Genomic DNA, 115,343 nt, shown 5'->3' with positions numbered 1-115,343 from the left:
GTTCGCTGCGTCCAGTGCTGCCTGGATTCCCGCTATCCCTCCCCCGATGATGAGAATGGCCTCTGGCTCAGGCAACCCTTCTCTCACCTCCTGTCAGCTCCATGATGTCGAATCCCGCCTCGAGGGCCTTCAGGTTCAGTTCCGTGGCCTTTGGAAATCTGTCTGCAACTGCCTTCCTCAACGAGTCCATGGTGACGGCGTTGGAGTTCGCCGCCAAGGCTCCTAGCAGCACGACATTGGCGAGTATCTTCCTGCCCAGCCTCTCGGCGAGCTCTGTGGCCGGTACCCCGATGACCTTCCTCTCATTCTTCACCTTGGCTGTGTCCACCAGCCTCTTCTCCACGAGCACTGTGCTGTCGGGCTTCAGTAGCTTCACATTCAGGTCTAGCCCTTCCTGATACATGGCCACAAGAATGTCCAACTTGGACACGTACGGATAGTCTATCTGGTCGTCAGACACTATCACATCCGCCCTCGACCATCCGCCCGTGATGTACGGGCTGTAGCCTTCTGTGACAACCGCTTCTTTGTTGTCGTACAGGACTGCTGCCCGTCCGAGTATGTGTCCGATGGTTATCGCGCCCTGTCCACCTAGGCCGGTAATGCGGAACTCCCACTTCATTGGTGTCCGACCCCGCTGGCTCTGAGCTGCATCTGGCGAAGAAGTTCCTGATACGACTCCCTCCTCTTGTCGACGAAATTCCCTACAACCAAAGGGTCTTCGGGATGCATCGTGATTGGCAAGGTGCGCAGGTCGGCGCCATCGTCCACTACCGACTTCTCCCGGAAGTACTTCATGGTATCCAGAGCCTCCGGGAAACCGTTGAGTTCACCGAATGTAGGAGGACATGGAGAGATCACCTCAAGAAATGTGAACCCCTCGACCTCCGTCATGCGGCGGATGGCTTTGAATAACTGGTTCGCGTGGATTGTCGTCCATCTGGCGACGAACGAGGCTCCAGCGGCCGCGACCAGGTAGGGTATGTTGAACGGCGACTCGACGTTTCCGTACGGAGATGTGTATGTCTTCGCCCCAGTGGGGGTGGTCGCGCCGTGCTGCCCGCCCGTCATCCCATAGTTGAAGTTGTTGACCATTATGACATTGATGTCGACGTTCCTCCTGGCAGCGTGTATCAGGTGGTTTCCTCCTATCGTGCTTATGTCGCCATCGCCGGCGATTACAAATATCTCCAAGTCAGGGTTTGCAACGGACATTCCTGTCGCGAAAGCTATGGCCCTTCCGTGAGTTGTGTGGTATGAGTCGAGGTCGAGATACCCAGCGAACCTCCCTGTGCACCCTATCCCTGATATTGCGACTTGCCTCTCAGGAGGAATGTTAGACTTCTCAAGCACGCGTGTGTAGGCCTCCAGCACTATGCCAATCCCGCAACCCGGACACCAGATGTTGGGGAGCCTATGAGCCCTGATCAGCCGATCTCTCGAGTGAGCACTGACCTTGATCTCCCTGCCACCTGCTGCGAGCTGCGGCGTGGTCAAGCAACCAACTCCAGGGCGTCGGTTATCGTGCGAGGCTCGATGAGAGTGCCAGGCGCCAAGTTCACGCCCACCACTGGGCACTTGGAGTTCTCCCTGATTGGATGGATCATCTGACCGTAGTTGATTTCGGGGACGACTATGGTGTTGACTCTGCTGCTTATTTTCTCGACGATCTTGTCAGGGAAAGGCCAGGGAGTGATCAGCCTGAGGAGACCCGCCTTGATCTGTTTTGACCTAGCGGCCTTCACCGCGGACAGGGCGGAACGCGCCGTGGAGCCGTAGGCAATCACCACGACATCGGCGTCGTCAACTAGGTATTCCTGCCATCTCCAGATTTCGCTGGCGTGGTTCCTTATCTTGCCCAGGAGATGGGCCATCATAGCCTGCGAGACCGAGTGCTCGGTGCTCGGATATCCCCTCGAATCGTGCGTCAAGCTCTCAACGTTGACCCTGCAACCTGTCCCCGCTATTGGCATCGGGACGAAGTCCCGCGAGTAATCGAAAGGAAGACCGAGGTCTGACGACCCGGGAGGCTTGGCCGCCAGCCTCTCCACGATCTCTATCTCCTCAATGGGCGGGACGCGCAGTCGCTCTGACATCATTCCAACAACTTGGTCGGCCATCACGAACACGGGCGTCCTGAACTTCTCCGCAGTGTTGAACGCCTGAATCGTAAGGTCGAAGAATTCCTGAACGCTGCTCGGACAGTACGCGATCATCTCCGTGTCCCCATGGGTGCCCCACCTTGCCTGCATCATGTCGCCCTGCCCGACAAGTGTGGGAACCCCGGTACTCGGACCTCCCCTCTGCACGTTCACAACCACCGACGGGGCCTCCATCATGAACGCGAGTCCAATGTTCTCCATCATGAGGCTGAATCCTGGACCAGAGGTTGCAGTCATCACCTTGCTTCCGGCGTAGGACGCGCCGACCAGCGCCGCCATGCTTGCAATCTCGTCCTCCATCTCCACTGCATAGCCGCCGACCTGCGGAAACCTTGTGCAGGCCCTCTCGAATATCTCAGAAGAAGGCGTTATCGGATACCCGGCGAACAGCCTGCAGCCGGCCATGATGGCTGCTTCGACGCACGCGAAGTTGCCCATCATGAAGTACGTGCCCGGGCTCAGGACTCCGCCGTTCTTGCTCATTGTCCCGGATTCACCACCGACGTGAATATCGCGAAGTCTGGGCAGAGCCAGGTGCACATGCCACAGTCCACGCAATCATTCTCCTTTCCCTTCTTGACCCTGGGATGACGGTAACCATTCGCGTTGGTCTCATCGGAGAGCTCTAGAACATCCTGGGGGCAGAATGTCCAACAGTAGTCGCATTCCTTGCACCGTTCTGGGATTACGTAGACTCTTGCAACTGGCCTGACGAATCGTGCGGCGTTGATTGGCTCTCTGGTTATGGAGGTGGCCTGCAGCGCTACGTTCCTCCTCACAGACACTGGGAGTGTGTACTGGAGGCCTTTCATCAAGAAATTCTTGTTCTTGGACGACTAATCATCTTTTATTAGCCAAATTGGTCAATTGAGCAAATATTCGAACCTATCGAGCATTGAGGCGGCTTCCATTGTCAGAAACCATCGCGACGTGAACACTGAAACCCACGAGTCTTAGCCTTGCGTCGAGTTGGCCTGTCGTAGTCCCCTCAACCCAGCAGACGTTGTCCCCTGCCAACTATGTAGACCGCGGCCACGACTACGGCCGAGACAGTTGCACGGCTGCGCTCAGTGCCTGGTCACGAACGTCCTAGGCCATCCTTCGCTACTGATTTTGGCCGATTCTTGTGGTGCGGGGGGTGGGATTCGAACCCACGAACCCCTGAGGGACGAGGTCCTAAGCCTCGCGCCGTTGACCAGGCTGGGCGACCCCCGCAGCAGGGGTACCAGCCAAGTTCTGAAACTATAATGGTTTGCTGGCCCTCCGCCAGAGCAGAAAGCTGGCGGCGCAAGCTATGAGGAAGATGGCAGTCGCCGCCTCGAAGATACCTGGCAACCCCCTTACAGTGTGTGCGATCCCTGCGACAACTGTCCCAACCGCGCTTCCCAAGCTCAGCATCACGCTGTACAGGCCCATCGCAGAACCTCTCATATCTCCCCTGGCCCGGTCGCCCACTGTCGCAAGGATGGTTGGGACGAGCGCCGAGGTGAGTATGGCGAAAGCGCCTATCACTGGAAGGTTCGAAATGACAACTTCGAGACCCCTCGGAAACGTCAGTCCCACAGACACCAGAAGCCCACCGAGGCCCACGACGCCTACCAAAAGGACCCTTGTCCTGCCAATGACGTCCGACAGAGCTCCGAATCCAATCGAACCGACGCCAAGAATCACGACCCCGACGAAGAGGAGGTTCGCCGTGGCGCCTCCCCCAACCCCCACCCTGGCGAGAGCCCTGGGCAAAAAGAAGACGATACCGAGGAGGAGTGTGATGCTGAACCAGATGGGGAGTATGGCCTTTGACCTTTCGTCGATTGCCTTGAACGGGTTGAGGCTCATCTCGACCCCGCGGGGCAAGTGGGGCGGCTCCCGGAGGATGATTAACGAAACCACGAAAGCGGCAACCACGGCTCCGCCGGTGACGAAGAAGGCGTATCCCAAGTTGGCGAAGAACACGGCCTCGAATCTCCCCCCGAGGAGGAGACCCAGCGCATAGCCGCCGATATTGGCGAAGTCGAAGGTGCCCATTCCTGTGCCCCTGTTCCTTTCGACGGTGAGGTCAGTTATCATCGTCAGGGAGGAAACTGTGACGCCGGCTGCGCCTATCCCCATCAGCGCGTGAATCGCAGAGACGACGTAGATGTCCCTCGTCAGACCCACCGTGGCGATCAGAAGTCCCATGTAGCAGAGGGAGACGGTGAAGACCAGCTTCCTCCCCCTGACATCGCAGAGTCGACCCATTGGCAGCGCCGCGGTTGCCTCGAAGATTGGGTACAGCGCGAGCGAGCCAGCCGTTGCCAGGTCCGACGACCTTGCGATGTACAACGGGAAGAGGATAATGATGACGCCAAACCCGACCCTGGATACGAGCATGGCGATGTAGAGGATCGCCAACCCCCTCTTGGTGGTGCTGGCTTTCTCCATGGTTCGACGACCCCGCGGACCTACTAATTAACCAGCGAACACGATTGCTAGTGCGCGGCCCGCTTCTTCTTCTCTTCGAGTTCCTTGAGCTTCTTCCATCGCGACGTCTCTTTCTTGGCGTCGAATTCGCCCAGTGGGGCCTCGGACTCGACGAAGCCGTGGTTGATCTCGAAGGTCCTCTTGACCATCTCCTCCGCCTTCTCGTTCCTCCGTAGGAATCGGACCGAGAGATTCCTCCTGTCGAGGACGACGTATTCGAACCCGCTCTGCTTCTTCAGCTCATCGACAGCGCACTCCATAGCGTACTCGTTCCCGAAGAGGCCCCTGATCTCCCACTGCTTGGCCATGGGACTGGTCATCATCGAGCGCAGGATAAAACGCTACCGTTTCTGGGATCGTTCGCTTTCACATACGATTCCATTCGGAGCGTTGGCAACCTCAGTCCAACCTGCTCTCCCACCTTCAGGCGTGGTGGGAGTGTGCAGGTATTCATCCTTCAACAGCTGCCAAGAGGCGTCCGCACTCACGGCAAACGGTTGGCCGCACAGGCGCAGTCCACGACAGAGTATCGCCAGCGAGGCGAGCCTGTCCCTGTCGTAGTCCACGCCGCATTTGACGCACCTGCTCACAGCCCAAGCCGGGTGCTCCAGGTTTCCACCGCAGACGGGACACTCTGACGAGGTCCCCCTCGGGCTCACGTAGATGGTGCGATTCGGCGACTTGTATTCTACCATCGATTGGTAGAGTCGGTATGGCCATCTGTTCAGATAGGTCCTGAACTCCCTGCTCTTCGTCTCTCCGTTTCTCCTGATTCCCTTGAGGTTCTCGAAGACGAATGTTGTATCTGGATTCCTCCTCACCTGCTCCGTTGACAATTTATGGAGAACATCCTTGACCCTGTTCCTTTGCCTCCCTCTAGTCCCCATGAGCTTCTTTGCTCTCTTCTGGGGGTTCTTGATATGTTTCTGCATCATCCTTCTCCTCCTCGAGAAGTCGTTCTGAATCCGCACTATCTCCTTGATTGGTTGCGTCTCCACGCCAACCAGTGCAGGCTGATTGCTCAGGGATACCCTTGTAGAGTCAATGGTCTTGAAGTTGAGGTCTGAGGCCGCAAGCCTCTCTCCCAGAGGCTTCTTCTCGCCATTGCTGACGATGAATGTCAGGCAGACCTTCCTGTCCGTGATGAGGAGCTCCGAAGCCTTCCCCGTGCTGTACTCTTCGTAGTGCTTGTTTGAAGTCTTGATTGGAAGCCAGACGTACTTGTTCGGCTGGACTGTGATTCTGATACTTCCATCAACAATCTTGAACAGCTCCGAATCAATTCTCATCGCCAGCTTCTTCACCTCGGGTATTCTGAATTCACCATAGCGGTTCTTCCTGTACGAGCGAAGCAGGGCGATGGCTGCCCTACAGACTGGGTTGATGTGATGCCTTGCGTATGAATATCGGGAGTTGAACCATTCCTTGGCCTCTCTCCTGAGAGTTATCGGAGATGGAATCCTGCCCGAGTCCCTTGCCATATCTCTGTATGCCACTTGGAGGGCGTATCGAATCGCCTCCCGCATATCAACGAGGTATCGCGTCACCTCTTCGGGCTGTTCCTGATTCCAGACGATTGTCCTTTTCTCTCCCCTCGACTTCCAAGGGTGCCCCAAGCCTGCTTCTCCAATACTTTGGTTAATCGAGTGCTCTTAAGCACCCCCACGATACCAACTATACATTATCGCGTGTGATTGTACGCCTTTTCGTTTAGCTGTTGCGAAACCCCTTTGCTCGCCCGAGCTGCTCCGCCAATTCGCCCGCGGTGCGCGCAGGCAGCTTGCAAGCGAAGTTCTGGCAGACGTACGCCACCGGCTTCGGCCCCGGAGTCCTCCCCTCCAGCAGGGGCGTCAGTCTGGAGAGTCTTCCAAAGTGTTCCTTCGTTGCCGTGACGAGCACGGAGTCAGGGATGTAGACCTTCGTCGCCTCCCGCGCCATCTGTCTCGTACTTGCCTTGTCCTTGCCAGTGATGACAACCTCGCGCATCCCGTTCAGAAGCATGTCTGCCGCTCCGAGCAAGTATGTGTGGGAGGTGGGCTGTCTTTCGAGGCGGTAAGCGAGCTGGCGGAGCGCCTTCTCTGCTTTCTCCCTCAGAGCGTCTTCCCCGGTGATTGCCGAGAGCCTCGTCAGTACGACAACTGCAGAGGAGCTCCCCGACGGGACTGGACCGTCGTGGTCATCCCTTACCCTGGCTGGGATCGAGTCCACGCTCATGAAGAACGAGCCACTCCCTTCTTCCCAGAATAGCTCCACCATCCTCTTTGACAATGCAAGCGACTCCTCGAGCCACTGAGGTTCGCCCGTCGCCTCAAACAGGTCCAGCAGGCCCTCTGCAAAGAATGCGTAGTCCTCCAGCACTCCCGGAATTGCTGCCTCTCCGCCTGCGTACCTTCTGAACAGCGACCCCTCGCGTCTGTTGGTCGTCAAGATGAACTTGGCTGCCTTCCTTGCCGCGGCGAGGTACGTCTCGTCCTGAAGCGTGCGGCCTGCTTCGGCGAGGGCCGAGATGGCGAGCCCGTTCCAGGACGTCAGGACTTTGGTGTCGGTGGCAGGCCTGGGCCTCTTCAGCCGGGCCTCGTAGAGTTTCGACTTCCATTCCCGCATGCTCTTCTCGAGGCCCTTCGTGTCTACACCGAATCTTGAGGCAGCCTCCTCGAGAGAATGGGCCGTGTTGAGGAGGGACTTGCCTCCCTCGAAGTTCCCGTTTCTGGTGACTCCGTAGACATAGCAGAAGACGTCGGAGGCCCCGCGACCCACGACGCGTTCGACATCCCCGGGCGTCCAGGCGTAGTAAACACCCTCTCCCTCGTCGGTGTCAGCATCCTGGGCAGAGTAGAAGGCGCCCTCAGTGGAGGCCATCTCCCTAATCATCCACCCCAGCGCATCGGTGGCGGCAGACGCGTACTGCTGGGCGCCCGTGACGCGGAAGGCGCGGAGATAGACGCGGGCGAGCAGCGCATTGTCGTAGAGCATCTTCTCAAAGTGAGGCACAAGCCACAGCCTGTCAGTGGAGTACCTGTGGAACCCCCCACCGACGTGGTCCCTTATTCCGCCTCTCCCGATTTCGTCGAGCGTCTTCGTGACCGCCTTGAGGGCGAGCTCCTTCCCCGTCCTGAAGTTGTACCTCAGGAGGTATTCTAGGTACAGCGGAAGGGGGAACTTTGGGGCCCCGCCGAACCCGCCGTGCTCGGTGTCAAACGAGGCAGCCAGCTCAGCGTAGGCCTCGTCGAGGACTGACTTCGTCAGTTCTTTCTCCGCAGACGGTTCTTCTTGGAGAGCACCGGCAACCTGCTCTGCGTTCCTCGACACCTCGCCCTTGTTGTCATTCCAGAGCTTCGCTACGAATTCAAGGACCTGCATGAAGCTCGGCATGCCCTGGCGCGGGTTCGGAGGGAAGTACGTCCCTCCGTAGAACGGTCTGAGGTCCGGTGTAAGGAAGACGGTCAACGGCCAGCCTCCGCCGCCTGTCATCGCCTGCACCGCGTTCATGTAGTAGGCGTCGAGTTCCGGCCTCTCCTCCCTGTCGACCTTGATTGGGATGAAATGCTTGTTCAGGTACGCGGCAGTCTCCTCGTCCTCGAAGGATTCCCTCTCCATCGCATTGCACCAATGGCAGGAAGAGTAGCCTATGCTGAGGAATATTGGCTTCCCGTCGTTCTTGGCTCTTGCAAGTGCTTCGTCGTTCCAGGTATACCAATCAACTGGGTTGTACGCGTGCTTGAGCAAGTACGGGCTTTTCTCCTTGATTAGCCTGTTCGGTTTCCTCTGGGATTCCATATCTGGTTTTCCTGCCTAACAGCCTATAGACTGTCCTTTTCGACCTGTTCAAAGATTTTGCTATTTCCTCTATCGTCAAACCTTCTCGTCTCATCATCACTGCGTTGGCTGTGACTCTTTCAAATGCTCGCACCCGCTTGGCCTTCCTACACTTCCTCTTCCGGTACTCTTCGATCGCACTTAGGACGTAAGCGTCCCTCTCCAGTTCCAATTGTCGACGGAATCTGCGGTAGGAGCCAAGCGAATGCTTTGGGCTATGCGATGCATGCAAGACAATCGACCTCGCTAAGACTTTCTCCCTGTGCCTCAGATTCAGTTTACGGAGGAGGTTCAGCGCCTTTACACCCCTTACAGAGACCTCATAGATTAGTGCGCCGCGCGAGTATTCACGGGCTTCAAGATTCGCTGGGTATCCTCTGCACCTCAAACGATGATGGAGAAGCTGCATTATCTGCCGGTTGGTATTGCTTATCGTCAAGACTGGATATGCTGTGTCACCCCTCCTAGTCAGACCCACGTGCCCCTCCGAATCAGTGAGTCCTGAGAGAGTGGAATAGAACAGCCTCGAACTCGACAATCCTTTCTTTACCAAGTCCTTAGCTTGGAAGAGGAATGAAAACGCCCTGTCGAGGTTGTACGTTACTCGCCAAGCTACTACACGTCCACTCCTTATCGGGTACCTGATTTGCTTCCCGTACTCGTTGAACAATCCCGTAACTAGGTCAATCTGAGCAGGATGTGTCGAGGATGCCTCTATGCGAACCTTTCTTCCATGCTTGCTTACGTGGAAATCACCGAATGCTAGGGCCGCGACGTAGGCTCGGTCCTTCCTATCGTGAACCCGGAATGGTTTCACTCGCTCTCGTTCCTGATCTCTTCTCAGTACTTTAGCCCCACAGTTAGGGGGTGGAATTGCTTAACTAGTTGAACATCAGGGATATTAGCAAGTTCGGGCGGCCTCGGGAACTGACGTCGTGCGATGCAGGCGACCACTGAACCGGGGCTGGAGCTTTGGCAGAGCATCAGGACGGTCTACAGGACAGCGCTGAAAAGGCTCAACGCAAGGTTAGCGAAAGAGAAGATCTCCTTCTCACAGTATAGCGTCCTCCTCGCTCTCTCACGGAACGGGCCGATGCCGATGAGCAGGCTCGGGGAGCACATGCTCGTCGCCCCAGCGAACGTAACCGGACTTGTCGACAGGATGGAGTCGAAGGGCTTCGTTAGGCGGAGGCGAGACAGGAAGGACAGAAGACTCTACGTGATTGAACCTACCCAGGAGGGGTCGCGGATCTTCAAGAACATCTCCAGCAGGTTCGTCAAGTACGCGAGCAGCCTGAGCTCAACCTTGAGCCCTGGAGAACTGGCCTCAGCGCTCTCGGCGCTCCGAAAAGTCAGGGAAAAGGTCGCCGAGTCGACTGAAATCTAGGGGAAGGACTTTGGACTACAAGTGGACGGTGCTCACGGTAACAACAGTCGGCGTGCTCATGAGCGGAATCGACTCTCGCATCGTTGTCATCGGGCTCCCGGTGGTTGCTTCCGCCCTTCACGCGGATGCGGAGCAGGCGATCTGGTTCACTCAGTCATACACAATCGGAAGCACCATCGCGCTTCTCTTCATCGGGAGGGTGAGCGACATGTTCGGCAGGGTGAAGATCTACGCGGTGGGGTTCGCCGTCTTCACCGCCGGGTCCCTCCTCACCTCAGTCTCCGTCTCGCCCGACTTGTTCATCTTCTTCAGGGTCCTCCAAGGGCTCGGATCCGCTGCCCTCTTCGCTAACAGCGCGGCCATTATCACTGACGCATTCCCGTCCGGCGAGCTGGGCCTCGCCCTCGGCACGAACCAGGTAGCGTTCAGGGTGGGCGCGATGTTCGGGCTCACAATCAGTGGACTGATACTGTCGATTCTGGATTGGAGGTTCCTCTTCTACATCAACATACCCGTCGGAATCTTCGGCACGCTCTGGGCGAGGAGGCAGCTCAGGGAACTCGGTCAGACGGAGAGGAGCGCCCCGATGGACTGGCCCGGGTTCTTCTCGTTTACGACCTTCATCACTACTCTCCTGCTGGCACTGACGTACGCGGCGTACGGAATAGGCGAGGAGTCGGTAGTAGTCGCACTGCTGGTTGTGTCTTTTGTGAGCCTCGCCGCCTTCGTGGCCGTCGAGCGCAGAACTGAGCGTCCGCTGCTCGACCTCCGCCTCCTCGGAATAAGAGAGTTCACAGGGGGAGTGGTCACGCAACTGCTCAACGCCATAGCCTTCGGCGCGTTCATACTTCTCATCAGCCTCTACCTCCAGCTCGTCGAGGGGCTATCACCCTTTCAGGCAGGCATAGCCATCGTTCCCTTCGACCTGGCTTTCCTGCTCGTGGGGCCACTCAGCGGGCGCCTCTCAGACAAGTTCGGGGTCCTCCCGTTTACGACGGCCGGCCTCGCAACAGTGAGCATCTCCCTCTACCTTTTCTCCACCACAGGCCCGTCCGCCCCCTACTCCCTCCTGCTCGTCTACCTCGTCATCTGTGGATTCGGCATGGGTCTCTTCTCGTCCCCCAACATGAGCTCGGTGATGGGGTCTGTCCCTGGGCCCAGGAGGGGGGTTGCTTCAGGCCTCAGGGCGACGTTCTTCAACGTGGGGCTGACGCTCAGCTTCAACGTCGTTATCCTTGTGATGACCTTCTTCCTTCCGTACTCGCTCATCACCTCGATCATCTCTTCCACCAACATATCGTCGATTGCGTCATCGGCCAGGGTTCTGTTCGCCGACGGCCTTGACAAGGCGTATCTTGTACTGGCCGTGGTCAACACAGTCGCCATCATACCTTCGCTTCTGAGGGGTCGTCGGGTGGCCCTCAAGCCAGCGGGAAATTCAAATACAGGCCAGCTCGGCTCGGAGACAACTGATTGAGATGGCCGCGAATGACTTCGCTGTCGTCCGCAAGAAGGTGGACACCCCTGAAGGCAGGGCGTGGAGCTACAGCCCGCTCGCACTGAAGGGTCTCGGCTACGACGTCGAAGCTCTTCCGTACTCCATGAGAGTGCTGCTTGAGAACGCTCTGAGGAATTCCGGAAGAGTGCCCGGTGCCGAGGAGGCGGCTATGGCTCTGGCCGAGTGGCCAAAGAGCATCGGGGAGGAGCTCCCATTCATGCCCTACCGTGTCCTCCTTCAGGACTACACGGGCGTGCCACTCGTGGTCGACCTGGCTGCGATGCGAGACGCAGCCAAGAGGGCGGGCATGCAGCCGAAGACTGTCAACTCGAACGTCCCCGTCGACCTGGTCATCGACCACTCGGTGCAGGTGGACGCGTGGAGCAGCGGCGTCGCTCTCAACTTCAACTTGGAGAAGGAGTACGAGCGCAACTCGGAGCGCTACTCGCTCCTCAAGTGGGCGCAGTCCTCATTCACTGGGATGCGCGTCTTCCCCCCCGGAAAGGGCATCTGCCACCAGGTCAACCTAGAGTACCTCTCGAAGGTCGTGACCACGGCCAAGTCGGGGGGCGGCCTCGAGGCTTTCCCAGACACGCTCGTCGGCACCGACTCTCATACAACCATGGTGAACGGGCTTGGCGTCTTGGGCTGGGGAGTCGGCGGGATCGAGGCTGAGGCCGTCATGCTGGGCGAGCCCTACCACATGCCGATCCCGAAGGTACTCGGAGTGAGGTTCACAGGGCGCCTCCAGGAAGGAGTCACACCCACAGACATGGTCCTGACCGTGACAGAGAGGCTCAGGGAGAAGAACGTGGTGGGCTCCTTCGTCGAGTATTTCGGCGAGGGCTACAGGGCGCTCTCCGTCCCCGACCGGGCGACGATAGGGAACATGTCACCCGAATACGGCGCCACCGTCGGGTTCTGCCCGGTTGACGAATCGACACTAGCGTATCTGCTCGGGACTGGAAGGGAGAAGCGCCACGTAGAGTTCGTCAGAGACTTCGCCAGACAGAACGGCTTCTTCGCCGAAGGGTCGGAACCGAAGTACTCGGAGGTCATGGTCGTTGACCTGGACAAGATCGAACCCTCCATAGCCGGCCCCAGGAACCCGGAGGAGAGGCGGGCGCTCAAGTCCGTCCCAACCTTCGCAGTGGACTTCCTCCACCGTTATCGAGCCGCTTCTCCAGCTGGGTCGGGAGCCGGAGGCGCAACGTCCGCTTCAGGCGCTCAGGTAGTGCTCCAGCAAAGGAAGTTGCAGGGGGCGCCGCTCGAAGACGGGACAGTTGTGATCGCAGCGATAACAAGTTGCACGAACACGTCCAACCCCACGGTCATGGTAGGCGCAGGTCTTATCGCGAAGAAGGCTGCCGAGAGAGGCCTTTCCCCGAAGCCATGGGTGAAGGCGAGCCTAGCGCCGGGTTCTACTGTAGTCACCGACTACCTCCGGAACTCTGGGCTTTTGCCGTACCTTGACAAGTTGGGCTTCAACATCGTTGGGTATGGCTGCACTACCTGCATAGGCAACAGCGGTCCCCTTTCCCCAGAGGTCGAGAGGGAAATCATCGAGCGTGACCTATACGCAGTGGCGGTCCTCTCGGGCAACAGAAATTTCGACGGCAGGATTCATCCACTTGCAAAGGGGTCGTTCCTGATGTCGCCGATGCTCGTCGTCGCCTACTCCCTTGCGGGAAGAATCGACTTCGACTTCTACAACTCGCCGCTCGGCGTGGACAAGACGGGAGAGAAGGTCTTCCTCAGTGACCTGTGGCCGAGCCAGGGTGAGATTAAAGAGGCGGCCGAAAGGTCGCTGAGCCCCGACCTCTACCGGAGGCGCTACGAGGGTGCGATGAAGGGGGACGACAAGTGGAACGCCCTGGCCTCATACACGGACGACCTCTATCATTGGCAGGAGGACTCCACCTATATCCGGCAGCCCCCCTGGTTCGACGAGTCGCAGACGAAATCTGCCAAGGCAGAAATTCGTGCCGCCAGGGCGCTTGCTCTTCTCGAGGACAAGGTCACGACAGATCACATCTCGCCAGCTGGGACCATAGCGGTAGACAGCCCTGCAGGAAAGTATCTACTGGGTAGGAAAGTGGACATGATCCACTTCAGCACGTATGGAAGCAGAAGGGGCAACCACGAGGTGATGGTTAGAGGAGGTTTCAGCAACATCAGGCTCAGGAACGCTCTCGCTGGCGGGAAGGAGGGTGGTTGGACAAGGCACCTCCCCAGCGGCGAAGTGACATCAATCTTCGACGCTTCGGGGCGTTACCAGCGGGAGGGCGTCCCACTCATCATCCTGGCAGGAAAGCAGTACGGTTCCGGCAGCTCGAGGGACTGGGCCGCGAAGGCCCCGAAGCTCCTCGGCGTCAGAGCAGTCATCGCCGAGAGCTTCGAGAGAATCCACAGGAGCAACCTGATCGCGATGGGAGTGCTCCCGCTCCAACTCATGGAAGGCGAGAACTGCAAGACACTTGGGCTGACTGGCGAGGAGACCTTCGACATTACCGGCATCTCGGCGATGAAGGGCCCGAAACAATTGGTGGACGTCATGGCGAGGGGAAAGGCCGGCGAGAAGAGGTTCAAGGTGATGTGCAGGGTGGACAACGCCACGGAGATGCGCTATATCGAGAGCGGCGGCGTCCTGCCGTTCGTCTTCTCAAGACTGCGCAATACTGTACATTGACGTAACTGTTTTATCAAGCTCCGTGAGGCCGCACGCCGATGCAGGAACCACTCGTGTACGTAGACGGAGAATTCATGGCGAAGTCGAAGGCGACCGTGTCCGTGTTTGACCATGGACTTCTCTACGGCGACGGTGTCTTTGAGGGCATCAGGGCCTATAACGGAAGCGTCTTCCGCCTCGACGACCACGTCAGGAGGCTCTACGAGTCTGCGAAGGTGATCCGTCTGGAAGTGCCTCTCACTCAACACGAGATGGGCGAGGTTATCCTCGAGACCCTTAGGAAGAACCAACTTCGCGACGCTTACATCAGGGTGGTGTTGACCAGAGGAACTGGTGACCTGAGCGTCGACCCCGCGACTTGCAGGACGCCCACTGTCTTCGTGATAGCGGAGCCGGTGCAGAGCATTCTTGGGCCGAAGGAGCCACGCGTGTTCAAACTTGCGATCTCGTCAGTGAGGCGGGACTCAGTCGACGCCACTTCTCACGAAATCAAGTCCTTGAACTACCTGAACAGCATCCTCGCGAAGATGGAAGCGAGCAGGGTGGCCGCGGATGACGCGATCATGCTGGACCACAGGGGGTTTGTGTCGGAGGCGAGCGCAACGAACGTGTTCCTCGTCAAGGACAACAGGGTCTCTACACCCTCATCGGCAGCCGGGATACTCCACGGGATTACGAGGGCCAGAATCATCAGGCTCTGCTCGGACCTCGGAATCGAGGTCTCCGAGAGAGACATCACACCCTTCGACCTCCTCACTGCTGACGAGGTGTTCCTCGTCGGGACGAAGGCAGAGGTAGTTGCCGCGGGCTCAATCAACGGGGTCAAGATAGGGACTGGGACTGCCGGGCCCGTGACAAGGAAGCTGCTGCAGGAATTCAGCCGGATTGTGAGGAGACCGGAGGAAGGTACCGCGATTTACGAGGCCGAGTCTGTCAACCTCTAGAACTTCGTTTCGTCATATTGCGAGGATTCCGCAGGAAAGAGATTGCAACGTCTCGGTTCCTTCGCGGAAGGATTCTGTCTGCGGAGCGAAGCCTGAGCATATCGCAAGGGCAGGGGTGGGGAAGCCACATGCAAACAACAACCGAATCGAGAGGTTGAACGGGACGCTTAGAGAGCGCGTCAAGGTTCAGCGTGGGTGGAAGTCAATGAAGACTCCCATAGCGGAAGGCCAAAGGATTCACTATAACTTCGTGAAGCCACACATCGCACTTGAGGGACAGACCCCCGCAGAGGTTGCGGGAATCGATATCGAGGGAGAAAACAAGTGGATGGAATTGCTCAAGAGGGCTATCGAAAAAAGACCAAGCTTCAGGTGGTTCCGACAGCTAACCCTTGCGTCGTTCGACCACTTGCGGGATTGTTGAGATGAGGGGCTGGATTCTGCTCCAGATTTCAGACGAGCCATACCAATAGTCATCGACCCACGTCATAATCTTCTGATGCTCCAATTCGTCGAGAATCGATGACAGGCGTAAGTCTGAGAAACTCTTGCTATACCACTTGTGATACAACCTCAGAAGGGAGTCTTCGTTCCTGTAGAGCATGCGCTCCGCTTGGATTGATGGCGCGTAGTAACAAGTCGCCATGTGCAGGTATGTCTCGAATCTGGACACTCTGAAGACCTGCCGAATCATGTGGTAGTAGTCTTTCATTATGTATGCGACCACATGATTTACGAAATGCTCCGTTCCCTCTCCTGCGGTCTCCTTTTCCATTTCGGTGAAAAGATTGGAATAGGTGAATCCTCTGTCTGACCGCTGAAGGAGTTTGATGTCCACAAGGAAGTTGATCCACCTAAGCATCTTCCTAGGGTCTGGTTCCTTTGTTAACTGCTCATTCGTAATCTCATGCTTCCCCTTCTTAGCCAGCCACCTGATTACGAGTACGATTGGGTTAATGGAGTCCTTGAACGCGCCAAGTGGAGCCAGTTCTTCTGATGATGTGGAAAGGATGATTTGTTGTGCCGTCTCGCGCCACTGCTCAAGACGAGACCGCAATCGCTCAACCAATTCCTCTCTGGGGGTCGCTTCGATGCGGTTGTCGTCGGTCAGCCTTATCTCGCCCAAGTCTCTCAGCGTCAGGAACTTGACGAATGATTGGTTATTCTTGTCATCACGGATTCTGCGTGGATAGTCTGACTTCAGTTCGGCGACCCAGAACTTTTGGTTTGCATAGTAGAGGGGGTCAGCTACGGTAATCGTGTCGCCATAGTTCCTATCGACATATCTCCTAATCTTCCGCACAGGTTCGCTCATCATGCGTAATCCCCCAGTTCCCTCTGCTGAGGTCTCTCGGTGACTTTGGCTCGGATAAGGATTCTGTCGGAGTTCTCCCACTGCTTCATGAACTCGCTCGTGGTGTATTCACTCTTAGGGTCATCAGGCTCAGGGTCGTTCACCTTAACCCTCAAGTCATCATCCGTTGTCGCCTTGATAACGACTGAATGGCTGAGTTCCAATGCACGATTGGGCTTCATCCACGCAATCACAGGTCTTCCACCTTCAAGCTCTCCCTTGATGTCGTCGAACACGGCAAAATCCCTCCAGTCAAATTCGAGCCGATGAGCCCCTCCCACGAGGATTCGGTTCACCCCAGTCACGCCATCCAACGATGTTCCGCTGTCGTCATAGCCCATCGCCTTCTTAAGTGCATCCATGTGGGGATTCGGCAAGTCTGGGTATATCGCCGAGTAAAACTCGATGACCATCTTGACACATGCAGGAACACAACCAACATCATCGTCTCCCTGACTGACAAGGGGGACATCGATGTCAGGCAATTTACCCCGCGCGAGGGGTTCATTGTTATATCCCTTCCATAGGGCTCATGGTCGGTCGCTTCTCATCAATCCGAAAGACCCTCGCCATCACCCGCAACGCAACATGGAGCGAAAATCACCCATAGATTCAACAGAACCCTTTCATCGGTTCTGTTGCGTTAACTCAGGCCAGTCCTTCGGCACCAGTCGTGCAACAGTCAGGCTCAGTCAAACCCTCGGGACTCGCTCCGCAATCCTCTGCCTGTCAAGCGTCGGGACTCGGCTCGGTAATTGTCTACGCGGGTTCAACAATCCGAAAGAGAACCTCGATGTAGAGGACTATCAGCACACCTACGGCAACCAAGAATTCGGCGTTCGCAACGCTCCTCACCGCGCTCTCAAAATCTCGGAACTTGAGGTGGTTCTCAGTCAACGGGATGAAGAAATCCCAAGAATAGGCGAAGGCCAAGACGCTGACATAAGCAGAGAAAATGAGAATCAACCCCCCGAGAGTGAAGTTGATGTCTTGGTCGATTCCCAAAGGGTCAGGGGAAGGAATCTTGAGCGGAAAGGGAAGGGACGCAGAACTTCTAAGAGTGTAGTATGCCACGATGCTCGCAGCTACTCCCACGGCAATCAAGAGTTTGACTTCGTCCCTTTCAGCCACACTTTGGGGTTTTGAGATTGAAAGGCACTCCCCTTTGGATTAGGGTCGTCAACGCGCTCGGCTACGTAGGCGTGATAATTATCATTTTGGTGACGATACTGCTGATGCTTACAATCGTCGGGATAAGACTATGACTTCGCGAGATACTCGCTCAAGATGTATCGAACGGTCTCAGGTATCGAGTCAAGAGCCCTTTTCTTCCGCTCTATCTCCAGCCTCTTCTCCATCTCCTCTGTCATGGCGACATTATATCGCTTCTGCATCGGCTCTCCCCTTGTCGGCCTCGGTATTTAACTATGTGTGTATAGGTGTCAATAGGGACAACGCTAATATAGGTGCTAATACACACCTATGGACACATGACACCCGCGCAAATCGACAGGGCGGAGATGGGCGAGGAAGAGGACGATTCCGAGGCTCGCCAGAACTCTTGGGAGTTGATGGACAGATGACAACTCCCGTTTTTGATTCAAGACAGTCGCGGGGGAGCGCAATCGCCAAAGTCGAGGCCAACGTTGTCAGGGTCAGCCAGTTCGAGTATCACGTGAAGTCTCAATCAGGGGACGCGTGGTATGTCGTCGTCTCGACAGAGGCGGGTTGGTCTTGCTCCTGCCCCGACTTTGCTTTCAGAGGCGTGAAGTGCAAGCACCAGTTCGCGGTTGAACTCTCGCTTCAGATTCGTCGGCGAATAGAGAACGCGAGGCGCGTCGTGCCTCTTGACTACCAGTCGTGCCTTAGCTGTGGCTCCGAACGCATCAAGAAGGACGGCCTACTCCACAACAGGGGAGGCAACATTCAGCGCTTCGAGTGCCTATCATGCGGTAAGCGGTTCTCCAAGAACTTCGGATTCGAGCGCATGAGGTCGAACCCGAAGGTTATCACGCTTGCGATGCAGATGTATTTCGGAGGCGAGAGCCTTCGGAACGTGCAGAAGTCTCTGAGGCTCCAAGGCGTGACCGTCAATCATACGACGGTCTATCGGTGGATTCAGAAATACACGGGACTGATGGACGAATATCTCAAGGACTTCACCCCGCAAGTCTCGGACACTTGGAGGGCAGACGAGGTATTCGTCAAGGTGAAAGGAGACATGAAGTATCTGTTCTCTATGATGGACGATGAAACCCGCTACTGGATTGCTCAACAGGTGTCCAACTTCAAGGAGAACACAAACGCAACCCAACTGTTCCGAAAAGCGAAAGAGACGGCAGGGAAGCAACCCAAGACGCTGATAACAGACGGGCTGAGAACATATGGGATAGCTTCACATTTCGAGTTCCCTCACACGGCACACATTAAGGAAATCCGACTGTCAGGAATGGTTCACAACAACAAGATGGAACGGCTCAACGGGGAGTTCCGAGACAGAGAGAAAGTCATGCGTGGGCTGAAGCGAATAGACACGCCCATAATCAAGGGACTCCAGATTTACCACAACTTCATCAGACCGCATGAAGGGTTGAACGGAGCGACACCCGCCGAGAGAGCGGGAATCAAAGTCGAGGGCGAGAACAAATGGGAGACGATTATCCAGAACGCTCAGCACCAGAGGCGCAACAGGGAGGACTCCCAACACCCATGAACGCAACAGAGCCCTTTCATCGTCGGAAAAGCGTAAATACACGACCCTGCTCGGCAAACGTCGGGCCCTGCGCTTGTACTGTTCTCGTCCCCTAGGGTTAGTTATGAATGGAGGTGCCGAGGCATAGCCCCGGCAAGGACCACAAAGACAACTGCAAGGAAGCCAGTGAAGAGGAAGAAGGTCGAAGAGGAAGTCCCTCCGTTCCAGATCAGCACCCACTTCCTGATTCCAAAGCACGAACTACTGACTAGGGAGGAGGCCGAACAGGTCGTGGCTAGGAACAGCGCGACTCCGGGCCAGTTTCCCTACATTCTTGCCACCGACCCGGTGGCAAAGGAGATAGGAGCAAAGCCGGGCGATTTCGTCAGGATAACCAGGAAAAGCGAGACGGCCGGAACCAGCACATACTACAGGTACGTGGTGGAGGCATAGAACTTGAGCAAGCAGGTCCAAAGGTCAAACTCGTGGATAATACTCCGCGACCTCCTTGAGAGGGAGGGAGTGGCAAGGCAGCACCTCAACAGTTACAACGAGTTTTTCTCAAAAGGGCTCCAGAACATAATCGACGAGATTGGAGAGATAGAAGTCGAGACAGTCAGCACCCCTTACAAGATAAAGTTCGGTAGGATAACCCTCGGCTCTCCCAGGGTTGTCGAGATAGACGGGTCCGTTAGCAGCATCCTGCCGATGGAGGCGAGGCTTCGGAACCTCACTTACTCGGCGCCAATCCTGCTCGAGATGACGATAGAGGAGGAGGGGCTGCCGCGCGACACCACTCGGCAGCACATCGGCGACCTCCCAGTAATGGTGAAGTCTGAGCTCTGCCAACTCTCTGACAAGACGAAGGAGCAGCTCATAGAGGTCGGCGAAGACCCCAACGACCCTGGCGGCTACTTCATAATCAACGGCGCCGAGAGGGTGATAGTAGGACTGGAGGACCTCTCGCCGAACAAGATCCTGGTCGACGCGGAGAAGGTCTCGGGGGTGAACACGTACAAGTCCCGGGTCTACTCGTCGGTGGTGGGATACCGCTCGAAACTGGAACTCACGCTGAAGCAGGACGGCGCAATCAACGTCAAGGTGCCCAGCTGTCCGGTCGACCTTCCCTTCGTAATCGTCATGAGGGCGCTCGGGATAAAGTCTGACAGGGACATAGCAGACTCGATATCGCCGAAGCCAGAGATACAGGACCTCCTGGAGGTCTCCTTCGACAAGGCGAGCGAGGCTCCCACGGACAAGGACTCTCTCGTGTACATAGGCAACAGGGTCGCCCACGGGATGCTCGAGGAGTTCAGGGTGAAGAGGGCTCAATCGATGCTCGACTGGGGGCTCCTGCCGCACCTCGGCAAGACTGACGACAGGAGGTACGACAAGGCAATGTTCATGGGAGAGGCAGTCTGCAAGCTGCTCGAGCTCAGGCTCGGCTGGATAGGGGCAGACGACAAGGACCACTACGGGAACAAGGTGATCAAGTTCGCAGGCCAGATGCTCGCAGACTTGTTCCGGACAGCCTTCAGGAACCTCGTCAGGGACATGAAGTACCAGCTCGAGAGGACGGGCCAGAAGCGGGGCGGCAACGTAGTCGGGGCGGCCATCAGGACGGGCATAATCACTGATAAGCTGAATAACGCAATCGCGACTGGCAACTGGGGTAGGGGGAAAGTGGGCGTGACCCAGCTCCTCGACAGGACCAACTACCTGAGCACCCTGAGCCATCTCAGAAGGGTGCAGTCTCCCCTCAGCAGGAGCCAGCCCAACTTCGAGGCGAGAGACCTGCACGCTACACACTTTGGGAGGATCTGTCCATCAGAGACGCCAGAGGGAGTGAACTGCGGGCTTGTCAAGAACCTCGCCCTTTCGGCTACCATCTCCGTGGGCGTCCCGTCCGCAGAAGTCGAGGAGAAACTCTGGGAGCTCGGGGCAAAACAAATCAGAGACGCCGACCAGAAGCTGCAGCTGAACGGCTGCAGGGTCTTCATGGACGGGAGGTTCCTCGGATACGTAGACGACGGCGAGAGGCTCGCCAAGGCGTTCAGGAAGCTCAGGAGGGAGGGTCAGATCAATCCGAGCGCAAGCGTCATGTACGCTTCATCTCTCAACGACAAGGCCTACCCGAGGCTCTACATCAGCATCAGTTCCGGCAGGGTGCTCAGACCCCTCATAGTAGTCGAGAACGGCAGACCACTCCTCAACCACGACCTGATAGAGAAGGTCGGCGCCGGCCAGCTCTCGTGGAGGGACCTTGTGGAGCAGGGCGTCATCGAGCTGATAGACGCGAACGAGGAAGAGAACTGCCTGGTCGCAATGGAAGTCGACCAGATCGCGACGAAGAACACCCACGTCGAGGTCTTCCCCGCTGCGATGTTCGGAATCGCGGCTTCAATCATACCGTACCCCGAGCACAACCAGTCACCGAGGAACACGTACGAGTCCGCCATGGCGAAGCAGAGCCTCGGCTTCTCCTCGCCCACCTACCCTATCTCGCCTCACGTTAGGCAGCACCTTCTCGTGAGCCCGCAGGCCCCGGTTGTCAGGACGAGGACGCTCGACCTTCTGAAGATAGACGAGAGGCCCCTCGGCCAGAACTGCGTCGTTGCAGTCCTCTCCTTCGAAGGCTACAACATCGAGGACGCGATCATCATGAACAGGTCGAGCATCGAGAGGGGACTTGCCCGTTCGTTCTTCTACAGACTCTACGAGGGGCAGGCAAAGCAGTACCTCGGAGGCATGAGAGACACGTTCGAGGTCCCGTCTGCGGAGTCGAACATAAGGGGATACAGGGGTGAGAAGTTCTACAGGCTGCTCGAAGGCGACGGGATAATCTCTGGCGAGTCATTGGTCTCAGGGGGAGACGTCGTGATAGGGAGGACGAGCCCCCCCAGGTTCATGGAGGAGTACAAGGAGTTCGAGATTAAGGGCCCCTACAGGAGAGACACATCTGTCGCTGTCAGGCCGTCTGAGGCGGGCGTAGTCGATTCAGTCTTCATGACAGAGAACGTCGAGGGTGGCCGGATGTTCAAGGTCAGGGTTAGGGACATGAGGATTCCAGAGATAGGTGACAAGTTCGCCTCCAGGCACGGGCAGAAGGGAGTGATCGGCCTCGTGGTGCCTCAGGAGGACATGCCGTACACCGCGGAGGGCATAGTGCCCGACGTGATCATCAACCCCCATGCATTCCCGTCCAGGATGACAGTCGGCCAGTTCATAGAATCAATCGCTGGGAAGGCGGGCGCTCTGAGGGGCACCTCCGTAGACGGCTCTGCCTTCGCTGGCGAGAGCATAGAGGAGCTCGAGAAGGTCTTGAAGGGACGGAGCTTCGAGCCGACCGGCAGGGAGGTCATGTACGACGGCAAGACAGGGAAGAAGTTCGCAGCCGACATCTTCGTCGGCGTCGTCTACTACCAGAAGCTTCACCACATGGTCGCGGACAAGATCCACGCGAGGGCGCGCGGTCAGGTCCAGATGCTCACGAAGCAGCCCACCGAGGGAAGGGCGAGGGGTGGGGGTCTTAGGTTCGGCGAGATGGAGAGGGACTGCCTCATAGCCTACGGTGCCTCGATGGTGCTGAAGGACAGGCTCCTCGACGAGGCGGACAAGACAGAGATCTACGTCTGCGAGAAGTGTGGCCTCATCGCCTACTACGACGCTAAGCAGAGGAAGTACACTTGCAAGATCGACGGCGACCAAGCCAAGATCTCGACAGTCGTCGTGGCGTACGCGTTCAAACTGCTCCTCCAGGAGATGATGAGCCTGAACATTGCCCCGAGGCTCCAGCTAAAGGACAAGGTGTAGAATCGTGTCGATGGAACAAGCCCTCAAGACGATAGGCGGCATCGACTTCTCGGTCTTCTCCCCGAACGAGGTGAGGAAGTACTCAGTTGCCGAAATCACGCAGCCCGAGACCTACGACGAGGACGGGATGCCGGTCCAGGGAGGCCTGATGGACAGCAGGCTAGGTACCCTTGAACCTGGGCAGAAGTGCGGGACCTGCGGAAGCACAGCCGGCCGATGTCCGGGCCACTTCGGCCACATCGAGCTGGCAGAGCCTGTGCTGCACATCGCGTTCGTCGACGAGATAAACAAGCTCATCCAGACGACGTGCAGGACGTGCGGGAGGATCCTTCTCCCGCAGCAGGAGCTCGACGCGTACAAGGCCAGGTTGACGAGCAGGACCGACTTCGCGCCAACGCTCGTCGAGACTATCGCGAAGGAAATCTTCACAAAAGCGAGGAAGGTCAAGCTCTGTCCTCACTGCGGCAAGCAACAGTACCAAATCGAGTTCACAAAGCCCACAATCTTCCACGAGATCACGGAGGAGGGCGGGGCCACGAGGCTCCTTCCAGTCGCAATACGGGAGAGGCTCGAGAGGGTCACCAACGAAGACCTCGAGGTCCTCGACTTCAACGCGAAGGCGGCCAGGCCCGAGTGGTTCGTTCTTCAGGTCCTGCCAGTCCCACCACTGACTGTAAGGCCGTCGATCACTCTAGAGTCGGGAATCAGGTCCGAGGACGACCTGACCCACAAGGTCGTGGACATTCTAAGGGTCAATCAGAGGGTGAGGGAGAGCAAGGAGTCTGGGACGCCCCACCTTATCGTCCAAGACCTGGTCGACCTGCTGCACTACCACGTGACGACATACTTCGACAACGAAGTCTCAGGAATCCCCCAGGCACATCACAGGTCTGGCAGGCCCCTCAAGACGCTCAGTCAGAGACTGAAGGGGAAGGAGGGCAGGTTCAGGGGTTCGCTGTCCGGGAAAAGGGTCGACTTCTCGAGCAGGACAGTTATTAGCCCAGACCCCAGTCTCGACATAGGCGAGGTCGGTGTTCCGTTCGAGGTCGCAAAGAAGCTCACCATCCCTGAGAAGGTCTCATCCTGGAACATCGAGATGCTGAAGCAGCTCGTCATCAAAGGGCCGTTCGAGCACCCAGGGGCCAACTACGTCATAAGGGCCGACGGAGTGAAGATCAGGCTCGACTTCGCGAGCGACAGGAAAGCGCTTGCAGATTCGCTCACAACGGGCTACATAGTTGAGAGGCACCTCATAGACGGCGACGTCGTCCTCTTCAACAGGCAGCCCTCGCTACACAGGATGTCAGTCATGGCTCACTTCGTCAGGGTCCTCCCGTTCAGAACATTCAGACTCCACCCGTCGGTCTGCCCGCCCTACAACGCAGACTTCGACGGCGACGAGATGAACCTGCACGTGCCCCAGAGCGAAGAGTCGCGCTCCGAGGCGCTCATGCTGATGAAGGTCCAGGACCAAATAATATCCCCAAGATACGGTGGGCCAATAATCGGAGGCATAAGGGACTTCATCACAGGCGCTTTCATGCTCACAAGGGATGAGACGACTCTCACTGCCGGAGAGTTCTCCAATCTCGCCCTGATAGGAGGTTACGACGGCGACCTGCCCGAGGCGGGGGCCAGGGGCCTGTACACAGGCAAGCAGCTCTTCTCGCTGTTCCTCCCGAAGGGGATGAACTACGTGCTCACCTCGAAGTGGGCGAAGTCTTCGAAATCAGGTGAATCCAATGACGTCGTCATCAGGGACGGCAATCTGATATCCGGTGTCGTCGACAAAGCCGTGATTGGTGCGGAGGAGCCTGACAGCCTGCTGCACAGGATTGCAAAGGACTATGGCAACGAAGAGGCGAGGAGCTTCCTCAACTCAATCCTGAGCGTATTGAAGACGTTCCTGACGAGACGTGGCTTCACATACGGGTTCAACGAGCTCGAGCTCCCGGATGAGGCAAAGAAGGGCATCAAGGATACACTGGACGAGGCCTACAGCAACGTCTCTGACCTCATCAAGAAGTACAAGGCTGGCACCCTCCAACTGACCAGGGGGCTTTCGCCCGAGGACTCTCTGGAAGCGTACATCGTGAACGAGCTGGCAAGAGCGAGGGACAGGGCAGGCAGGATAGCAGACAAGGCTTTCCCGCCGGAGAACTCTGGGATGATCATGGCCAGGACTGGGGCGAGAGGGTCGAGCCTGAACGTAGGCCAGATGACCGCAGCCCTCGGACAGCAGTCTGTCAGAGGCAAGAGGATCGAGAAGGGATTGAGAGGCAGGGCGCTCAGCCACTTCCCCTGGAACGACAACACGCCAGAAGCGAAAGGCTTCGTCCGGAGCAACTACCGCGACGGGCTCTCTCCGACCGAGTTCTTCTTCCACGCAATGGGTGGAAGGGAGGGGTTGGTCGACACGGCCGTCAGGACTCAGCAGAGCGGGTACATGCAGAGAAGGCTTATCAACGCGCTCGAGCACCTCAAGGTGGAGTACGACTTGACAGTCAGGGACCCACATGGCCACCTCATCCAGTTCCTCTACGGCGAAGACGGCGTCGACCCGGCGAAGAGCGACCACGGGCGCCCAATCAACCTCGAGAGACTGCTCGAGACGCAAGGACTGCTCTCAAAGTCAAAGACGAAGCTGGACGAGGAGACCATCGAGAAGCTGTTGAAGAAGTATCAGCCTTCCCTCAACGACAGACTGTTGAGGGAGCTGAGAGAGAAGCTCGCGGCAGCACACCTCACGGAGGAGGGCGCCAAGGAAGCCCTTGAGAAGGTTGCGGAGGCCTTGGACTACTCGCGAGTGGAACCAGGGGAGGCATCCGGCATAGTGGCCGCCCAATCGATTGGCGAGCCAGGCACCCAGATGACCCTCAGGACTTTCCACTTCGCAGGTGTGAGGGAGAGGGACGTCACGCTTGGACTTCCCAGGCTGATGGAGCTTGTCGATGCAAGGAAGATACCCGCAACGCCGTCGATGGACATATACCTGGACAAGGAGTACGGCGCAACCAACGAGAAAGCGGTCAAGGTCGCGAAGGAGATACTCTTCACGAAGGTGGGCAACGTCGTTGACTACAGCGAGGTCGACCCTACAGAGGGGATCAAGCTGCACCTCAGCGAGAAGATGATGACCGACAGGGACGCATCGGCTGATGAGGTAGCAAAGGTGATAGAGACGGGGAAGAGGAACGTCCAGATTGAGAGGGGCAAGATAATCAGAGTGAACATGGAGAACGCCGACCTCTCGACCCTCTTCACCCTCAGGAACAAGATACAGAACATGAAGCTGAAGGGCATACCTGGCATCACCAGGGTCACGGTCGTAAAGGAAGGAGAGGAATGGTTCATCCAGGCTGCCGGCTCCAACTTGGGCAAGGTTATTGCGATCAAGGGTGTGGACCCCACGAGGGTGTACACGAACAACGTGCACGAGGTGGCCCAGGTTCTTGGGATCGAGGCAGCCAGGGCGACGCTTGTGCGCGAGGTCATGAGCACTCTCGACGAGCAGGGCCTGGAGGTCGACATCAGGCACATCTTCCTCGTGGCAGACCTGATGACTTCGAAGGGGTACATACAGCAGATAGGCAGGCACGGAATCGCAGGAGCCAAGAGCAGCGTGTTGGCGAGGGCAGCCTTCGAGATTACCGTCCCAACTCTCGCCGAGGCAGCCGTCAAGGGCGAGAGGGAAGACCTGAAGGGAGTGACAGAGAACGTCATCGTCGGCCTGCCGATCCCGGTCGGGACCGGCATGATCGATCTCTACATGAGTTGACCAAAGCATGGAACCTGCCCAGCTCTCAAAGCTCCTGAAGGAGGCAATGAAGGGTGGGAAATACACCATAGGCGCAAAGGAATCCCTGGCGAGCATGAAAGGCGCGAAGGCGGTCATCTGCACGAAGTCAATGCCGGCGGGCGTGGGCGCGAAGCTGAGGGAAGAGGCGAAAAAGCACGAGGTCCCAGTGATCGACGTGAGCTTCACGTCAGCCGAGTTGGCCAAGTTGATAGGGAGACCATACAAGGTCTCTGCTCTTGCTCTCATGTCGCTTGGCGAAGCGAATCTGAAGCAACTGCTCCGGTGAACACAGAGTGCCAGAGATCAAGTTAAGCTCGGAACAACTCTCTCTGATGTCGATGTTCAACAGCATGACGGGCGCGACTGCCAAGGACTGCGTTATTGACGAGAAGCTGAACAGGTTGATCTTCATCGTCACGAAGGGTCAGATGGGACTCGCGATAGGAAAGGAGGGAGCGTCGGTGAAGAAGATGGAGAGGGCGGTGAGAAGGCCGGTTGAGGTTGTTGAGTGGTCCGACGATATCTCTGAGCTAATCAAGAACGCCCTCGGCCCGAGGTACGTCCAAGAGATCCGCGTCAGCGACAGGCCGGACGGCTCGAGAGGCGTTGTCGTCGTTGTGGACCCGAAGAAGAAGGGCGCCGCGGTGGGCATGGGAGGCAGGAACGCCGAGAAGGTCAGGCTGCTCGCGCGGCGTTACTTCGACATCTCCAACGTTCAGATAGTAAGTCCCCTCTGAACCCTTTTATAGAATCCAACAAAGGTGCGATCGGAAAATATGCCTGGATCGCCTCGCGGGGAGTTCTCGGCTCGCCAGATCTCGATGAAGCGGCAGAGGTTCCGCTGGTCCAACAAATGGTACAAGCGGCGGAAGCTTGGGCTGGACTACAAGGCAGACCCGCTCGAGGGTTCCCCCCAGGCAAGGGGAATAGTCCTCGAGAAGGTGGGCATCGAATCAAAGCAGCCGAACTCGGCGATCAGGAAGTGTGTTGCTAGGAACACCTCAGTCCTTCTGGAGAACAATACCTTCCTGCCAATGGCCGCCTTTGCTGGGAGCAGACCTACCGTTTCATTTCTGAACCTTGAGAATTTTGCACTCCAGTCCGCTCCGGCGATAGACCACTTCGAGCTAACCGACAGCGAGGTAAAGCAGGCTGGCATCTTCGAGATATCCACAGCAAGTGGGCGAAGATTGGTCGCAAGCGGGGACCACCCGATTTACACGGAGAGGGGAGTCAAAGATGCAAGAGATGTGACTGCACAAGACCGGGTCGTGGTTCTTCCAGGCGAACCATTACTTCGAGCATCTAGGCACTCCGTAATAGTGGGAGAGGAAGATGTGAGGCGGGCCACTCCCGAAAGGTCCAACGCCGACCGAACCGTTACCGAACTAAAGAGCAGGATGCTGCTTCCCCTCAGGTATGACGACCCAAGGCTCCCCTCGCTCGTGAGGTTGATCGGGCACATTTTCGGAGACGGAACCTTGAGCTATTCGCGCAGCGGTTCAGGCTATGGTGGAAAGGTAATCGGTTCAGGCACTCCCAACGACTTGGCCTGTGTGGCGAAGGACCTCACGGCAATCGGCTTCCACTCCTCCCCAATCTACGAGGGGACCGCCACCAGCGTGGTCAGGACATCCAGTGGTTCGCGCACGGTCTCTGGGACTTACAACACGGTCGCCTGCAGTTCGATTGTTCTCTTCGCGCTGCTCAAGAGCCTGGGCTGCCCGGTCGGCGAGAAGACCTTGGCAGGTTATCGTGTCCCACGTTGGATTATGCGCGCCCCAGCATGGGTGAAGGCAGAATTTCTCGCCTCGTATTTCGGTAGCGAATTGGAAAAGCCTAGGTTCAAAGGGCGCACGCTCTGTCCGCCGTCATTCTCGCTGAGTAAGACCGCTGAATTCCTTCAGAGTGGACTTGAGTTTGTCGAGGACATGAAGTCGCTACTTACAGAATTTGGTGTGTCAGTCTCAAACTCCAGAATAGCTCCTTCTGTCGAGAGACTCGACGGGAGGAGGACTTTCAAGATCGTTGTGTATCTCGCCTCCAACATCCAGAATTTGATCAACTTATTCGGAAAGGTCGGATATGCCTACCAATCTGAACGACAAGCAATGGCTAGGTACTGCCTTCAGTACCTCACCTTGAAGCAAATCCGGATGCGTTCCACTCAAAAGGCGTACATCAGGGCGATAGAGCTTAGGAGGCTTGGGCTTTCCTACAGAGAAATCGCAGAGGCGCTCAAACATGAGGGATATCACTGGGTTCACACCTTCAATGTCAACAGATGGCTCTGGCACGGCGTGACGAACATCGAAGCACTTCACACTACTGCCTCGGGAATCGAATTCGAGGCGTGGCTCAAAGATGCCAGTAGGAACTTGCCGAAGAACGGTCTTCTGTGGGATCAGATAGTGAGCGTCACGCAGGTAAAGCGGCACCTCTCCTTGCAGGATATCACTGTGGGAAGCGACAGTCACAATTTCTTCGCTAACGGAATCCTTACCGGTAACTGCTGCAGGGTGCAGATAGTGAAGAACGGCAAGCAGGTCACCGCGTTCCTGCCGGGCGACGGAGCCCTGAACTTCGTGGACGAGCACGATGAGGTGATGCTCCAGGGGATCGGCGGCTCGATGAAGAGGGCGATGGGCGACATTCCAGGCGTCCGCTGGACGGTCTTCAAGGTGAACGGGGTGTCGCTTAACGAGCTTGTCTACGGCAGGAAGGAGAAGCCGAGGAGATAGGGATGAGCAGACAAGCGCTCGAGTACCCGAATTTGCTCTTGTGGACCAAGTGGGACCTCACAGGCGTCAAGGTTGAGGACGTAGGCCTTCAGGGAGTCATCAGCCTGAAGCCAATGCTCGTCCCCCACTCAGGAGGGAGGCACGAGCGGAAGAAGTTCGCGAAGGCAAGGGTAAACATTGTGGAAAGGCTCGTAAACCAGATGATGCACTACGGCAGGAAGTACGCAAAGAACACAGGCAGGATGGGCGGGAAGAAGCAAAAGTCGATCAACATAGTGAAGACAGCCTTCGAGCTTGTCCAGCTCAAGACAGGTCAGAACCCAGCACAAGTCCTTGTGAAGGCCATAGAGAATGCCGCCCCCAACGAGGACACGACCAGGCTCAGCTACGGTGGAGTGGTGTACCACATGTCCGTGGATATCTCACCCGTCAGGCGGGTTGACATCGCTCTCAGGTTCATCTCCGAGGGGGTCAGGGCAGCCGCGTTCTCGTCCGCAAGAAGCGTCGAAGAGGTTCTAGCCGACGAGATAATATCCGCGGCTAACGGGGACCCGAACAGCCATTCTGTCAAGAAGAAGAACGAACAAGAACGCGTAGCCATGGCCTCTAGGTAGGCCTACTCTCGCTTCCCAGTGTCGTCGTCATCATTCTTCCTGAGCGCCATACCCTTCAGTTCGTTTTCCATTTCTGGCGGCTCAGCAATCATCTCCGCCGGCTTCGACAGAAAGAGCCTGACAAGTTGGAGGACCAGCGGGGCCCTGAACCTCTCCAGCTTGTGCGATATCGTGAAATCGTGAGCAGGGTCGCGGGCCACTGGCTCCAGCACCTCCAGCCGGGACGTCCCTATGGCGTCTCTCAAGAGGTAGCCCGCCTTCAGCTGGGTCATCATGTCGTCCTCAGCGTACACAATCAGTGTAGGCTTCCTCAGCTTCTGCAGCCTCTGGAGCTGCTCCTTGTCGTACGCGCTCGCGATCAGGACGATCGCCTTAACGGAGTCGGGCCACTCGAGCGCGAACTCCAGGGCCACCTGACCGCCCCAACTCGTCCCCATCAGATTCGTATTCTCCACCGAGAGCCTCTCCAACAGGTCCTTGACCACGCGCGCCTGCGCCCTGTAGTCGGGCGTCTCTGTCGGTGCAGAGGACCCGCCGTACCCGATCAGGTCTGGCATGATGAGGCTGTAGGCGTCCCCCAGGGGGAGCATCGGTTCCCAAACCCTCCAGCTCTCGCGGTGATCGCTGCCGTGGAGGAGAACAATATTCTCCCCTTTCCCGACAGTCGCGCAGTTCACCGTGAACTCTCCCGCTGCGACCTTCTTTTCCGTCGGCTGCATCTCGGTGCCGCTTCCTGGATTCCCTTTCAAACCTTTCCTTGACCGCCTATTGGGGCTCGATCGTCGCCGGCGGCTTTGAAGAGACAACGTAGGACACAGCCACGACGCCCTCCACCTCGTTGGTTATCCTGCTGGAGACACGCTCCATCACCTCGTGAGGCATCCTGTACCAGTCGGCCGTCATCCCGTCCACGGACTCGACTGCCTTCACAGAGACCTGGTAACCCAGCCTCCTCTCGTCTCCGAGGACTCCCGTCACCAAGTCGTCCCCGACGTAGGCGAACGCCTGCCACAGCATCGAGTGGACGCCCTTTTCCATGAGGACCTCCTCGACTAACCTGTTCGCCTCCCTGCAGACCCGCAACTTCTCGGGAGTGACCTCCCCAACTATCCTCACCGCAAGGCCCGGGCCGGGGAAAGGGTGCCTCTGGAGCAATGTCTGGGGAAGGCCGAGGATCGCTCCAAGCTTCCGAACCTCGTCCTTGTACAGGTCTCTGAGTGGTTCGACTACTGCCATCGAGAGGCCGCTCGGAAGCCCGCCTACGTTGTGGTGCGTCTTTATGACCGACGCGGGTGCGCCGGACCTGCCACTCTCTATTACGTCCGGGTACAAAGTCCCCTGTGCAAGGTGAGCGAAGGGTCCGTTCTTCCTTGCGAACGCCTCGAACCTGTCGGCGAAGACCTTGCCGACGACCCGCCTCTTCTGCTCTGGGTCGGCCACGCCCTTCAGGGCACCCAGAAAGGCTTCCGATGCATCGACCACGGAGAGACGAATCCCGAGGTCGTGACTGAGGACCTTCTCAACGGCCTCCGCTTCGCCTGCCCTCAGCAGACCGGTGTCAATGAACACGCACTCGAGTCTTTCGTCCACAGCCTTCTGGAGCAGGATTGCCGTGACGGCCGAGTCGACCCCGCCCGACACAGCGCAGAGGACGCGACCCTCGAGCCTCGAGAGTTCCCCCACGGATTCTTTCAGGAAACCTTCCATCGTCCAGCCTCGCAACGCGCCGCATACCCGGAGCACGAAGTTGGAAATCATGAGCTCCCCGTCCTCCGTGTGGGAAACCTCAGGATGGAACTGGACCCCGAGCTGCCTGCCGTCCGCCGAACTGACCGCCGCGTAGGGTGACCCTTCGCTCGATGCGAGCGCGCGGAGTGTCCCTGGAAGCCTGGTTGCCGAGTCTCCGTGGCTCATCCAACACGAGACCTCCTCCTTCTTCAGGCCGGCGAAGATTTCGCCCTTCTCGACCACCCTGACGGAGGCCCTACCGTACTCCCTCCTCTCCGCCCGCTGCACTTCGCCGCCGTGGGCCTGAATCATCAGCTGGTATCCGTAGCAGATTCCGAGCACCGGGATTCCCCCGTCGAATAGCCGCGGGTCTGGATGGGGCGCGCCCTCGTCGTATACGCTCGACGGCCCGCCCGAAAGGATTACACCCGCAACCTTCTTCGTCGCCAGTTCCTCCGCACCCGTGTCGAACGGAAGGAGAGTCGCGTAGACACCAAGTGCTCTCACCCTCCTGCAGATGAGGTGGGAATACTGGCCGCCGAAATCCAGGACTGCGATGCCCCCCTCCAGCGACTGATGCGCCATCTACGCGGCCTCCTTGGGCACCAGCGAGTGGGCTCCCAGCTCTCCCGCCCCTGCCGTGGTTACAAGGCCAAAGGAGGCTACCCGCCAGAGGTCCTTGACGCTGGTTGCCCCAGCGTAGCCGAGGGCCGCCCTGAGCCCCTTCTCCATCCTGGCCACTGATTCCTTGGCAGGCCCTGAGCAGGGCACATACGCCTCTATCCCCTCGTCGAGCCCCTTCGCGGGTACGCTGTACCTGTCGAGCGCGAACCGCACCCTCCTGGCCGCTGCGCTTGCCATCCCTCTGTGGATCTTCATCTTCTTCCCTTTCCTAGTAACCACCTGGCTGGGCGACTCGTCCGAACCCGCGAGCAACGACCCGAGCATCACTGTGGACGCCCCCGCCGCCAGCGCCAGAGCTGCGTCCCCCGGTCCTCTGATCCCTCCGTCTGCAATAACCGGGACAGCTGACCTCATCTCCCTTACAGCTGTGGAGACCTCCGCAACGGCGAAGAGGGTCGGGGCACCAACCCTTGTGACCTCAGACGTTATGCAGATTGAACCCGACCCGATCCCTGCCCTGAAGCCGTCAACCCTGGGCAGCTCCTCAAGTATCTCCTTGACAGCTCGCCCTGTCCCGACGTTCCCAACGACGAAGTCAGAGCTCAGCCGGGGGAGCACCTTCCGCGCCGCTGCGATGATCTTCGAATTGTGGAAGTGGGCAACGTCCGAGATGAGGAAGTCTGCGACTGCATCAAGGGCTGTGCACCTCTCCTGGTCGAGGGGCGAGACCGAGGCACCAACCAAAGGCCTCCCCTTCGCATCGACACTCAACGCCTCCACCTTCGACTTCTTCACATTCTTCACCTGTTCCACCTGTCTCTCGACGGCCATGTTCCTGTGTATCGCACCCGCGCCTCCGAGCCTCGCCATCTCGAGTGCGAGCCTCCACTCCGTCACAGAGTCCATGGGCGACGAGATAATTGGCAACCTCAACCTGATGCTCTTTGTCAAGTTGGAGGAAAGGTCGATTTCGTTCGGCTCCGCCTTACTCCTGCCAGGAAGAAGAATGTAGTCTCGGAATGTATGGACGCTCGACGCGTTCTTCAACTTCGACACAAAAGTAGGTGGCAAGGCATCAACCCTTGCCGAAACATTAACGAATCGTAGCTATAATAACCCTCGCCCGAGTCATAGTCTCTTGACCTCGCCCACACCTTCCAATAAGGACAACAACTCCACAACCGTTAATTACGTTGGGTGCTAGATACGTCCCAGTTCGGGCTTGACAAAGGACCCGATGACAACGTTCGGATCGCTGCTCAGGAGTTGTATAAGGGAGGACGATCAGCGGAAAAACGGACGGGCAGTCCTAGAAGGCGCGACCCTTCTCCTCTTGGGGATGGCTAGCAGCGTCCTGACTTCCTACGCGCTTTCCGTGCTTGGGGTACTCGTCTAAACTATTCCACTCCCGTGTTAAGGAATCCTTTCCTTCCATCATTTACCACCGTCGAGCTGTCTTCTGGATGTTAAACAATGGGAAGAAAAGCAGTCCTGCTCGGATTCTGGCTCCTCGGATACGCGCTCGGGTTCTTCGCATGGCTCGTCAGGGCCCCGGTGATCGCCTGGATCACCACCCTCGGGTTCAGCGAAGAGTTGGCGGGGGCGCTGATAACCGGCTTCGCGGGCTCACTCGTGATGCTCGTCGGAGTGATACTCTGGAGCTACATGTCATCTGGCTGAGCCGGCGGTCAAAGCCCAATCTCAGCCGATGGCCTCTTTGTTCGTCTGGATTTCTCGGCTCGAATGACACTAAACTTATATAGCGTCGGAGGGGGCGTGGTTTCGTAACGGAAGCGACGTAGTATGGCGAATAAGCCTCACCTGAACCTGATTGTTTGCGGTCACGTAGACCACGGCAAGAGCACCTCAATGGGTCATTTTCTGTTCGACCTTGGCGTCGTAGACCAGAGGATGATTGAAGAGTTCGCAAAGGAGTCGGAGAAGACAGGCGCCGGCGACTCTTTCAAGTACGCTTGGGTCCTCGACCAGCTGAAGGACGAGCGAGAGAGAGGCGTAACGATAGACCTCGCATTCCAGAAGTTCGAGACTCCAAAGTACTTCTACACACTAATCGACGCTCCAGGCCACCGCGACTTCATCAAGAACATGATCACGGGAGCTTCCGAGGCGGACGGAGCGGTCCTCGTCGTCTCCGCCAAGAAGGGTGAGGAGGATGTCGCACTGGCGCCAGGAGGACAGGCGAGAGAACACGCATTTCTGCTGTTCACTCTGGGCGTGAAACAGATGGTCGCCTGCATCAATAAGATGGACGACCAGACAGTGAAGTACTCTGAGCAGAGGTTCAACGAGGCCAAGCAGGACGTCGAGAACCTGTTGAAGAACGTCGGGTTCGACATCAAGAAGATCAGCATCATCCCAGTCTCGGGATGGACGGGCGAGAACCTTGTCAAGAAATCGACGAACATGCCGTGGTACAAGGGGCCCACCCTGCTCGAAGCGCTGGACCACTTCACTGAGCCTCCAAAGCCTATCGACAAGCCGTTAAGAATCCCCGTCCAGGATGTCTACACAATCACTGGCGTCGGTACAGTCCCTGTAGGAAGGGTCGAGACGGGTAAGATGAAGGTGGGCGACACTGTCATGATCATGCCCGAAGGCCTAACCGCGGAAGTGAAGTCGATTGAGACGCACCACACTGCAATGCAGGAGGCGATGGCCGGCGACAACATAGGCTTCAACCTCAGAGGCGTCGCGAAGACGGACTTCAGGCGAGGGTCTGTCCTCGGACCGACGAACGCGCCGCCGACGATTGCAAAGGAGTTCCAGGCGCAGATCATAGTTGTCTTCCACCCGACTGCGATAGCTGCCGGGTACACGCCAGTTCTCCATGCCCACACTGCGCAAGTGGCCGCCACAATCACGGAGATCATAGCGAAGATCGACCCGAGGACTGGACAGCCTACTGAGGAGAAGCCCAAGACGATAAAGACCGGCGATTCTGCGATAGTGAGGATATCACCACTGAGACCGATTGTCCTCGAGACCTTCAAGGACTTTCCGGAGCTCGGAAGGTTCGCCTTGAGGGACATGGGCAGCACGGTAGCAGCCGGAATAGTCAAAGAAATCACGCAGAAGGGCCAAGTAGAGAAGGCAGTCGCTAAGGCGTAGCCAGCGACTTCGCCAGTTCATCCTGCAGGACCTAATCCCCCCTTGCCAATTCAGATAACACCTGCGAATCTCATCAGCTTCTGGTAGCGGTAGCCAGACGCAAACTCGTTGAAGATTGGCACGGTGGACGCTTCGCTGTTTGACACGATAGACCGTATCGGCGTCTGATTCTCGAATCGCGTGTGCGCGGTCTTCATCCCAAGGCTCTTCATCACACTCGTAACAAATTCAGCGTTGGGAACACTGGTAATCTCTGACACATGGTTCCTTACCGTACCATCCGAATCACCTAGGGCTTGAAGGAACCGTTTTCGGAAATTGTAAGGGGCATCGAAAAGCCATCCCATCTGTGCTTGACTAGTGCTGGTGTTCTGGCCAAAATCCAACCCAATACAAGTCCGAAAGGTCCAAGCGATGATCGGAGAACGGTTCGACGACCATCTGAAAGCAGCGGTTGGGTCCTCCCCCAGAAGCTGAGTTCCACTCGGAAGCTTGTCCTTGATTCTGTGCATCGATAGTCCCAACAGGTTGAAGCACAAGCAAGCGAATTCTCCCAGCATCAGATTGGATTCCTCACCTTTGGTAAACTGAATATCAATATTCATTGACTTGAACCGCTGTTGACTCCCGCCTAGTTTGCCCGCGTCCCCCAACATCATGCCAAGGGAATAACCGGCGAGTTCTGGCCTAAGGTCGGCAAGAACGGTCCTGGTGATCCCTAGCTGCTCAGCCCTTGAGTATGCCTCTTCATTAGGAACCAGTCTTCTGACAACATCTGCAAAATCCTCGTAATGTCTGACTTGCGCAGGGACGAGAAACCATTCTGTGGGGAGGTTTCCTCCAGATTCAACTCTAAGCGAAATGATCTTCATCGTGGCAGCGTGCGGATTCGCTAGTGCCTGCTGTGCCACTTTGACAAGGTACGGCGTATCAGTTCCATTCCTCCATTCGGCGACCGTAGACCGGTGAACCTCCAACCTTCGCGCGATTTCTTCGACTCCAATTCCACCCTGATGCAACCTAATGAATTTGCAGAACTTGGTCAACTGATGCTGTCCCCTTTCGGTGGGGTCAACTCCCCAGGCACGCTCGCGGACAAGTCTTAGGACGTTGTTGGGTCCGGACGATGCCAGTTCCACTAACTCATTTGGGTACTTGAGCGGAGGTTGCGCGACTTTATGTTGCCCCTGCCTTAGCTCAACCCCGAGCTTGTGTAGCCAGTTGCTGACGGTCCCCGGGTCTACACGCTCGCGGGCCGCAATCTTGAGAATGGAATCTCCGGCGTCGAACGCATCAGCCCAGTTTCGGGCTTCTTCGAGACAGTAGCGTCTGATCTTCTTTGCCGTAGGCTTTTCGCGGAGCAGTTGCAAAATCCAATTTAAGCGCAGGACCCTCCTTGGCCGCCTTTCTTCTGGGGAGGAGCCCGAAACTGAAATCCGCGGCAGCCACAATCTCCGGCAACCTCTATTACCGAAATCATCGCATTGTGAAGACGTGTGCGATTGTTATCATGAGGAACAGGAGGACCTCGAGCAGGCTCAGCCCGTCCCTCTGCAGGTCCCTCTCCAGATAGCGAAGGCCAGAAGGAAGTAAGCAAGGAAGCTCCATCGGCTTCGGTCTTCGCGGCAGAATAATCTAGTAGTGATGCTTATTAGAACTAGAGAAGGCCGAGGCTGAAGAAATCTTCGGTGAAATGATTTGACTGAAGTTCTCCTGTCGCTGAGCGGCATCCATGCCAGGTCTGAGAAGACGATACAGGCAACCCAGGACTGGGAAAGAGGAAGGATCGGGTCGAAGCAGTTGGGCCGACAGTTCGGGGAGGACGTGCGGCAGCTAATCGCCCTTCAAAAGACGCTCGGCTTCGAGTTCATATCTGACGGCCAGTTGACGACCCACTGGCAGGATCTGCTGACCCCAATCACCACGGAGGCTGAGGGTGTCAAGAAGGGGCCCCTTGTGCGATGGTTCAACACAAACACCTTCTACTACGTCCCCCTAATCGAAAGCGCCATCTCGATAGACGGTCGCAGTTTCGGACAGGCTGTCGAGAGCCGGTTGTTGGGGGAAGAGTCGTCAAGAGTGGTACTCCCCGACCCGCTCACATTCGCTGAGTGCTCAGACAACAAGCATTACAGGAGCCGTGAGGAGCTGATGTTCGCCTACGCAGACGACATTCTCTCCCCGATCCTCCGCTCCCTCGAATCCATGGGTGCCGGCTACCTGCAGCTGTCGGCGCCCAGCCTCGTCGCGAGGTTCAGAGAGGAGAAGCCGGGGAAGGGTGAGCTCTCACAGGTGGCAGAGGCCGTCAGGAGTGCTCTCAGGCACTGCCATGTCCGCACAGGGTACCATACATTCTTCGGGGACGCAGCAGGATACCTCCCGTTCCTCCTCGACTCAATCGCGACCGACGACATAGGCTTCGACCTGACCGAGACAGACGCTTCGAAAGTCGGGAAGACCAGCAAGGGCATAGTCGCGGGTGTCGCGAACGCGAGGAGCAGCTACGTCGAGAGCCCCGGAGAGCTGGCGAAGAGGGTGGGCGGCCTCGTAGACAAGACGGAGAGACTGGTTCTTGCCCCATCCTGCGACCTGCGGTACGTTCCTCGATTGGTGGCGGACGAGAAACTGAAGAACCTTGCACGGGCCAGGAGAGCGCTCTCGTGACACGAGGGATAGCCTTCCCTACGCAGGAGATAGGCAGCCTCCCGAAGTTCTCTTGGAGGGTCAAACCGTTCCGATCGATTGCTCTCGGCGAACTGGACATAGCATCCGCGAGTGAATGGGGAAGCATGTTACAAGTCAAGGGCTACAAGACCCTTCTTGGGATCCTGGCGAAGCGCTCAGGCTTCACTGCCCGCGAGAAGAGCAGGATAGTCGACTTCTCAATGCTCTACGCGCTTGCCATGCAGGAGAAGGCAGGGAAGGAGTTCGGGGCGCCAGAGGGGATTGACGTCGTCTGGAGTGGAGAGCAGGCAAGGACCGAGATGTATGAAACCCCGGTGTCCAACATCGAAGGATTCGATTTCATCGGGAAGGTGCGGAGTTTCGACAACAAGTACTGGAGGATCGCCTCGATAAGGAAGAGGCCTGTCTTCCGGACCAACTACCACCTTGATGAGTTCCTCTTCGTGAAGAGAAACACAACAAGAGAGGTCAAGGTGCCCGTGACAGACGCAATCACAATAATGTCGTGGTCCGACGACTACAGCTACGCTCGCAAATGGGCGAGGAAGGGTGGGCCGCCCTCGCGGCGCAACTTCGAGGCGAGGAGAGAGTTCACCCTCGACCTTGCGAAGGTGATAAGGCGCGTAATCAGGGAGCTCATCGACAATGGTGGAAAACACTTCCAGCTTGACATACCCGCGGCAACGCAGTACCAGACGGTTGAAGACGCGAAACTTGTTGCCGAGTCGTTCAACGAGACAACCAAGGGGCTCAGCGCAACCTTCAGCGTGCACAGTTGCTTCCCGCCCAGACAAGGCTATGCACTGTTGTTCCCATACATCCTCGAGATGAAGAATTGTTCCCGTTTCTCCTTCGAGTACGCAAACAGGGACTCGTACGGACGAGGCTTGACTGCGGAGGCACGGCCTGGATACTCGGACCTCTCGCTGTTCAGGGAGTATGGCTATGACAGAGAGCTTGGCATCGGTGTCATCCACGTCCACACCGACCGCCTGCCATCAGTCGCCACAGTGCGGGACCGTATCCTCTACTCAGCCAAGGCGACCGGTCTGGGCCCTGAGAAGATCTACGCTACCCCTGACTGCGGCCTCAGGACGCGCAGGCCCGAGGTGGCTTACGCGATGCTCGGCCTAGTCGTCTCAGGCGCATCGCATGCAAGGAAGGCGTTGCGCTCTTGACGCCGAGGACAACCACAATCGGAAGCTACCCCGTCTTCCCAGCATCGGAAGACGTCGAGTACTACGCGAAAATGGTTGCTGCGGGCCTTTCTGACGAGGTCGTCGACCCATTCCTCTGGAGCATCGAGGAGTCGATAAGCGACTTCGCCGCGTCTGGGATGGAGGTCCTCTCGACAGGGCAGACGAGGGGCGACCTCTACTCGCTTTTCCTCGACCCCAAGTTCGTCCGAGGGATAGGCTGGCGGGGGGCGGAGGCGTTCGTGACAGGCAAGGTCTCCAGGGTCTCGAAAATCAGACTGGGAGACGTGAAGTACGCGAGAAGCGTCCTTCCTGAGCACCTGTTTCTCAAGGAGCCGGTGACAGACGCATACACCCTAGCAAGGTTCGCGAAAATCTCGACGGGTTCCTATCGCGACACGCGCGAGCTCGCTAGGGACATCAACAGAAACGTGTTAATCCCAGAGGTCGAGGACCTCCAGGCTGAGGGCGGGGTCTCGATGATCCAGCTCGATTCCCCCAACATAGCGGCGGAGTCGTCGATTCCTCACTATGTCAAAGGGCTCATCGAAGACATCGCCTCAGTGGCGAAGGTTCCGCTTGCGCTTCACGTATGCGGGGATACAACAAGAATCTTCAGATTTCTGACGGGACTGAGGGTCCAAACGCTGGAGCTCGACTTCTTCCACTACCCACGTCTCCTCGAGGAGGCGTCCCGCGTAACCTTCGACCAGTCCATAGGATTGGGCGTCCTCGACGCGCAGAGTCCAAGGGTGGAGACGGTGGAAGAGATCGCCTCGCTCATTGAGAGGGGCAAGAAGTCCTTGGGGAGCGACAAGATAGGCTTCGTCCACCCACACTGCGGCGAACGCAGCCTTCACCGTGAAGTTGCGTTCGAGAAGAACGCGAACATGACGATGGCCAGGGACGACGTGTTCCATGGCGAGCCAGTCGAACCGAAACCGGCAAGGCTCGAGCGGAGCCAGTATGACTCCAAGGGGTACTTTCTGGTCACAGTGAAGAGGGAGACCAAGGAGATCGTTGTGACATTCTACACGTACAAGCACAGGGTGGTGAAGAGGTACAGGTCGCGTTCCGCCGAGGGGCTCCTCCAATCGATAAACGACGACGCCGACTCTCTCGGAATAACCCGTAGGCACCTCTCCTACCTCACGTTGGAGCTCGGAAGGGCCGAGGCGTCCATGCAACCGCCCTCGGTCGCATACAGGCAGAAGATGGTCGAGTAGTTGCCCAAACCGACTCGGCCTTTCACGTCGATTGTTGAAGTCTTCCCACCAAACTTCAGCGCTGACAAGACCAAGGAACCGATGATTGGGCTGAGGCAGAAGACGCGAGACTTCGTCGAGAGGGTCAAGCGCCTGCAGCAGATCGCGGATGCAATCCTTGTTGCCGACGTCAAGGACACAGGGCGCCTCAAGCTCTCCACAGTGCACTCGGCTGCGCTTCTCAAGGAGATGTCAGGGGTAGACGCGATTCCAGTCATAACGGCAAGGGACTCGAACAGGCCCGCAGTTCTCTCCTCCGTAGTGACAGCCTTCTCGATGGGATTGACCAGTCTCATGATCGTCTGGGGAGACCGGTACGGCACGGGCGAAGGAGCCAAGAACGTCTACGATTTCGCCTCTGTCTCGGAGCTGCTCGGGCAGGTACGCGACCTCTCTGTCCGCTCGAACTTGAAATGCAGGCTCCTCGCGCCCGTGGACCTGTCCATCCTGAGAACGGAGCGGGGCCTGCGGCTCGCTAAGGACAGGTTGAAGAGCGGGGCAGACCTGCTTCTCGCGCAGCCCCCAACCACAGACGCAGAGACAACGCTGCCGAAGCACGCAAGACTTCTCACGGGCGCCGGGCTCGACGGCCGGGTTCTCCTCAACGTCTTTCCGTTCCGAGACGAAGCAGACGTGGAAGGTTGCAGGAAGAAGTTCGGGTGGGACCTGCCGCCAAGGCTCGACAGGATCGCGCGAGAGGGAGAAAGGGCACTGCTGAAAGAGGCTCGGGGAGTAGCAGCCGGAGTAAGAGGCAGGGGCCTCGCCGGAGTCTACGTCTCGACAAGAGGCAAGCCGGAGCACGCCAGGTTCATACTGGACTGAAAGAAGGCAACCGTTATATCACTGGTCTGCGACGCCTAGAAACCACAACCTTGGCCAACGACAGAGCCATCGGCGGAGGAATCTTCGGCGCAAGCATCATCGGCATAATCCTCTACGCTGCCCTGTTGTGGTTCGTCCCCCAGGCCACTCTTGAGGTCACGGCGTTCCTGGCTGTGGCGCTTCTCCTCGGGATCCTTGCATGGATAGGGTACACGATGGCAACGACCCCGCCCCCGGAGCCAATCACTGACATCCCTGACATGTCAGGCGAGGGCAAGATGGGACATAAGTCGGAGCCTACCAAGGACGCGAAGAAGTAAATCCGCAGGATACGGGAATCCTCGAAGAGCTGGCAAGACTATTTAGCCCGTCTGGACAGGTATCTGTTCCCAGACTGGTGCTATCGCCTTGAAGATGAAACTCGCCGTGACCGCTGCGGCCGTTATCGTCGGAGCAATCCTCGTCCTCTTCCCCCAATTTGGCCCCTGGGTTGTCGTCGCCTCCTTCCTCGCCTACCTGGCATACGGGGTGGCGCGAAGCATCTCCAAGGGGCTCGACCCGCTGAACGATGCTCCTAATTCTGTCAGGGTTCTGCTCGCTGCCCTGGCTCCGCTCCTCATTGGAGCAGTCCCACGCTTTCTCGGCATCAGCCTCGGTCTCGTTTCATTCGTGGCTGCGTTCTTTCTCAACGACGAATACCAGCGGAGGGTCGTTGACTCTCTCCGAAAAGGAAGGGTGGGAGGAAGTGTCGCCCTGCTCGGCATAGACGGGAGCGGCAAGTCAACGCACGCTGCGGAGCTTGAGCGGTGGTTCGTCGGAAGGGGGTACTATTGCACTCGGGTGCCATTCCACAGGTACCTCTTCGTGGAGAGACTCGCCGCTGCCAGGCCCAGCTCGAGCAAGAATCAGAAGAGAGGGCATCCGCTCCGCCCCCTCCTTTCCGCCTTCGACAACATCATCCTTTACCTAATCTCGTCTCTGGGTCGAGGCGTCGAAGGGAGGGTGGCGCTCTACGACAGATACATCTGGAGCACTTACGTAAAGTACAAGGCCCTCGGTTACCCTGTTAGGCCAGTCAGGTGGCTCTACATGCTTCCTCGCCCCAGATTCGCGGTGGTTCTAGACGTGCCAGTCTCGAAGTCGCTAGGAGTGATTCACAGCAGGTCCGACCACGTAAGGTACACGAGCAGTGTCCTCGGGAGTGAGAGAAATGAGTACCTTCAGATTGCAGCGAAGTCCGGGTTCCCAGTAGTGGACGCTGAACGCGACTACGTCTCTGTCCAAAGGGACATCGAGCGCCTCCTTTCAAGCTCGTTCCCGGCAGTCGGTGGTGGGCGATGATTGGACTCTGAAAGGACCTACGCGGGCAAATTCTTGGAGGAGAGCTTGGGACTAGCGGTCGGCGACATCGATGCGGAATCAGTGCCATCGGAGCTCGTAGAAGGGATCTCGAGCGCCATGCGCGGAGAGGCTACCGCGGCTTCAGAAGAGCCCCTACTGGAACGTTCGATCCAGGAGTATGGCGCTGTGGCAATCGCTTCAATCGAGGAAAAGAGGGGGCACGTGCTGCTGAAGGAGAGATGGCCAGGAGGCGCAAGGTACGCGTCATGCCTGACGCACGACGTCGACAACCTCTCAAGACCGCTATCGCACATCGTTCGACGGAGGGGCAGGTTCACAACCTCCGACTTCCTGCTTGGGATGATGGGCCTCAGGCAGCTCTACGACAACATCTCCCTCGTCGCCGGACTCGAGTCCACCCGCAGACTCCGTTCCAGCTTTTACCTTCTGACTGCGAACTATGACCTACGCAGGAAGTCCAACCAGCTGAACTCTCTCACGCGCGCCGGTTGGGACATCGGGCTCCATGGCGATTTCGGCACGCACGACTCCCAGTCGAAGATGGCCAGGGCCCTCTCGGATTTCCACGGAGCGACCGGCATCAGGCCCACTGGAGTCAGAGAACACTTCCTCAAGTTCGACTACGGAAAGACGTGGGGCATAATGGAAGAACTGGGGTTCGCGTACGACACGACGGTGGGCAACACAGATACGCTCGGGTTCCGTCTCGGTCTTTGCACGCCGTTCCATCCTCCCGACGAAAGTTGGAGGCCCCGGAGAATCCTGGAGCTCCCTCTGGTTTTGATGGACGTGACCTTGTGGGGGTACCTGAAGAGGACGGAGGAGGAGGGACTCGGGGACTTCGATAGGCTCAAACGGCACGTGGCCGGGGTCAACGGGCTCTTCACGATCCTGTGGCATCCGGAGGCTGCAAGGATGAAGGGCGGAAGGATCTACCCGTCCCTGCTGGACGAACTGCTCAAGGACGGTTGCTTCATAGGCTCGGGCAGAGACATCACGGACTGGTGGTCAATACGGGGGAGACCCCTGGCCCTCGAGGGGAACACCTACACGATGGACGACGCGCCATCAGGCCTCGTCCTGCGATTCAAGGATAAAGGAGGGCGAAAGTTTGCAGCTGAGGGAGGGACAGTCGGCGTGGATGGCGATCCTAATGCAATCAAGGCGACCGGTGGCCCTCTGAGGGTGAGAGTGAGCTAGATGGCAGGACCCAAGGTACTTGTGACAGGCGCAGGAGGGATCGCGGGCGTCAACTTCGTCCGGGCTCTCGGTGCCTCCGCCAGGCGTTACAGAGTCATCGGCACAGATTACAGCAAGTATTACATCGAATTTCCTGACCTTGCAGCAAGGTATCTTACCCCGCGGCACGACTCCCCCGAATTCGTGCCAACAGTGTCAAAGATAGCGTCGAAGGAAAAGGTGGGGTTCATCCACCCGCAACCATCCAGCGAAGCGCTCGTCTTGTCCGAGCGGAGAAACGAGCTGCCTGCCCCAGTCCTGCTCCCCGAGCCGAGCGTGATGAGGACGGGCCAGGACAAGCTCTTCTCTCAGAAGAAGCTGGAGGAATCTGATGTTCCCGTCGCGCGCACCTTCCCTGTCTCGAGGCTCTCCGACGTCGAGAAGGCGTTCGAGAGGCGGTCGCCGCCCCTGTGGATTAGAGCCAGGCACGGTGCCGGGGCCAGGCTGAGCCTTCAGTGCGACTCCAGCAGCGAGGCTCTTCACTGGGTGGCGCTCTGGAACGAGAAGGGAGTGCCGGCAGACGAGTTCATCATCCAGGAGTTCCTCCCCGGCAGGAACATCGCCTGGGACAGCATATGGGATGGGGGAAAACTTGTCACCTCGTACTGCAGGGAGAGGCTTGAGTATCCTCTCAAGCACGTTTCACCCTCTGGGATAACTGGGACACCCTCCGTAGCACGGACTGTCCACGACCGAAGGACCAACAGCGTGGGAGAAAAGGCGGTCATGGCGATCGCGAAGACGCCGCAGGGCGCATTCTCTGTGGACATGAAGGAAGACTCCGAAGGGAGACCGTGTGTGACAGAGGTCGATTCTGGGAAGTTCCACACGACCATGCCGCTATGGGGATACGTCGCTCTCAAGCACCTCAAGCTCCCCTGGTACTCCAACTTGGCCGACCTCTACGTGAGGCTCGGCATGGGAGAAGGGCCCCCGACAGGGGCTCCGAAACACGACCTGCTCCCGGCCGGTTACTACATGATCAGGAACATCGATTCAGGGGTTCTGCTTTGGAGGGAGGACGGATGGAAGGAAAGAGTGCTGTAAAGGTAGGAGAGTACCGCTCCTACATCTTCGACCTCGACGGGACTCTGTTCTCGATACCCGTAGACTGGGCAGGGGTGAGGAGAGAGATTTCTGCGCTGGTCGGCGAGGACTTTAGCGATACGCCCCTCTTCCTGAAGCTCCAGCAGCTCGCCGCCAGCAAGCCCGGGATGAGGGAACGTCTGCTGTCGGTCATCGATTCCTACGAGCTCAGAGCTGTGGGCTCTGCAAAGGCGATGCCGGGCGCCTCTGAGCTGCTGTATTCCCTCTTCGAGGTGGCTAGAATCGCCCTTGTCACTTTGCAGGGAAAGAAGGCGTGTGGGGAGATACTCCAGAAGCACAAGCTGGACGACCTCTTTGAAGCAGTAGTCACGAGGGAGGACTCCATGGACAGGTCCGAGCAGCTCTTGATCGCACTGAACAGGCTCGGCGCGGAGGCCAGGGCGACTCTCTTCACTGGCGACAGGCTCAACGATGTGGTCTGCGCGAGGAAGGTCGGATTGGACGTCGCTCTTGTCGGTCGGGACGCGGTGAAGGACCCGAAGCCAAACTACAACTTCGCGAGTCTGGTAGAGTTGAGGGCCTACCTTGCGTGAGAGCGGAGTCTCGAGATGAGCTGCCTGTGGAGTGTCTCATTCCCCGCTGCGACGTAGCCAAACCTTGAGCCAAGCTCGATTTGCGGGTCGATTTCCTTGGCCTCAGCGGAGGTAATCACGGCGCCAGCTTCCCTTGCGATGAGATGGGCAGCTGCGAAGTCGGTCACTCTCATCTTTCCCCTGATGTCCACAAACGCGTCCAGAATCCCCTCGGCAACGAGGCAAAGTTCGAGAGCGTTCGCTCCGAAGTGGACCTGCCGCTTGATTGATGCAATCAAAGGAACGGTTTCCTCGATCACTGCTGGGGACGCCCTCGAGATGTCCACCCCGACCACCGCCTCGGAGACCTCCCCCAAGCTGGATGCCCTGATGCGCTTGCCGTTCTTTCTTGCACCATTGCCTGCTTCAGCGTAATAGACGTCGCCCGTTACAAGGTTCCGCACAAGGGCGTATTTTTCCTCCCTCAATCTGTTCCCTTCTATTACACCGACAGATGTGCAGTAGAACGGTATGCCCCTGCTGAAATTGGAGGAGCCATCTAGCGGGTCCAGCACGGCCAGATAGCGAGCGTCCTTCGCGCCTAGCTGCCCAATCTCCTCGCTGAGTATTCGTACATCGATGGCCTGAGTGAGTGAATCGATCAGCTCTCTCTCTGCTCTGCTGTCGGCGACCAGGGTCAAGTCACCTGAAGCTCCCACCCCCAAGACCTTCGATTTCTCGCTTCCCTGAAGGACCGCGTTCACAGCTTCCTGAACGCGCGAAGTGGCGTCTGTCAGGAGCTTCTCCCAGTTGGTCACGGCGTCTTCTTCACGTTTCCAGCTTCCTCTTCTTGAGGCGGGCGTGGATCTCGCCCAGCGTAGCGCTGGAGTCGGAGTCCGTGTAGACGATTTCCACCCTGTCCTCCCCTAGCCTCTCGTGAATGTCCTGGATTGCAGAGTAGTAGCGTTTCCTGAAGAAATCGTTCAGATTCTTCTCCCTACTGTTCTTCCTCTTCTGCCGTGCGCTAATCGTTCCTGTCCTTGCCTTGAGTAGTATGTAGAGGTCGGGTCGCATGGCAGGCTCCGAAATGATCTGCTTGCAGAGGGAGAGCATGGCAGGGAAGGCCCTGCTTTTCTTCAAGTCATACCTTATCCTCGCGTAGGCCAGGTCGGACAGGAGGTACCCTTCGGAGACCAACCTCCTCTTCCCACGCAGCTTTGAGATTTCAGACGCGTAGACCATTGTCGCGCCGAGGAGGCTGTAGTCCGCATACGTGTCGGCCCTCTCCGCGACTGGCACTTGCTTCGGGACTGCGTGAGCCGACTCCTTTAGCCGAATCCATCCTTGCTCCTCCAGTCGCTTTGCGAGAGTGGTCTTACCCGTACCCGAGAACCCCTCCAGCACGATGAAGACCAATTCGCAACGCTGCCCTCTTGGGTGTAATTATGACTTGCGAGAGCGGAGACCCATGCCCTTCGGCGGAAGGGAGACGCCACAATGAATCATGGGAGAGAAACGAAGGCGGGAGTATTGAAGAAGAGAAGGTAGACCAGGAACACGACGTATCCCACACCGAGGTAAGCGACCGTTGGGACGCCGTATGTCACCTCAACGCTGGAGCCGCGCATCGAGTTTGTCGCTGCTTCCTCTCTTGCCACGTTAACATCCTTGCTCATCTCTGTTCGCCTTCCGTCAGCCAACACTGCCTTCGGTATCCACCTCTGCTCCTTCAAGAACTTCTCGATGGGTATCGTCTTTGTCCCCCTCGCGTTGCCCACAGCAAACTCGTAGCCTATGTGGCCTAAAGCAATCACCGCTGCTGCGAAGAGCGGAGGTATCGGTGAGAGACGATAGGGGTCCGCTGCGACGAGCACCATGGCAATCGCGTCCGCCTGACCGAGGTAGCCGGCAAGAGTGAAGACGAGCGCAATGCCCCCGACGATGGCGACCTTCACCAGGAAGAGTTGCAGGTCCGGGTATTCCCCGAACGCGACCAAAGCCGCACCGGCTAATGCCGGCAGCCAGACGAGGTCGTAAACAGACCTGTCATTGATATCCTGATAGGCTGCGACTGCGAGCGAAGCGCAGATGAGGATCTGCGAATACACAGCGCAATTCAGACCTCGGCGCGGCTTATAAGCGCCGCCAGAATCTCTTGCGTGCCCCGGATAGAGACCGTAGTTGGGGCGGCCTCGAAGCTATTTCCGGTCGATCCGCCCTCGTCCGTCCTCTCGTTCTTCGCCCCTAGACTTGAGGCCGCGATGCTCTTCGTCACCCCCTCCGTCTTCGCGAGGTTCGCCATCGCTGTCGCAGCAATTCCCGCGATCTTCCAGCTTGTTACCTTCGCTGTTCTTCCTACAACGATCTGGCTCCCAATTTCAGCGGCTCTCCTGCCGGTGCAAGTCTCTTCCGTCTTGGTGATAGTCCACAGAACTTCGCGGCGTAGGCGGGCGGTCGAGGGCGAGCTGCCGTTCGTAGCCATGCTTTTCTTCATCCTCTCCCACGAGTCGTACGCCAACCTTCCAGACGCATTCAAGAAGATCGAACAGCTGGGCCCCGAGATCTTCCCGGCTTTCTTCGCGGAGGCGCAGAACCTAGCCAGGAACCTCACCTACGGGATCGAGCCGGAACTGGGGACGGCAGAAAGGACCTTCGTGTCCCACCCCAGCCGCCAACTGAGAGAGTTCATCCACGGGTACCTGACGACACTTGAGACAGGCAGAGACGTTCACGAGTTTGTGAGGGTCGAGTCAGAGAGGTTCCTGACAACTCAGGAGGACCGCTGGCGTTCGTTCACAGCTCTCCTGTCGTCCATGACCGAGGTTTCTTTCATTTTCTTGGCAGTCTTCCCGGTGGGCGTCCAGATGATAGCAGGGACCTTTCCAGGCGTGGGCGCCTCATTCCTCCTGCTCACCTCTCTCGCCTTGCTCTCGGTAGTGACAGTTGCTCTGTTGCTCTGGATGGATTTCGCCCAACCTCCGTCCCACGACGCACGCTATCCACCGGCCCTCCTCGTCTGTCTTGTTCTCGGCTTCCTCGTGATTCTGGCGCTGTATCAGGCAGGCTTGATCGACTCTGTGGTCGCGGCAGCCCTGAGCTTAGGGTGCGCCTCCGCTTACGAATACCGCGTTCGTGGCTTCTTTGGAAGGTTGGGTGAAGGCGAGAAGGAAGTTGCGGTAATGTTGCACGACCTTGCCGAATTGACCAGGGCAGGGGTCGAGTTGCCCCCGGCCCTTTCAAGGCTCATCGACGGTTCCGCGGGATTCAGGTCAATCGGGGATGACCTATCCGCGTTCTCCAGGCTGCTCTTACTCGGCCAGTCGCCCCTCGCCGCTCGAAGAAGACTGGCCCATCCGTCGTGGCTGGTGAAGGTCTCGTTCGCGCTTCTTGCTGTCTCCTTCGAGACGGGCGGGGGCTACGACCAGCTCGACAAACTCTCCCTGTCCTTCAGGAGGCTTTCCGATGCACGCAGGTCGATACAGGCTTCCGTAATTCCATTCGCCCTCCTGGGCGTCGTCGTCCCGGTCGTCTCTTCAGCCTCCTTCTGGTTCCTGCGCAGCATGCAATCGCTAGGCCCAGTCCTTCCCCTTTTTGCGATCCAGAGCGGCGCCTCGGGCACCGGTGGCTCCATAGTGGCTTCCTCGCTGTTGGCGGGACTCATCGTCTCGAAGGCGTACTCCCAATCTCTGCGGAGCATGGTTGGGGTCCCGCCACTGCTGGCTTCGGCCCTGATCTCCTTCCTAATCTTCGGAAGCGCCTGAGCGGTTGGAGGTTAAATAACTGACGACGCTAATCTTGCGTGTCAAGCCGCAAGGGTATCAGCCCTTTCATCGCAACCGTCGTCCTGGTGGCGATAACCCTCGCGCTCGGAGGTGTGCTCTACACGCAGTTCAGGCAGGTGGTGACGGCGGAGGTGAGGAACCCGTCTATGTCTCTTCTTGACGCGAGCGTAGGCGGGGACGGACAGACGCTGGTCGTGGATGTCAAGAACGACGGAAACGTCCAGCTCACCCTCTCCGAAGTACTCTTCCAGTATCAATCCAATAGCGAGCACTTCAAGCTCGGAACCAACGCTTCCGTGATAGCAGGAAGCCCGACACTGAAACCAGGTGACGTTGTCTCTCTGAAGTTCACTCTGACCGGCTTGACACTCCCTGGTTTCTCAACGTACACCCTAACCTTGGTGTCCGACCAGCTTGCGAGAGCCTTTGCGGTCCAGGCATAGTGCGGCCGCTAGGGCGGTGGCGGAAGTCTACTCGGCATTGATTATCGTTGCAGTCACGCTAGCCCTCTCTTACACCGTCTACTCACAAGCCAGGTTTCCGGTCCAGGCTCAACCGGTCTACTCCTCAAGCGAATATGAGGTGTACGGTGCTCCTTCAGTGCTCACTCTTGAGGTCACGTCTTCGGCCCCTTCTTCCGTTGCAGAGTTCAGGCTTGACGCAGCTTCCTCCCTTAATGGGATACTCGACCTGAGCGGGTCAGGGTACTCCACGACGGATTTGCTCTGCGGCCCGGGCTTCACCACATTCTTCTCCGTCTACTCTGGCGCCGGCGTGTTGGAAGTAGCAGCCAACGGAGCCACTTGGATTGATGGCGACAGTACTGCCTCGCTCTCCGTCACCCAGGGATGGCATGAGGTGACTATCTCCAACTCGTCGACCTGCCAGGTAACCCTGCCCGGTGGTGTCACTCCCACCTACCCATCTAGCCTCCTGTCGGCCGTCCCCATGGAGCAGACCGCCTCGCAGTCTTTCGTCTTTCTGGTTCCCTTCAGGACGTCAGGCCACGAGATTTCCATTGCGTTCACCGGGAGAGTTGAGACGTACGGATTCTAGGCCGGGCATCGGCGAAGTCGTCGGCTCCGTATCCATGCTCGCGATAACCATCGCCCTCCTCGCCGGGACTTCTGCCGTAGCCCTCCTCTCCATCCACAACGCCGCCGAGCTTGTCTCCACTGCAGGGGAGCAACGGCAGCGCGAAGCGGGTATGCTCGTCGACGTGGTAGGCACACAGTCCAACAGCTCGGGGACCTACGTTTGGCTGTACGACTACGGATGGGAGAGCGCCCCAGTCCAGGCGGTCTTCATCAACGGGGAGACCGCGAGTTGGTCCTTCAACTGTGGGGGCGACTGGTCAGGGTCGCTGTGCATCGTCTCGCTACCGGCGGCAGAGAAGGGTCAGGTGACTATCGTGATGGGGGGTGTCTCGCTTGGCGCGTCTGTCTGAAATCCGCGACCGCGCGAATGCGGAGGTGTCGCCTCCCGATGTCCTCCCGTTCGACCCGCCGAGGGAGGGCAGGGTGCTCTCAAACTATCTCGTCCAGTACGAAATCCCGGCCAGAAGCGGCGTCAGTTACAGAAGCTCCTTCGCCGTCTACATCTACGACGCGGCAGGGAGGTGGCTCTACTTGGTCAAGGAACCGTACCTGGACCCGAGGTTGAGGTCGGTTGTCTCCGCTGCGATATCTTCCCTCTCCACTTGGCTGGCTCCCTCTCCTGTCGTTGACCTGGACCCGATAGGGTATCTCATCGCTGAGATGGAGAGGTTCGGAATGCTAAAGGAAGTCACCTCTGAGGAGCTCCAGGCCGCGACGCACTTCTTGGCGAGGGACATCCTGGGCTACTGGCTGTTAGACCCACTGCTCAGGGACGGAGAGATCGAAGACGTCTCCTGTGAAGGCGTGTTGAGGCCGGTCAAGGTCTGGCACAGGAGGATGAACGCCAACGGTTGGCTCGAGACCAACGTGAGTTTCCCCGACCAGGAGGCGATGGACTCGGTTGTCTCGAGGCTAGTCCACAGGTCGGGCAAGTCCATCTCCGCGTTCTCGCCGATAGTCGACTCTGTGCTTCCAGAAGGCTTCAGGCTTGCTGCGACGTGGGGGCGTGAGGTGACGAGCCTGGGAAGCAGTTTCAGCATTCGGAAGCAGCGAGCGGAGCCCTTCTCCGTCTCTGAACTCGTGAAAGCGGGAACTCTGAGCCCCCAGATCGCCGCATACCTCTGGATGCTGCTCGACCTGAAGGGCTTCGTCGTAGTCTCGGGCGTGACGGCGACGGGCAAGACGACACTTCTCAACTCGATGGCAACGGTCCTCAACCCATCGTGGAAGATTGTTTCGATCGAGGACACGAGAGAGATAAGGCTCCCTCACACCGGGTGGAAACCCCTCCACACAAGGACACTCCGCGGAGGCGCGAGCATCACGCTCTTTGACCTAGTTAAGTTGAGCCTCCGGGAGAGGCCCGACTTCGTTATCCTCGGCGAGGCGAGGGGTCAGGAAGTCCAGGCGCTCTTCCAGAGCGCGGCGGCAGGCTCGGGTTGTATCACCACGTTCCACTCCCCGGACATTGATTCCATGATTGCCAGGCTCACGCAGCCTCCCCTCTCAGTGTCGCCTTCGCTGCTTCAATTGATTGACGCCGTTGTATACTTGGTCAGAGAGCCTGACGGGGGGCACAGGAGTGTCAGCCATGTTGTGGAGATGGGTAGGGGCAATGACCCCCTATTCTCAAAATCAGGTCTTGGATGGGATGGTTCTGCCGAGGAGTCGCGCGTCTTGGGGGCAAGGGCAGCGGCGAACGGCTACTCGCCTAAGAGACTTGCGACCGAGCTTCAGCGTCGAGCAGATTTCATCTCAGGTCTTGTCGGGCGCGGAGTCACTGACTACGGCTCCCTCGCGAGGGAGCTGAGGTTGTTCTATGCTTCGCCGAGCTTGACCTTCTGACTGGCGAAGATGGACCTGACCCTGTCCAGCGTGTCAACATCCGACGGCGACTTGTCGTCCCTGATCCTCTTGATCCTCGGGAACCTCAGCGCAAAACCGCTGTCGTGCCTGTCGCTCCGCTGGATGCTGTCGAAGGCGACCTCGATGACGATCTCAGGCTTCACAGCCCTGCTGTATCCAAAGTCCTTCACTGTTATCCTCTTGAGCCTCTCTGTCATCTGGTCAATCTCTTCGTCCGTAAGTCCGGAGTACGCCTTTCCTATTGTCTTGAGCATCTCCCCGTCTCTGACGGCAAAGGTGTAGTCGCTTATCACGCCCGCTCGCTTGCCGTGTCCGTATTCCGCGCCAACTATCACGGCGTCTATCGAGTCGAGCTCCTCCTTCAGTTTGACCCATCCCGCCCCCCTCTTGCCCATTGTGTAGACACTCTCGGGATCCTTCAGCACGAGCCCTTCGTAGCCCGACTCCCGGCTCCGCCTGAACATGCTGGCTATCTGGCCGGCCCCCTCCACAACCGACCTCTCCGCCGTCGGTATCCCGTGCCCTGCAAGGAGAGCCGAGAGCTCCTCGCTCCTCTCCCTCAGGGGCAACCCATAGAGCTCTTTCCCGTCCAGGTAGAGGAGGTCGAAGGCGAAGTAGTTCACGGGAGCGTTTTTCGCCGCCTCTTCGAACCCCTCCATCCGACGCAGCCGCCTCTGAAGGAGCTGGAATGGAAGTGGTTTCCCCCCGCTGAAGGGAACGATCTCACCGTCCATCACCCAGTCGTGCGCCAACTCGCGCGCTGCACTCACCACTTCCGGGAAGGCCGAGGTTATCTCCTCCAGCCTCCTCGAGTAGATCCTCACTTCGTTCGCGAGCTTGTGAACCTGCGCCCTCACCCCGTCGTACTTGAACTCGGCGTAGGCGACCCCGTCGAACCGTTCCGCAATCTCATCTGGAGTCGACATCGGTTCAGCCAGCATGAAGTTCACGGGCCTGAAAGGGGTCATCTTCACCCTCCCCAATTCCCCCCTCGCGGCCGCTGCCGCGAGCAGACCGGCATCCCCGAGGAGAAGGTGTGCCCTGGCCACCTCGGGTCCTGGAAGTCCGTGGGCCTTGGCCACGGCTTCCTCCAGAAGCCCATGCACCAGCCCAGTTCTCATCTCGCCAGTCAGCACCTTCACTACGTACTTCGCCTCCAGCGGGGATGCCCTCAGAAGGAGAGACTTCGCGACGCCCTTCCTCGCGGCAGCCGAGCCCTTCCCTCTGGCCGATCGCATCCTCCCGAAGGCGTCCTCGAGGTCAGAGATTGTCAGAGGCTCTGAGAAGAGGGTCGTTTCCTTCTTCTCCTTGAGCAACACCTGCGCGACCTCTCCCAGGTCGCCAAACTTCAGGTAGACCTTCGACGACTCTGCCCTACTCGCCCCGGAGACCTCTTGGATGACGTCAAGAAGTGTCGAGTAACCCACCTGGGCCTCGTCCTTGCTCCCCCTCGGCGAGGCCCTGCCTGTTGCCACCCTGGCGGCGACCTCCGCATCCTCGGGCCCTAGAGAGGCGATGAAAGACGCAAGGATGCTCACCTTTTCGTTCTTGCTGCTCGTCCCCCTCACGGATTCGAGGGTCGCAGCCAGCGCAGAGAATCGAGCGCTCTTCCTCATGAGCCGATCGGGACAGCCATCAGGTAAGCCGGCGCGCCGTCGCGGTAGTACGCCTCGAGCTTGCCGGTCACCTTGAAACCCATCTTTTCGTAGAGGCTGATTGCCCCCTGGTTGGACGCCCGTACCTCGAGGTAGCATTCATTTGCAGACTTCGCGACCATCTCGTCTTCAGCAAGTTGGATGAGCTTTGTGCCGACCCCTCTGCCTCTATGTTCCTCGAGGACAGCTACGGAGACGACGTGCCCCTTCCTAGCAAGACTAAGACGTTTCAGGTGAGAGAAGCCATATTCGACCCTGCACATGATGTACCCGACGACTTCGTCATGCAACTCAGCGACGAGGAACGTTTCGGGGAATTCCGCTAGAATCTCGTGGTAGAAGTAATCGGAGTAGTGTTCAGGCAGCGTCTTCGCGTTTATCCCGATGACCGCTGGTATGTCGTCTCTGTCGCAGCGTCTGATGCCGTACTCGGCTATCCGCGCGAGAACTGCCTTCTGCAAGCTCCCTGTCTCGTCGGTTCAGACCATTGGTTAAGTCTTGCTCTGGGCTCGCGATAGATTATTATCGGCGCCACGAAAGCCACAGCTTCCTTGTCTGGGGTGCCTCTCGAAGTCGAGTCCATTGTGAAGTCCAAGTTCAAGGTCAATGACACCTTCCAGCTCCCGGACGGCGAAGTCGAGTACAGAATCCAGTACGAGCCAAGTTCCAAGGAGAAGTTTGAGGAGCTGTGCGCGGAGCTTGAGCCCAAGGACCTGACCCCGTGGCTCTCCGGGAGAGGGACGGATTGCACCCTGCAGGTAAGGAAGAGACAGCAACTGAAACCTTCCGCTTCGAGGATTCCTGTAATACTCGCTCTTCTCACCGTCGGTTCGGTTCTTGTGTTCGGTCTGGTCGAGCGTCAGACTTTCGGGCAGTTCGCGCCAGGGATACCAGACTACGTAGTATTCATCTCCTACGCAGCCTGCATGGTGGCGATACTCGCGGCCCACGAGTTCGGTCACAGGTATGCTTCAGAGAAGAACGGCGTGCCACCTCCCACGCCTTACTTCATCCCAGGGATTCCAGTAGTCACGGCCTTCCTCCCCTCGCTCGGCATTATCTCGCTTCCCCGCAGGCCAGCTGTGAACAGGGATGCCCTGTTCGACCTGTCACTCGCTGGGCCGCTCGCTGCCTTTGCTGTCACTGTCCTGCTTTACATCGTGAGTGAGTTCGCCGCAGTCCAATCAGCTGTGCCAATGTTGGGGGCGCAGCTGCAGAACGCCCAAATCTACAACCCGAGCACGATTCAGTTCGCCATCGACTCGGCCTTCTCCTCCTTCGTCCCCGGAGTCACTGGAGGGTACCTCAGGTTGTCGCCGGTCGCCGATGCCGCGTCCGTCGGCTTCGTACTGACTTTTCTCAGCCTCCTGCCGATTTCTCTCTTCGACGGGGGTCAGATGGCGGCCACTGTCCTTGGGCCAAGGACTGCGAGGGTTGCCACCTACCTCAGCATGGTAGCACTGGTGACACTCGACTCTCCCACCTATTGGGTCGTTGCCTTTCTTTTCATTGTGATAGGCGCAAGGCAGGCGAATGCACAGGTGCTGGACGAGGTGTCGGGCATCTCTCCAACCAAACGTGCCCTATTCCTGCTCATGATTGTGCTTGCGTTCCTCTGCGTGCCCATCCCCCAGAACCTTGCTTCTTTTCCGTTAGGCTGACGATATCCTGCACTCCGCGGCCCTCGTCACAACGTTGACCTTGGCAGTCTTGCCGAGCCTGTGCAGGAGCTTGCCCAGCGCCTCGCCGGAACCCTTGGCAGTCGTGAACCCTAGCTTCGACTTCGCGTACAGCTCCGGGAGGCCGGAGAGCAGGAGGACGTTGTACTCCTCTTTGAGCTTGTTCAGGTAGTAGACCTCCTCCAGCCCGTCAACGTACTTCTCCCTCTTTCTCACCTCAGCTCCCATCCTGCCAGTCACCAGCATCTCAAGGGCCCTAGAACCCAGACCTGACGAGCATTCCGCGAACAGGAGCAACTCCCCTGGCTTCCTGACGCCGCCAAGGCTGGACCAGACGACCCTGAGCGCACTCGAGAGTGTGTCGTCGTATCCAATCCCGCCAGCTCCGACTATCATCGCCCTGGCTGGGCTCATCGAAGTGTTGTAGAATCCGTTCTTTATCGCGTCGAAGGGGGCGTCCTCCAGGGCCGACCTGACCTTCCCGGACCTCGGCACAACTGTCAGAAAGGACGCGCCTCCTATCCGTGCAACCATCTCCTGTACAGCGTCATAAGCCTCGGTCTTTTCGAAGGGTGTCGGCTCGAAGTCCTTGCGAGCCTCGGCAGCGGCCGACCTGGCCCCTCCCACCCAACCAAGGCATGCGGCCACCTTTGCATCGACTATGCCGAAGAAGGGATCGGGCTTGGCCGTGGCGACGAAGAGCTTCTCATTCGCGGACATCAACTCACCCGGGTGCTGCGGGCCCTCAGGAGGCCCGGCGGATGGAGGTATCACCCTGCCTTTCAGGTCCGGGATCAATGACTCGAGCCTCTTGGGATTGATAGAGTGGACCTTCAGGTCTGGGGCAGCCGCTATCGTGCTGACGATTTCCTTGAGGAGCTCCATGGTCGTGGGGCTCGAGTCGCAGACGAAAAGATGCCCGGACCTCCTGATCTTCTCTGCCAGCCTGTCCGTCTCCCCGGTGCTCTTCTCAGCCTCGGGGTCGACTAGCACGCCGAGGTTCTCCGCTTGAAGAGTGATCATGGCTTCCACCTCGCCGTATGGAATCCAAACCTCAGGCATGCGTCAGCTCGCGTCCCGCGTTGTTTTATAGGTTAACTCTGTTGAGTTTTCGGGACGTGGTGCTTAAGTATGGAAGGCAGCTACTGAGTACACGCGACCTGCAAAGGCAGTCAAGTTCCAGTTCACATCCTCCGAAGAGCTATCCTCACTACTCGAAGACTTCCGCCTGATGTGCAACGATGCGATTCGCATTGCACTTAAGGAGAAGCCGAGGAACAGGTTTGTTCTAATCGAACTCGCTTATGCACGCCTTAAGGAATACGGCCTCCACACCCACTACATCCTCTCTGCCTGCGAGATCGCATTTGCAGTATATCGCAACAAGGACAGGAAGTCCGACCCCTGTGTCAGGAAGGCGTTCCTGAAGCTCGACAGCCAGACATACTCGCTGAACCACTTGCTCCTCAGAATCCCGACGAGACCGAGGCACTTCATCTCCCTCACGCTCAAGGGTTCCAACTACCACCTCTCCTTCATCGACGACCCGAGCCTCAGGCGCGGTTCGATTACACTTACAGGTCGCACTGTGAGCATCGCCTTCTCGAAGGAGATCGCCGGGATTGAGCCTCGCGGGCAAATCGGAATCGACGTCAACGAGAGGAACATCACTTGGTCTGATACGACGGGCAGGACGGAGAGAATCGATACTTCTGATATCGCCGAAGTCAAGGTCCGATACAGGGCGATCAGGGCTAAGATTGCGCAGAAGACTCAGCACGACAGGCGAATCCGGCAGAGGCTTCTTGCCAAGTACGGCAGGAGGGAGAAGAATCGCACCATCCAACCCATCCACAGTGTCAGCAAGAAGATTGTCAACCATGCAAAAGATAATCGGTTCGGCATCGCCATGGAGAATCTGAAGGGAATCCGCAAGCTCTACCGAAAGGGGAACGGACAGGGGACTTCGTTCAGAGGTAGAATGAACTCATGGCCATTCAGGGAAGCACAGAGGCAGATAGCATACAAGGCGGCATGGGATGGAATCCCAGTCGATTACATTAAGCCGAGAGGCACATCCCGAAAATGCCCGAAATGTGGCTCCCGCGTCGCGCCGTTGCAGGGGAGGAAACTCTACTGCGCGGAGTGCGACATCATCTGGGATAGGGACGAACTCGCCTCGAAAAACATCATGGCCGCATTGGTTTGTGCGGCTCGGCCATCCAAAGGAAGCCGTGAAGGGGAACCTCGGACGCAGGAGGCCGCGAGCAATCCTCCGAGCAGACGGGTGGAAGTTGGTCTTCGTCGACATGTTCCGAAGACTTGACAGAACCTATAAGTTAGAACAGGCCGCCTCGCCTCCATGGCTTGGAGGAAGAGGCGGGGAATGCTCAAGGGCCTGGCCGAGGGTCTGGTCAAGGTCGGTTCGCTCCAGTTCGGCTCATTCACACTCTCCAACGGTTCAGAGAGCTCATACCTGGTCAACCTGAGAGGGCTGCCGAGCTACCCAGGGATGTACAAGCTTGTGGTGGACTCGATGGTCGGCCTGGTCCGCTCGAAGGCAGCGAAGGCCGACGCCTTCTGTGGCATCCCCGTCGCCGGACTGGCGGTCGCAGCTCCGACAGCGCTGGCTCTAGGCAAGCCCCTGGTCTACGTGCGGCAGCTGAGGCAGGCGAACGAGAGGGTGGTCGAAGGGGAGCTCAGGCCTGGCTGGAAGGTGGTTGTGATTGACGACCTCGCTGCTTCTGGGAAGACGATCCTCTCGGCCGCCCGTTCAATGGAACAGGAGGGCGCAGAGGTGAAGCACGCAGTCGTCTTGATAGACAGGATGGAGGGGGCGCGGGAGCGGCTTAGCAAGGAGGGAATCACGCTCCACTGTGTTACAGACATCATGGAGTTGGCGGACACGCTCTTCTCGATGGAACTGATTCGGGAGGGTGACCTGAAGGCGATAACAAAATCTGTAGGGAGCCGCTAGTAGAGTTGGCAACCGCGTTATCTTCCTCATCACAGATGATAACCGCCGACTGACGCCCCTCGACATCAGGAGGGCTAACTCTATACCCTCTAGCTCCACCTCCCCCGCTGGCATGGCGGTTTGGATGGACCCTACCCGCTCGCTCGTTTGTACCTGGGATTGCAGTAACTCCTTGCAGAGAGTGGCTTGACCCCATCTGAGATGAGGTAATAGCGGGTGGTGCTCTGAGCAGCTTTGTTATCACCCCTCCTCCATTACCATCCCCATCACTCTTCCATTCCACAGGTTCATGATGGAGCAAAGTCTGGATTTGAGGCTGATAACCGTAATACCTTATACAATAGTTCCACATTCGTCCTTCTTTCCTCGTCTTAGGGAGACAGCTCAATACAGGAGCCTCTCCATGTCCCAGCGCTCTCCGAGCGATTACGAATGCTGCTAGCTGATGCCTGTTGAACCCTCCGAACTGCTTCCCATATTTTGTAATCGCCACGATGCTCGTGTAGGCCGGGTTCACCTCGATGTTCACCAAGCACATCCTCAAAGAGTGAAGTTTGACCGTCTCAACCATCTTCCTTGTCATGAAGTTAGAGCGCTTGAAGTTCGTCTTGGGTGAGGAGTCGAAGGCTCCTTTGAGTTTCAGCCTCTCGACCGCGACCGCGTTGCATCCATGTGTGTCCCTTGCCCACCTTAGCATTCCGTTGACTAGGTTCTCCAGTACCCACTTTCTCTTGTTCCTCGACGCAGTGATCAGGCGGTTGTCCCTATAGAACCTGGTCGCAATGAGGTTTCCGTCCCTCGATACGATGGTGCATGCGATGCCTTCAGGGTTCACGTCTATGCCCGCCATCCTACCACTCCATTCAATGAGAGGTTCTTCGAGCTCGAACGAAGCGAGCACTTGGTAACCAAAGGCTGAGCGAACGATCCTGATAGAATAAGGAAGCCCTCCTTCGAGGAGCTCACCCCTGCTTCCGAGCTTCACCGAACCGGCCTTCCCTATGATACTCTTGACAGCACCCGACCAGTGTTCTGGAACGCGAAGTTCAATCCTGAAGTCCTTATCGTGCCAGTTCCTCACTTCGAGATAGAACCTGTTATCAGCATTGTTGTGCAGCAGCCTTGTATTCGCATTCCCCCGGTGGCTAGCTTCTCCTACTGAGAAGAAGTGGTTCGACCTCCTTTCCTTCCATTCCTCTCTGAGCTCGTTCCGCCTCTTGCCGTTTGCGATTGAAAGTCGGTGTAGGAAATTCCTCGAACCGAACACGGCTCTCGGGTACGACTTCCTAGTGATTTGACTCCTCAGCTCGTCTATTCTTGACTGGAGTTTCGTAACTTTCGCTTCACATCCCCGAATCTCGAGAGGCTTTGACAACTTATTCATGCTCTCTCGCGTGTTTCTGACCTTCTCTTCATACATCTCAACTCTGTACTTCATGCTCGCCCCCTGCGAGCTCATCACTGCTCTACCCTGATTCATTGCAGCCTGAATCCATCTTGCGTTCCCTATACAGTATCTTTCGCGGAGAATCGCCTTGATTGCGCCCTCGCCCGCTCCTTCTAGGAAAAGATTGTACGCCACCCTCTCCATCGAGCAGAACGTTCTGCAGATCTCATCGAGTCGTTCATCATGATCTCTGACATAGACTCTGATTGTGTACCTCACGGGTTACTGTCAGGAGAGTGCGGGTGATAAAAGCCCGCGCGAAAATAGAGCGGTCTCGAGGAGACGGCCCGCTGAAAGTGAACAGGTTTTCGATTGCCGAATTCCAATCATAGACTCCTAGCTGCGCCTCTTATCGAGAGGCCTAACCTGTATCTCTAATCGCGAATGACGGGGAAAGGGCTCAATATACCATGAGACTCTTCTCTTCGAGAGTCACATGCAGATTGTTAACGGCCCGATAGACTTCGCTTTCCTTCTTCGCGCCGGTGCAAACCAGCTTTCCGGAAGCGAAGAGCAGTATGACAGTCTTCGGGTCTGCCATTCTGTGGATGAGGCCCGGAAACTGCTCGGGTTCGTACATCGACTTTGGAAGGGTTCTGGCTGCCTCTTCGAGGTGGACCTTGCCTCCTAGGCTGGCGGATGCGACGATGTTCTGGATCTGAACCTCCGCCTCGTTCTTGATGGGTATGTTCCCCTTCTTGAGCCTGCGGACGACCTCATCGACGGCCTTCCTGGCCTGCTCCTCCGACTTCGCCCCTGTGCACACCATCTTCCCCGAACTGAAGATCAGCGTGGCCGTCTTCGGGTTCTTCAGTCTGAAGACGAGGCCCGGGAATTGGTCCGGGTGGTACTCGACGTCCACGAAGTTCTTCGTGATAAGGTTCAGGTCCACTGTCTGATTGATGGATGCTGACGCAACAACGTTCTCGATGCTAATTATTGCCTTTGTCTGAGGCATTTCAGCCGAGCGGACTTGCCTGACTATATAAATCGTATTTAAGGAACTGGACCTCTAGTTCTTGTAACTCTTAGGGAGATGAGGTATCTCTAAGATAGGCTTGTAGCTGTCGGGAGATGAAGTATCTTCTTCCTCAGGACGGCTCAAATCGCGGGAAGGAGACGAATCCAACGGACGTGCTGGGCTCGGCGGTGAGCCTAGGTGGCTTGTCAACCCAACGTCGAAGGATTGTGTGGTGTAACTCCAACCGCCGACTCGACTAGCGACGCAATAAATCGAGAGTTTTGGAGGAATTGCGGTTTCTCGCTATCGGTGTCCAATGATCTTTCTTGATAAGCGCCTTCTGAAGTCGTACATCGAAGCGAATATGAAGACTAAACCCGGTATAAACAAGATGAGCGACCGCGGGCTAAAAGGTGGCGTATATCCGCCGAAGCCCGAATTATAACCAGAAAATGAGGCTCCGATGAAGGCGGGAACTAGGAGAATCGCCCCTAGAATTAGGAGGGCCCAAGGTCTCCTCGGGTCCTCGTGTAGCCTTCTTTCATCCGACCTCATACTATCACTAATTGAAGTTTCTCGCTAAGAGTGCCCAATACCTTTCTTGACCAGCGCCCTTCTGAAGTCGTACATCGAAGCAAGCATGAAGCCCAAACCAGGCATAAACGCGATAAGCGAGCGCGAACTAAAGGGTGGCGTACATCCGCCGCGGGGGCCCAGACTACAAAAGTAATACGCGGATGCGATGAAACCGAGCACCAGGAGAGTCACCCCCAGAATGAGGAGGACCCAGGGTCTCCCTTTCAGCTCTCCGTCCAGCATCTTCTCATCCGAACTCATGCGATCACGAAGCGTGAGTGAATATGTTACAATATAAAATGTGCGGCGAACTCACCCCACACATGGCGCGTCTATGAATAGCTCCAATAAACGGTTGCCGAGGTCGGACTAGAAGTTGGGTTGGCAAAGGAGCACCAAGGCGTAAGGCCGCTCGTCAAACTGCCAGACCAATTGGAACTGGGGTTTGTGCCTACGCCGCTGAATGTCAAAGATGTCGCGCTGGGAAGCTGATTGCAGGAATTGATGTTGTGAGCTTCAAACGCTGCAGAAAGCGCCAACGTCCCTCCCCCGCTGCAACCATAGAGAGTCGCACTTAATCCAGTCGTCTGGTCTGTGACAGTTACCTTGTAGCCTGTGAAGTAGACCGGCCCTACACAATTGACAACCGTCTGCCAACTAATTTGTCCAACCATTGTGTCCCCCGCATTGACTCCAATCACCGGTGTATACGAACAAGTGGAGACACTGCAAATTGTGGCCGATATCCACCAGAATCCTCCCCCATGGGTACACACTCCGGCCGTGGCGAACTGGCATCCCCAGGCGAGAATCGGCTGAAATATGACGGGGGTGCTATCCTGTATTGCGTCAAAGAAGAAAATCAGATTACCTCCAATTGCGCCGTTCTGATTTGAAGGGGCCGGAACCACGGACCACTGATCTTGCAAGGAGGTATAGGATACGCTCGCCGTGCTGCTGACCGACTCAATATAACCGTTTATCGTCGCCTCGTAACCTTCCGTTGCACTGCAGTTCCCTTCCGACAACGAATACGCGTGTCTGCTGCCATCCGGCCAGATGGCCACGGTTTCTTCGGCCGTTTGGCTCACAACGGTACTGCCACTTGGCAGCTCGACAAAGCACTTCTTGTCTGTATCGTGTTGAGAGGGAGCAGCATTCACCGCTTGGATAGCGGTTAGTAACAACAGTGCGATTAACAACGCAGGCATGGTGAAGTTCGGCCGTAACTCGCGCGTAATCACAATCGGAGGGTTGTGCTCTTAGAGTATATATAATTTGTGTGCTAATCTTTCATGGAAATTCGTAGGTTATAGTCATTCCGCGTATCATTCCTGTTTCGTCAGAATGCGTAGGGTGCGGGCGATTGACCTCTGTCACCACTGAGCAAGCCTCTTCGCTAGATGCTCGGTTTCGAGAAGCACATCGCCTTCCCGAACATAGCCTTCTCTAGGTCTCAAGTTCACTGGGTGAGATTGTCTTGATTTCATGCAACCCAACCATAACGATTAGCATCTCCCCTAGTTACAAGTCGAACGCCTACCTGTCCATCTCCCGAAGAGTTACAAGAACTGAAGCCATGAGCTTCCAAGAAGCCTACGATGCGAGCGCAACAATCATCATCCTTCGGATGCTCCTCCCTTGGACAAGGCCTTGAGCCGGGACTCCAGTCCGATCTTGACGTCTGGACATTCCGATTGCACAATCGAGTACATCACCGAGTCTCGAACCGATCCGTCCCGCCTCACCATCTGATTTCGCAGTCTACCCTCGAACCGTGCGCCTAGCTTGAGGATTGCGCGCTGGGAGCGGAGGTTGTTGACATCAGTCTTGAGCTGGACGCGGATCGCATTCCAGTCCTCGAAGGCGTGCCTTAGAAGAAGCAACTTGCACTCGGGGTTGACGGCCGTCCCCCAGGTTCGTGGCGAATACCACGTCCACCCAATCTCTACCGTCCTGTGCTCTTGGATTGCCTCCAAGTAGCGCGTCGACCCGATGACATTGCCGTCGGTCTGGGAAACAACTACGAATGGATACACCGTACCCCCGCCCTGAGCCTCCAGCGCCTCGCGAACCCACTGGCGCACCCCGTCGATGGTGCTCAGGTCGCGGGGGGGCCAAGCCCGGTCGAACCCTCTCCCTGCTTCGAGAAGCGACTCGCAGTGTTTCTCCTCCAACGGTTCGAGTCGGACCCACTTTCCCACTAAGGTACAGGGGCCGATCCTGCCTTCCTGCACGGTCCCTCACGTGTCCCCGAGCTCGGCTGCCTCGGGCCGCCTGCCGTCTCTTCCTGACCTCAGCTCTCCGTAGACGACGAAGATGACGATAAGGGCAGCCAGCAGGTAGTTGATTCCGTAGGGGAGCTCGGACAGCCTTTCAATGTAGGGAACTACGAAGACGACCTTCCCCTCGATGCAGCCCTGCGTCACTGGCCCATTCGCTATGTCAGCACCCTGGTCGGTCAGGCCGTTGTTGTCTCCCTTGGTTATGAAGCCGTTCCCCGCGACAATGATGACTCTGTGAATCACAGCCGTGCCCTCCGCTGAGCAGGGAGGGTCGTACACGATTATGTCCCCGACGGCCAGTTGGTTGATTGGAACTTGCTGCACGACCACAAGGTCTCCCTGCTCCAAGGTCGGCAGCATGCTGATTCCAGTCACCTTCCTCGTGTAAGTGTAAATGAAGAGCGCAGAGCCGGCGAGAAGCACTATCACGAGCAGTACTGCCGCTACATTTCTGGCTGCGCTCAAGCTTGGCTCAAGACCTCGTTCTTGGCGGCGGTTAAAGTTGGCTCCTGTTGCCATGACGGTGGGCGCCCCCCGGGTATCTCGAAGGTCGAACCATTGGCTCCATGAAGGCCGTTGGATTCCGCATGCAATTCGAGTTCAAGCCAAGTCTCTCTATCATCAGGCCTCGGGTTCAGCGACTGGCCGTGTCCTCGAGGTCGGTGTGCGTAATTCCTCCAGTCGGATTGTCGGACCGTTACCGTGGAAATACTGCGATCTCCTCGCCCCGGACCCTATGTCCTCGCATTGAAGCTCCCGAACGCTTAATTCCCCATGGTCCGAGCGTTTCTGACCTTGAAGCTCAGTACGATCGCCGAGGCGGTGGTGCTAAACGTCGTCCTCGTGTCAGCGCTCTACTGGGTTATCCTCGAGCAGGCGAACAGGGCAGGTTACGCCGCCCAGGAAGGTCTCGCTTTCCTCTTCGCGAGGTTTCCGCTCTCCTTCACAACTACCCTCTCGGGCAGGAACGGCCAACTGACCAGTCCGCTGACTCTCGACTGGGTGCAAGCAATTGTCCTAGCACTCGTGATACTCGACTTGATCTACGTCTACGGGATTGTCAGGCCGCGGTCGGCTCAGGCCAGATCGCCGCCAGAGGCGGACTTGCGGGCTTCCGCGTGAAGCTCCTCCCTAACCTTCTCCTCGTCTCTTTGCTGCGGGACCAATTGCCTGAAGTAGTAAGCCGCGACACCGCTCGCGAGTATGAGGAAGACTGCGGGGGCGGTGTAGACCCTGAGGTCGTAGAACGGCGACCAGATTGAACTGATTTGCACAGTGTAGCCCGTGCCGTTGAACGAGACGACAAGCAACCTGAGGTCCGCCGTCATGTTCGGCACCACAGAGAATGAGTAGTTCTCCCCCGCGCCGACTGTTCCGTACGCGAGCGCCTTGAGCAGCGTGTCTCCCTGCAGGGGAGAGAGAGCGAATTGTACGCCGTGCGCGGCGAAGCCAGTGAATGCAATGTTGACCTGCGTGCCAGCGTCGACCGGAGGCACATCGTAGAACTCGATCTGATAACTCGTCCCGTTCACATGAGATCCAGTTACAAGGTGGTTCTCGCTCTCAGGGAGCTTCACAGTCGGCAGCACGAGTGTGAGCGCGAGGAACACGAGCGACGCGACGAGGATAACGTCAGTTATCTCGCGGCCACGAGTCGCCCTCATTCCGTCTGGGAGTCCAAGGCGAGTCGCTTGTACATTCGCAACTTCGTCGAATGTCTTATATCTGCGTGCGGCGAAGTCAGCCCTCGTGTACCTCTACAGAGGAAAGAGCGCCAGGATAAGCACAGCCAGGATGATAGTCTGGGAGGTGCTCACAAACAGCAGGTTCTCCACTGAATCATTCACCTGCAGGGAATTCTACTCCGCACATAAATCTGAACTGGACACCAGGATTTCGAAGCAGGCCCCGGGACTCCCTGTGGAGGCCGTCGTCAAGGGCGCCCTTCGAGGCCTGAGCACGAAAGGGCTCTTGGTGGTCCACAAGGCGAGCGGGACAGGCGCGATGTCTTACTCCCGGAACGTCTACACCCCGGGACGACACCTAATCGACCTTAGTTACGGCGAGGCCCTCGTCGAGGCACAGAGAAGAAGAATCGGCTAGAGCAATCACGCGAATTTCTGCCACCAGTGGCAGGACACCCAGTGGTCCTTCTTCGCCTCAATCAACGGCGGAGCCTCGGTTCTGCAGATGTCCGTAGCGTACAGGCACCTGGGGTGGAACCTGCATGCCCTTGGCGGCGAAATCGGGCTTGGGACCTCTCCGGAGAGGATTATCCTCTTGGTCTTCTTGTCAGGGTCTGGAATCGGCACCGCAGAAATCAACGCCTGGGTGTAGGGGTGCAGCGGCCTGTCGAATATCTCGTCGGTGGCAGCGATCTCCACGATCTCACCCAGGTACATGACGGCGACCCTGTCGCTGATTTGCCTGACGCTCGCCAAGTCGTGAGAAATGTACAAGTAGGTCAGGCCCTTCTCCTCCTTTAGGTCTCCCAGCAGGTTCAGAATCTGGGCCCTGATCGAGACGTCGAGCGACGACACCGGCTCGTCGGCGATGACGAAGTCCGGGTCCACAGCCAGGGCTCTCGCTATGCAAATTCTCTGCCTCTGTCCTCCGCTGAACTCGTGTGGATACCTCTCGGCGTGATACTCCTCCAGTCCCACAAGCTTGAGCAGTGCATAGACCCTCTCCCCCCACTCCTTCTTGGGGAGGTGCCTGTGTACCTCCAGAGGTTCCAGCAGTATGTCGTAGACGGTCATCCTGGGGTCGAGGCTGGCGAACGGGTTCTGGAAGATGTACTGCATCTTCCTCCTCACCGCCATCCTCCTTTCTCTCCCTGATCTGAGACTCCCGTAGATGCTCTGGCCATTGAACAGGACGTCACCCTCGTCCGCGTGCTCCAGGTCAAGGATGCACTTGGCAGTGGTCGTCTTACCGCACCCGCTCTCTCCCACCAGAGCCAAGGTCTCGCCCTTCCTGATCTGGAACGAAACATTGTCCACAGCGTGAACGCTCCCGACCCTCCTCTTTAGCAGCACTCCCCTCGAGTATACCGGGAAGTACTTGATCAGTCCCTTGACTTCTACCAGTACCTGGTTGTTATCCTGCACCCTACTCCTCTCCTTTTAGTGTGAGCTCCTTCCAGTGGTGGCAGGAGACCAGGTGGCCTTCGCCCGTGTCCTCGAGCGGAGGGACCTTCCCCATGCAGATCTGCGTGGCGTACCTGCATCTGGGGTGGAACCTGCACCCCGTGGGTGCTTCGATGAGGTTCGGTATGTTCCCCGGGATAACTTCCAGGACCTTGCGCTTGTCGAGCCTGGGGACAGCGGATAGCAGCGCTTCGGTGTAGGGGTGCTTCGGGTTCCTGTAGAGGTCTCTCGTGGTGCTAACCTCCGCGACCCTGCCCGCATAAAGGACAACGACCCTCTCCGTGAGGTCGGCAATGATGCCCATGTCGTGGGTGATCATGACGAGAGACATACCGAACTCTTTGCGGAGTCCCCTGAGGAGCTCGAGGACCTGCGCCTGGATAGTCACATCGAGGCTGGTCGTGGGCTCGTCCGCGAACAGGAGCTGAGGCTTGAGGGCCAGCGCCCTGGCTATCGCAATCCTCTGTTTCATCCCCCCGCTGAACTGGTGAGGAAAGTCCGCGATTCTCTTCTCGGCTTCGGGGAGGCCAACCACTTCCAGGAGCTTGGCCGCCTCATCCTTGGCCTGGGCCTTGGTTATGTCCGTGTGCTCGAGCAGGATGTCGACGAGCTGGGTCTCGATGTTGAGCACCGGGTTCAAGGACGATGTGGGGTCCTGGAAGATCATGGATATTTTCGGCCCTCTCACCTTCCTCATCTCCTCCTCTCTCTTGGTGAGCAGGTCCTCGCCGTCGAATTCGACTTCGCCCTCCAATATCTTGCCAGGCGTCGGAACTATCCTCATCACCGAGAGCGCGGTCACCGTCTTGCCCGAGCCTGATTCGCCTACCAGCCCCACCGATTCCCCCTTGCCGATTTTGAAGTTGATATCGTCGAGGGCCTTGACTACCCCTGCCTCGGTGAAGAAATATGTCTTCAGGCCTTTTACATTAAGCAGTGGTCCGCCGTCGTGCGCCGAGGACATTCAGTCCCTGATCCTCGGATTCAGCGCGTCTGCAAGTCCGTCCCCCAGAAGGTTGAAGCCCAAGACCGTGAACAGTATTGCGAGCCCGGGGAATATCTCCGCCCAGGGCACGACAGTGACATACGAGAAGTTGTTCTCTAATATCTGTCCCCAGGTCACCGTGTTGGGGTCCCCGAAGCCGAGGAAGCTCACCGCCGCCTCGGCGATTACGAACCCGGCCATGTTGAGGGTGGCCACCACGATTATCTGCGAGAGGATGTTCGGGAACATGTGCCTAAACATGATCCGTTTTCCCCCCGCGCCGATTGTCTTGGCCGCCTGAATGTACTCCAACTCCTTCAGTGACAGAAGCTGCCCCCTCACCAACCTGGCTATCCCGGCCCAGCCGAAGACGGCCAGGATGACGACCACAGCTGTCAGTCCCACCGGGAGCTCGATGTTGACCACGGGTACAGTGAACGTCGCACTGTGGTAAACCAGTGTGAATTCTCTCGCGGCCACCAGAATCAGTAGAAGTGATGGGAAGACGAGGAAGACTTCGGTGAACCTCATTAGGCCGTCATCGACGTACTTGCCGTAATAACCCGCAGCTAGACCAACGACTATTGCTATCGCCATCGTGATTGCTGTCGCACCTAACGCCACATACAGTGTCCAGACCGACCCGTGTATTATCTCCGAAAGTACGTCAGTCCCTCCGAAGCTCGTTCCAAGGGGATACTCCCAGGATGGCGGCCCGGCAGACTGCTGGTGGTGCAGGGGGTAATAGGCGTCGTAGGCGGGCTGTGCGGGGAACCTTGCCAGCTGCTGGTTAAAGACGGCCATGAAGACCAGTCCTCCGATGAGGAAAGCCCCTACAAGCGCAGCCTTGTTTTTCTTGAAGCGTCTCCATGCGACGGCGGCCTGGCTGGCGCTCCTCCGCTTGGTCTGGGGAGTTATCTCTGTGGCTGGCTGTGTCGCCATTACTCTATCCTGATCCTTGGGTCAATCCAAGCGTACGAAAGGTCCGTGATTAGGTTCGCTATTAGCGTCATTAGAGTGATGATCATGGTGATTCCCATTATCGTGGGGAAGTCCAAAACTCCAACCCTGTTCACGAAGAGGCGACCCAGGCCTGGCCAGTTGAACACAGTCTCGGTCAGGGGGGCACCTCCGAGGATTGCTCCTATGCTAAGGCCCAGGAACGTTACGACCGGTGTTATCGCGTTCCTCGCGGCATGTTTGTACACCACGAGCCTCTCCTTGAGGCCGCTGGCTCTGGCTGCGAGGATGTAGTCCTGCCGCATGACGTCAAGCATCGCTGACCTCATCACCCGCACGTTGAGTGCGAGGCTCACGTAGGTGAGAACCATGGTCGGCAGGAACAGGTGACCCAGGTGGTCGAGCAGTGGGTTGCACACCCCTCCCGGACACCACATTACAGGATAACCGTATGCTCCTGCGCTCGGGAACCAACCCAGAACGTAGGAGAAAATGAAGATCAGTATTATCCCGATCCAGAATGTGGGCATCGAAATCCCGAAAAGGGCAAAGACGGTCATACCGACGTCTGGTTTCGAATATCGGTGCAGGGCCGAGTAGATTCCAATGGGGATGCCGATTACCAGGGAAAGGGCTATCGACACGACCTGAAGCTCCACCGTGTTCGGAAGCCAGTTCCAGATAAGCTGAGAGACAGGCAGACCCGCGAAGAAGGAAGTGCCGAAGTTGCCCTGGGCGAGGTTGGTTAGCCATCGGAGATACTGCTCGGGGAGGGGCAGGTTGAGGCCATAATATGCCGACAAGGCGGCTCTCTGGGCCTGAGAAATCCTAGGGTTCGCGGCCGTCACAATCTTGATGGGGTCTCCTGCGGCGTACATCACCACAAAACTGACGAGCGATATCCCGATGAAGAGGGGAACCATGTAGATGAGCCGTCTAATTATGTACCGCCCTAGGCCCATTTCCGATGATTCATTGCCCTCTCAACGTATTTATCTATTGCTAGGCTCTCATTCGTCTCAATCATTCCTCGGGTCGGACCTCCTTTGCGTGCCGCGAGACCCCTTTCACGATGATGAGAGGTTAGGAACAGATAAATACGCCAAAGTCTCAAAGACGGGTATTGCTTAACGAAGCAATGAATGAAAACAAAAACGCTATATTAGCGGGTGCAATTTTATCCATATTCATCCTCAGTGCAATTCCACTTCCTACACATGCAGCTACGTCCAACCTCTTCAGCGTCACAATCATCGCCCCGGGTAATGCGAACCCGGCCAGGCGAGAATGGGGCGCAGTCATAGCCAACTCACTGCAGAACGTCGGTATCAACGCGAAAGAGGTGTTCCTGCCCTGGAGTACCGTCTACGGGAGGGTCCTTCTGCCTGACCTGTCGGTCAGAGGAAAGACATTCGACCAAGGCGGCTTCGACCTCCAGCTGGTCGGATACACTCCGGCGCTCTTCCCAATCAGCGCGGAGTTCCTACAATTCGACTCTTCGCAGTTTGCGCCATCCAGCGGCAACTATTACCTGTGGACCAATTCGACTGCGGATGCCAAGATCAGGGCCGCAGTCGCTGAAGGCTACACGTCGCAAGGGGTCGCAGACCTGAAGGCGTGGGAGAATATTCAGTACCAGGACAGGCCTGAAATTCCGATCGAGTACGACACCGCGCAGTATGCCACCAACCCAGGTATCAACTACCACGGGTGGGATGCATACTACGCTAACATTGGTCCTGTCCCGCAGTTCGTGAGCTACGGTTCCAAGACAAGTATGGTCGTTGGGACCACGGGCGACTTCGAGCAGATGTTGCCATTGCTCACCTCGTCCTACTACGACTTCGAGTCGTTCGTACCAGTCTACGACTCCCTCTTCCTTCTGGGCTACCCGTCCGGGTTCCCAACCTGCGGAAGCAGCTGCGGAGCTCCACAGATTATCCCAGACCTAGCCACGGGATTCAGCCAGGCCGGCAACAAACTGACCTACACCCTTAGGTCGGGTGTCACCTTCCAAGACGGTGTTCCATTCACAGCGAACGATGTCCTCTACTCATTCCTAGCCTACTCCGATTTCAACAGCGGATCTGCCTCTGCGGCTGCGCTGACATCTGCTCTGGGCAACGACATCCGGTTCACATGGACGAACGGAACAACCACCGAGCTGGTCAACGACAACGTAGCTGGTACGACTGTCTACTACGGCCCCGCCGCCGGCAAGCCGGCGTCGGCTTTGCCAGACAGCCCGGCCAGACCTGCTTCGATGGTGGCTTCCAGCGACGGATTGACAGTCACTGTCACATTGGGTAACTTCCAAGGCCTCACGTCTCCGGCAGCCATCTTCCATCCTGAATTCGACAGTATCGCGATACTGCCGATGCACTACCTGAACGGTCAAAGGGTAGATGCAGGATGTCTCAACGGCAAGACGACCTGCAACTGGGCCAGCTCAGCCTTCAACACTGCTCAGGCTGGGTCCTACAAATCGAACGGGCATACGTTTACCGGCCCCTTCGGAACCGGTCCATACAACTTCACTGGCTATGATCCAGTCAACGCAGTAACACACCTGAAGAAGTTCTCAAACTACTGGAACGCGACAGCCCTTCAGAAGAGTGGCGAGTACACCCTCACTAACTACTACGTCCAATACATTTCGGAGACAGACCCGGCCATTGCAGCCCTGAAGTCAGGGACGGTCGACGCGCTGGACCCACAGTACCACTACGCCGTCCAGGCGAAGGCAGGCCTCCTGAGCTTTGCCAAAGTCTACGCTGAGCCCAACGCGGGCCAGCAAGAGATCGGCATCAACATGGAGCATCCCATACTCGGAACGGGTAAGGGAACACCAGCGGGCACCGCGGCTGCCGCCCGTGACATCAGACTGGCAATCGACTATCTGATCCCAAGAGACCTCATCATCTCACAACTGCTCGTAGGCAGTGCTTCCCCAGGCGACGTTCCATTCGCTGTCGGCGGCTACAAGGACTCCTCCTTGACGCCAAGGCCATACGATCCAACGACAGCGGCGGCCCTCCTGAAATTGGCCGGATACAATCCGACCGTCGGAGGAGGCACCTTCACGAGTAGCCCAATTCCGGCCTTCTACGTAGGCATGAGCCAGCCGATAGCTGGCACATTCACCAACCCGGTCACCGGCCAGCCCTACGCGAGCGGCGGTGGGACCAACTACGAAGTGGTCCTGCAGTCCAGCTCTGACAACAAGACCTGGTCCGGGGTCCAGGGTTCCACCACGGACGCCAACGGTGCCTTCTACTTCCTGTACACACCCACCTCACCAGGGTCAGTCTCGCTGAGAGTCTACTTCACCGGGTACACGACGCCAACTTCTGGAATCTACAGCCAGCGTGTTCGCGGCGGCGGGAACATCACTGTCTTGCCTGGCTCAGTGCCGGTCGCAGCTCCTCAGTACACCAGTCCGGTCGAGGTGACTGCGGGTTCGCTGTCCTCGGTACTGGGTGGCCTCGCATCACAGAGCAACCTCAACTCACTACAAACAGCACTGAACAGCGCCAGTTCCCAAATCACCACTCTGCAGAATAGCATCAATAGCCTTCAGGGACAGGTCTCGACACTCACTACAGTGGCCTACGGCGCGATCGCCATAGCCATCATAGTGGGAATCGCAGGCTTCGTCTTCGCTCGAAGGAAACCATCCTGAGAAGAAATTAGCACCCCTTTTCCCTTTTTTCACTGCCCCAGCGGAGGCTATAGACCAAGAATCGCGACGACCAGGGAGATCCCGATGGTTTCAGCGAGCATGATTCCCCCAATCGCCACCATGACATTGGCAGTCTCAAGCGCTTCCTTGTGCCTCTGAGCGGAATATGGCGCCCCCTCCTTGAAAAGGGCGCGCCTGATTTGGGTCCCGGTCGGAGTCATGCGGATGTCCTCGAGGCTGGCGGACACGAATATGAATCCCGTCAATGCCAGCATCGCCAGGAAGAAGACCGTCCGGAAGTCGCCGCCAAAGAGGAACCCCAGGCCCCCTGCGACCAGGGAGACGACGTTGAGGGCGAGGACGGGCCTTGCGGACCTGCCGAGGACACCCATGTCGAAGTGGGAACGCCAAACACTCAAAAAGGATTCCGCCTATCTCAGAATTACTACGAAGAAGATGGGCAGCGCGGCGGGCAGGGCAGCCAGAAGGGTGCCTGGAACTAGCCTGTGGTCTCCCGACCTAATGAGCCTCATCGCGCCCCAGAAGCCTGCGGTCAGCAGGCCAATGGAGACAAGATATCCCTGGATTCCGGCCGAGACGAGCGCCTTGTCGGTGACCATCGCGAACACTATCAAGTCTCCCATGCCCACTCCCCAATCCCCGGTGGTGACTGAGAGCTTGAGGGGCTCTTCAGGTCCGGCCTGGCGCGCCCTGATGTATGTCATCAACACGTCGATGCTGACCACGATCAGCAGGACGAAGACCATTCCTGCAGTTGGAATCAGCAGGCTGAAGAAGGCCCCTATGGTGCCGCTGAATGTCAGGAGCAGGACGTTCTTCATTCCCTCTGAGTACTCTCCTATCAACACAAGGAATGTCAGATAGATGGAGATGAAGACGCCCGCGCTGACAACCAGGACCAGAACACCCCCGCCTATCGGGAAGTAGGAATACGCGAAGGTCTGCGTGAACAGGAGGGCGAGCATGCCCGACAGAAGTGCAAAGCTGAACAGCACGATTCCCTCGGCAACGCTCCTGGTCCGCTCCATCTTGGAGACTACATAGACTTCGCCTGCTATCAGACCGGTAAGAAGGACTCCCATCCCCACGGCGCTGAGGTACAGCCTTGTCCCGAAGACCTCCGTGATGTAGACGGTATCGGCGCCCTGCTCGGCGACATTCATGTACGCTGCAAGGATGCCTGACAAAAGCGTCGAAGCGGCAACCATGATGAAGGCCATCGCATCTCCGTGTTCCTCCCTCCACTCGGCCAGGACCACAGAAGTGAATATGCGAAAGGACACTTAACGATTCCGAAACTTCTTGCGATTCCCTTATAACCTCGGTTCGGATTGCGGACAGAATTCTTGGTAAAGCTTAGGCCCAGGCCGAAGTCAGGAAAGGGCAGCGGTAGGATAACCAAGCCCCTGATCGCCCTAGGGATTCCTGCGGCCCTGCTTACCGTGGTCATCGTCGTCGCCTTGATTCCAAGGGGACCTGAGGTCCTTTCCCTGCCAAGCCAGATCCCGTTCAAGGAGCAGGCCTGGATGACCTACGTCCCTACTGACGCTACCCTCGTGAGATTCTACAACTTCAGTCGAATAGTCTCCTCGCCCGGCGCCCAGTACGCCATCCAGAACAATACCCTGATCAGGGTATATGACACAGGATACAACGTGAGTGTCGACCAGGCCCTGTACTCCTTCGAGGTCAGCTCTAGGCCCGGAGGGGGGGTCGACGTGTTCGCGCTGAAACCGGAAGCGTACCATGCCTTTTACAACTACGCGAGCTCGAGCCTGCAGAGCCAGAGCCTCGGCGGTTACCAGTTTTTCGTCTACCGTGAGAACTCTTCGGCTGTGATTCGGGTCTACGCCGTCTTCCGAGATGGGATGGTCTTCCAAGCAACGGGCGGCCCCTCCGCGTACAGGTCTGTAGTGAAGGTCCTCCAGAACCACGACGGCAACCTGCCGAACTTCTTTTCCACGCAGGAGAGACATGCCGAGTACTACCTTGCGTCCACCACTGAGGCAAAGATGATGGGTTTCAGCGTACTCCCGAGTACGACGGTGGCAGGCACCCACGAGTGGGTGGCAGCAGTTTACGACGCGACCGACACCATCGGCCTTGCAAACTTCTACGCCTACAACACACAGCAGAACGCCACACAGATGTACCAGACCGCGGCCACCGAGATCCTCTCGCCAAACTTCGCGAATTCTTACATCATAGGCAATTTCATAGTCCAGACGCGGAGTTTTCCTTGGAGTCAAGCCAGGACCCCGATAAACAGCCTCTGATTCTGCAAGCTTTTATCCGACACCGGTCGTCGCCAAAGCGCTTGCCTAGGCACGTTTTCGTCCACAAGTTCAAACCCGATGGTGTCTTTTGCCCCTGGGTGGAGGACAAGGTCTCCATTTCGCGGTGCCTGCGTTGCCCCATGAACGCGACACACGAGCTGACGAGGCTCGACGAGGATGACGTAAGGGGAAAGGGGTACATAGAATGCAACTATACCGGCGACGTGTCGGACAGGCCGCCAGATTTCCTCACAAAGAAATAACCAGGTCGGCCAGGGCGGAAACGGGGAAACTGCAAGAAGACCAGAGGATTGGCAGTAGGCTTATGAGTGCCTCGCGGACTGGGAACGTTTCGGTTTGCAGAAGTTCAGATTGGCTGTTGCCATTCTGATTGTGACCGCGGTCTCCTTCTATTTTCTGGCCCCGGTCGTCTACTGGTTCAACTTCTACAGGTCGACGCCCCCCACACACAACGAGAGAGTGTACGGGGTCTACAGGACGCTCAGCTGCGAAGCACCCGGGCTGGGTTTGACCTACGCCACCTATGGGCACGTTTTCCTCACCTGCGACCCGGGCATCACGACTGGTGCGACAGCGGAGAGGGTCGCCATCCCATGACGCTGACCGCTCTGCCCTAATCCTGCATCTTTGCGAGAAGCGAACCCGTAAGGATGGCTACGCCTGCTGCGAACGAGGCGATGCCGCCGTAGGAGAGCACGACGATCCATCCGTAGCCCGCTTGGAACAACTCGTCGAACGTGCAAACGTAGGCCGGGCACAGGTACCCCACCGGTCCGAACTCAAGGCTGTGCAGAAGACTGAACCCGTACGCCGAGATCCCGACGCCGGCTGCTATCATCATGGCCGCGAAAGCCACGAGCTTCTCCAATCTACCTTTCCTCAAAGGCAGGCGCGTCCACGCATTCGACCCAGCCCTCGGCCTATAGGCTTTTGGAGATGCCGAAGGGTCTCCCTTTGCGGTCAGTCAGCCCGGGTGCACCCTCGGCTGCCGAGCGGCTACGCTTAAATCTGGAGAAGGCGGCCAGGAATTATCGTCCTTTGTTTCCCTTGCGATGGGCCAGCGTCGCTGTCCTGCTGGCTGTAATGGTGGGACTCGCGGCCTACACAGGACTTCTCCAGCCCTTCTGGAACCCGCCCCATCGCTTCAACACTACTCAGAACGCCGTTGGAAACGGGGACTTCAGCGACCCGAGCGGCATCGCTTACATCAACGGGTTCAGTCTGGGCCCTGTCTACTTCTGCCCCTCGCCTCTCGGCAGCCCCAGTCCCATCAACCACAAATGGGGGATGCTCCACGCCGAGAACGACATAATGCTCGGTAATCGCTCGAGGGCAATCTACGGTGTTTCCACAGTTGATTCGAGGAACGCCTTCGTCGCAGGAATGTCCCCAGGGGAGGGCGGAAGGATATCGCTCCTGCAGTTGCTCGGCCCGACCACGGTCAACTCGAGCACGAGGATCCATTTCGCGATAGACAGCCTAAACTCCACCAATCAGGAATTCTCTTCGGTGATCCTGGTCCTGGGGTCGATTTGGCAGAAGTCGAACGGGTCTTTCACCAACGGGTATGTCGTTGTCTTTCATCTTGACGCCCTCCCGAACAGCTCGGGTTGGTACGACTTCGATTTCTCCCTCCCTAACTTCATGCATGAGCTCACAGGGAACGACTTGACAGGCTCAACATTCGGTGGTCCGTGCCTGAGCTCGAGAGGAATAGCCCTAGGAATCGAGACCGCCAGCGTTCTCGAGCAAGGAGTCTTCTCCCCCTCGCCCTCACTGGGTATGGCATTGACAGACGTGGCCGTCTACGATTCGCCTTCCGGGCATGACACGATGTTCAACGGTAGGCCCTTCCAGTACTTCGTAAACGGCACGGCTTTGGGTTCGGAATCGCACGTATCGGTAACCTCCTACAGCGTCGCCTTTCCGGTTCCTTGACTGGAGAGGGAAGGAAAGTTGAAGGGCAGTCTTGACTGTCTCCTGTCATACTCGGCGGGATTGGAGACCCTGCGGATTCCGTTCATTCACCTCTCCCTGGATTGGAAGTCCCTACCTGCTCGCCTTATATCACGTACCCTCTCTCGCCCAGTGGACCGACGTCCGCTCGGCCTATCTGAACGCCCACAAGTTCACAGTCTACAGTTCCTTTGTCGAAGCGACCGAGGTAGGGTCGACAACGCAGCTGACACAGTACGTGAGACTGGTGGAGTAGCACCACCACGAGATGCGAAATGGCCAATTCAAGTAATGTTCCGTCTTCAATCGGTCGCCCCCTTCTTCAGCTTTGGTTGGCGAGTGTCGCCGTGAGCAATCCTAATCACATTTTAATGGCGGACCTTCTCTCTATGCTGAATATCGGAGGTTCTACACATCCTTCAGGGAAATATTGAGGCGGGGACAACTGCTACCGAGAATACCGAAAGGAACAGCCGAAGACGGAGCAAAACCGCTTTTCAGTCTTCAACCCTTAAATACAATGAAACGTTTCTGCCGCGCTTAATGCGCAACGGAAAAAGCGCTATATCCACAACCCTAGCAGTCGTAGTAATTGTAATTCTAGTCGTAGCGGCCGGTGCGACAATCTTCCTGTACACGTCAAGTGCGCCGTCGACCACTACCACCACTCCACCCACAACGACGACAACCCCACCGACGACGAGCACAACAGCTCCGCCCACAACGACCACCTCGGTGCCGAGCGTCCTGACTTACGAGACGCCTGCGACACCGCAGTACCTGGACACTGGGGTGTCGTACTTCTCGTACGACTACACCATCTTCCAGCAGGTCTATGAGCAGCTGCTCTGGTTCAACGGAACCACCTCCGGCTCCGTCGTGCCTTGGCTGGCACAGAGCTACACCGCATCTCCCGACGCCAAGTCCTACCAATTCACACTGAGGCAGGGCATCCGATTCCAAGACGCCGAGACCCTCAACGCGTCAGCTGTCTACTTCTCTCTGAACAGGCTCCTCGTCTTCGACGCCAGTACGCCCACGGCGCACGGCACCCAGGCGAGCTGGATACTCCAGCAACTCCTTGACAAGAGTTTGAGCACCCAACAGAGCGGAGCCGCTCAGACGTACGGCAAGTCCTACGTCGACGCGGTCCTGGGTGAGAACTTCATCCGTGTCACAGGCCCGAACACATTCACGGTCAACGTGATGAGCCCGAACGCCGCGTTCCCGTTCCTCATGGCTGGCGAGTGGGCCTCGATTCTGGCTCCGACCTACGTGATGCACCAGGACCTTCAGCTCTGGAGTCGGAGCAGCAACGGCTACACCCTCCCCTACCCTACCCTCAGCGGCAACTTCACAACGAAGGTGACCCAGTATCTGTACGACCTGAGCGCGACCTGCAACAGCGGAGCCACCCCAGGTGGTTGCGCCGCAACCTACCTGGACGGCTCGTATTCAGGCGCGATGGCAGGAACAGGTCCCTACGTCATGACCAGCTACAACAAGAACACGAACGACTTCGTCCTCACGGCCAATCCCCACTACTGGGGCGGCCCGTCAGGGAACATACATCCGAGCATCCAGACGGTCAAGGTGAACTACGTGGCTGACATCACCACTAGGGAACTCGACCTACAGAACGCCGCGAAGTCCGGCCAGGCGATGGTCATCGACCCGGACGCGACCCACCTCTATGACCTCGCGAACAGGAATGCGTGGTTGACCCAGAACACTCTTCAGTCAACAGTTCCAGGCGTGACGCTGTACGGGACATACTCCGGTCTCTCTGTGCTCTTCGACCCGTTCGACACCAACGTTACGAACGCAATAACAGGCCAGTATTACTCCTTCCAACCGTTCGCTGACAAGCGGATCAGGCTTGCCTTCGCCGACGCTGTGAACATCACCAACATCATGCTCACGCTGAACAACAAGCTCGGCCAACCAGCGATTAACGTCGTCGCGCCTGGCCTACCGCCAGCCGGGTCCTTCTTCCCCAACGACAAGCCAGCGTACAGCTACAACCTGGTCCAGGCTCAGAACATGCTCCTGGACGCGATGAAGCACCCGCTCACAAGCTTCCATTTCGTCAATGGAACGGCCGCCAGACCCGGGCTGTTCAACAACACCTTCGGATGCGCCACACTGGGGTCCAGCGGCACCTGCGGACATCCGACCCCTCAGACAGTTAACCTGTACTGGGGCGTAGGCGACACAGTCGACGAGGGAATCATGGACACCATAGCCGGCAACATCAACAACATCAGTGCGACATACAACATGGGCCTCCAGGTGGCGGTGGTGCCGCTGCCAACAGGACAGCTCCTGAACGAGGCGTTCGCCTCACCAACACACCTGTACATGTACGCACTCGGATGGTTCGCTGACTATCCTTGGTCGGTCGACTTCCTCGGCCCGATGTACGCCCCAGCGAATACGTACACAGGCCCAGACGGATGGAACCTCGGCTCTATGGCGACGCTGTGGTCACAGGTCCTGAACGCGAGTTCGCACAACAACATAGCAGCCTTGAACCAAGCCACGCACGAAATGAACGTCGTGGCCAACGACCAGGTGATGTACCTATGGACTCAGTATCCACTGAACTTCATGGCCATGACCTCGAATATAGGCGGCTTCTACTACAACGCTGCTCTATCAACATCGGCGGCCGGCGGGACCGGCCCTGAGTACTTCGCGACCCTCTACATCAAATAGTAGAGGGCGCCCAACCTTTTTTCCGTCAAAGCTTATAATGCGAGCGCGGTCATTCGCCGAGGTTCGTTGAGGCTCTATCAATATGTCCTCCGGCGCCTGATCTTTGCCGTATTCGTCCTGCTCGCGTGCAGCGTGATTGTCTTTTGGCTCCTCAGGGGGCCCCTACCTCCGGAATCCGTCCTCGCTGCCTACATAACTCCGAAGATGAACGACCCGGAGAAGCTGCAGTTGGCACAGACTCTGGGCGTGGCGACGTCATCCTGCCCCTCCTACTCGGCACTCTCCCAGCACGTTGCAGGATGCGTTGTGCCTCTGTGGCAGCAGTACTTCGGCTGGCTCTCCAACGCGTTGAGCGGCAACTGGGGCTACAGTTTCCTTCCTGGAATATCGGGGACGGGCGAGACGACCTGGGAGGTCTTCGCGGGGAGGTTCCCCTATACAGCCGAACTTGCCTTGGTCGGCTCGATTCTAACGATCTTGATAGCCCTTCCCCTCGGTGTCATCTCCGCCACCCACAACAACAGCATTCCCGACCACACATCGAGGCTGTTCGCGCTCCTCGGCTACTCCGTGCCACTCTTCGTATTGGGCTACGTCTATCAGCTTTTCTTCGGGCTCTACCTGACAGTCCCCCACGGAGGTTTCGCTGTAGGCCTCCTGCCTGTTGAGGGACAGGTCGGCACCACCTGCGCTATCTGCTTCGCCAACCCGGGGCAGGTCACGGCCTACACTGGCGCGCCTCTCTTCGACGCTATCCTTTCTGGGAATCCGGCTTACTTCTGGGACGCGCTGGTGGCCGTCTTCCTTCCTGCATTCACGCTGGCCACAGGGACCATCGCCGCCCTCACAAGGGTGCTCCGCTCCAGCATGCTGGAGGTGCTGCGACAAGACTACATCCTCCTCGCTAGGTCCAAGGGCCTCAGTGACAGGGTAGTAATCTACAGGCACGCGCTCAGGAACGCTCTCCTTCCAGCGGTAACGATTGCGGGCCTGATAGTGGCGACCCTGTTCGGAGGAGTCGTTCTGATCGAGATCGTGTTCTCTTGGCCCGGAATAGGTGCCGCGGCCGTCCAGGCGTCGCTCTCTTTCGACACGGGCTTCCTCGAGCTCTATACCCTCGCGACGGTAGGGATTATCGTTCTGGCAAACCTCTCGGTCGACCTGATCTACGCGAAGCTGGATCCAAGGATCCGATACTGAGGCGATGGAAGATACCAGGTGCGAATGAGGGCAAGCCAACCTCCGAAAGCAGGTACGCCGTTCACGTGCTATTCAGGAATCCGCTGGTGCTGATCGGTTCTGCGCTTGCCGCGATTTCTGTAATCCTGGCCCTCCTCTCCCCGCTGCTAGTCGACCCCGGCGCCTGGAAGTCCATAGACTTCGCCCTGAGGAACTGCTGGAACAATCCTCTGATAGATTGGCACATAGCGAACATCTACACGTGCCCCGCCTCCGCTCCGCACCCGCTGGGGACTGACGCTTACGGCAGAGACCTCTGGCAGATGATCCTCCTCTCAATTCCTACCGACATCGAGGTGGCCTTTGAGATAGTCAGCGCCGCCTTCGCGGTTGGCGTCACACTCGGAGCAGTAGCCGCGTACGCCGGAGGCCTTGCGGACGAGGCTGTCCTCAGGGTCACAGACGTGTTCCTGGCATTCCCGGTGCTACCCCTTGCAATAATCCTGGCCACCGTCGTGGCGCGCCAGCTTTGGGCCCTCGAGCTCGCAGTCTTAGTCATCTGGTGGCCGACGTACGTCAGGCTTTCCAGGTCTCAGGTGCTAAGCGAGAAGGAGAAGCCATACGTGGAGGCTCTCAGGGCGATGGGGGCAGGAGGACTGAGGATCGTGTTCAGGCACCTCTTGCCCAATTCAATCTACCCTGTCTTGGTCCAGGCGACGCTGGACGTGGGAGGCGTGATACTGACATTCGCTGCTCTCATGTTCTTGGGCTTCTCGCCCTCGCCTTTGCTGCCAGAGTTGGGCAACCTCGTCAACGACGGCATCACAAAGGCAAGCGTCTTCACCTCACCCTGGATCGTCCTTTTTCCTGGCCTCGCGATACTCCTGATTGCGTTGGGATTCAACCTCCTCGGGGACGGGATACGGGACGTACTGGACCCCCGACTGAGAAGGTAGCCGGAGACAGATACTTGGCGACCAAGCAGGAGGGCTCAGCGGGACGGCTGACCCTCGTGGTAAAGGACCTCCGGGTGGTCTTCCACACCTACGCCGGTGAGGTCAAGGCACTCGACGGTGTTGACCTGGAGGTGAGGAGCGGTGAGATACTCGGATTGGTGGGCGAGAGCGGCTGTGGCAAGTCAGTGACCGCACTTTCGATAGCTGGCCTCTTGCCCGAGAACGCCAAGGTGATTGGCGGAGAGGTGACACTGGGCGGGAGGAACCTCCTGTCGCTCAGGAAGAACGAGCTGCGGCTGTCCCGTCTCAAAGACATCGCCTTCGTCTTCCAAGACCCGATGACGTACCTCAACCCCGTGCTGTCTGTGGGCTCTCAACTTACCGAGGTTCTAACAGCCGACAAGAGGGCTCACCTAGACTCTCTGCTCAGCCTCAAGCTGAAGGAGATCGACCAGCTGCTCGTCAAGCAACCGGGAAATGTGCACGCCCGCCGCGAGAGGCAGAGTCTCGGCAGTCCGGGCGCAACCCTCTCTAGGGGGGAGAGGAGGAGGCTCGCCAAGAAGATGGTCCTCGAATACCTCCACCTCGTCAGGCTTCCGGAGCCTGAGAGAGTCTTCAAGATGTATCCATTCGAGCTTTCTGGTGGCATGCGCCAGAGGGCAATGATTGCGATGGCCCTGGTGAGGAGACCGAAGGTGCTGCTCGCGGATGAGATAACGACGGCCCTGGACGTGACCGTCCAGGCCCAGATTCTGGAGCTTCTGAGGGACCTGCGAGACAAGATAGATGCTGCGATCATACTGATAACGCACGACCTGGCGGTGGTGGCCGAGGTTTGCGACAGGGTCGCTGTGATGTACGCTGGCAACATCGTGGAGGTGGCGGGCGTTGAGGAGCTGTTCGCGTCCCCTCTCCACCCCTACACTGTGGGATTGTTGGCGGCAATACCGAGGCCCGACATGGAGAATATCAAGCTCGAAACAATCGGAGGTTCGGTGCCGGACCTAATCTACCCGCCTCCCGGTTGCAGGTTCCACCCGAGGTGCCCCAAGGCCTTTGAGCGTTGCCCGAAGGTCAAACCTCCTCTGATTGAGGTCAGGCCGGGCCACAAGGTAGCCTGCTTGCTCTACGGAGGATGAAGGGATGAGCGAGGGAGCTCCACTCCTCCAGGTTTCCGACCTCTACAAGTGGTTCCCAATCAAGGGCGGTCTCCTAGGAAGGGTCGAGGGATACGTGAAGGCCGTGGACGGCGTCAGCCTGGAGGTAGTCCGGGGCGAGACCATCGGCCTCGTAGGGGAATCAGGCTGCGGAAAGACTACGCTGGCCAGGGCCATCATGCGATTGACAGATGCCACTAGGGGCAGGCTGATCTACGAAGGGACGGACATAACCCGACTCAAGGGCAGGAGACTAAAGCCATTCAGGAGGAAGATGCAGGTCGTCTTCCAAGACCCATACGCGTCCCTAGACCCGCGACAGTCAGTAAAGTCTGCACTCACTGAGCCGATGCGAATCCACGGAATCGCCTCTAGCTCTGTGGAAGCGGAGCACGAAGCGAGCAGGCTCATAGAACTGGTTGGTCTGAACCCGGACCACCTATCTAGGTTCCCTCACGAGTTCAGCGGCGGGCAGAGGCAGAGGGTAGCAATCGCTAGGGCGCTCGCTGTCCAGCCCGAGTTCCTTGTCCTCGACGAGCCAACCTCCTCGCTCGACGTTTCTGTGCAGGCCCAAATCCTGAACCTTCTGGTCAGTCTGCAGTCAGAACTTTCACTCACCTACTTCTTCATCTCGCACAACCTGTCCGTCATCAGGTACATGTGTCGCAGGATAGCAGTGATGTACCTGGGGCGCATCGTCGAAGTGGCAGGAGCTTCCGAGATTTACGATCACCCGAAGCACCCATACACGGTTGCTCTTCTCTCCTCAGCCCCGGTCCCGGACCCTGCGAAGAGGAAGGGAAGGGCAGCCCTGCAGGGCGACGTCCCGAGTCCCATAGCGATCCCCTCGGGTTGCAGGTTCAGGACCAGGTGCCCCTTCGCGACGGATAAGTGCTCAAAGGTTGTACCCGAGCTCCGGCGGACGGTTAGGGGTCACTGGGTCGAATGCCTGTACGACATTGACTTTGCGAAGAAGACGGCCGTCGAGGCCTGAATTCAGCGGACGAGGAGGACCAGCAAGACCAGTACCACGATCACGACAAGCAGAGGCAGGAAGACGGTCTCCAGCGCCGCGATCAAGAGCGCGATGTAGTCCTTCCAACCTAGGCGCGCTGGACTCTCATTGGGCTCCCTGCTCCTCTTGTCTTCGTCCGCCTTCTCCTGGGCGGGTACCTGCCCGTCGTCAACCCGCTCTTCTTCCCTAGAGCTTCCCGAGCTCCAGCCACCTCGCCTTCACCGTCCTTGACCTAACCAGTCCCAACCCCTTCCACGGTTCCATGGGCATAAGTGAGATGAGCTTGGTGACGAACTCCCTAGCGTGGCGCCTAGCGTCTTCAACCGGCTCAGATGCCCCAATGTCGCGCCGGACTTCAATGGCTGTGACTTTCCTCCCAGCACCAATCGGGCCAAGAGCAGCCGGTTCGACCAATGCGTCCTCCACAAGAATCCTGAACCTCGCCGGGTCGAACACCTCGTATTCCGTCACTCTCCTTGTAGCGTTCGTGTAATAGCGGAAACTCAACTGTCGTAGAGTCTGCTCAACGAACCCCACGAGCCTAGCATACTCGACGCTGCTGACAGTCCGCACTGTCCGAGAGGTTCTCTGCCCATGGATTTAACGGATTCAAGTGGGCCATCGCCGACTGCGTACCAGAGCGCTGTTGCCTTGCCACCTTCGGACCACGGGGGGCGGCTTATAATCCTGCCAGCCTTCATCTCTTAGCATTGATCCCGGAACAGTCGAACGCCAGAAGGGTCCTCAACGGAGAGCTGACGGGCAAGGCCGAGGAGGAGTTCAGGCAGCTGGAGTTCGAGCTCCGCGGGTCAGCGGGGAAGGGGAGCCCCCGGGTCATTCGGGCTATCCTGGCCTGCAGGCTCGGTGCCAGGCTCGAGGAGGTGGCCGGCGGCTTGGACTGGGAGGAGTTCGAATCGTTCTGCGCTGACCTGTTTCGAATCCGAGGGTTCGTTGTGGAGGAGAATCTTGTGATCAGGCGTCCGAGGGCCCAGCTTGACCTGCTCGCCCATTCCGACCTTGTCTCCCTCGCAGTAGATTGCAAGCACTGGAAGCGGACGATGGGGGTGCCGTCTCTCGCCCGCTGCGCGGAGGCGCAGAGGAGAAGGGCGAGGCTCCTCAGGGAAGGGAGAGAATCCCTCAAACCAATCGCAACCGTGATTCTCCTGCTTGCGGACGAGACCCTGAGGTTCGTGGGCGGGGCGGCGGTCGTGCCTGTTCGCACTCTGGGCAGCTTCCTTGATGGGATAGCTGGATACTCCGTGATGCTCGAGTTCGACTAGGGGTAGGCTTCTCTCACGGAGGGGTCGATGGGCAGGGACCCGGCTTTCACGATTGCCTTCGTCATCTTGACGTAACTACGGTCCTTCGCAAAGACCTCTTTCAACAGGTCCAGGCCCCGTTCCCTCCGCTTGGTCGGGAGCAGGCTCACGCCGACCCAGTACTTTATTTCGTCTACTTCGGGGACGAGCTCGAGTGCCCTCTCGTACGCCTTCAGGGCGGCCGCGAGTTTGCCGGAAGCGATATAGCCGTCACCTTTGTCCACCCAATCGTAGCCCCTCTTGAATCTAAGGAGCCTTTTCAGCTCTGGTACAGGCTCCGGATGGTCTTCCACGCGCAGCTCGACCACCCTCCCCTCCCAATACGAGGAGGTCTTTTCTCCAGAGACAACAAGTATCGCGGCCGACTGCTTGCCGCGAGCATCGCCTCCGGCAGCTTCGCCAGCTTCTAGGGCGGCAACAAGCCTTTCTGGGAGGGGAAGCCTGGCGTTCTTCTCGTAGCTCTTCCTCATCGCTGTCCAGACCCTCCCGTTCCTCATTATGTTGCCCTGGCAGCTGACGCTCTTCCCTTGCGTGTTACCAGCGTAGGGGATGCATCTCTTTCCTGTGTGGGCAGCGGTCCTTCCCTTCGAGTCAACCATTGCCACCTGTCTGATGTCAGGCTTAGGGTCGACCGCGAGCAGCCCTCTGAGGGCCTCCGCGGCGCTCTTTCCTGCAGCCATTAGCTCCAAGCCCAACGGGCCGTATCTGATCTCGGTCATCGACTGTGTGGCGACCGCTCCGATGCCTGCCCTCGCCCAGGTCACAACCGAGCCCACTGAGAAATAATGCGACTGAACGGCCACCCCCATCTCGCCCGTCTTGGGGTCGCGCGCGACTATCGAGTAGGTCAACCCTTTCTGAGTGCGCCCCAGTCGATTTATCCTTTGAGTTCCAGGCGTATCGATTAAATGAAGGGAGGGGAGTGCCACCTTCATGGTCAGGATCGCTCTCTTCGGATTCGGGGCGATAGGAAGCGCGATAGCAGCGCACTGCCTGGAGAAGAGGCACGACCTGCTTGTCGTCATCGACAGCAGCCCAGCGAAGGCCGGGAAGACGCTTCGGGAGCTCTCCAACCTGAACAGTGATGTCCGCGTGATGCAGAACGTGAGGGACATCCCCCTCGACGACGTTCAAGTCGCGATCATGGCGACGAGCTCACGGCTCTCCGATATGGTCGAGGACGTCGAGTTCGTCCTCAGGAAAGGAATCAGGGTAGTCAGCACTTGCGAGGAGCTGGCCTTCCCCTCCTGGGCGAACTCCGAGGACGCCGTGCGGCTCGACGGAATCGCTAGGCAGAGCGGCTCTACGGTGGTCGGTGTCGGCGTCAACCCCGGGTTCGTGATGGACTGGGTCCCCGCCGTTGTGGCGTCTGCCTCCAAGAGCCCGAGGAGCATCAGGGTCACGAGGAGCGTCAACGTCGGTAGGAGGAGGAGGCAGCTGCAGGCGAAGATGGGGGTCGGGCTCTCGAAAGCGAAGTTCGAGAAGGGCCTCGAGAAAGGGGGGATAGGCCACGTCGGGCTGGTCGAGTCGCTGCAGCTGATCGCTTCTTCCCTGGGGAGGGAGGCAACGGACGTAACATGGGGGATCAAGCCAGTCCTCGGCGCAGCGGACTACGTGATGGGGGCCGCCCAGTTCGCGGAGGGCCGCGCTGGCGAATGCAGGATAAGGCTCGACTTGGAGATGACGACATCCTCCAGCGACTTCGACCTGATCGAGGTGAGCGGTGAACCGAATCTGAAACTGCGGTTTGAAAACGGCGTTTTCGGTGACTCAGCCACGGTAGCACTCGCCGTCAACGCCGCCGAGAGGGTCATGCGGGCGAGACCCGGGCTGATCACAATCTTGGAGTTGCCGCTAGTCACGCGCTGAGCGGGCCCACCGCCCAATCCTTCCCAGCCGCCAGCCGAGAACCCTTTATAACGCAAGCGAGCTCCGAAACATCGAGGCCGTGATGATTCAGAGTTACGACTTGGTCATACTAGTGAAGAGAAGGCATTTGTCTGAGCCTCACTCCCAGTTACTTGGCGTGTGCTAAGCTTCAACCTTGTAGATTACGTTCAGGCCCATCTCCTCGTCAAACCTCCGCTTGGCCCTGTTCTTGGTTGGGGTGATAATGGCTTCCAGCATCGGGAACACAGATCCTGATACAAGGTGGCCGCCGACTACCGAACTGTCCCTCCTCCCGAAGGTGCCGTGCATGTGAAGGAACGGCTTGCCGTCCTTCAGGGTTATGTTCCCGAGAAGCGAAGTCACCTCCATGAACTCGTTGAACTTGCGCTTTTCGTACTTCTTCTCCTCATGGTTGAAGAACGCAAGCTCTAGCTTGTTCACGCCGCCTATCGCCTCTACCCTCGCTGTCCTGATCTTCTCTTTCTTCGCTATCCTCAGTATCTCGTCAGTTATCCCCATCCCCTTCTCGAGCTTGTAGATCCTAGCCACACACCCGACCGGGTCTGCCAAGGTTAAAAGCTTGGGAGGGCCTCTCCATCCTTCGGGTTGCGCCTCCATCTGAACAAGAAGGGCATCCGAGTTCTTGGCGTTGCAGAGAGCTTCAGGCAGACCGAGAGGTGGTCGGTCTTGGCCGGTGCCGTGATGCGTGGCGACTTCATTGTCGACGGGGCTGCCTTCGACCGGACGTCGGTCGGCGGCGACGACGCTACCGCTTCAGTAGCTAGGCTCTTCAGGTCGTTCGAGAGGAACGACGTCAACCTCTTGATGGTTTCAGGCGCCATCCTCAGCCTCTACAACATCATCGACGTCGACCTGCTCTCAAGCCGCACGAAGGTCCCGGTGATCTGCCTTACCTACAAGGAGACGTCTGGGATAGAATCCTCAATCATCAGACACTTCCCCGGCCACGCCGACGAGAAGCTCAAGGCATACCGAAGGCTGGGAGCAAGGAAACGCCTCAAGCTCTCTTCGGGTCACGCTGTCTATGCCAGAACAAGCGGTATCGCGGAGAAGGATGCCTTGTCCATCGTCGACAAGTTCACCCTCCAGGGTTCCATCCCAGAGCCAGTGAGAGTCGCCAGGCTGCTCGCGCGTGCGTTCGCCGGTGCTAGGTCACCTTGACGCCAGGGTTGAGTAGGTTCTTCGGGTCGTACAGCTTCTTTACCTCCTTCATTATCCAGTAGGTACGCCTGTACTGCCTCTCCACAAATGGCGCCCTCAGAAGGCCGTCGCCGTGCTCCCCCGTGATTGACCCTCCCATCTTCCACACGGCCTCGAAGCACTCATCCATGATCTCCCTCAGCAAGCTTACGTCGCTGCTCGAGCCTGGGTCCAAGAGAGGCCTCATGTGCAGGTTGGCGTCTCCTGCGTGGCCATAGGAGATGTACTCGAGCCCCCTCGACTCGAACGAGTCGCGGAGCAGCCTGACCATCGTGCCGAGCAACTGCGGGGGAACGACGAGGTCTTCCACCCCGGGCAGGGGGACCCTTGACCCTCTTCTAATCTCGCCTGCTATCGTCAGTGTCTCGTTCCTGACCTCCCAGGCCCGAGAGACTTCGGCAGCGTCTTCCAGCACCACGGGGTCGAACTGCACCAGAGTCTTGTCCCGTGCGACCTCTTCCAAGTTTCGCGAGGTCTCGCCCCGAACAAGCCCGTCGAACTCGCAGAAGACCAGATAGTCCTCCTCCGTCCTGGAGAGCGACTTGATTCTTTCCTCCCTTCCTGTCTGTCTGAACACTGACTTGTCCACGAGCTCAACGGCGCTGGGACCGTGCTCCCTCAGGGCAGCCGCGACCTTGTCAAGTTCGGCCAGCGAAGTCTCGATGACGATCAGGAGTCGCTCAACTGGTTTCGGTCTGGTGGCCAGCCTGATCTTTGTCGTCACTGCAAGAGTCCCCTCCGACCCGACGAAGAGTCTTGGCAGGTCGACCATGCCATCGTGGATGATCTTCTCCAACCTGTAGCCAGAGGAGTTCTTCGTGACCTTAGGAGAATCATCCCTTATCGCCTTCCCGTTTTCGATGAGGAGGCTCGAGACCTTGGCTGTCGAACCCCCCGAATGCAGGGCTTCCTCGATGCCGACAGGCTTCACGACCTTCAATCCCTCCTCGGGAAGGACAACTCGCAGCTCCTGCACGTAGTCGATGGTCGAGCCGTACTTGTAGGTCCTTGCGCCAGACGCGTTGTTCGAGACCATCCCGCCAACGCTGCACGACTTGTAGCTCGAGGGGTCTACTGGCATCCAGACTCCCAGCGGGTCCAGCGCCGCATTCAGGTCAGCCTTGACCAAGGCCGGGTCGCAGCTTATGGTGCCGGGATCGCTTAGGTCTGCGCGCCTCGCGTTCTGCAGCAGCACGTAGCCGCTGCCCACAGCCTGGCTTGGTATCGAGGTCCCAGACCCCCTCGGAGTGACGGACAGGCCAAGCTGCGAGGCCGACCGGAGAACGGTCAACACGTCCTCCTCGGTCTCTGCAACGTACGCAGCTGCTGGGCGCTTGACTATGAAGCCAGCGTCCCTTGAGAGCTCGTCAAGGTCGTCTGCGGAAGCGAGTATCTTCAATGGTCCGGCTCGGCACTGACTGCTATTTCCGCGTTGTCGCTTCAGCCAGACTTGACTACGACGGTTCCGGCCATCCACGAGTGGTAGTTGCAGCCGTACCTGTAAGTCCCTGGGTTGCTGAAAGTGAACTGGAAAACGGCGCCTGGGTTCATGTTCCCGCTGTTGAACGAGTTGTCCTTGGCTGTGACCGTGTGTGGAGCTTGATCGTTGTTCGTCCAGACTATCGTGTTGTTGACTCCTATCACTACAGTCACAACGGCCGGGCTGAAACCATCTCCGGACACGGACGCCCCCTGGATGATGGACACGTTGACGAAGTGGCCCGGAGGCGGCAGTCCGCCCGACGTGGTTGTGGTCGTCGTGGTGCTTGTGAACAGCGTCGGCGCGACGTTGAACTGGAAGTACCCTATGGCCGCCACAGAGACGATGATGAGAATCGCCACCACCACGCCTACCGCTGCCGTGCCACTGTTGGGTTTGGCCAAAATCGCTTACTAGGTCGGCGACCCCACAACGGTCTATAAAATTATTGTCACGATGTTGTCGGTTTTCAATTTCTCCATATCAAAGTTAAAAATGCCGCCTAGGCACCCCACTCGGCAAGTATGTCGGAGGATTCCAAGCAAACGTCTTCCTCCACCTCTCAGCCTGAAGAGGAAAAGAAGCAGAAGCAGGCCGCGGTACCGCCGACGCCACGAGTCCCACCGACACCTGCAGCTCCCCCTCAGACTCAGCCTCCGCAGCGACCGCCAGTTGCCGTCCCTCCTCTCCCTGTGGCTGCTGCGCCGCCTATTCCTCCCCGCCCAGCGGTGACTCCGCCGCCGACTCCCCCTTCGAGACCGCTGCCGCCCAAGAGCTCGGGCCGGCGGAACTTCCTGAAGGCCATGGTCGCCGTGGGTGCGATACTCTCGATCACGCCGTTTGTCCCTTGGGGTACATTCCTCTCCTCTTCGGTGGGCAGCTCAGGCAAGTACCAGAGGCAGAAGGCGGTGATAGACAACGACCCGAAATTCGGCCAGGCGGCGGGGAAGGCAGTCAACGTGAACGACCTCAACACTTTCCCCTCAAACTCGCACTGGGCTGTGACGTACCCCTCGACTGGTGACGCAACCCTGGACGCGCAGAACCCAGACACCTTCGTGAAGTTCGAGTTGATTAGGCTGCCAGCTGGTGCGCCCTTCAACGGGGACGCCAAGGACGCGGCCGCGTTCGTGGCCTTCAGCAAGGTATGCGTCCACCTCTGGTGCAGCCCGAACTACAACCCGGCGCCGACCCACGAGCAATACGAATGCCCGTGCCACGGTAGCATCTACGAGATACCCGACGGCTTGGCCAAGGCAGGCCCCGCCTCGCAGCAACCGTCACCGACAAACGCGATACCGATGCTGACGCTGACCGCAGACCCAAACGGTGACCTGTACATCGAACCACCCATCTGGGACGTGGACCACAACGGTGTGATAGGGTACGGCAGGAACTACGGGAGCTACGACACATACATCCTGCCGGCCGCGGAGGGCAAAGGGTGATCTGACGAGTCAGGCGCAGCAAGCAGAGCCGCCGAGGAACCTGATATCGAAGTTGTACCACTGGATCGTCGACGGGCTAGAGAGGACGGTCTGGATGGGGATACAGTATACCTTCCCGAAGAGGTTCGTGAGCCCTCTAGGATACTTGGGCGTCCTCACGGGGATAACCTTCCTTCTCCTCGGTGTGACCGGCGGGTTCCTCATGATCTACTACCAGCCAACGCTCGCGGGCTGCGGCAGCATCACATGCGCTTTCAGCAGCGTCGCGCGAATCAACGACCAGGTTCCGTATGGCTGGCTGCTCCGGAACATCCACTACACGGCATCCAATGCGATGGTCCTTCTTGCGATTCTCCACATGTACTATCAGTACTTCAGCGGCAGGTTCAAGATCAAGAACGAGGTGCTCTGGGTGACCGGGATCATCCTCGGAATCATAACTGGGGTCGAAGCTTACACCGGCTACGACCTGATCTTCAACCAGAGGGCGGGCCTCGCAATCGAGATCGGCTCATCTTTGGCGAACGCCTCCCCGCTGATTGGGGGGGCGCTGAGGCTGGCGACCTTCGGGTCCGGCTTCACTGACTTCGTCCTGAGGCTCTACTCCTATCACGTCTTCGTACTGCCGATGATTATGATTGTTCTCGTGTTCATACATTTTCCGCGGTACCTAGTCTTCGACCTGCCAATCGTCTCAGCCGTGATGGGTGGAATCTTCATAATCGCGGGCATATTCCCAGTCCAGCTCAGCATCCCCTACAGCCCGAGCAACCCTGCACTCACGATCCCCGAGTGGTATTTGACCGGGATCTACGCGCTCCTCAGGACGGAGTTCGACAAGTTCGTGATGGGCGGCCTGATGCCTGGTCTCCTCTTCCTAATGGCGCTGGTCATCCCGTTCGTCGACACCTCCAAGAAGCTGAACTGGAGGGACAGGCCATTCTTCACAGCTCTCGGCATCACGAGCATCGCGCAGATCCTAGTCACTACAGCCTGGGGCTTCTACATCAACCCCAACACGTCGCTGCCGACTCTCGCGAGGCTCCTCGTCCCCCCCCAGCTTTACTTCGCCTCCATAATTGGAGTCACAATCATCTCATTCGGGCTGACGTATGCGTTCCTCAGGTACATCAAGTCGAAGGAGCGTGTCAGGAAGGCGGTCTCGCCGATGGGTCAGATTCTCTCGAAGAAGTGGGTGGTCACCTTGTTCTTCCTCCTTGTCTTCGCCCAGGTGGCGCTGAACGGCCTAGCCGTCTCCGCGATATCGCAGGGGTTGAGGAACATGGCCCTCTTCGACGTCGGGGCGGTCTTGGTCTCGTTCGGGATTATCGCTCACATCTACAGGTACAGCCAGAGCCTTCCATTCTAGCTGGCAGGCCGGATCTCTGCCGCCATCTCGACCCACCTCGGGCCGACCTCTCTTACCCTCCTGACGGTCCACTTCGTCCCAGCGGTCAGGGCGGCGGAGAGCTCTCTGTCCAGGTTCTCGGAAGCCTCTGCAACGTCTCTTCCCAACACGTGGCGATAGTAGTGAATCACTCCCCCGGGCTTCAGCAGGGACAGGGCGACTGGCAGGAACCTGAAGGTCGCAGAAGGATGGGGCATCAGTATTCGGTCGAATTTGAACCCGACCCTCGAGGGCAGCATCATCGCGTCCGAGTGTATTACGTCGACGAGTCTAGATACCCTGTTCAGCTCGTTGTTCTCCCTGTGCAGGTCGCATGCGTAGGGGTTCAGCTCGCAGCTGGTCACCCTCGTCTTCCTCTTCTTCGCTATCGGGATTGAGAACGGTCCGACCCCTGCGAACATGTTCAGCACGTCCTCCCCGCTCCTCACCGACTCAGCGACCCTCAGCCTCTCTGTCGAAAGCCGGGGAGAGAAATAGCACTTCGCGACATCGACTTTGTACGAGCAGCCGTTCTCCCTGTGTGTCGTGAGAGTCCTGTCTTCTCCTGCCAGGTGTCTCAATCGCCTCAGCCTGAACTCCCCCTCGATCCCGCCCTCCTGACCGAAGACGCACTTCACGTTCTTCATCTCCGAAAGAACAGCTGCGGCAAGCTTCTCGCCTTCCGACGCCGCCCCGGTCAGCCTCACGATTGCGATATCGCCAATGACGTCGATTCCTGTCTCAGTGCGCCCGGATGCTGCATCGACTCCTGTCTTCTCCAGGGCTCCCCTAGTCGGCCTGGGCACTTTCCTCACCCTGTGCGGGGACGTAGTAGTACGCCCCCCTTGACTTCTGCTCCCGGTCGAGTTTGCTTTCGGGCTTGTTGACCCTCGGGCGGCCTGTGTTGACATCCCTCCTGTAAGTCAATCCAATCTGCTTGAGGAATGTGTTCATCCCGTCGTCCTTCTGAAGGGGCGGCGTGGCCTCGCCGCTCACGCCGGGCGAGCCTCCGAATACCATCAACCTGTCTGAGATCAGGTCGACCACCTGAAGGTCGTGGTCTATGACAATGGCCGCCTTCCCCCGTGTCTTCACCATCCTGTTTATCGCGCGAGCAACCACGAACCTGTCCTCGACGTCAAGGAATGCAGAGGGCTCGTCGAGTGCGTAGACTTCCGCGTCCTGGGCCATCGTCGCGACTATCGCCACCTTCTGCAGCTCGCCGCCGCTCAGCTCCCCCACGTTTCTCGCGAGGAGCTTCTCCATCCTCAGGGGGGTTGCCAGGGAGTCTTGGAGGACGGGGTCGTCGTACTTGTTGCCCAGGACGGCCGAGTAGAATTCGCTGACAGTGCCCTGGAACTCGGAGGACAGGTACTGCGGCTTGTATGCGACCTTGGCGTCGATGGAGACCTCCCCGTCGTCAGGCTTCTCCTCGCCCGCAATCATCTTCAGGAATGTGGTCTTCCCGAGGGCGTTTGCTCCGACCACTCCGAGTATCGTCCCCTGATTGATGACGCCCCCGGCCACAATCAGCTTGAAGGCATCGTACGCCTTCTTCAGCGTCGAATAGCTCGCCACTGGCGTCTCGCTTTCGATTGTCTCCACTGCAGACCTCTGCCCGAAAGAGACGGGGTGATCCCTGAACCTGATGTTCTCCTGTGGAAGGTAGCCGTCGAGGAGCGCATTGATACCCGTCCTCGAAGCGTAGAGCCCCGAGACGACTCCATAGGCTCCGGGCTCGCCGTAGATTATCTGGACGTAGTCCGCGACGTAGTCCAGGAACGCGATGTCGTGCTCGACCACAAGGACAGCCTTGCCAGACTCTGCAAGGCTCCGGATTAGCTTTGAAACGGCGAGCCTCTGGTAGACGTCGTTGTAGGAGGAGGGTTCGTCGAAGAGGTAGAGGTCAGCGCTCTTCATCGCTGCGGCAGCTACTGCGACTCTCTGAAGCTCTCCTCCGCTCAGGTCAGGGACCTTCTTCCCCAAGGCTTCCCGAAGGCCCAGCGCTTCCACCACCCTGTCGAAGCTCTTTGTCTCGTCCATCTTGCGGAGCAACGAATCCGCGTCGCCCCGCCACGCCTCCGGAATCTTGTAAACCGCTTGGGGTTTGAGCGAGACCCTAAGCTCTTCGTCCTCAACCCTTTCGAAGTGCTCCTTCATCTCCCGCCCGCTGAGGTAGGACAGAAACCTTCCCCACGTCGCCTCCCGCTCGTAGTCCCCTAGGTTCGGGATGAGCGCCCCTGCGAGTATCTTCAGCGCGGTCGACTTGCCGATACCGTTCCTTCCCACAAGGCCAACAACCTGGCCCTTGCGGACGATGGGGATCCTGAAGAGGCGGAAGGAGTTGACCCCGTACTGATGTATCTTGTCGGTCTTCAGCTCCTCGCTGAGGTTCAGTATGTCTATTGCATCGAAGGGGCAGACCTTCACGCAGATTCCGCAGCCGATGCACAACTCCTCCGAGATTAGGGCGATCTTCTCATTGTCGAGGACGATGCACTCCTCTCCGTTGATGTTGACCGGACATTCCTTTATGCACTCCAACCCGCACTTTTTCGTCTGGCAAAGATCGCGGTCCACCACAGCAACTCTGTGTACCATTACCGTACCCTCAGTGCTCTTTCAATCGCCTTGGAATTGGGCAGAACCAGCAGATGCTCGGGTCGCCGTCGAGGGAGAGACTCGCGCAGCTGTGCCGCGACCTCATCGACCGCCACACATCGTCGTCGCTTTCGACTCCGGACAGGTGGATCGCCTCGTGCTCCTGAATGATTGGCAAGAGCCTGCATCGGGAGCAGAGGGGCTTCACAAACGCGATTGGCTTCAGGCTGCTCAGGAACATCGCAGTCCCCGCCGTCCCCAGCAGCCAGAGCGGGAAACCTACTCCCAGCAGGCCTGCGACGGGATAAAGAAGCGCGCCAAGGGCGAGAGAGGCCCCGAACAGCCCAGCACCGAGTGCAACTCCGACCCTCCCTCCCCCGAATGAGAATCCGATTGCGTTCTTGGGGTAGGACGTCACGAGAAGCGAGGGTACCAGAAGCCTCACGGGGAGGGACAGCTTCAGTGTGCGCATCGCCTCAGCCACCTCGGACCATCCTCCGGGGGCAGGTCTCACGTTTCTGACCTTTGCGCGATTCATGCTATTTACCCTTCGAGAATCGCCTTCGTCTCGTTCCTTCCAACCTCTCCTCGACCCTTTCTCTCATCCTGCGAAGACCGTCAGTGATCGGACCGGACATCCGGAGATTGAGCGGTGTGATCGAGACCCGTCTCTTTATCAGGACTGCCTCTGCGTCCGAGTTCTCTGGGAACTCTGACAGGCGCTCTCCGAACAGCCAGTAGTATGCCCTCCCGTGGGGGTCCTTCCTCACGAGGACCTTGTCAGTATACTTCCTCCTTCCGACTTCAGTGAGTTCTATCTCCGTCCCCGAGTCGACCTTGGACGGGAAGTTGACGTTCAGCAGCTCGGCTCCGTTCGGCATCCCGTGCTCGAGGACATCTCTGACTATCTCGGCGGCGAACTCTGCCGCCTTTTTGAAATCAGGCTGGTCGTACTCGAGGGCGAAGAGGGATTCACTCCTCACCTCCATGGAAAAGGCTATCGCTGGGATGCCTGTCAGCGCAGCCTCGAGAGCAGCCGCGACCGTGCCCGACGCGAGCACATCCTGAAATGTGTTGTTGTCCCCGATGTTGATTCCTGAGGCCACCAGGTCAGGAAGCCTTGGCAGGAGCTTGTTGACACCGATCATGACGCAGTCGCCTGGGCTGCCTGACACAGCGTACGCCCTGAACTCCTCCCTGTCGACCTGGCTGACCCGCAGCGGTTTGTGGAACGTCAGGCTTAGGGCCGTCGCGCTCTGCGGCTGTTCGGGGGCGACTATGGTCACGTCTGCGAACTTCGCTATTGCCCTCGCAAGGTCGATGATTCCGTTGCTCTGGACGCTGTCGTCGTTCGTCACCATCACGAGTTTCTTACTTCTTGCCAACCCTTCTCGCCTTCCCAATTGCCCTCTCTAAAGACCTTCTAGGGTCGGTCAGACCGTGGGTCCTCGCAAGCGCCTTCTCAGCATCCTCGAGGGTCTCTTCGGTGAATGCAGTCAGGAGGACCAGCCGCTCTTCGTCATCGAGATCCAGAGACTGAACCAGACCGTTTAGTCTTTCCTCTGATTCCACAAGTTCGCCTATCTCCCGGCCGAGTTTCCTGGCCTGTTCCCTAATCCTCCTTTTCTGGACTAGGACGTCCTCTGCCAAGTTCTGCATCTCTCCGACTGGGTCCTTGCTCCTATGCCCGGCGGGCTGCCTCTTTGTCACGCTGACTATCGTGATGTCCCCGGTCGAGAAGTTTCCCACATGCGCCCCTTTGATTGAATACAGCTTCCGCACCGAAATGCTCTTCCCCGAAATCTTCCTCTTCTCGAGAATCCCCAGCCTGTTGAGCTTCTCGAGGTGCTTCAGCACCGCTTGGACGGACACTCCAGTCTCGTTCGCCAATTCACCGAGGGTCCTCGGTCTAGTTGAAAGGAGGGCCGCGATTCTCAGCCGAGACCTCGATGCTAACAGCTCAAAGGATTCATTGTCGTTCACGTCGTGATCTAACCCCAAGTGCAGTTATTTCACTCTTGGGTCGTGGTCAACTATGCAGTTCCCGGACCGATCTCGCGGTTATGTGACCCATTGGGTATTCCTGTCGAGTTGTCACGGTCTTGCGTCGTGGCCACACATATTCGGCTTCATGAGACACCTAAGGCAGCTCCTCAGGAGACGAGAAATCCCATCGCAGTAGCATACTCTTTTGGGGGCGCTTAAAATCAGATTGTCGCTATTTGTGTGGAGCTGACAAGAAGCGAACCCTTGGGAGGGTAGGCGGCGTCGCTTCGATACTGCTATCTACCGTAGTCTTGATGAAGAATCAGTCAGCAGGTTTGGCGCGAACGCGATAGGTGACTACGGAAAGAGCATCGCACGACGATGGCTGTTTGACCAAGGGGTCAAGCCTGAATCAGGGCGGATATTCCGAAACTCTCGGCGGGAGAAAATCTATCCTGACCTCTACGACGACACCACCAGAACCGTGTACGAGGTGAAGACTGGCCGTCTCTACCCTTCAAGTGAGGTCAAGGCCCAGATGACTGATTACAAGTATGCAATTGAGAGCGGCCAGGTTGACGGCGTTGTGTACGTCAATGTGGCCTGCAACGGCCGCGTGGGGCTTTCGTATTCGGTCCGGAAGGCCGTTCGAGAATTCGGGTTCCGACTATTGACCCTCGACTGAAGGGTGGGGAAATTGCGCCACGGGGAAGTGAGGGTTTGCGTCGCGTCTACACTCGACTTGCGTCAAAATAGGTGCGTCCGAGGGAAAGTTAATTAATATCTGGTTAATTAACCTCTTCTTAATCGCATGAGCGACGACAAGAGAAGGAACTTGAGGGACATGCTCGACGAACTCGACAGGTATTTCGAAGAGTTCGAGAAGGACATCCAGGAGGCAGTCAGGGAGGGTATCTCCGGGTCTAAGATCTTCTCGAAACCGTTCATGGCTGGTTTCCAGATGCGCTTGGGGCCAGAAGGCAAGCCGAGCGTCCAGTTCTTTGGCGACAATCCTCAGCATGCGGACGGCTACAGGGTTCCGCTCACGGAACAGGCGCTGGACCTGAAGAATGGCGTGCTCAGACTCGTGCTCGACATGCCCGGCGTCGAGAAGGGCGACATCGAAATATCGGCCACTGACGGGAATGCCATGCTGAAGGCCGAGAGGGATGGGAGGAAGTACAGGGCCGAGATCCAACTCAAGGCACAGGTTGAGCCAGAATCCGGCAAAGCAGAGTACAGGAACGGTGTCCTTGAGATTTCGTTCTCATTGAAGGACAAGGCTAATAAGGGCTCAAGGAGGGTTAACGTTGTCTGAGAGTGGTTCGGGCGTGAGCCAGCAACAAGTGCAACTGAAGGTCCTAGAAGCGTACACCAGAGATGTGGGGCGCGGCGTGGCCAGGATAGATTATGACGCCATGGACGCTCTCGACGCTTCGACGGGCGACGTAATCGAGATAAAGGGAAAGCGAAGGACAGTCGCGAAGTGCCTTCCGCTCTACCCGTCGGACGAGGGCAGGGGCATAGTCAGGATTGATGGTCTGATCAGGAACAACGCGGGTGTCGCGATCGGCGACGTGGTGGCGGTCAAGAAGGTGAAGGCGCCCCCCGCCGAGAAGGTCGTGGTTGCACCGCTCGAGGCAGTGCCTCCGATCGACGAGAGGTACCTGGCCGACGCGCTCGAGAGCGTGCCCGTAACCAAGGGCGACAACATAATGATTCCCTACTTCGGAGGCCGACTGACATTCCAGGTGGTCGGCGTCAGCCCGGTCGCGGACGCTGCGTTAATCACCCAGAGGACCGTCTTCGTCATCTCCGAGAAGGGCGAGGCCCTGAGGGGAGTCCCACAGGTCACCTACGAGGACATCGGCGGGCTGAAGGACGAGATACAGAAGGTGAGGGAGATGATCGAGCTTCCCCTCCGCCACCCTGAAATCTTCGAGAAGCTCGGGGTTGAGGCTCCAAAGGGAGTGCTCCTGTATGGTCCCCCGGGCACAGGGAAGACGCTGCTCGCAAAGGCAGTAGCCACGGAGAGCAACGCGCACTTCATCCCGATCAGTGGCCCCGAGATCATGAGCAAGTTCTACGGAGAGTCCGAGGCGAGGCTGAGGGAGATATTCAAGGAGGCGAGGGAGAAGGCGCCGACAATAATCTTCATCGACGAGATCGACTCGATAGCGCCGAAAAGGGAGGAAGTCACAGGCGAAGTTGAGAGGAGGGTCGTAAGCCAACTCCTGTCACTGATGGACGGACTGGAAGCGAGGGGCAAGGTGATAGTCATCGCAGCGACCAACAGGCCGAACGCTATTGACCCTGCGCTGAGGAGGCCGGGAAGGTTCGACAGGGAGATTGAGATCAAGGTGCCGGACAAGAAGGGAAGGCTTGAGATTCTCCAAATCCACACGAGGCACATGCCCCTCGTCCAGAACATCGACGGCGAAAAGAACGTCAGTTCGGACAAGGTGGTGGACCTAGAGAGGTTAGCTGCCGTCTCCCACGGATTCGTTGGCGCAGACCTGGAGGGCCTCTGCAAGGAGGCAGCGATGAAGACGCTGAGGAGGAACCTCCCTGACATCAGGCTCAAGGAGGACAGGCTCAGCCCCGAGACGCTGGATAAGCTGATAGTCACGATGGTCGACTTCGAGGACGCGCTGAAGGACGTGATGCCTTCCGCTATGAGGGAGGTCTATTTGGAGACTCCTGACGTCCAGTGGAGCGAAATCGGCGGCCTCGAGACAGTGAAGAAGGAGCTTCAGGAGGCCGTCGAATGGCCGCTGAAGTACCCGAACCTTTACGACAAGATTGGGTACACCATGCCGAGGGGGATACTGCTCTTCGGCCCGTCGGGCACAGGGAAGACGCTGCTCGCAAAGGCAGTAGCCACGGAGAGCGAGGCGAACTTCATCAGCGTCCGCGGACCTGAGCTGCTCAGCAAGTGGGTAGGCGAGTCCGAGAGAGGAATCAGGGAGGTATTCCGGAGAGCCCGCCAAGCGTCGCCTTGCGTGATCTTCTTCGACGAGGTGGACGCCATTGCCCCGACGAGGGGAATGGGGGGAGACAGCATGGTGACGGAGAGGGTAGTCAGCCAACTACTCACGGAACTTGACGGAATCCAGAGCCTCCAAGGAGTCGTCGTGCTCGCAGCCACAAACAGGATAGACATGGTCGACCCTGCGCTGCTGAGGGCGGGGAGGTTCGACAAGCTGATCCAGATACCCCTCCCTGACAAAGAGGCAAGGAGGGAGATCCTGAAGATCCACATGAAGGGCGTGCCAGTGACCAAGGATGTGGACATAGACAGGATAGTAGACATGACAGAGGGCTTCAGCGGTGCCGACATGTCATCCCTCACCAACACTGCGGTTTCCATAGTCCTGCAGAAGTTCATCTCGAAGTATCCGAAACCAGACGACGCCACGAAGCACGTGGAAGAGGCGGTCGTGGAGATGGAGCACTTCATGGAGGCAATAAAGAAGGTCCGCTCCTCCAGAGAAGGCAAGCCGATGGAGAAGGTCGCAGTCCCGTACTACAGGTAGAGCTCACTCTGGGGCCGAGCCGCTGAGGAAGCTCATCCCAGGCACGGAACCGCCAAGGAACCTCATCCAGTACTGTGCTTCGACTATGAGCCTCTGCGCAAGGTCCTTCGGGTGGGCGACTATTCCCTCGAGCGATGCCCCGATTATGTCAGCTCCGAGGTTGGCTATGTCCTCCAGGGCCGCGCTCTTCGACCCTGTCGCGTTCCTAAGCCTAGTCGCGATCTCCTCCTCGTGCTCCTTAATCGCCGCGACGTCTTCGTCTTCGGCGAACGCGCTCGCGAGGAACGGGAAGTCTCCGCTCAGTATTATGTCCCTGACACCCATGCTCCTTGACTTCAGCGTCGCGTAGAGGTGGCTGGGGGGCACGACCTCGTCGACCTCCAGCACGTTGTATATCGTCCTCGCGACTGGCATCTTCCTTATGCCCTTCCTCTCCGCAATCACCTTCTTCAGGTCAACGACCGCAACGAAAGAGAAGACGTAATCGAAGTCCTTCCCGAGCGGCTTCGCAAGCTCGCGCCGCACCCACATCCTGAGCTCATCCTGCGTGGTGAGACCAGAGGGCACCCTGTTGGGCGGGAGCACCCATACGCCAGGCTGGACGTTCTTCAGACCTAACTCTATGAACTTACCCCTCAAAACGTCGGAGCTCTTGTTCCTGAATCGCTCGTACGACTTGTGCAGGAGAACAGCTTGCACCTCGCCCCCGTATGTCCTGACCAGCTCCTCCGCGCCTATGCCAGACTTCCTGACCTGCCAGTCCAGGCGCCTCAGCAGCCTCTTGTACATCTCCTCCCTGTCGTATCCACCCTGGGGCTGAGCCTCCGGCAACGACGTTTCTCCCTCGACATCTATCCTCTGTATCACTGCGTGGATCAGGTCGTCGTCACTGCTTGCCGTCTGGCCGACCGTCTCGCCCAGCTTCTTGAAAGGTGCCCTTACCCGTTCGAACAGGTCGGTTATTCTCTTGTTGGATTCCAACGCCTTCAGCTCCCCCGTGCGCCTCTGGTTCTAAATGTTTGTTGCGACTACCGCCTCTGCGTCAGCCTGAGGTTCACGGACTTACGGATGTTGTCGAAGGCCTCTACAATCTTCTCCTTCGCGAAGTACTGGTCGACCTCTGTGACAACTATCTTGTCCGCGTAAATCATCACTGGACCTATCCTTATCGGCGACGACAGTCCGAGCAGCTCGCCCAGCTCCTCCATCGTCTTTGGGAATGTCGTCTGCGACCTGAACCTGAATGTGAACATGTCCCCAACGACTGTCGGGTTCGGGTCGAGGGGTATCACGAGACCCTGAGACGTGAGGCCCTTCTTTATCGTGCCCTCGGCCTCGCGGATGCTTTTGAGGACCGACTCCCTCTCCTTCTTGAGTTCGGCCTCCCTGTTGGAGTGTCCCGGCTCTTCGTAGTTGAGCCCTATCAGAGCGTAGAAACTCTTGTCCTTCACTTCCCTCCTCGGCATCTCCCTCAGCTCCTGCTTCAGCATAGTCAGCTCGGAGTCTATGGAGCGGAGCCTCTTCTGCTCCTCCAAGAGCCTTCCTGCTGCGACCTCGAGTTCCGACAGGTCCATTTTGACTTAACCCATGTGGCCGGTTACTTCGATCGCAGCCTTCTTGAACTCCTCGTGTGTGAGTTCCTTCTTCTGATACTCATCCTTGTAGGAGTCCCAAGCGTCCTCCGCCTCCGCTACTATGGGCAGGAGCTTCTTGCCGACCGCCTTCAAGTTCAGGAGAATGCACGCTGCCGCGGGCTCCCCTGGCATGGTGGGAATCTTGATGAAGATAATGCGCTTTTCCTTCACGCCGTACCTGTCGTCCAGTAGCTTTTTGAAGAATTCCCGCTCCTCTGCCTCAAGGCTGCCGCTAGTCTTCACGAGAACGCACGCAGAGTCGGTTGGTCCCTTCTCCATCTCTCCTCCGTCGGCCTGAAGGTCGAAGAGAACGCCTTCATTCCCGTCCGACATCGCCTGCTCTATGGCTCTCAGGTCCGATCCGCCCTTCGGAACGAGCGGTATCAGCCACGGAACTACGAACTTCGGCTTGCTCGCCGCAAGCCAGGTCCTGTAGTTCGACATATCCCATTCAGTCTCCCTGATGAAAGAATTCATGAATTCGGCAATGGCATGTGCGGCCAGCAGGTTCTTGTCCCTGTAGTCGTGCCAACCCACCCTTAACCGCGTGGGTAGCTCGTCGACGATGGAGCTCCTCTGTTTGAACATATCCTTCAGCCTGTCTGCGTGGAACCTGAGCTCCTTGTTGTCCATCAGGATCGGGGCGTCGGAGTACCTGATTTGGTACGCCATGTTGAGCGTGATGCTGATCTGAGCCGGCCCGAAGATCACCGGGTCCCAGCCGAACTCCGGAAGGATGCCAAAGGTGGCAATCGTTGCCTGGCCTAGGCCGTTGTCCCCCTTCACGTAGGCCATGAACTCGGAGGAGAACGAACCTCCTGTTCCCCCTCCCATGCTGAACGGGACTATGAAGCCCCTGACGGGTTCGGGAGATATCGCCTGTATCCTCGACTTTATGTCCTGCTTGCCGACTATCTCGTTCCTGAATCTCAGACGCCCTTCCGCCCAGTTCCTCGCCGCGCCTCCCAGGCCGTACACAACGTGCTTGTCCTTCATGGCGAAGAGTTGAGGGTATGATTGCAGAATCAGATTGGCAGACCTGGGGTCCAAGTCAATCAGCAGAGCCCTCGGGACGAGCGGTGTCTCTCCCTTCCTCATGGACGCACCGAACCTCAGAATCGTGCTGCCGTATCTACGGAGCACTTCGAGCTGCTGCTTCTCGCCCTTCAGAGTCGGCGCCTTCGGGTCCGCGCCAACGTCGATTAGCACCCATCTGTAGGCCTCAGCGCCGATTCCGACTCCCGCGTGCCCCATGCAGGCCATTATGACAGGATTAGGGGCGAGAGGAGCCTGACTTGCGACTCTGTAGGCCATATCCGCACGTCCTTCGGCCATGAGCTTTTATACGTTTAGCTCTCGGCCCGACCGAGATTCCTTGAGCTACGACGAGTCGAAGGCCAAGGACCTGTTCTTCATCATCGACGGGTCGCGCAGCATGAACGACAAGGTCAAGGCCTCGGGCATGAGAAGGATGGACATCGTCAGGGTGGGCCTGCTGGGGTTCGTGAACGAAAGGTGGGCCGTCTCCTACGTACCGTGGCCGCTCAGGATCGGCATCACGTTCTATAGGCTGCTGGGCACGCCGGGCAGCACGCAACTCGACGTTGTCGTGCCGCTCAACCCTGCGCCGGCGAGTCTTGAGTTGTACAGGCTGAACGAGATGCCGTGCAAGGGCGGGAGCCCGTTGGTCGACGCGATCAGGTTCAGCTTGGGCGAGATAGCCGATTCGCTGAGGGGGGAGAAGAGGGTCAAGCTGATCAGCGACGGCGGCAACGATGGGGAACCTGTGAAGAACTGCGCGGAGGAGCTAAAGGCTGCAAAGGTGGCCTTCGACGCGATTGAGCTCTCTAACTCCGCCTCCCAGGAGCTGAGGGGCATCGCGACTCTCACAGGAGGCAGGTATTACAGGCCGAACGGCCTCGCGGAGTTCAACGCTGCGATAAGGGAATAAGGGGCAACCTAATTAGCCGAGGCATCTGGAGATTCGTCCTGACTTGAGAGCGGAGCCGAGCATCATTGGCAGGGGCACGTGGCTCGACAAGGTCGCCTCCGAGGTGTTGGCTAGGGAGGAGAGACTTGGCAGGAAACTCGGATTATTGAGGGTCGAGAGCGGCCTGGGCGCTTCGGGCATCCCCCATATCGGCAGCGTTGGGGACGCCATCAGGAGCTACGGGGTGAAACTGGGGCTCGAGACGGCGGGCTACAAATCGGAGCTCATCGCATACTCCGACGACTTTGACGGCCTGAGGAAGGTGCCTGCCGGGTTCCCGGCGTGGCTCAAGGACTACATTGCACAGCCCGTCTCACGCATACCCGACCCCTTTGGCTGTCACGGTTCCTACGCCGAGCACGTGGGCTCCCTCCTGAGGGAGGCGATGGACAAACTGGGGATAGAGTACAGGTTCCAGAGCGGTGCCGAGGCCTACGAGAAGGGGCTGCTGAACGAGCGGATCAAGGTCATCCTCTCGAGGGCAGACGAAATAGGCAGGAAGATCAAAGAGATGGTGGGGCAGTCGAAGTACGAGAAGAGCCTGCCGTACACGCCGGTCTGCAAACAGTGCAACAGGATATACACGACGCAGGCGCATTCGTACGACGCCAAGCGCGCGACCGTCGGCTACAGGTGTGAGGGGACCAAGCTGGGTTCCAGCTTCCTGAAGGGTTGTGGCTTCGAGGGAGAGGCGAGTGTCCTTGAGGGCAACGGCAAGCTGATGTGGAAAGTGGAGTTTGCCGCCAGGTGGGCGGCGCTGGACATCAGGTTCGAGGCATACGGGAAGGAGATCGGCGATTCTGTCAAGATCAACGACTGGGTGGCGGAATACATCCTCGCGTTCCCTCCGCCCCACCACGCGAGGTACGAGCTCTTCCAGGACAAGAGCGGTAAGAAGATGTCCAAGTCGGTCGGCAACCTGGTAACCCCGCAGGAGTGGCTGAACTACGCGTCCCCGGAGAGCCTTAGACTGTTAATGTACAAGAGGATAATCGGAGCCAGGAGCGTCTCGCTCGATGACCTCCCCGTATACGTGGAGGACTTCGACGACCTGGAGGAGAACTACTTCTCGAAGACAAGGGACCCCAACCAGATGAAGGACGCCCGGCTCAAGGGACTGTACGAGTACACCATGCTGCTGAGGCCGCCGAATGCGAAGCCTGTCCACGTCCCGTACAAGCTAATGGCGCAGCTGGCCTCGGTCGCCCCAGAAGGATCAGTCCACGACTTTGTCCTGAAGCGGTTGGTCGCATACGGGATGGTCAAGGAGTCGTCGCCCGAGTTGATGCAAAAGATCTCGTGGGCGTCGGCCTGGGGCATGAGGGAGGGAAAGAGGACACCCGAGCACGTCGAGGTCTCCCCTACCGTTTCAAGGGCAATCAAGCAGTTCGCAGAGAGGATAGTCGCAGCCAAGAACGCCGACGAGGTCCAGAACGCGGCCTTCGAGGCAGTCAAGGGGCACGGTCTCAAGCCGGGCGACTTCTTCCCGGCGGTCTACTCAATCCTAGTTGGCTCTGACAGAGGGCCCAGGCTCGGTCCGTACGTAATGGACGCGGGTCCAAAGAGCGTGGGAAAGGCTCTCCTCGACGCAGTGAAGAGATGAAACTGACACTTCGGACAACGTTTCGTTCGCTCTCAGGTGTGGGAAAGGAGGTAGTGACCTGCAGGGCCTGCCCTCGCCTCGTCCGTTTCAGGGAGGGAGTGGCGCCAAGGGCCGCCTTTAGGGGAGAGCGCTACTGGCGGAGGCCGGTCCCGGGCTTCGGCGACCCTGAGGCTGAACTTGTCGTGGTCGGACTGGCCCCTGCCGCCCACGGAGGGAACAGGACTGGCCGCGTCTTCACTGGCGACGGCTCCGGCAGGTTCCTAGTCAAGGCGCTCTGCGCTGCAGGTTTCGCGAACCAGTCAGTCTCGGAGTCGAGAGACGATGGCCTTGTCTACACCAAGTGCTACGTGACAGCGGCAGTCAAGTGCGCCCCGCCGGGCGACAGACCGACCGGGGCAGAGTTCGCAAACTGCAGCGGCTACCTCGACGCGGAGCTCGCACTTCTGAAGAGGGCCAAAGTGGTCCTCGCGCTCGGGAGCATGGCCTTCAGGGCAGTCGTTGACAGCGAGAGGAAGAAGGGCAGGGACGTCTCAGGAATGCGTTTCATACACGGCGCCTCCTATCCGCTTGCAGGAGGCAGGCGGCTTTACGCTGGCTACCATCCGAGCCCGAGGAACACGAACACTGGCAAGCTGACCGGGGCGATGCTTGTCAGTCTCTTGCAACGGATAAAGGCCGGAATCACGTCAGAGTGATGTCATGATACAGACCGCCAAGTCGGTCTACGACAAGCCCGGGCCAGATGACGGCGAAAGAATCCTTGTGATGAGGACTTGGCCCAGAGGGATATCCAAGGGCAAGGTCGACAAGTGGCTGAAGGAGCTTGGCACGGACATGGACCTGATTCACGAATGGAAGCAAGGGAAGGTGACTTGGGAAGAGTTCTCCTCGCGGTACGTGAAGAGCCTCAAGGGAAAGGAGGAGGTGCTCATGGAGCTGGCCTCAGAGTCAAAGAAAGGGACGGTAACACTCCTTTGCACTGACAAGGACGAGACGCGCTGCCACAGGTCACTCCTGAGAAAGGAGATTGAGCGCTACCTCTGATGTTGTGCCCTATTCTCCCCAAAACATAACTAGCCTCGCCTTCAGCTTCTCTTTGGGCCCGTAGCCTAGCACGGATCAGGGCACCAGCCTGCGGAGCTGGGGGTCGAGGGTTCAAATCCCTCCGGGCCCGCTGGCTTCATGAGTTCATCCGAACTTACCCACGCCGACTGACTCGACATGTCCTCCTACTAAGACTCGAAGTTTCCCTCCCTCTTCGCTAGCCTTCAGGTAGATCCTGGAGGGCCTTCCGATTTCGTGCCCCTGGTCGACCTTGGCGTTTACTTCCTCGCTTCGGAAGTACTTGTAGTGTGAGAGATAAGCCGCCAGACAGCCGTTGCCGCTGCCCGTTGCCGCGTCTTCAGGTATTCCGAACGCTTCGACGAAAACTCGCACGCTCAGATCGTCGCCGGTTTCGCGGGCTTCGGGAGAGAAGACCAGTATTCCTTCCTCCCCCACCCTCTGGAGAAGCTCGCGGTATGACTTCCCGTCAACCCTGCAGCGCCTGACAGCGCCGAGGTTGCGCAATGGGACGATGATGAAAGGCACGCCCGTCGAAACTTCCGCGATGGGAAACCTCGGGTCGATGTCATCGGACCCTATTCCAAGGACCTTGGAGAGTTCGCTAGCAGCGAGCTGCTCCTTTCCAAAGGTCGGCTCTACCTGCCTCATCCAGAGTTTATCCAATTCTCCGCCCCGACCGTAGACGAGAGTGACGGGAATCCTCCCGATCTTGAGATCCAATGTTATTTCTGGCACCCGTCTCCTAATGACGAACTTCTGTATCACATAGGCCGTTCCCAGTGTTGGATGGCCGGCGAACGGCAGCTCCCGCAAGGGAGTGAATATCCTCACCTTGAAGAGACGAGCGGCCTTGGTCTTCGAGTTCTCGCTTGAGGTGATAAACGTCGTTTCCGAGAAGTTGAATTCGCGCGCGATCTTCTGCATCTCTTTGGTGGAGAGTCGTTTCGCGTCGCGTACCACCGCAAGCTCGTTGCCGCCATAAGGGGATTCTGCGAAGACGTCCACCAAGTGAAAAATCAGTCCCCTCGCCGTCAACGTGATTGCGTCGCGCTTGCGGGTAATATAGATGACGGGAGAAGCGCAGCGGCATCTTCAGGAAGGCGAAGCCAATGGTGCGAAGATGTATTTCACCTCCCGCTTATCTAGTCGAATGCAAGACAACCTTAGCATTGGATGATCGAGTGACGATAAGAAAAGGCACCAGAGACGACTCGGAAGGATTTCAGCAGCTGCTCGTCGCCCTCGCACGATTCGAGAAGCTCGAGCCTCCGACCCCAGCCGCGCGAAGAAGAATTCTGAGAGACATCTTCCAGAGGAAGCGGGTCAGCCTCCTCTTGGCTATCCGTGATGACAGGCCAGTGGGATACGCTCTCTACTTTTACACCTATTCTTCCTTCTTGGCAAGGCCGACGCTCTACCTCGAAGACATTTTCGTCCTAGACGAGTTCAGGGGTTCGGGCATCGGCAGGTCCCTCCTCCTGAGGTGCGTAAAGGAGGCGACCAGACGCGGGTGTGGCAGGATGGAGTGGTCCGTCCTGAACTGGAACAGGAGGGCGATGAAGTTCTACGAGGCGTTGGGAGCGAAGAGGCTGGCAGAATGGTCTGTCTACAGGCTGGATTCCAGGGGTCTCGGCCGGCTCTCACGGTCGGCGGCAAGCAATTGAGAACCGATTCCACAAGTGGGCCCTCACGGTCCTATCTAGATATCTCTATAGATGTTAGAGAATATATTGATATATCGAACGCGCGTCCTCGTTCCGATGGACTCATCCCCGCCCAGCGCGAGTTCTAACGTTTCGACCAAGGTAAGCATCATCGCGATAACGGCAGTTCTCTACGCGATAGGCAAGGGGATCACGGCTTTCATTCCAACTCCCTGGGGTGTGGGCCAGCTCCTAATCGGGATCTTCCTTCCTGCTTTCTTCGCTGTCGTATCCGAGACGGTCCCGGTCGCTGTGGGCGCGGGTCTTGGCACATTCATGGGGGACGCGCTCTTCCTCACACCACTGGGAAACACAAACCCCGCCCTCAGCCTCATCGCCGGGGTTCCGGCAAACTTCGTCGGGATTCTCTTGTTTGGATGGTTCGTCAAGAGATATAGAAGCTGGCCCGCCTTTATTGCAGGGGCAATCTCGTTTGTCACGCTTGGAAACCTCATCGCTGCCATCGCAGTCGTCTCCTTCGGGGCGGCAGTCTTCACGCCTGTGAACTACCTGATTACTCACTTCGATCTGGCGGGCTTGGTGCTGGGCCTGACTGTCTTCTGGAACATGACTTCTATACCAGCGATCGTAATAGGGGTACCACTGTTGATCCGCTCTGTCCGCCCACTATTCGGCAGGTCCCGCATCCTCCAATACGAGCCCGACTGGTCGACAGGTGTGGGAAAGAATGGCACGGCCGTTGCCACAACTTTCGCCGTGCTCTTCCTGCTTCTCGGCGTCGTATTCTTTGTGCTCGCCCCCAGCTCGTTGACCCTCTGGCCCGGCCTTACCACCTACTTCGCAGTCGCGGCGGCCCTCGTCCTAATCTTTGCGCCCATCACGAGCGTCGTCGCGGGGTCGAAACTGAGTGCGAAGAGAGCTGAAGGCTAGGACCGCCGAAGCGTTCGCTCCTGCAACAATAACGAACTTCTTCGCAGTCCACTACGACCAGAAGAGCAGGGACCTTTCACACGCAGGGGCCACCGGCGGGGGTTACATCCTCTCCAAGGGCGCTGTCACCTCTGCTACCCTCGTGGGTGCGGGTAAAGGCCGTGCGTTGGACATAATCGTAGACGGCAATGCGAAGTATGACGCACGGACTACAAGGGAAGCAGTGCAGCTACTGCTGGAGAAGAGCGGCAAAAGACCGGGTAAGATGAGGCTCGAACAACGCACGCAGGTCCCAATAGGTCATGGCTTTGGCGCGAGCGCAGCCTCCGCCATCTCAGCGGTATTCGCAACATCCACCTTGCTTGGCTTGGACCTGTCAAAGGAGCAGATCGCATACTTTGCGCACGCGGCGGAGATAATCCAACAGACAGGCCTGGGCACGGTCTCCGCAGCCTACGACGGGGTGGGTGCGGGCGTCATCTACGAGCCTGGCGCCCCAGGAGTGGCGAAGTTCAGGAACGTCAAGGTTCCTGCCGGCGCCATTGTGGTCACGGCATCTCTTGCGCCCTTCCGCAACGACCAAGTGCTCTCGTCGGAGAGCGCTGTTGCAAAGGTCAACACGCTCGGCACGGAGGCTCTGTCCAGGGTCATGGAAGACCCAACGTTGGAATGTCTTGCCGAGTCTGGAGAGTGGTTCTCCGACAAACTGGACCTGATGCGCGCGGACGTGAGAGCGTTATTGAAGACGGCGAAGTCAGCCGGGGCAGCCTACGCGAGCCAGAACATGATTGGACACGCGATGCACGCCATTGCTTTCCAAGAGGATGCAGAAAAGGTCGCCGCAGCGCTGGCATCGTCCGCGCTCAAGCCGAGGGTCGATGTGTTAGAGATCGGCAGCACGAAGGCGGGACCACTGCAGGAGAGGCACTACCCCACTGTGACAAGTTCTTTGGTGTAGTGGGTCAGCGGAAATGGCTTCTTGTCCACCTTGACTGTGTCCTCGATCCTGATGCCGTACCTACCGGGGAAGTAGACTCCTGGTTCGACTGTCACTACGTCGTTCCTAACCAGCCTCACCTTGCTGCCCTTTGAGATCGAGGGCAACTCGTGTATGTCTATTCCGACGCCATGTCCGATTCCGTGGGTGAGATGCTTCTCGACTCCATGAACCCTCAAAGCCTTCACTGCTGCCTCGTTCACTTCGCCGCATGTCGCTCCCTCCTTCACGGTCTCCAAGGCTCTCTCCTGCGCATCGAGAACGGCCCTGTAGTGCCCTTTCATCTCTGAGCTGACGGTCCCGACTGCGAAGGTCCTTGTTTCATCCGAATTGTATCCCTCAGACCTAAAGAATATATCCGCAACGACGAAATCGCCATTCCTTATCCTTCTTTCGCTTAGCTCTCCGTGGGGAAGCGCTCCATTCTCCCCCGAAGCTACGATTATGGGACTTAACGCCGAATCGGAGCCAGATTGGGTTAATTCGCTCATTGTAGCGATTTTCAGCGCCTCTGCCGCTATTTCCCACTCAGTCCTGCCCGGTCTTATTTCGCGTTCAAGCGCCTCGAAGACCTTATCCTGCCCGCGGGAGGCATTGTTGATCCTCGCAACTTCTACCTCGTCCTTGACGCGCCTCGCCTCCAGGAAAAGGCCTGGCGACCACCCGTACCTTCTCCCCTTCCGGAACTGGCTGTCGTCGTCAACCAAGACCTTGCCACTCTCCAGCTCTCTCCCCACTCTGAGGGGCAGGTCAGCCCATCGCTTCACTACGACCACCTCAACCTCCTTTCCGACCTCTTTCGCCCTTTGGGCATCTAGAGCGCTTGTTACGAGGAGCGTCCTGTCCTCATGCACCACAGCTGCCCCCCCTCCCCAGAAGTCGGTCAGATAGAAGATGTTGCTTGGCTTTGTGGCGACAAGCTGCTTCCCCTTGGCAAGGGAAAGCAGTTTCTTGCGCCGATTACCGAATACGCTCATCTTTCAACCCTAAGAACCAAGTGCTTATATCCCTTGGCTGAGCTCTCCCCAAGCAGGGAACATCTGACCATTGACGTATATTCGAAAGCTAGAGATGAGAGGATTCAAGTCCTCCGGTCCCCGCGCAATGGTCGTAAACTTCGAAAAAGGGTTCACAGTCATCACCGGCCCCAACGGCAGCGGCAAGTCGAACATCGCAGACGCAATAATGTTCGCCATAGGCGAGAACTCGCCCAAGCAACTGAGGGCAGCGAACGGAAAGCTCACGGGCCTGATCTTCGACCCTGGCGAAAACTCCGCGCCCGGGATGGAGAAGCCAAACGCCTGCAGGGTGACGCTGCAACTCGACAACTCTGACAGGGCAGTCCCCTTCGACTCCGACCTCGTGACAATCACCAGGGAGCTCAGGGATGACGGCGAGAACGTCTACTACCTGAATGGGAAGAAGACGACCAGGGGTGCACTAACCGAGATCCTGGACCTCGCCGGCCTCGCAGCCGGCGGTCTCAACATTGTCCCCCAAGGCGCGGCGACGAAGGTGGCAGACCTCACTCCCGAAGATAAGAGGAGGCTGATCGAGGATGTCGTGGGCATCGCAAAGTTCGACGAGAGAAAGGCCGAGGCCCAAAAGCAACTGAGTCAGGCTGACCAAAGGCTGGAGGTCGCTATGGCTCGCATCGGCGAGATGAAGAGCACACTGGAGTCGTTCGAGTCGCAGAGGAACGACATGATTAGGTTCAACCAGCTCGAGTCGCAGATTAACTGGCTCAGGGCCGTGCAAACATCGAGGAAGATGAACGACTTCAGGGAGAGGTTCTCGTCACTCAAAGCTCAGGAGCAGGAGATGAACGCAAAGCTGGCCGACCTCAGCGGAAGGTTCACATCGTTCGAGACAAGGATAGCCCAGGTCGAGGCGGAGAAGAACAAGTTCATCGCCGACGTCGTCCAGGGCGGGGGTTCGAGCCAGCTGGAGTTGCAGTTCCAGCTGACAGACGTGAGGAACGAGCTGGCCGGGCTCGAATCGGGAATGAAGGAGGCCGAGGAGAATGTAAGGATGTTGGAGCAGGAACAGATTCCGCAGCTCAAGGAAACCGTCTCTGCAAAACAGAAGGACGTGAGCGCGAGCAGAGCGTCGGCGAGGCAACTCGAAGCCGAGCTCGAGAGGCTCGACGCGAAGCACTTGGAACTGAAGTGCAGGCTCGATGATCTCTTCTCTGCTGCTGAGACGCTCCGCGGAACAATTGAGAGGAAGGGAAAGGTCACCGCCCGTGCGCAGACCAGGATATCAGAACTGAAGGACAGGATGAGCGCCGTCGACGGTTCAATCAACGCTTTCAGCGCGAGCATCGGACCGGAGGAGAAGAGGCTGGCCGAACTGAAGGAGAGGGTCGACAGCACATCCGGCGTTCTGCAACAGTTCGAGCGGAGCTTGAAGGAACTCTCCGAACACTTCGAGAGCTCAAACAAAGAACTCGACGCGATCGAGACCGACATCTCTGGGGTTAGCCAGACGCGTGCGAGGCTCCTCGCTTCAATAGAAGAGGCATCAAGGATTCTGGAGAAGGCCATGGCGGAGGTATCGAAGGAGGAAGCCTTCCGTCAGGTGTCGGAAAGCCTTGCCGGCGAGAGGCTCGGCCAGACAAAGCTTCAGGACTTTTGCGCCAGCGGTGGAGTCCCGGGCTACGTAGGGAGGCTCAGTCAGCTGGTCAGTTACCCTCCAGTCTACTCCAAGGCGGTGAACGCGGTGATGGGCAAGTGGATGGGCGCCTTCATAGTCGAGGACCTGCGGTCGATGACACAGCTCATCAAGGCGGCGAAGACGCTGGAGGCAAAGATCTTCTCGGTGATTCCGCTCAGCGAGGTCGAGTCATGCAGGTCTGTGGAAGTGGAGAAGTCTGCGGGCGTCGTCGGTCCACTCTCAGACGCGATGAAGTGCGAGGAGCGCTACTCCGGACTTGTCAACTTCCTGGCTGGAGACTCGGTGCTCGTTGAATCCGAAGCTGTCGGCTATATGATGGCCTCGGAAGGGGTCAAGGCCGTCACACTCGACGGCGAAACCTTCGAGTCGGGGGGGAGGGCGTTCACCTTCGGCTACCAGGAGGTCCTCATGAACCTGATGGAGGGTCTGGTCAACATGGAGGGGATGAGTGAGATAGAGGACGCTGTCGGGAAGCTAAAGGGAGCGATTGCAAGGCGGAAGTCCGAACTCCAGAGCATGGAGTCAGACTCGATTACCCTCACGAAGGAGAGGGTGAAGAGGACTGTCTCGGTCGCCAGCCTGAGGGCCGAGGCTGCCACTTACAACAGGATGGCTAGCCGCTACAGGGGCAACTTCAGGAACCTGAACACCGAGTATCAGAAACAGGCAAAGGCGGTCGAGAGGATCAAGGCGAAGCTGGGGACGCTCGCAGAACAGAGAGCGGGGATTATGAGCGCAATCGCTTCCCTTCAGCAGCAGGTGGCAGATGTCCAGTCGCTCGGCCTCGACTCGATGGTCGCCGAGCTGGAGGCATCCAAGCAGTCGCTCACCTCCGACATCGACCTCCTACGGAACAGGATCTCCGACGTGAACTTCAACCACTCCAGGGAGAAGCACAACTTAGAGAACGTCCTCATGAGGGCACTCGCAGAGAACGAGCTCGACCTGAACAACTCGCTCGAGGACTTCCGCGCGAATAGCGAGTTCGTGATGGAGACCCCGAAGAGGATAAAGGAGCTTGCAGAACAGAAGCGGACACTGGACGACAAGATCCAGAAGGTGCTGGAGTCCTCCAAGAGGAGCCAGCCAGTCCTTGAGGAGTTCGACGGCAAAATCAGGAGGTTGAAGGAGGAGCGCGACTCGATTTCGAAGTCGGTTGCCTCCACCCAGAAGGAGCTCTTCGGGCTAGCGAGCCAGGCCGAGTCCACCCAGGAGAGGATCTCCGAACTACTGGGCAGCCTCGGGATGATGGGATACGCTTCAGAACCTGAGGTCTTCGAGAACAGCGAATCGCTCCTATCGGTCCTAGAGGTGGAGTACAAGGAAGTCGTCAGCTCGGTGAACAGGGGCGCCGACAGGCAGTACTCCGACATGTACGTGAGCTACAAGAACCTCTCGGTCCGCCACAACGACCTAGAGAAGGAAAGGAACTCGATTATTTCATTCATCGAAAGCGTCGAGGCGGAGAAGAAGAAAGTCTTCGCTGGTGCATTCGAGAAGGTGGCAGCCGAGTTCAAGAACATCTTCAGCAGACTGACAGCAGGTGAGGCCTGGCTCGAGCTCGAGCGGCCCGAGGAGATCTTCACAGGTGGGCTGATGCTGAAGGCCAGGTTCGGAACCAACCCCCCGAGGGAATCGCTGTCGCTGAGCGGAGGCGAGAAGGCGATCTCGGGTGTGTCCCTCATACTCGCCATGCAGAAGGTCCAGCCGCACCCCTTCTACATGTTCGACGAGATTGACGCTGCGCTGGATGCCGTCAACTCGGGCAACCTTGCAGAGTTCCTGAAGGACAGGGCATCAGAAGCCCAGATCGTGGGCATCACTCTGAGGGACGTCTTCGTCGCCCAGAGCAACATGACATACGGTGTCTATTCTGCG

Annotated in this window: 112 protein-coding genes and 2 tRNA genes (2 of these 114 only partly in view); 62 read left to right on the top strand and 52 right to left on the bottom strand. The window is 57.9% G+C overall.

The window, feature by feature from the left end; all coding sequences use genetic code 11:
* From LYZ69_00885 to LYZ69_00835, 11 genes are all read right to left on the bottom strand, one after another.
* Nucleotides 1-75: the beginning of a hydrogenase iron-sulfur subunit gene (locus LYZ69_00885; GenBank protein ID MDV3277004.1), read on the bottom strand. The gene continues 3,345 nt to the left of window position 1, outside the view; only the first 75 of its 3,420 coding nucleotides appear in the window; the start codon lies at nucleotides 73-75; the stop codon falls past the left edge of the window.
* The gene (locus LYZ69_00880; protein MDV3277003.1) at nucleotides 68-622 is read right to left on the bottom strand and encodes a 2-oxoacid:acceptor oxidoreductase family protein; all 555 of its coding nucleotides are present in this window, start codon (nucleotides 620-622) and stop codon (nucleotides 68-70) included. The genes LYZ69_00885 and LYZ69_00880 overlap by 8 nt, the downstream gene beginning before the upstream one ends.
* Nucleotides 619-1,497: a thiamine pyrophosphate-dependent enzyme gene (locus tag LYZ69_00875; GenBank protein ID MDV3277002.1), complete on the bottom strand. Its 879-nt coding sequence runs from the start codon at nucleotides 1,495-1,497 to the stop codon at nucleotides 619-621. Before LYZ69_00875 ends, LYZ69_00880 begins: the two co-directional genes overlap by 4 nt.
* Nucleotides 1,494-2,645, bottom strand: coding sequence for a 2-oxoacid:acceptor oxidoreductase subunit alpha (locus LYZ69_00870; GenBank protein ID MDV3277001.1), 1,152 nt, complete (start codon nucleotides 2,643-2,645; stop codon nucleotides 1,494-1,496). Before LYZ69_00870 ends, LYZ69_00875 begins: the two co-directional genes overlap by 4 nt.
* Nucleotides 2,642-2,974, bottom strand: coding sequence for a 4Fe-4S binding protein (locus LYZ69_00865; protein ID MDV3277000.1), 333 nt, complete (start codon nucleotides 2,972-2,974; stop codon nucleotides 2,642-2,644). Before LYZ69_00865 ends, LYZ69_00870 begins: the two co-directional genes overlap by 4 nt.
* A 315-nt stretch (nucleotides 2,975-3,289) precedes the next feature.
* Nucleotides 3,290-3,377 (bottom strand) — tRNA-Leu (locus LYZ69_00860).
* Between the two features lie 27 nt (nucleotides 3,378-3,404).
* Nucleotides 3,405-4,583, bottom strand: a complete 1,179-nt coding sequence (locus LYZ69_00855) for an MFS transporter (protein ID MDV3276999.1) — start codon at nucleotides 4,581-4,583, stop codon at nucleotides 3,405-3,407.
* A 47-nt stretch (nucleotides 4,584-4,630) separates the two neighbouring features.
* Nucleotides 4,631-4,930 carry a hypothetical protein gene (locus LYZ69_00850; GenBank protein ID MDV3276998.1) on the bottom strand — a complete coding sequence of 100 codons (300 nt, stop codon included), beginning with the start codon at nucleotides 4,928-4,930 and terminating at the stop codon, nucleotides 4,631-4,633.
* A 33-nt stretch (nucleotides 4,931-4,963) separates the two neighbouring features.
* Complete coding sequence (locus LYZ69_00845; protein MDV3276997.1) at nucleotides 4,964-6,238, bottom strand: transposase; 1,275 nt, start codon at nucleotides 6,236-6,238, stop codon at nucleotides 4,964-4,966.
* 94 nt (nucleotides 6,239-6,332) lie between these two features.
* A complete protein-coding gene (locus LYZ69_00840) occupies nucleotides 6,333-8,399 on the bottom strand; it encodes a thioredoxin domain-containing protein (GenBank protein ID MDV3276996.1) in 2,067 nt (688 codons plus the stop codon).
* Nucleotides 8,320-9,255: a helix-turn-helix domain-containing protein gene (locus LYZ69_00835; GenBank protein MDV3276995.1), complete on the bottom strand. Its 936-nt coding sequence runs from the start codon at nucleotides 9,253-9,255 to the stop codon at nucleotides 8,320-8,322. Before LYZ69_00835 ends, LYZ69_00840 begins: the two co-directional genes overlap by 80 nt.
* Nucleotides 9,256-9,378: 123 nt before the next feature.
* On the opposite strand from LYZ69_00835, the gene LYZ69_00830 reads away from it, so the two are divergent.
* The 5 genes from LYZ69_00830 (at nucleotide 9,379) to LYZ69_00810 (ending at nucleotide 15,380) form a co-directional block, all read left to right on the top strand.
* Nucleotides 9,379-9,825: a MarR family transcriptional regulator gene (locus LYZ69_00830; GenBank protein ID MDV3276994.1), complete on the top strand. Its 447-nt coding sequence runs from the start codon at nucleotides 9,379-9,381 to the stop codon at nucleotides 9,823-9,825.
* A gap of 10 nt (nucleotides 9,826-9,835) precedes the next feature.
* A complete protein-coding gene (locus LYZ69_00825; protein MDV3276993.1) occupies nucleotides 9,836-11,302 on the top strand; it encodes an MFS transporter in 1,467 nt (488 codons plus the stop codon).
* A 1-nt stretch (nucleotide 11,303) separates the two neighbouring features.
* Nucleotides 11,304-14,012, top strand: coding sequence for an aconitate hydratase AcnA (gene acnA / locus LYZ69_00820; GenBank protein MDV3276992.1), 2,709 nt, complete (start codon nucleotides 11,304-11,306; stop codon nucleotides 14,010-14,012).
* A gap of 38 nt (nucleotides 14,013-14,050) precedes the next feature.
* Nucleotides 14,051-14,956, top strand: coding sequence for a branched-chain-amino-acid transaminase (gene ilvE, locus LYZ69_00815; protein MDV3276991.1), 906 nt, complete (start codon nucleotides 14,051-14,053; stop codon nucleotides 14,954-14,956).
* A 115-nt stretch (nucleotides 14,957-15,071) separates the two neighbouring features.
* Nucleotides 15,072-15,380, top strand: coding sequence for a transposase (locus LYZ69_00810; GenBank protein ID MDV3276990.1), 309 nt, complete (start codon nucleotides 15,072-15,074; stop codon nucleotides 15,378-15,380).
* Here LYZ69_00810 and LYZ69_00805 read toward each other — a convergent pair.
* The 3 genes from LYZ69_00805 to LYZ69_00795 all read right to left on the bottom strand — a co-directional run bounded on the left by LYZ69_00805 (nucleotide 15,342) and on the right by LYZ69_00795 (nucleotide 17,441).
* Nucleotides 15,342-16,271, bottom strand: coding sequence for a hypothetical protein (locus LYZ69_00805; protein MDV3276989.1), 930 nt, complete (start codon nucleotides 16,269-16,271; stop codon nucleotides 15,342-15,344). The two genes, LYZ69_00810 and LYZ69_00805, sit on opposite strands and share 39 nt — an antisense overlap.
* Nucleotides 16,271-16,795 (bottom strand): C39 family peptidase, encoded by a 525-nt coding sequence (locus LYZ69_00800; GenBank protein ID MDV3276988.1) that lies wholly within the window; start codon nucleotides 16,793-16,795, stop codon nucleotides 16,271-16,273. Before LYZ69_00800 ends, LYZ69_00805 begins: the two co-directional genes overlap by 1 nt.
* A gap of 274 nt (nucleotides 16,796-17,069) precedes the next feature.
* Entirely contained in the window at nucleotides 17,070-17,441 is a 372-nt protein-coding gene (locus LYZ69_00795; protein ID MDV3276987.1) for a hypothetical protein, read from the bottom strand.
* Nucleotides 17,442-17,889: 448 nt separating this feature from the next.
* On the opposite strand from LYZ69_00795, the gene LYZ69_00790 reads away from it, so the two are divergent.
* The 8 genes from LYZ69_00790 to LYZ69_00755 all read left to right on the top strand — a co-directional run bounded on the left by LYZ69_00790 (nucleotide 17,890) and on the right by LYZ69_00755 (nucleotide 29,969).
* Complete coding sequence (locus LYZ69_00790) at nucleotides 17,890-19,023, top strand: IS6 family transposase (protein ID MDV3276986.1); 1,134 nt, start codon at nucleotides 17,890-17,892, stop codon at nucleotides 19,021-19,023.
* 165 nt (nucleotides 19,024-19,188) lie between these two features.
* Nucleotides 19,189-19,455 (top strand): DNA-directed RNA polymerase subunit H, encoded by a 267-nt coding sequence (locus LYZ69_00785; GenBank protein MDV3276985.1) that lies wholly within the window; start codon nucleotides 19,189-19,191, stop codon nucleotides 19,453-19,455.
* Between the two features lie 3 nt (nucleotides 19,456-19,458).
* The gene (locus LYZ69_00780; GenBank protein ID MDV3276984.1) at nucleotides 19,459-22,815 is read left to right on the top strand and encodes a DNA-directed RNA polymerase subunit B; all 3,357 of its coding nucleotides are present in this window, start codon (nucleotides 19,459-19,461) and stop codon (nucleotides 22,813-22,815) included.
* 10 nt (nucleotides 22,816-22,825) lie between these two features.
* Nucleotides 22,826-26,593, top strand: coding sequence for a DNA-directed RNA polymerase subunit A' (locus LYZ69_00775; GenBank protein ID MDV3276983.1), 3,768 nt, complete (start codon nucleotides 22,826-22,828; stop codon nucleotides 26,591-26,593).
* Nucleotides 26,594-26,600: 7 nt separating this feature from the next.
* On the top strand, nucleotides 26,601-26,900 hold the full coding sequence (locus tag LYZ69_00770) for a ribosomal L7Ae/L30e/S12e/Gadd45 family protein (protein ID MDV3276982.1): 300 nt from the start codon (nucleotides 26,601-26,603) through the stop codon (nucleotides 26,898-26,900).
* 7 nt (nucleotides 26,901-26,907) lie between these two features.
* Nucleotides 26,908-27,351 carry a NusA-like transcription termination signal-binding factor gene (locus LYZ69_00765; protein ID MDV3276981.1) on the top strand — a complete coding sequence of 148 codons (444 nt, stop codon included), beginning with the start codon at nucleotides 26,908-26,910 and terminating at the stop codon, nucleotides 27,349-27,351.
* A 39-nt stretch (nucleotides 27,352-27,390) separates the two neighbouring features.
* A complete protein-coding gene (locus tag LYZ69_00760; GenBank protein MDV3276980.1) occupies nucleotides 27,391-29,355 on the top strand; it encodes a hypothetical protein in 1,965 nt (654 codons plus the stop codon).
* A 2-nt stretch (nucleotides 29,356-29,357) separates the two neighbouring features.
* Nucleotides 29,358-29,969, top strand: a complete 612-nt coding sequence (locus LYZ69_00755; protein ID MDV3276979.1) for a 30S ribosomal protein S7 — start codon at nucleotides 29,358-29,360, stop codon at nucleotides 29,967-29,969.
* Between the two features lie 2 nt (nucleotides 29,970-29,971).
* On the opposite strand, the gene LYZ69_00750 is transcribed toward LYZ69_00755, so the two are convergent.
* The 3 genes from LYZ69_00750 to LYZ69_00740 are packed head-to-tail and all read right to left on the bottom strand — an operon-like array spanning nucleotide 29,972 to nucleotide 33,392.
* Entirely contained in the window at nucleotides 29,972-30,688 is a 717-nt protein-coding gene (locus LYZ69_00750) for an alpha/beta hydrolase (protein ID MDV3276978.1), read from the bottom strand.
* Between the two features lie 46 nt (nucleotides 30,689-30,734).
* Entirely contained in the window at nucleotides 30,735-32,282 is a 1,548-nt protein-coding gene (gene guaA, locus LYZ69_00745) for a glutamine-hydrolyzing GMP synthase (GenBank protein MDV3276977.1), read from the bottom strand.
* On the bottom strand, nucleotides 32,283-33,392 hold the full coding sequence (locus LYZ69_00740) for an IMP dehydrogenase (protein ID MDV3276976.1): 1,110 nt from the start codon (nucleotides 33,390-33,392) through the stop codon (nucleotides 32,283-32,285).
* A gap of 151 nt (nucleotides 33,393-33,543) precedes the next feature.
* On the opposite strand from LYZ69_00740, the gene LYZ69_00735 reads away from it, so the two are divergent.
* From LYZ69_00735 to tuf, 3 genes are all read left to right on the top strand, one after another.
* Nucleotides 33,544-33,717: a hypothetical protein gene (locus LYZ69_00735; GenBank protein MDV3276975.1), complete on the top strand. Its 174-nt coding sequence runs from the start codon at nucleotides 33,544-33,546 to the stop codon at nucleotides 33,715-33,717.
* Between the two features lie 77 nt (nucleotides 33,718-33,794).
* Nucleotides 33,795-34,001 carry a hypothetical protein gene (locus tag LYZ69_00730; protein MDV3276974.1) on the top strand — a complete coding sequence of 69 codons (207 nt, stop codon included), beginning with the start codon at nucleotides 33,795-33,797 and terminating at the stop codon, nucleotides 33,999-34,001.
* Nucleotides 34,002-34,124: 123 nt separating this feature from the next.
* Complete coding sequence (gene tuf / locus LYZ69_00725; GenBank protein ID MDV3276973.1) at nucleotides 34,125-35,450, top strand: translation elongation factor EF-1 subunit alpha; 1,326 nt, start codon at nucleotides 34,125-34,127, stop codon at nucleotides 35,448-35,450.
* Between the two features lie 50 nt (nucleotides 35,451-35,500).
* Here tuf and LYZ69_00720 read toward each other — a convergent pair whose 3' ends face one another.
* The gene (locus tag LYZ69_00720) at nucleotides 35,501-36,820 is read right to left on the bottom strand and encodes a helix-turn-helix domain-containing protein (protein ID MDV3276972.1); all 1,320 of its coding nucleotides are present in this window, start codon (nucleotides 36,818-36,820) and stop codon (nucleotides 35,501-35,503) included.
* A gap of 328 nt (nucleotides 36,821-37,148) precedes the next feature.
* Here LYZ69_00720 and LYZ69_00715 point away from each other — a divergent pair, with 328 nt between their 5' ends.
* From LYZ69_00715 to LYZ69_00675, 9 genes are all read left to right on the top strand, one after another.
* Complete coding sequence (locus LYZ69_00715) at nucleotides 37,149-38,114, top strand: hypothetical protein (protein ID MDV3276971.1); 966 nt, start codon at nucleotides 37,149-37,151, stop codon at nucleotides 38,112-38,114.
* Nucleotides 38,111-39,313 carry a hypothetical protein gene (locus LYZ69_00710; protein ID MDV3276970.1) on the top strand — a complete coding sequence of 401 codons (1,203 nt, stop codon included), beginning with the start codon at nucleotides 38,111-38,113 and terminating at the stop codon, nucleotides 39,311-39,313. Before LYZ69_00715 ends, LYZ69_00710 begins: the two co-directional genes overlap by 4 nt.
* Nucleotides 39,310-40,557: a hypothetical protein gene (locus LYZ69_00705; protein ID MDV3276969.1), complete on the top strand. Its 1,248-nt coding sequence runs from the start codon at nucleotides 39,310-39,312 to the stop codon at nucleotides 40,555-40,557. Before LYZ69_00710 ends, LYZ69_00705 begins: the two co-directional genes overlap by 4 nt.
* Nucleotides 40,558-41,418: a methylenetetrahydrofolate reductase gene (locus LYZ69_00700; GenBank protein MDV3276968.1), complete on the top strand. Its 861-nt coding sequence runs from the start codon at nucleotides 40,558-40,560 to the stop codon at nucleotides 41,416-41,418.
* A 50-nt stretch (nucleotides 41,419-41,468) separates the two neighbouring features.
* Nucleotides 41,469-41,738 carry a hypothetical protein gene (locus tag LYZ69_00695; protein ID MDV3276967.1) on the top strand — a complete coding sequence of 90 codons (270 nt, stop codon included), beginning with the start codon at nucleotides 41,469-41,471 and terminating at the stop codon, nucleotides 41,736-41,738.
* A gap of 94 nt (nucleotides 41,739-41,832) precedes the next feature.
* Nucleotides 41,833-42,759: a hypothetical protein gene (locus tag LYZ69_00690; GenBank protein ID MDV3276966.1), complete on the top strand. Its 927-nt coding sequence runs from the start codon at nucleotides 41,833-41,835 to the stop codon at nucleotides 42,757-42,759.
* Nucleotides 42,760-43,980, top strand: a complete 1,221-nt coding sequence (locus LYZ69_00685) for a hypothetical protein (GenBank protein ID MDV3276965.1) — start codon at nucleotides 42,760-42,762, stop codon at nucleotides 43,978-43,980.
* On the top strand, nucleotides 43,981-45,066 hold the full coding sequence (locus tag LYZ69_00680; protein MDV3276964.1) for a hypothetical protein: 1,086 nt from the start codon (nucleotides 43,981-43,983) through the stop codon (nucleotides 45,064-45,066).
* Complete coding sequence (locus tag LYZ69_00675; protein ID MDV3276963.1) at nucleotides 45,045-45,659, top strand: HAD hydrolase-like protein; 615 nt, start codon at nucleotides 45,045-45,047, stop codon at nucleotides 45,657-45,659. The genes LYZ69_00680 and LYZ69_00675 overlap by 22 nt, the downstream gene beginning before the upstream one ends.
* Here the strand turns inward: LYZ69_00675 and LYZ69_00670 are convergent.
* The 3 genes from LYZ69_00670 to LYZ69_00660 form a co-directional block, all read right to left on the bottom strand.
* Entirely contained in the window at nucleotides 45,647-46,456 is an 810-nt protein-coding gene (locus tag LYZ69_00670; GenBank protein MDV3276962.1) for a fructose 1,6-bisphosphatase, read from the bottom strand. The two genes, LYZ69_00675 and LYZ69_00670, sit on opposite strands and share 13 nt — an antisense overlap.
* Nucleotides 46,457-46,466: 10 nt before the next feature.
* Nucleotides 46,467-47,054, bottom strand: a complete 588-nt coding sequence (locus LYZ69_00665) for an AAA family ATPase (GenBank protein MDV3276961.1) — start codon at nucleotides 47,052-47,054, stop codon at nucleotides 46,467-46,469.
* A gap of 86 nt (nucleotides 47,055-47,140) precedes the next feature.
* On the bottom strand, nucleotides 47,141-47,746 hold the full coding sequence (locus LYZ69_00660) for a hypothetical protein (GenBank protein MDV3276960.1): 606 nt from the start codon (nucleotides 47,744-47,746) through the stop codon (nucleotides 47,141-47,143).
* 51 nt (nucleotides 47,747-47,797) lie between these two features.
* Between LYZ69_00660 and LYZ69_00655 the strand changes: the two genes are divergently transcribed.
* Genes LYZ69_00655 through LYZ69_00635 form a run of 5 tightly spaced genes read left to right on the top strand, consistent with a single transcriptional unit; the run spans nucleotide 47,798 to nucleotide 52,362 of the window.
* Nucleotides 47,798-49,399: a type II secretion system F family protein gene (locus tag LYZ69_00655; protein MDV3276959.1), complete on the top strand. Its 1,602-nt coding sequence runs from the start codon at nucleotides 47,798-47,800 to the stop codon at nucleotides 49,397-49,399.
* Nucleotides 49,400-49,437: 38 nt separating this feature from the next.
* Nucleotides 49,438-49,863, top strand: coding sequence for a hypothetical protein (locus LYZ69_00650; protein ID MDV3276958.1), 426 nt, complete (start codon nucleotides 49,438-49,440; stop codon nucleotides 49,861-49,863).
* A 16-nt stretch (nucleotides 49,864-49,879) separates the two neighbouring features.
* Nucleotides 49,880-50,476, top strand: a complete 597-nt coding sequence (locus LYZ69_00645) for a hypothetical protein (protein ID MDV3276957.1) — start codon at nucleotides 49,880-49,882, stop codon at nucleotides 50,474-50,476.
* Nucleotides 50,457-50,867 (top strand): hypothetical protein, encoded by a 411-nt coding sequence (locus LYZ69_00640; GenBank protein MDV3276956.1) that lies wholly within the window; start codon nucleotides 50,457-50,459, stop codon nucleotides 50,865-50,867. The genes LYZ69_00645 and LYZ69_00640 overlap by 20 nt, the downstream gene beginning before the upstream one ends.
* A 25-nt stretch (nucleotides 50,868-50,892) precedes the next feature.
* Nucleotides 50,893-52,362, top strand: coding sequence for a type II/IV secretion system ATPase subunit (locus LYZ69_00635; protein MDV3276955.1), 1,470 nt, complete (start codon nucleotides 50,893-50,895; stop codon nucleotides 52,360-52,362).
* On the opposite strand, the gene LYZ69_00630 is transcribed toward LYZ69_00635, so the two are convergent.
* Both LYZ69_00630 and LYZ69_00625 read right to left on the bottom strand, forming a co-directional pair.
* Complete coding sequence (locus LYZ69_00630) at nucleotides 52,335-53,999, bottom strand: ATP-dependent DNA ligase (protein ID MDV3276954.1); 1,665 nt, start codon at nucleotides 53,997-53,999, stop codon at nucleotides 52,335-52,337. The two genes, LYZ69_00635 and LYZ69_00630, sit on opposite strands and share 28 nt — an antisense overlap.
* A complete protein-coding gene (locus LYZ69_00625; protein MDV3276953.1) occupies nucleotides 53,996-54,499 on the bottom strand; it encodes a GNAT family N-acetyltransferase in 504 nt (167 codons plus the stop codon). The genes LYZ69_00630 and LYZ69_00625 overlap by 4 nt, the downstream gene beginning before the upstream one ends.
* 90 nt (nucleotides 54,500-54,589) lie before the next feature.
* On the opposite strand from LYZ69_00625, the gene LYZ69_00620 reads away from it, so the two are divergent.
* The gene (locus LYZ69_00620) at nucleotides 54,590-55,699 is read left to right on the top strand and encodes a site-2 protease family protein (GenBank protein MDV3276952.1); all 1,110 of its coding nucleotides are present in this window, start codon (nucleotides 54,590-54,592) and stop codon (nucleotides 55,697-55,699) included.
* Here the strand turns inward: LYZ69_00620 and LYZ69_00615 are convergent.
* Nucleotides 55,691-56,779: a hypothetical protein gene (locus LYZ69_00615; protein ID MDV3276951.1), complete on the bottom strand. Its 1,089-nt coding sequence runs from the start codon at nucleotides 56,777-56,779 to the stop codon at nucleotides 55,691-55,693. The genes LYZ69_00620 and LYZ69_00615 overlap by 9 nt on opposite strands.
* A 169-nt stretch (nucleotides 56,780-56,948) precedes the next feature.
* On the opposite strand from LYZ69_00615, the gene LYZ69_00610 reads away from it, so the two are divergent.
* Together LYZ69_00610 and LYZ69_00605 are read left to right on the top strand one after the other, a co-directional pair.
* Nucleotides 56,949-58,043, top strand: coding sequence for a transposase (locus LYZ69_00610; protein MDV3276950.1), 1,095 nt, complete (start codon nucleotides 56,949-56,951; stop codon nucleotides 58,041-58,043).
* A 36-nt stretch (nucleotides 58,044-58,079) separates the two neighbouring features.
* A complete protein-coding gene (locus LYZ69_00605) occupies nucleotides 58,080-58,694 on the top strand; it encodes a hypothetical protein (GenBank protein MDV3276949.1) in 615 nt (204 codons plus the stop codon).
* On the opposite strand, the gene LYZ69_00600 is transcribed toward LYZ69_00605, so the two are convergent.
* From LYZ69_00600 to LYZ69_00585, 4 genes are all read right to left on the bottom strand, one after another.
* The gene (locus LYZ69_00600) at nucleotides 58,606-60,360 is read right to left on the bottom strand and encodes a hypothetical protein (protein MDV3276948.1); all 1,755 of its coding nucleotides are present in this window, start codon (nucleotides 60,358-60,360) and stop codon (nucleotides 58,606-58,608) included. The genes LYZ69_00605 and LYZ69_00600 overlap by 89 nt on opposite strands.
* Before the next feature lie 181 nt (nucleotides 60,361-60,541).
* Complete coding sequence (locus LYZ69_00595; protein ID MDV3276947.1) at nucleotides 60,542-61,099, bottom strand: TATA-box-binding protein; 558 nt, start codon at nucleotides 61,097-61,099, stop codon at nucleotides 60,542-60,544.
* 2,198 nt (nucleotides 61,100-63,297) lie between these two features.
* Nucleotides 63,298-63,855: a GNAT family N-acetyltransferase gene (locus tag LYZ69_00590; protein ID MDV3276946.1), complete on the bottom strand. Its 558-nt coding sequence runs from the start codon at nucleotides 63,853-63,855 to the stop codon at nucleotides 63,298-63,300.
* Between the two features lie 66 nt (nucleotides 63,856-63,921).
* Nucleotides 63,922-64,428, bottom strand: a complete 507-nt coding sequence (locus LYZ69_00585) for a signal peptidase I (protein ID MDV3276945.1) — start codon at nucleotides 64,426-64,428, stop codon at nucleotides 63,922-63,924.
* Between the two features lie 330 nt (nucleotides 64,429-64,758).
* Between LYZ69_00585 and LYZ69_00580 the strand changes: the two genes are divergently transcribed.
* Complete coding sequence (locus tag LYZ69_00580) at nucleotides 64,759-65,085, top strand: hypothetical protein (protein ID MDV3276944.1); 327 nt, start codon at nucleotides 64,759-64,761, stop codon at nucleotides 65,083-65,085.
* Here the strand turns inward: LYZ69_00580 and LYZ69_00575 are convergent.
* A complete protein-coding gene (locus LYZ69_00575) occupies nucleotides 65,040-65,627 on the bottom strand; it encodes a hypothetical protein (GenBank protein MDV3276943.1) in 588 nt (195 codons plus the stop codon). The genes LYZ69_00580 and LYZ69_00575 overlap by 46 nt on opposite strands.
* A gap of 85 nt (nucleotides 65,628-65,712) precedes the next feature.
* Here LYZ69_00575 and LYZ69_00570 point away from each other — a divergent pair, with 85 nt between their 5' ends.
* Nucleotides 65,713-66,066, top strand: coding sequence for a hypothetical protein (locus LYZ69_00570; protein ID MDV3276942.1), 354 nt, complete (start codon nucleotides 65,713-65,715; stop codon nucleotides 66,064-66,066).
* Between the two features lie 5 nt (nucleotides 66,067-66,071).
* Here LYZ69_00570 and LYZ69_00565 read toward each other — a convergent pair whose 3' ends face one another.
* Genes LYZ69_00565 through LYZ69_00550 form a run of 4 tightly spaced genes read right to left on the bottom strand, consistent with a single transcriptional unit; the run spans nucleotide 66,072 to nucleotide 70,019 of the window.
* On the bottom strand, nucleotides 66,072-67,073 hold the full coding sequence (locus LYZ69_00565) for an ABC transporter ATP-binding protein (protein MDV3276941.1): 1,002 nt from the start codon (nucleotides 67,071-67,073) through the stop codon (nucleotides 66,072-66,074).
* Nucleotide 67,074: 1 nt separating this feature from the next.
* Nucleotides 67,075-68,076 carry an ABC transporter ATP-binding protein gene (locus tag LYZ69_00560; GenBank protein MDV3276940.1) on the bottom strand — a complete coding sequence of 334 codons (1,002 nt, stop codon included), beginning with the start codon at nucleotides 68,074-68,076 and terminating at the stop codon, nucleotides 67,075-67,077.
* Nucleotides 68,077-69,039, bottom strand: a complete 963-nt coding sequence (locus tag LYZ69_00555) for an ABC transporter permease (GenBank protein MDV3276939.1) — start codon at nucleotides 69,037-69,039, stop codon at nucleotides 68,077-68,079. It lies immediately after the preceding gene.
* A complete protein-coding gene (locus LYZ69_00550) occupies nucleotides 69,039-70,019 on the bottom strand; it encodes an ABC transporter permease (GenBank protein ID MDV3276938.1) in 981 nt (326 codons plus the stop codon). The genes LYZ69_00555 and LYZ69_00550 overlap by 1 nt, the downstream gene beginning before the upstream one ends.
* Before the next feature lie 176 nt (nucleotides 70,020-70,195).
* Here LYZ69_00550 and LYZ69_00545 point away from each other — a divergent pair, with 176 nt between their 5' ends.
* A complete protein-coding gene (locus LYZ69_00545; GenBank protein MDV3276937.1) occupies nucleotides 70,196-72,739 on the top strand; it encodes an ABC transporter substrate-binding protein in 2,544 nt (847 codons plus the stop codon).
* Nucleotides 72,740-72,786: 47 nt separating this feature from the next.
* Here the strand turns inward: LYZ69_00545 and LYZ69_00540 are convergent, their stop codons facing one another.
* Entirely contained in the window at nucleotides 72,787-73,158 is a 372-nt protein-coding gene (locus tag LYZ69_00540) for a hypothetical protein (protein MDV3276936.1), read from the bottom strand.
* 12 nt (nucleotides 73,159-73,170) lie between these two features.
* Nucleotides 73,171-74,043, bottom strand: a complete 873-nt coding sequence (locus LYZ69_00535; GenBank protein ID MDV3276935.1) for a hypothetical protein — start codon at nucleotides 74,041-74,043, stop codon at nucleotides 73,171-73,173.
* A gap of 63 nt (nucleotides 74,044-74,106) precedes the next feature.
* On the opposite strand from LYZ69_00535, the gene LYZ69_00530 reads away from it, so the two are divergent.
* The 3 genes from LYZ69_00530 to LYZ69_00520 all read left to right on the top strand — a co-directional run bounded on the left by LYZ69_00530 (nucleotide 74,107) and on the right by LYZ69_00520 (nucleotide 75,654).
* Entirely contained in the window at nucleotides 74,107-75,036 is a 930-nt protein-coding gene (locus tag LYZ69_00530) for a hypothetical protein (protein ID MDV3276934.1), read from the top strand.
* 41 nt (nucleotides 75,037-75,077) lie between these two features.
* The gene (locus tag LYZ69_00525; GenBank protein MDV3276933.1) at nucleotides 75,078-75,299 is read left to right on the top strand and encodes a hypothetical protein; all 222 of its coding nucleotides are present in this window, start codon (nucleotides 75,078-75,080) and stop codon (nucleotides 75,297-75,299) included.
* Between the two features lie 94 nt (nucleotides 75,300-75,393).
* Nucleotides 75,394-75,654, top strand: a complete 261-nt coding sequence (locus LYZ69_00520) for a hypothetical protein (GenBank protein MDV3276932.1) — start codon at nucleotides 75,394-75,396, stop codon at nucleotides 75,652-75,654.
* Between the two features lie 16 nt (nucleotides 75,655-75,670).
* On the opposite strand, the gene LYZ69_00515 is transcribed toward LYZ69_00520, so the two are convergent.
* Nucleotides 75,671-75,925, bottom strand: a complete 255-nt coding sequence (locus LYZ69_00515; protein ID MDV3276931.1) for a hypothetical protein — start codon at nucleotides 75,923-75,925, stop codon at nucleotides 75,671-75,673.
* Nucleotides 75,926-76,095: 170 nt separating this feature from the next.
* On the opposite strand from LYZ69_00515, the gene LYZ69_00510 reads away from it, so the two are divergent.
* From LYZ69_00510 to LYZ69_00485, 6 genes are all read left to right on the top strand, one after another.
* On the top strand, nucleotides 76,096-76,995 hold the full coding sequence (locus LYZ69_00510; protein MDV3276930.1) for a hypothetical protein: 900 nt from the start codon (nucleotides 76,096-76,098) through the stop codon (nucleotides 76,993-76,995).
* 561 nt (nucleotides 76,996-77,556) lie between these two features.
* On the top strand, nucleotides 77,557-79,731 hold the full coding sequence (locus LYZ69_00505; protein ID MDV3276929.1) for an ABC transporter substrate-binding protein: 2,175 nt from the start codon (nucleotides 77,557-77,559) through the stop codon (nucleotides 79,729-79,731).
* Nucleotides 79,732-79,797: 66 nt separating this feature from the next.
* Complete coding sequence (locus tag LYZ69_00500; protein ID MDV3276928.1) at nucleotides 79,798-80,931, top strand: ABC transporter permease; 1,134 nt, start codon at nucleotides 79,798-79,800, stop codon at nucleotides 80,929-80,931.
* 86 nt (nucleotides 80,932-81,017) lie between these two features.
* Nucleotides 81,018-81,866: an ABC transporter permease gene (locus tag LYZ69_00495; protein MDV3276927.1), complete on the top strand. Its 849-nt coding sequence runs from the start codon at nucleotides 81,018-81,020 to the stop codon at nucleotides 81,864-81,866.
* A 158-nt stretch (nucleotides 81,867-82,024) separates the two neighbouring features.
* Nucleotides 82,025-83,005, top strand: a complete 981-nt coding sequence (locus LYZ69_00490; GenBank protein MDV3276926.1) for an ABC transporter ATP-binding protein — start codon at nucleotides 82,025-82,027, stop codon at nucleotides 83,003-83,005.
* A 4-nt stretch (nucleotides 83,006-83,009) separates the two neighbouring features.
* Entirely contained in the window at nucleotides 83,010-84,017 is a 1,008-nt protein-coding gene (locus LYZ69_00485) for an ABC transporter ATP-binding protein (GenBank protein MDV3276925.1), read from the top strand.
* A 207-nt stretch (nucleotides 84,018-84,224) separates the two neighbouring features.
* Here LYZ69_00485 and LYZ69_00480 read toward each other — a convergent pair whose 3' ends face one another.
* Nucleotides 84,225-84,611, bottom strand: a complete 387-nt coding sequence (locus LYZ69_00480; GenBank protein ID MDV3276924.1) for a hypothetical protein — start codon at nucleotides 84,609-84,611, stop codon at nucleotides 84,225-84,227.
* 137 nt (nucleotides 84,612-84,748) lie between these two features.
* On the opposite strand from LYZ69_00480, the gene LYZ69_00475 reads away from it, so the two are divergent.
* A complete protein-coding gene (locus LYZ69_00475) occupies nucleotides 84,749-85,318 on the top strand; it encodes a restriction endonuclease (GenBank protein ID MDV3276923.1) in 570 nt (189 codons plus the stop codon).
* Here LYZ69_00475 and LYZ69_00470 read toward each other — a convergent pair.
* On the bottom strand, nucleotides 85,315-86,208 hold the full coding sequence (locus tag LYZ69_00470) for a DUF1028 domain-containing protein (GenBank protein MDV3276922.1): 894 nt from the start codon (nucleotides 86,206-86,208) through the stop codon (nucleotides 85,315-85,317). The genes LYZ69_00475 and LYZ69_00470 overlap by 4 nt on opposite strands.
* A gap of 82 nt (nucleotides 86,209-86,290) precedes the next feature.
* Between LYZ69_00470 and LYZ69_00465 the strand changes: the two genes are divergently transcribed.
* Nucleotides 86,291-87,226: a hypothetical protein gene (locus LYZ69_00465; GenBank protein ID MDV3276921.1), complete on the top strand. Its 936-nt coding sequence runs from the start codon at nucleotides 86,291-86,293 to the stop codon at nucleotides 87,224-87,226.
* Between the two features lie 162 nt (nucleotides 87,227-87,388).
* Here LYZ69_00465 and LYZ69_00460 read toward each other — a convergent pair whose 3' ends face one another.
* The gene (locus LYZ69_00460; protein ID MDV3276920.1) at nucleotides 87,389-87,796 is read right to left on the bottom strand and encodes a DUF296 domain-containing protein; all 408 of its coding nucleotides are present in this window, start codon (nucleotides 87,794-87,796) and stop codon (nucleotides 87,389-87,391) included.
* 57 nt (nucleotides 87,797-87,853) lie between these two features.
* On the opposite strand from LYZ69_00460, the gene LYZ69_00455 reads away from it, so the two are divergent.
* Nucleotides 87,854-88,429 carry a DUF99 family protein gene (locus LYZ69_00455; protein MDV3276919.1) on the top strand — a complete coding sequence of 192 codons (576 nt, stop codon included), beginning with the start codon at nucleotides 87,854-87,856 and terminating at the stop codon, nucleotides 88,427-88,429.
* Here the strand turns inward: LYZ69_00455 and LYZ69_00450 are convergent.
* The 3 genes from LYZ69_00450 to LYZ69_00440 form a co-directional block, all read right to left on the bottom strand.
* Complete coding sequence (locus LYZ69_00450) at nucleotides 88,416-89,867, bottom strand: FAD-binding oxidoreductase (GenBank protein MDV3276918.1); 1,452 nt, start codon at nucleotides 89,865-89,867, stop codon at nucleotides 88,416-88,418. The genes LYZ69_00455 and LYZ69_00450 overlap by 14 nt on opposite strands.
* Nucleotides 89,868-89,908: 41 nt before the next feature.
* Nucleotides 89,909-90,352 carry a cupredoxin domain-containing protein gene (locus tag LYZ69_00445; GenBank protein ID MDV3276917.1) on the bottom strand — a complete coding sequence of 148 codons (444 nt, stop codon included), beginning with the start codon at nucleotides 90,350-90,352 and terminating at the stop codon, nucleotides 89,909-89,911.
* Between the two features lie 245 nt (nucleotides 90,353-90,597).
* Complete coding sequence (locus LYZ69_00440) at nucleotides 90,598-90,753, bottom strand: hypothetical protein (protein ID MDV3276916.1); 156 nt, start codon at nucleotides 90,751-90,753, stop codon at nucleotides 90,598-90,600.
* Between LYZ69_00440 and LYZ69_00435 the strand changes: the two genes are divergently transcribed.
* On the top strand, nucleotides 90,752-91,396 hold the full coding sequence (locus tag LYZ69_00435; GenBank protein MDV3276915.1) for a Rieske 2Fe-2S domain-containing protein: 645 nt from the start codon (nucleotides 90,752-90,754) through the stop codon (nucleotides 91,394-91,396). The two genes, LYZ69_00440 and LYZ69_00435, sit on opposite strands and share 2 nt — an antisense overlap.
* 52 nt (nucleotides 91,397-91,448) lie before the next feature.
* A complete protein-coding gene (locus LYZ69_00430; GenBank protein MDV3276914.1) occupies nucleotides 91,449-92,765 on the top strand; it encodes a cytochrome b N-terminal domain-containing protein in 1,317 nt (438 codons plus the stop codon).
* On the opposite strand, the gene LYZ69_00425 is transcribed toward LYZ69_00430, so the two are convergent.
* The 5 genes from LYZ69_00425 to LYZ69_00405 all read right to left on the bottom strand — a co-directional run bounded on the left by LYZ69_00425 (nucleotide 92,762) and on the right by LYZ69_00405 (nucleotide 97,367).
* Nucleotides 92,762-93,589, bottom strand: coding sequence for a class I SAM-dependent methyltransferase family protein (locus LYZ69_00425; protein ID MDV3276913.1), 828 nt, complete (start codon nucleotides 93,587-93,589; stop codon nucleotides 92,762-92,764). The genes LYZ69_00430 and LYZ69_00425 overlap by 4 nt on opposite strands.
* Nucleotides 93,573-95,327, bottom strand: a complete 1,755-nt coding sequence (locus LYZ69_00420) for a ribosome biogenesis/translation initiation ATPase RLI (protein ID MDV3276912.1) — start codon at nucleotides 95,325-95,327, stop codon at nucleotides 93,573-93,575. The genes LYZ69_00425 and LYZ69_00420 overlap by 17 nt, the downstream gene beginning before the upstream one ends.
* 67 nt (nucleotides 95,328-95,394) lie before the next feature.
* Nucleotides 95,395-95,898: a hypothetical protein gene (locus LYZ69_00415; protein ID MDV3276911.1), complete on the bottom strand. Its 504-nt coding sequence runs from the start codon at nucleotides 95,896-95,898 to the stop codon at nucleotides 95,395-95,397.
* A gap of 25 nt (nucleotides 95,899-95,923) precedes the next feature.
* On the bottom strand, nucleotides 95,924-96,769 hold the full coding sequence (surE, locus tag LYZ69_00410) for a 5'/3'-nucleotidase SurE (GenBank protein ID MDV3276910.1): 846 nt from the start codon (nucleotides 96,767-96,769) through the stop codon (nucleotides 95,924-95,926).
* Nucleotides 96,756-97,367: a helix-turn-helix domain-containing protein gene (locus LYZ69_00405; GenBank protein MDV3276909.1), complete on the bottom strand. Its 612-nt coding sequence runs from the start codon at nucleotides 97,365-97,367 to the stop codon at nucleotides 96,756-96,758. Before LYZ69_00405 ends, surE begins: the two co-directional genes overlap by 14 nt.
* Before the next feature lie 541 nt (nucleotides 97,368-97,908).
* Here LYZ69_00405 and LYZ69_00400 point away from each other — a divergent pair.
* The 3 genes from LYZ69_00400 to LYZ69_00390 all read left to right on the top strand — a co-directional run bounded on the left by LYZ69_00400 (nucleotide 97,909) and on the right by LYZ69_00390 (nucleotide 100,906).
* Nucleotides 97,909-98,055, top strand: a complete 147-nt coding sequence (locus LYZ69_00400; protein MDV3276908.1) for a 2-hydroxyacyl-CoA dehydratase family protein — start codon at nucleotides 97,909-97,911, stop codon at nucleotides 98,053-98,055.
* Nucleotides 98,056-98,181: 126 nt separating this feature from the next.
* Complete coding sequence (locus LYZ69_00395; protein ID MDV3276907.1) at nucleotides 98,182-98,688, top strand: Hsp20 family protein; 507 nt, start codon at nucleotides 98,182-98,184, stop codon at nucleotides 98,686-98,688.
* A complete protein-coding gene (locus tag LYZ69_00390; GenBank protein ID MDV3276906.1) occupies nucleotides 98,681-100,906 on the top strand; it encodes a CDC48 family AAA ATPase in 2,226 nt (741 codons plus the stop codon). The genes LYZ69_00395 and LYZ69_00390 overlap by 8 nt, the downstream gene beginning before the upstream one ends.
* A gap of 3 nt (nucleotides 100,907-100,909) precedes the next feature.
* Here the strand turns inward: LYZ69_00390 and LYZ69_00385 are convergent, their stop codons facing one another.
* The 3 genes from LYZ69_00385 to LYZ69_00375 are packed head-to-tail and all read right to left on the bottom strand — an operon-like array spanning nucleotide 100,910 to nucleotide 103,854.
* Nucleotides 100,910-101,887: a hypothetical protein gene (locus tag LYZ69_00385; protein ID MDV3276905.1), complete on the bottom strand. Its 978-nt coding sequence runs from the start codon at nucleotides 101,885-101,887 to the stop codon at nucleotides 100,910-100,912.
* A gap of 47 nt (nucleotides 101,888-101,934) precedes the next feature.
* The gene (locus LYZ69_00380) at nucleotides 101,935-102,480 is read right to left on the bottom strand and encodes a hypothetical protein (protein ID MDV3276904.1); all 546 of its coding nucleotides are present in this window, start codon (nucleotides 102,478-102,480) and stop codon (nucleotides 101,935-101,937) included.
* 6 nt (nucleotides 102,481-102,486) lie between these two features.
* Nucleotides 102,487-103,854 carry a hypothetical protein gene (locus LYZ69_00375; GenBank protein MDV3276903.1) on the bottom strand — a complete coding sequence of 456 codons (1,368 nt, stop codon included), beginning with the start codon at nucleotides 103,852-103,854 and terminating at the stop codon, nucleotides 102,487-102,489.
* A gap of 61 nt (nucleotides 103,855-103,915) precedes the next feature.
* Here LYZ69_00375 and LYZ69_00370 point away from each other — a divergent pair, with 61 nt between their 5' ends.
* From LYZ69_00370 to LYZ69_00350, 5 genes are all read left to right on the top strand, one after another.
* Nucleotides 103,916-104,491 (top strand): VWA domain-containing protein, encoded by a 576-nt coding sequence (locus LYZ69_00370; GenBank protein ID MDV3276902.1) that lies wholly within the window; start codon nucleotides 103,916-103,918, stop codon nucleotides 104,489-104,491.
* Nucleotides 104,492-104,534: 43 nt separating this feature from the next.
* Nucleotides 104,535-106,133: a lysine--tRNA ligase gene (lysS, locus tag LYZ69_00365; GenBank protein MDV3276901.1), complete on the top strand. Its 1,599-nt coding sequence runs from the start codon at nucleotides 104,535-104,537 to the stop codon at nucleotides 106,131-106,133.
* Complete coding sequence (locus LYZ69_00360; GenBank protein ID MDV3276900.1) at nucleotides 106,130-106,828, top strand: uracil-DNA glycosylase; 699 nt, start codon at nucleotides 106,130-106,132, stop codon at nucleotides 106,826-106,828. The genes lysS and LYZ69_00360 overlap by 4 nt, the downstream gene beginning before the upstream one ends.
* Before the next feature lie 4 nt (nucleotides 106,829-106,832).
* Nucleotides 106,833-107,177, top strand: coding sequence for a DUF488 family protein (locus LYZ69_00355; GenBank protein ID MDV3276899.1), 345 nt, complete (start codon nucleotides 106,833-106,835; stop codon nucleotides 107,175-107,177).
* Between the two features lie 54 nt (nucleotides 107,178-107,231).
* Nucleotides 107,232-107,307 (top strand) — tRNA-Arg (locus LYZ69_00350).
* A gap of 14 nt (nucleotides 107,308-107,321) precedes the next feature.
* Here the strand turns inward: LYZ69_00350 and LYZ69_00345 are convergent.
* Complete coding sequence (locus LYZ69_00345) at nucleotides 107,322-108,233, bottom strand: PhzF family phenazine biosynthesis protein (protein MDV3276898.1); 912 nt, start codon at nucleotides 108,231-108,233, stop codon at nucleotides 107,322-107,324.
* Between the two features lie 134 nt (nucleotides 108,234-108,367).
* Between LYZ69_00345 and LYZ69_00340 the strand changes: the two genes are divergently transcribed.
* The 3 genes from LYZ69_00340 to LYZ69_00330 all read left to right on the top strand — a co-directional run bounded on the left by LYZ69_00340 (nucleotide 108,368) and on the right by LYZ69_00330 (nucleotide 110,750).
* Nucleotides 108,368-108,862, top strand: a complete 495-nt coding sequence (locus tag LYZ69_00340; GenBank protein ID MDV3276897.1) for a GNAT family N-acetyltransferase — start codon at nucleotides 108,368-108,370, stop codon at nucleotides 108,860-108,862.
* Between the two features lie 96 nt (nucleotides 108,863-108,958).
* Nucleotides 108,959-109,792: a hypothetical protein gene (locus tag LYZ69_00335; GenBank protein MDV3276896.1), complete on the top strand. Its 834-nt coding sequence runs from the start codon at nucleotides 108,959-108,961 to the stop codon at nucleotides 109,790-109,792.
* Nucleotides 109,770-110,750, top strand: a complete 981-nt coding sequence (locus LYZ69_00330) for a hypothetical protein (GenBank protein ID MDV3276895.1) — start codon at nucleotides 109,770-109,772, stop codon at nucleotides 110,748-110,750. The genes LYZ69_00335 and LYZ69_00330 overlap by 23 nt, the downstream gene beginning before the upstream one ends.
* On the opposite strand, the gene LYZ69_00325 is transcribed toward LYZ69_00330, so the two are convergent.
* Nucleotides 110,720-111,766: an aminopeptidase P family protein gene (locus LYZ69_00325; GenBank protein ID MDV3276894.1), complete on the bottom strand. Its 1,047-nt coding sequence runs from the start codon at nucleotides 111,764-111,766 to the stop codon at nucleotides 110,720-110,722. The two genes, LYZ69_00330 and LYZ69_00325, sit on opposite strands and share 31 nt — an antisense overlap.
* A 94-nt stretch (nucleotides 111,767-111,860) precedes the next feature.
* Between LYZ69_00325 and LYZ69_00320 the strand changes: the two genes are divergently transcribed.
* Nucleotides 111,861-115,343, top strand: the 5' portion of a protein-coding gene (locus tag LYZ69_00320) for a chromosome segregation protein SMC (protein MDV3276893.1). Its footprint extends 60 nt past the window's final position; 3,483 of the gene's 3,543 nt are visible here — the first part of the coding sequence; it begins with the start codon at nucleotides 111,861-111,863; its stop codon lies off the right edge, out of view.

This window comes from Nitrososphaerales archaeon, assembly GCA_032906765.1.
In the GTDB taxonomy this organism is placed as follows: Archaea; Thermoproteota; Nitrososphaeria; order Nitrososphaerales; family Gagatemarchaeaceae; genus DASPPF01.
Note: the sequence above shows the minus strand (reverse complement) of the source record. Positions and strands in the feature narration are given on the sequence as shown.

Excerpts from the sequence above, each read along its gene's own strand:
- LYZ69_00485 (MDV3276925.1), top strand. The coding sequence starts at position 83,010 with ATGAGCGAGGGAGCTCCACTCCTCCAGGTTTCCGACCTCTACAAGTGG.
- LYZ69_00440 (MDV3276916.1), bottom strand. The coding sequence starts at position 90,753 with ATGGCCTTCAGGAAGTTCCGCCGGCCCGAGCTCTTGGGCGGCAGCGGT.
- LYZ69_00400 (MDV3276908.1), top strand. The coding sequence starts at position 97,909 with ATGACTGATTACAAGTATGCAATTGAGAGCGGCCAGGTTGACGGCGTT.
- LYZ69_00870 (MDV3277001.1), bottom strand. The coding sequence starts at position 2,645 with ATGAGCAAGAACGGCGGAGTCCTGAGCCCGGGCACGTACTTCATGATG.
- LYZ69_00380 (MDV3276904.1), bottom strand. The coding sequence starts at position 102,480 with ATGGACCTGTCGGAACTCGAGGTCGCAGCAGGAAGGCTCTTGGAGGAG.
- LYZ69_00750 (MDV3276978.1), bottom strand. The coding sequence starts at position 30,688 with ATGCAGCCGACGGAAAAGAAGGTCGCAGCGGGAGAGTTCACGGTGAAC.
- LYZ69_00575 (MDV3276943.1), bottom strand. The coding sequence starts at position 65,627 with ATGAGGGCGACTCGTGGCCGCGAGATAACTGACGTTATCCTCGTCGCG.
- LYZ69_00555 (MDV3276939.1), bottom strand. The coding sequence starts at position 69,039 with ATGGCGACACAGCCAGCCACAGAGATAACTCCCCAGACCAAGCGGAGG.
- LYZ69_00855 (MDV3276999.1), bottom strand. The coding sequence starts at position 4,583 with ATGGAGAAAGCCAGCACCACCAAGAGGGGGTTGGCGATCCTCTACATC.
- LYZ69_00610 (MDV3276950.1), top strand. The coding sequence starts at position 56,949 with ATGTGCAACGATGCGATTCGCATTGCACTTAAGGAGAAGCCGAGGAAC.
- LYZ69_00395 (MDV3276907.1), top strand. The coding sequence starts at position 98,182 with ATGAGCGACGACAAGAGAAGGAACTTGAGGGACATGCTCGACGAACTC.
- tuf (MDV3276973.1), top strand. The coding sequence starts at position 34,125 with ATGGCGAATAAGCCTCACCTGAACCTGATTGTTTGCGGTCACGTAGAC.
- LYZ69_00465 (MDV3276921.1), top strand. The coding sequence starts at position 86,291 with ATGGTCAGGATCGCTCTCTTCGGATTCGGGGCGATAGGAAGCGCGATA.
- LYZ69_00790 (MDV3276986.1), top strand. The coding sequence starts at position 17,890 with ATGACAACTCCCGTTTTTGATTCAAGACAGTCGCGGGGGAGCGCAATC.
- LYZ69_00435 (MDV3276915.1), top strand. The coding sequence starts at position 90,752 with ATGGTCGCCGTGGGTGCGATACTCTCGATCACGCCGTTTGTCCCTTGG.
- LYZ69_00840 (MDV3276996.1), bottom strand. The coding sequence starts at position 8,399 with ATGGAATCCCAGAGGAAACCGAACAGGCTAATCAAGGAGAAAAGCCCG.
- LYZ69_00865 (MDV3277000.1), bottom strand. The coding sequence starts at position 2,974 with ATGAAAGGCCTCCAGTACACACTCCCAGTGTCTGTGAGGAGGAACGTA.
- acnA (MDV3276992.1), top strand. The coding sequence starts at position 11,304 with ATGGCCGCGAATGACTTCGCTGTCGTCCGCAAGAAGGTGGACACCCCT.
- LYZ69_00630 (MDV3276954.1), bottom strand. The coding sequence starts at position 53,999 with ATGAGGAAGAGCGCTCGATTCTCTGCGCTGGCTGCGACCCTCGAATCC.
- LYZ69_00690 (MDV3276966.1), top strand. The coding sequence starts at position 41,833 with ATGAAACTCGCCGTGACCGCTGCGGCCGTTATCGTCGGAGCAATCCTC.
- LYZ69_00760 (MDV3276980.1), top strand. The coding sequence starts at position 27,391 with ATGCCTGGATCGCCTCGCGGGGAGTTCTCGGCTCGCCAGATCTCGATG.
- ilvE (MDV3276991.1), top strand. The coding sequence starts at position 14,051 with ATGCAGGAACCACTCGTGTACGTAGACGGAGAATTCATGGCGAAGTCG.
- LYZ69_00830 (MDV3276994.1), top strand. The coding sequence starts at position 9,379 with ATGCAGGCGACCACTGAACCGGGGCTGGAGCTTTGGCAGAGCATCAGG.
- LYZ69_00360 (MDV3276900.1), top strand. The coding sequence starts at position 106,130 with ATGAAACTGACACTTCGGACAACGTTTCGTTCGCTCTCAGGTGTGGGA.
- LYZ69_00730 (MDV3276974.1), top strand. The coding sequence starts at position 33,795 with ATGGGAAGAAAAGCAGTCCTGCTCGGATTCTGGCTCCTCGGATACGCG.
- LYZ69_00605 (MDV3276949.1), top strand. The coding sequence starts at position 58,080 with ATGGCTTGGAGGAAGAGGCGGGGAATGCTCAAGGGCCTGGCCGAGGGT.
- LYZ69_00755 (MDV3276979.1), top strand. The coding sequence starts at position 29,358 with ATGAGCAGACAAGCGCTCGAGTACCCGAATTTGCTCTTGTGGACCAAG.
- LYZ69_00335 (MDV3276896.1), top strand. The coding sequence starts at position 108,959 with ATGGACTCATCCCCGCCCAGCGCGAGTTCTAACGTTTCGACCAAGGTA.
- LYZ69_00560 (MDV3276940.1), bottom strand. The coding sequence starts at position 68,076 with ATGTCCTCGGCGCACGACGGCGGACCACTGCTTAATGTAAAAGGCCTG.
- LYZ69_00375 (MDV3276903.1), bottom strand. The coding sequence starts at position 103,854 with ATGGCCTACAGAGTCGCAAGTCAGGCTCCTCTCGCCCCTAATCCTGTC.
- LYZ69_00545 (MDV3276937.1), top strand. The coding sequence starts at position 70,196 with ATGAATGAAAACAAAAACGCTATATTAGCGGGTGCAATTTTATCCATA.
- LYZ69_00595 (MDV3276947.1), bottom strand. The coding sequence starts at position 61,099 with ATGCCTCAGACAAAGGCAATAATTAGCATCGAGAACGTTGTTGCGTCA.
- LYZ69_00355 (MDV3276899.1), top strand. The coding sequence starts at position 106,833 with ATGATACAGACCGCCAAGTCGGTCTACGACAAGCCCGGGCCAGATGAC.
- LYZ69_00680 (MDV3276964.1), top strand. The coding sequence starts at position 43,981 with ATGGCAGGACCCAAGGTACTTGTGACAGGCGCAGGAGGGATCGCGGGC.
- LYZ69_00615 (MDV3276951.1), bottom strand. The coding sequence starts at position 56,779 with ATGCCTGAGGTTTGGATTCCATACGGCGAGGTGGAAGCCATGATCACT.
- LYZ69_00675 (MDV3276963.1), top strand. The coding sequence starts at position 45,045 with ATGGAAGGAAAGAGTGCTGTAAAGGTAGGAGAGTACCGCTCCTACATC.
- LYZ69_00505 (MDV3276929.1), top strand. The coding sequence starts at position 77,557 with ATGCGCAACGGAAAAAGCGCTATATCCACAACCCTAGCAGTCGTAGTA.
- LYZ69_00550 (MDV3276938.1), bottom strand. The coding sequence starts at position 70,019 with ATGGGCCTAGGGCGGTACATAATTAGACGGCTCATCTACATGGTTCCC.
- LYZ69_00880 (MDV3277003.1), bottom strand. The coding sequence starts at position 622 with ATGAAGTGGGAGTTCCGCATTACCGGCCTAGGTGGACAGGGCGCGATA.
- guaA (MDV3276977.1), bottom strand. The coding sequence starts at position 32,282 with ATGGCGCATCAGTCGCTGGAGGGGGGCATCGCAGTCCTGGATTTCGGC.
- LYZ69_00850 (MDV3276998.1), bottom strand. The coding sequence starts at position 4,930 with ATGGCCAAGCAGTGGGAGATCAGGGGCCTCTTCGGGAACGAGTACGCT.
- LYZ69_00775 (MDV3276983.1), top strand. The coding sequence starts at position 22,826 with ATGGAACAAGCCCTCAAGACGATAGGCGGCATCGACTTCTCGGTCTTC.
- LYZ69_00770 (MDV3276982.1), top strand. The coding sequence starts at position 26,601 with ATGGAACCTGCCCAGCTCTCAAAGCTCCTGAAGGAGGCAATGAAGGGT.
- LYZ69_00805 (MDV3276989.1), bottom strand. The coding sequence starts at position 16,271 with ATGAGCGAACCTGTGCGGAAGATTAGGAGATATGTCGATAGGAACTAT.
- LYZ69_00325 (MDV3276894.1), bottom strand. The coding sequence starts at position 111,766 with ATGAGCGTATTCGGTAATCGGCGCAAGAAACTGCTTTCCCTTGCCAAG.